Genomic DNA, 113,120 nt, shown 5'->3' with positions numbered 1-113,120 from the left:
CAGGGCGATCTGCGCGGACTCCCCGGTGACGGCCAGACCGATGCCCACCTGCCCGCCGAACAGCGCCGCGACCACGGCCGTCGCCGTGCAGGACCGCAACATGTCCGCGCGCAGCGCCTGCCCCTCGTCGAAGGCGTCCCACAACGCCACTGCGATCCCGAGCAGCGCCACGTCGAAACCGGTCGACGCCAGCGCCAGCCAGCTCGGCAGCAGCCCCAGCGGGATCACCAGGATCGCGTTGCCGAGCGCGAAGAACAGCGTCGCCACCAAGACGAACCGCACCACCGGGACCGGCTGCGCGGGGCGCAGCACGGCGGTCACCATGGCCCCCAACGACGGCAGCGAAACGGCGGCGAACATCACCCAGTGCCCGGCGCGCAGCGGTCCGTCGACGGACCCGGCCAGTGCGGCGCCGGTGAACGCCACGGCCGCGACCACCCCGACCAACACGATCTCGCGGACCCGGCTGCGCCAGGTCTCGGTGGGGCGGGACAGTTCGAGCAGCACCGCGAACCAGAAGATCCCGGGCAGCGCCACCAGGTAGATCTCGATCCGGCTGAGCAGTTCGGAGGAGGTCTCGGTGCGCACCGCATCGAGGGCGACGACGACGGCAAAGCTGGTCAACCCGGCGGCGGCCAGCACCAGCACCGGCTTTCGGGGGTCACGGGCGAGCAGGTACAACCCGAGCCACCAGCTGAGTGCGAACACGATCGCCGACAGCCCGGCCATGGTGTTACAGCCCGTGCCGCCGGTGCCGCTGCGTGTAATCGCGCAGTGCACGCAGGAAGTCGACCCGCCGGAAGGCGGGCCAGTGCGCCTCGGTGAACCACATCTCCGAATATGCGCTCTGCCACAGCAGGAATCCGGACAGCCGCTGCTCCCCGGAGGTGCGGATGACCAGATCCGGATCCGGTTGCCCTGAGGTGTACAGATTCTCCGAGATGGCGTCGACGGTCACCGATTCGATGAGCGCCTCGCCGGTCACCCCGTTGGCGAGTTCCTTGCCCAGCAGGGCCCGCACCGCGTCCACGATCTCCTGCCGGCCGCCGTACCCGACGGCGACATTGACCTGCAGGGCGCCCGGGACGGCGGTGCCGACGGTGCCGTCCACGGCCTCACGCAACCGGCGGGCCGGCTCCTCACCGAGCAGTTCGAGATCACCCACGGTGCGCACGCTCCACCGGTTGGCGGGGGCACAGATCTCCTCGACCACATCGGTGATGATCTCGATCAGCGCGCTCAACTCGTCGGGGTCGCGCTGCAGGTTCTCGGTCGAGAGCAGATACACCGTGGTGAGTTCGATGCCCGCGGCCTGACACCAGCGCAGCATCTCGGCGATCTTCGCCGCACCCTTGCGGTAGCCGTAACTGACATCGTCGAATCCGGCGTCGCGGGCCCAACGGCGATTACCGTCACACAACACCGCGATATGGCGTGGAAGTTGGGATCTGGCCTGCGCCAACTCTTTGCGCAACCGCAACTCATACAGCCGGTACGCCGGCTCCTTGAGTCTCGGCGGAATGATCTCCACAGCGATCAAGACTACTGTTACTTCGGGATCTTCCATGCCAGACAGCGGAGGTGACATGACGACCCCGATCGACTCCAACCGTCCGTACCGTGCGGCCGCCGACCTCCACACCCCCGAAGACCTGCCCGAAGCCGTCGCCGAGGGCGTCGCGCAGTTCCTGGGCAGACCACGGGCGCGTGGCTGGATTCACCTGTACTCGGCCGTCGTGGCGTTCATCGCCGGAGCGGCGTTGGTCTCGGTGTCCTGGTCGATGCAATCGGCCCGGGCCGGGCTGGCCACCCTGCTCTACACGTTCACCATCGTGGCGATGTTCGCCGTCAGCGCCACCTATCACCGGGTGACATGGCAGTCGCAGCGCGCGCGCACCTGGATGAAGCGGCTCGACCATTCGATGATCTTCATCTTCATCGCCGGCAGCTATACCCCGTTCGCACTGCTGGCGCTGCCCGAATCCAAGGGCATGGTGCTGTTCTGGATCGTCTGGGGCGGTGCGGCCGCCGGTGTGCTGCTGAAGATGTTCTGGCCGTCGGCCCCGCGCTGGCTCGGGGTGCCGCTGTACATCCTGCTGGGGTGGGTCGCGGCCTGGTTCATCGGTCCGATCATGCACGGGGCCGGGGTGGCGGCGGTGGTGCTGCTGATCGTCGGCGGCGCGCTCTACAGCGTCGGCGGGGTGCTGTACGCGCTGAAGTGGCCGAACCCCTGGCCGACCACGTTCGGCCATCACGAGTTCTTCCACGCCTGCACAGCGGTCGCGGCGATCTGCCACTACATCGCGATGTGGTTCGCCGTCTTCTGATTCCCCGCGAGCGTGCGTGTCTGCAGGCAACACGCCGCGGAATCCTGCGAGGACGCGCACGCTCGCCAGGAAGGATGCGCACGCTGGGCACGCGGTATGGGCAGGGTCACGCGGGTGCGTGCCCTCGGACGGGCCGGCCTACCACCAGGTGCCCCAGCAGCCCTTCCGCGAGCGTGCGCAAACTCCCTCCCGAACACGCGTGTCGGCCTACGGACACGCACGCTCGCGGAGAAAGCGGGGCTAGAGCTGGGTGACGTCCTGCGGGCCCCAGAACGCCCGCATCGAGGTGATCTGGCCGTCGGCGTTGAACGCCATCACCTCGATGGGTTCGATGCGCATCGCGCCGCCGACGGTGATGGCGAAGACGAAGGCCGCCTCGCTGCCGCCGGCCCGGAAAGACAGCAGCTGCGTGGTGATCTCCGCGCCCGCGACGTTGTTGTAGAAGCCCGCGATCGCCTTTCGGCCGATGTGCACCTCACCGCCGCCGACCGGATCCTCCAGGGTCGCATCCTCGGCGTAGAGGGCGGCGACGTCGTCCGCGCTGCCGCTGACGACGGTGTCCAGGTAACGCTGGACGAATCCTTGCAAGACATCGGGCTCGAAGCTCATGTGCCGCAGGCTACACGGAACGGTCGAGTGTGGCGCCCAGTTCCTCCACGGTCGTCACCGGCAGGTCGCACACCCGGCCGCGGCACACGTAGGCGGCGTCCCGGCCACCCACCCGGTCCCGTCCGGTCAGCAACTCCCCGGAGTCGACCGCACCGCCGACGACCACCGCGCCGCCGGGCGCCAGCCGCCTGGCAGCGGCCAGCAGCGCCGAGTCCGCCGGGTCGCATGCCACCGCGATCTGGATCGGTCCGCGCACCGCGGCCTCGGCGACGGCGAGCCAATGTCCGCCCGAGCGCGGCACTTTGGCCAACACCGGGGTCGCGGACGCCAGGGTGGCATCGGCCGCGGCGACGTAGCGCGGATCGCCGGTCAGGTACGCGGCCAGTTGCAGCGCCTCGGCGACCGATGAGGCCCCCGAGGGGGTGGCACCGTCGAGCGGATCGGCCGGGCGCAGCACCAACTCCTCGGCATCGTCGGCGGTGTCGAACCACCGGCCCGGCTGCGCGGGGTCGGCGAAACGGTCCAGCACGGTGTCGAGCAGCCCGGTGGCCGTGGTCAGCCACGACCGCGCCCCGGTGAGCTGATGCAGCCCGCACATCGCGGTGATCAGGCTCGCGTAGTCCTCCAGGATCGCCGCACTGTCGCCGACCACACCGCCCAGGCTGGCCCGGCGCAACCGACCGTCGACCAGGTGCAGCAACAACAGTTCCCGTGCGCACACCGTTGCGGCGTCGGCGTATTCGGGAACGTCGAGCGCCACCGAGGCCTCGATCAGCGCGGTGATCGCCAGCCCGTTCCACGCGGTGACGACCTTGGCGTCGCGACCGGGCTGCGGCCGGCTTGCGCGTGCCGCCAGCAACGCGGCCCGCACCCACTGGAACCGCTGCGGATCGTCGGGATCGCGGCGCAGTTGCAGCACCGAGCTTCCGTGCTCGAAGGTCCCGGCCTCGGTCACACCGAAAAGCGATGCGGCCCAATCTGCTTCATCGCCCAGAACGTCACGCAGCTGGGCCGGCGTCCAGGCGTAGGTGAGGCCCTCCACCCCGTCGGCGTCGGCGTCCAGCGACGAGGCGAACATGCCACCCACACCGAGGTCGCCGATGATGAACCGGGCCGTCTCATCGGCGACCCTGCGCGCCAACGGATCTCCGGTGCGCCGCGCCCAGTGCGAATAGAACCGCAGCAGCAGCGCGTTGTCGTAGAGCATCTTCTCGAAGTGCGGCACCACCCAGGACGCATCCACACTGTACCGGGCGAATCCGCCGGCCAGTTGGTCATAGATCCCGCCCCGGGCCATCGCCGTCCCGGTCCGCGCCACCGTCGCCAGCACCCGCTCCGAACCTGTGCGTTCGTAGTTGCGCAGCAACGCCTCGGCCAGCATGGACGGCGGGAACTTGGGCGCGTTGCCGAACCCGCCGCGCTCGACATCCTCATCGCGCAGCACCGCAGCCACGGCCTGGTCACAGAGCCGCGCGTCGGGCGCGGGCCCGGAACCCGGTAGCCCGGCACTCATCGACCGGAGTTCCCCGGCGATCTCGTCGGACGCCTGCTCGACGTCGGCCCGCCGCTGCAGCCAGGTCTGCTTCACCGCCGAAATCAGCTGCAGAAAGCCGTCTTTGGGGTAGTAGGTGCCGCAGAAGAAGGGTCGGCCGTCCGGGGTGAGGAAACAGGTCATCGGCCAGCCACCCTGGCCCGTCAGCGCGACCGTCGCACTCATGTAGACCGCGTCCAGGTCGGGCCGCTCCTCGCGGTCGACCTTGATGCAGACGAAATCGTCGTTCAGCGCGGCGGCCACCTCGTCGGACTCGAACGACTCGTGCGCCATCACGTGGCACCAGTGGCAGGCGGCGTACCCGATGGACAGCAGGATCGGCACATCGCGGCGGGCCGCCTCGGCCAGCGCCTCGACACCCCACTCCTGCCAGTGCACCGGGTTGTCCGCGTGCTGGCGCAGGTAGGGGCTGGTGGACCCGCCCAGGGTGTTACCCCTTGCCGTCACCCTTGAACTCACCCGCCGTGCCCTCGTCGACCGCCTGGTCGGGCTCGGGATGATCGGGGTCGAACGATTCCGGCAGCTTCTTGAGATGCCGGTTCATCGACCACACCAAGGCGAACGTGCCGACGAGCAGCAGCACCAACACCAGCAGTCCCACCGGGCTGGCCTTGCCGAAGTCCGGACCCGTCTGGCGGGGTCCCTCCTCGGCGAGCAGGCCGGTGGCGATCAGAAATAGCTCAGTCATGTGTGTTGATCCCTGTGAACAGATCGGTTTCGGGCAGCCGCACCGGGACCCTGGACCGCGCGAGCTCGAACTCCTCGGTTGGCCACAGCCGCTGCTGCCATTCCATGGGGGTGGTGAAAAAGAAACTCTTCGGGTCGATCTGGGTTGCGTGGGCCAACAGGGCCTCGTCACGCTGGGCGAAGTACTTCGCGCATTCGATCCGGGTGGTGACGCGCTTCTCGATCACGTCCTCCTCGGCGTCCCAGTTCTCCAACCACTTGGCGAACGGGCCCTCTTCGCCGTGTTTGGCGAACTCGTCCTGCAGCACCTGCATGCGCTGACGCAGGAAGCCGTGGTTGTAGTACAGCTTGGACACCGCCCAGGGCGGGCCGGCATCCGGGTAGCGCACGTGGTCGGCGGCGGCCTCGTAGGCGGCGACGGAGACCTCGTGGCAGCGGATGTGGTCGGGGTGCGGGTAGCCGCCGTTCTCGTCATAGGTGGTGAGCACGTGCGGGCGGAATTCACGGATCACCCGGACCAACTTCTCGACCGGGCCGTCCAGCGGCACCAGGGCGAAGCAACCCTCCGGCAGCGGCGGCAACGGGTCCCCCTCGGGCAGGCCGGAATCCTCGTAGCCGAGCCAGTGGTGCTCCACACCGAGGATCTCGGCGGCCTTGGCCATCTCGTCCCGGCGCACCTCGTGGATGCGTCCGTGCACCTCAGGGATGTCCATGGCGGGGTTGAGGATGTCGCCGCGTTCACCCCCGGTCAGGGTGACCACCATGACCCGAGCCCCTTCGGCCGCGTACCGGGCAGTGGTCGCCGCCCCCTTGCTCGACTCGTCATCGGGGTGGGCGTGCACCGCCATCAAGCGCAGTTCAGTCATTCGTGCCTCATCCAACGGCTCATGTCGTCTGACAACGACAGCCGCTCTCCCTTCATGCCCACCGCTCTATAGTTCCAGTTCTAGTAGAGCCGACCGACCGACGGGCACCAAAACCTTGACCATCGACCGCCCCACCGCCCGTTATGGGCGGCAGAAAATGTCCCGACGCACTCGCCGACGCGTGGTGATCGGCCTGTTCCTGCTGATTGTGACGGTAGGCGTGGTGATCGCGGTCATCGCGTTCCAGCGCTTCGGCACCGGCGATGTCAAGGGCGAGCTCGGCGGGTACCGGCTGATCGATGACCAGACCGTCGCGGTGACCATCACCGTCACCCGCGACGATCCGTCGGTGCCGGCGGTCTGCATCGTGCGGGCCCGTTCCATCGACGGCGACGAGACCGGGCGCCGGGAGATTCTGGTACCGCCGTCCACCGAGAAGTCGGTGGTGATCGACGCCGTGGTCAAATCCACCAAACCGCCGGTCGTCGGGGATATCTACGGCTGCGGCATCGACGTGCCGGGGTACCTGACCGCACGCTGAAGACGTCCCGGGGACGAACAGCCGGCGACAAAATTGTGGAAACCGGCTGACGCGGCGGTGGTAAGCTCGGGTGATACACGGTTCCGGCTGGAGCCGTGTATTGCTGCATTAGCGCGCTGCATGCGCCTGCGATCGCGGCGATACACGAACTTCCGACGCGACATATCGCGAGAGAAATGATCAACGACAGGAGCGCGAGGACATGACCGACACCCAGGTCACCTGGCTGACCGAAGAAGCCTTCGACCGCCTGAAGGCCGAGCTGGACCAGCTGATCGCCAACCGCCCCGTGATCGCTGCCGAGATCAACGACCGCCGCGAAGAGGGCGACCTGCGCGAGAACGGCGGCTACCACGCCGCCCGTGAGCAGCAGGGCCAGGAAGAAGCGCGCATCCGGCAGCTCCAGGAGCTGCTGAACAACGCCAAGGTCGGCGAGGCGCCCAAGCAGTCCGGTGTCGCCCTGCCCGGTTCGGTGGTCAAGGTCCAGTACGGCGATGACCCCGACGACACCGAGACCTTCCTGATCGCCACCCGCCAGGAGGGCGTCAGCGACGGCAAGCTCGAGGTGTACTCGCCGAAGTCGCCGCTGGGCGAGGCGCTGCTCGACGCCAAGGTCGGCGACACCCGCAGCTTCACGATCCCCAACGGCAGCACCGTGACGGTGAAGCTGCTCAGCGCCGAGCCCTACCACGCCTGAGCCGCTCTGCCCTGCCGGGCGCTAAGTTTCTCCGGTGGCCCGGATCGCCGAAGACCTGCTTCTGCTGCTGCTCGACAATGCGTCGGGGCAACCCGGTCTCGACCGGCAGCGCAGGCAGCGGGTGCTCGGCGCCGCGGTGCTACTCGACCTGGCCGGGGCGTGCCGGATCCGACCGGCGGTCGACGGCGACCCCGTCGAACCGGGGCGGCTCATCGCACTGACCGCGTCCGGACCGGTTGACCCGGTCACCGGGCCGGCCCTGGCATTGCTCTCCCAGCGCCCGCTACGGCCGGGCACCGCCGTCGCCAAGCTGAGCAGAAACACCGAGGATCAGCTCCTGGAGCATTTGCAGCGGTGCGGGCTGATCCGTCGTATCCCGTTGCCGTCCAAGGGTTTCAAGAAGGCGGCCGCGTTCCCGATGCTGAACAGGGACCGGGTGGACGGGGCCCGTGCGGCGCTGCTGGCCGCACTGTTCGAGCGTCGCCCGCCGACCCCGTCGACCGCCGCGATCATCACGCTGCTACACGACGCCGACGGACTGGGTGCACTGTTGAGCCTCAACGACCGCGGCTGGCGCTGGGTGCATGCCCGGGCCGGCGAGATCGCCCTCGGCAGCTGGGTCGACGAGTCACCGGCCGCGCTGCCGGAGGTCAACCTGGCCGTCACGGCGTCGGCACTGCGCCCGGCGCTGAGCAGCCGGTAGGCGCGCTCAGCGCAGCGCCTGCTCCAGATCGCCGAGCAGGTCGGCGGCCTCCTCGATGCCCACCGAGAGCCGCACCAGATCGTCGGGCACCTCCAGCTGCGAACCCGCGGTGGACGCGTGCGTCATCGCCCCGGGATGCTCGATCAGCGACTCCACCCCGCCCAGAGATTCAGCGAGAATGAAAATCTCGGTGCGCGCACAGAATTCCTGGGCCGCCGCCCGCCCGCCGCGCAGGCGCACCGACACCATGCCGCCGAAACCGGACATCTGCTTGGCCGCGACCTCGTGGTTGGGATGGCTGGGCAGACCCGGGTAGAGCACCGAGTCGATGGCCGGATGCTCGGCCAGGAACTCGGCCACCTTGGCCGCGTTCTCGCTGTGCCGCTGCATGCGCAGCACCAGGGTCTTCAAGCCCCGCATGGTCAGGTACGCGTCGAAGGGCCCCGGCACGGCGCCCGCCCCGTTCTGCAGGAACGCGAGCGCGACGTCGAGTTCCTCATCGCTGGTGAGCAGTGCACCGCCCACCACATCGGAGTGTCCGCCGATGTACTTCGTCGTGGAATGCAGCACGATGTCGGCACCCAGGGTCAGCGGCTGCTGCAGAGCCGGAGAGGCAAACGTGTTGTCCACCAACAACTTCGCACCGGCCTTGCCGGACAGTTCGGCGATCCCGGCGATGTCGGCGATCGACAGCAGCGGGTTGGTGGGGGTCTCGACCCAGATCAGCTTGGTCTGGTCGGTGATCGCGGCCGCCACGGCATCCAGATCGGCCAGCGCCGCCGGCGTGTACTGAATTCCCCACTGGGTGAACACCTTGTCGATCAACCGGAAGGTGCCCCCGTAGGCGTCGTCGGGGATGACGACGTGGTCACCGGGCCGCAGCACCGCTCGCAGGGCGCAGTCGGTGGCCGCCATGCCCGAGGCGAAGGCCCGGCCGTAGTCGGCCTGCTCGACGGCGGCCAGCGAGGCCTCCAGCGCCGCCCGGGTCGGGTTCCCGGTGCGGGCGTACTCGAAGCCGCCACGCAGCCCGCCCACGCCGTCCTGGGCGAAGGTGGAACTGGCGTAGATCGGGGCGTTGACGGCGCCGGTGGCGGCATCGGGCCGGAACCCGGCGTGGATGGCCCGGGTCGCCAGACCCTGCCAACGGTGTGCGTCGTGAGCGCTGCGCTGTTCACCCATACCGATCAGGGTAGTGCCGCCCGGAAAACGCGAAACGGGGTGGACCGTGCGGTCCACCCCGTCCCTTGCGCTATGCCGCCTACGGCGTCAGCGGTGCCACCTGGCCGCCGGTGAGGCGCCGGAAGGCGTAGACCGTGATCAGCGAGATCAACGGGTACGCGACCAGCAGGCCGACGAAGCACGCCAGTACCCCGAGAATCGCGATACCGATGGTGGTCAACCAGGTCAACGCCATCGGACCGAAGTTGGCCTTGCCGATCTCGAAGCTGGTCTTGACGCCGTCGATACCGGAGGTGTTGCGGTCCAGCACGATGACGGTGGTGAACAGCAGCATGATCGTCGCGATGATGCCCGGCACGATGCACAGCAGCACGCCGATGAAGACGATGATGCCGGACACGACCGACGCGATCACCACGTTGCCGACGTTGCGCGGTTTGAAGAACGACCCGATCTCCACCGGCTGCCCGTTGGCGATGTCGAGCATTCCGCCGACATAGGCGGACTGCACCACGGCCGCCACCACCAGCATGACCGCGCTACCGAGCAGCGAGACGACGATGCCGCCGGTGCCCATCGAGAAGCTCGCGGAGTACTCGTCGTACGACGTCGTGGTGAACGAGTTGGAGATCAGCTGGATGATGCCCTGCAGAACGGCGTAGATCAGGCCGAACACGATCGTCGGGACGAGGATCGCCGCGACGTTCTTGCTGAACTTGTTCCACGCCCAGGAGACCGCCTCTCCGACGCTGTAGGCCGGCGCACCGAATCCGGGCGCACCGGGGTAACCGGGCGGCGGGTATCCACCCGGTGCCGGGTATCCCCCGGGCGGGGGCGGGGGCGGGTAACCGCCCTGCGGCGGCGGCGGGTATCCCCCGGGCGGGGGCGGCGGCGGGTAGCCACCCTGCGGGGGCGGCGGGTAGTTCCCGGGCGGAGGTGGGGGCGGGTAATCCCCTTGCGGTGGCGGGTAGTTCCCGGGTGGTGGATAGCCACCCTGCGGTGGCGGCGGGTAACCGCCCGGGGGCGGGACGTTCTCCGGGGGCGGCGGGTATCCGCCGGGCGGGGGTGGTGGTTGAGTCATGTCACCTTCTCGTGAGTGAAACGCTGACGGGAAACACCGGTCTGCGGTTGTGAATCCACGAACCGGCACTGCAGATGTACCGATGACGCCGCAATGAGCTTATGTCACAACGGCACACAGACGGTCTTCATTATCTTGTCGGCCAGTGTCTGACGTTTGGCATCCCAGAGCGGGAACAGGTAGCCGATATAGCAGATGATCGCGTCCACCACGTGCGCCAGCTGCCGCACGATGGACGGGCCGAAACCGATTGGCCGGCCGGTACTCTCGCCGACAACCTGGAATTTCAGGATGCCCTTGCCGATGCTCGACCCGGTGGTGCCCTGCCGGTAGCCGTAGTTCCAGACCAGGTAGATGAGCGCCAGAATCCAGGTGACGGTGAAAGACACCTGCCCCAACGTGGACGCCCCGGTGGCGCAGAACTCGCCGAGATCGTATTCCGAGGAGTCGGTGACACACACCGTTTCCCGGGTACCGATGAGCAGGCCATAACCGATGGCCTCCAGGATCGCGACCGGCAGGATGTCGATGATCCAGGCCAGCACGCGGGTCAACCACGGCGTGTAGGCCTCTTTCGGCAATCCGCCGGCGTACCCGCCCGACGCGGGGGGTGGTGGCGGCGGGAAACCGCTCTGCGGCGGGGGCGGATACCCCCCGGGCGGTGGCGGCGGAACGTTTCCAGGCGGAGGCGGCGGCGGGTAATTCCCTGGGGGTGGTGGCGGTTGCTCTGTCATGTGCGCCTTCCGATGAGGAAATTAGCTGAGTCTGCGGCGTGTAACCCTACCTGAGAACATGCTCAGATAGGCGCCGCTGACGCCAACTTCATCCACCGGATACGCCGCAGGTCAGCCGGGTGTTTGCCCACGCCGCCGCGCTGTTTCGCCCCTCCTAGCGGTGCACACGCCCTTCGGACAACGATCCCAACAGGTCGTGCCGGGTCAGCACGCCGATCGGCTTACCGTCCTCGACGACCATCACGGCGTCGCAGTCCCGCAATGTTTTTGCCGCGGTACCGAGCAGTTCGCCGGATCCGATGAGCGGCAGCGGGGCGCTCATGTGCAGGGCGACCGCGTCGGCGAGCTTTGCTCGGCCTTCGAAAACCGCTGACAGCAACTCCCTTTCGGACACGCTGCCGGCGACCTCGCCCGCCATCACCGGGGGCTCCGCACCGACCACCGGCATCTGCGAGACCCCGTACTCGCGCAGGATGTTGATCGCGTCACGCACGGTTTCGGACGGGTGCGTGTGCACCAGGTCCGGCAGCGCACCGGACTTGCGGCGCAACACCTCTCCCACCGTGACGTCCTCGATGGACCCGTCCAGTCGGCTGCGCAGGAAGCCGTACGAGGACATCCAGCCGTCATTGAAAACCTTTGACAGGTAGCCACGTCCGCCGTCGGGCAGCAGCACGACGATCACCGCGTCGGGTCCGGCCTGCTCGGCCACCTTGAGTGCGGCCACCACGGCCATCCCGCACGAGCCGCCGACCAGCAGCGCTTCTTCGCGGGCCAGCCGCCGGGTCATCTCGAACGAATCGGCGTCGGAGACAGCGATGATCTCGTCCGGGACGGTGGGATCGTATGCGCTGGGCCAGAAATCCTCGCCGACACCCTCGACCAGGTACGGCCGCCCGGTCCCGCCGGAGTACACCGAGCCCTCGGGGTCGGCGCCGATGATCTTCACCCGGCCGTCGGAGACCTCCTTGAGGTAGCGGCCGGTGCCGGTGATGGTGCCGCCGGTGCCCACGCCCGCCACGAAATGGGTGATCTTCCCGTCGGTGTCGGCCCAGATCTCGGGGCCGGTCGTCTCATAGTGGCTTTCTGGGCCCATCGGGTTGGAGTACTGATCGGGCTTCCACGCGCCCTCGATCTCCTCGACCAGCCGGTTGGACACGCTGTAGTAGCTGTCCGGGTGATCCGGCGGGACCGCCGTCGGGCACACCACGACATCGGCACCGTAGGCCCGCAGCACGTTCTGCTTGTCCTCACTGACCTTGTCCGGGCAGACGAACACGCAGTGGTACCCACGCTGCTGGGCGACCAGGGCCAGCCCGACCCCGGTGTTGCCGGAGGTCGGTTCGACGATGGTGCCGCCCGGCTTGAGCTCGCCGGAGGCCTCCGCGGCGTCGATCATCTTGACCGCGATGCGGTCCTTGGAGCTACCGCCGGGGTTGAGGTACTCGATCTTCGCCGCGACCAGGCCCGACCCCGGTGGGACCACCGAGTTCAGCTGGACGAGCGGAGTATTACCGATGAGCTCGCTGATGTGCCGGGCGATACGCATGCCTCTATGGTCTCAGGCCGCCCGGCGCCTCACCAGGTGGCCTCACGAATGTAGTCGCCGATCTGGCGCAGAGACCGGGTCGCCTCACCGACGATCGGCGAACACAGCTGGAACACGTGCATCTGACCGGGCCAGATGCGCACCTCGACCGGGACCCCGGCCTCGGCCAGCATCCGCGCGGCCTTTCGCGCGTCGTTGAGCAGAACCTCCGAACCGGACACGTGGATGAGCGTGCGCGGCAGCCCCGGCTCGATGTGGTCGAGCGGTTCGTAGATTTCCTCGCCCTGCCGGTCGGCGGCCGCGCCGACCATCTCCACCAGCGCGTCGAATGCCTTCGGCGGGAACATCGCGTCGGTCCGGGCATTGGGGTGCTGGGTGCGGCCCGCATTGTCGATCTCGAACAGCGGGGACATCGTGACCACCGCGGCGGGCGGCTCGTCGAGCCCCTCGGCCTGCAGCCGCTGGGCCAGCGCCAGGGCCAGGTAGCCGCCGGCCGAGTCGCCGGCCAGCACGATGCGCTCGGGCGGGTAGCCGGCCAGCCGCAACCACTTGTAGGCGTCGTAACAGTCGTCGAGCGCCACCCCGATCGAATGCTTCGGGATCATCCGGTAGTTCACGACGAACACCGGGCTGTCGGCGAACTTGGACAGTTCGGTCGTCAGCCGGCCGTGCGTGTTCACCCCGCAGGTGAGGAACGCGCCGCCGTGCAGGTAGAGGATGACGCTGCGCTTGCCGTCGGCGGGCAGCACGCCCGCCGCGCGCACCAGTTGCGCCGTGCAGTGCGGCAACGCGATGGTGGCCCGAACCGTGCCCGGGGCCGGGCGCAGGACGCGCGCGGCGAAGTCGAGCACCCCGAACGGCCACGGCAGTTTGGGTACATGGCTACCGATAGCCAGCGTCGGCTTGATGGTCATCATGGCGACTAACCCCGCCAGGCGGCCCGCGATGCCAGCGCCGTCCTCGACGATCTCTACCGGCCGCCAGTCCCCGACCGGAAAACGTCGAGACTGACGGGCTTGAGCTGCGCTTATCGCAGCGCGCGGAGAACCAGAAACCTTGCTTGGTGCCGTCATCGCCACCACTTCCTACGCCGTTGTAGTACCCGTTGTCGGTATTTACTTAGCCAACCGGGGTAACTTAGCTTGCCCGGCCACAACAGGTTCAACAATCAAGGAATCTGTTTTGGTACCGCTTTTGGTACCCCAATGTGACCTGGACAAACCGTCCGGGAGTGCTGACAGCGGGCAAACGTCTCTAAAATCGACCGCGTGGGTTCACGCAGCCGTGCTCCTCGCATCCGCAACCGGTCGACCCTGACCCTGGCAGCCGTCGCCACCGTGGCGTCCACCGGCTATCTGGGGGCGCGCAATCTGCTCAGTGGGCAGGCCGCCCAGGCCCGCCGGGTCATACCCAAGTCCTGGGACATCCCGCCCCGCGCCGACGGCGTCTACACACCCGGCGGCGGGCCGGTCGAACGCTGGACCCGCGATGTGCCCTTCGACCTGCACCTGATGATCTTCGGCGACTCCACCGCCACCGGTTACGGCAGCGCCACCGCCGACGAGGTGCCCGGCGTGCTGCTGGCCCGCGGCCTGGCCGAGGAGTCCGGTAGACGGATCCGGTTGAGCACGAAAGCGATCGTCGGTGCCACCTCCAAGGGGCTGTCCGGGCAGATCGACGCCATGTTCGTGGCCGGTCCCCCGCCGGACGCGGCGGTGATCATGATCGGGGCCAACGACATCACCAAACCCAACGGGACGCGGGCGTCGGCGCGCCGACTCGGGCGGGCAGTGCAGCGCCTGCGCGCCGCGGGCGCGGTCGTGGTGGTCGGGACCTGCCCGGACTTCGGCGTCATCAGGGCCATCCCGCAGCCGTTGCGATGGGTGGCGCACAGTCAGGGGCTGCGGCTGGCCCGGGTGCAGGCGGCCGAGGTGCGGGCCGCCGGTGGCGTGCCGGTGCCGTTCTCCGACCTGCTGGCACCGGACTTCCACAAGACCCCCGAGGTGCTCTTCTCCTCGGACATGTTCCACCCGTCCGGCGCCGGCTACCGGCTGGCCGCCCAGCAGCTGCTACCCGCGCTGTGTAACGCGTTGGGCGACTTCGTATCTGACGTTCCCTCCGAACCCGCCCTGGAATCGCGGGTGGATGAGGGCGATTCGCTGCTGGCCCGGATCGGCAACGTGAGCCGGCTGTGGCGCCGCACAACCGGGGTCCCCGCACCGATCGTGGCCCCCGCGAGCTAGCGTGGAGCCAACCAAGCACTTGTTCACGGAGGTCAACATGCCCGAAGCCGTCATCGTCGCCACCGCCCGCTCCCCCATCGGGCGCGCTGCCAAGGGGTCGCTGGCCACCATGCGCCCCGACGATCTGGCCGCCCAGATGGTGCGGGCCGCACTCGACAAGGTGCCGTCGCTGGACCCGCGCGATATCGACGATCTGATGATGGGCTGCGCGCAGCCCGCCGGTGAGGCCGGCTACAACATCGGGCGCGCGGTCGCCGTCGAACTCGGCTACGACTTCCTGCCCGGGACCACCGTGAACCGGTACTGCTCGTCCTCCCTGCAGACCACCCGGATGGCCTTCCACGCCATCAAGGCCGGCGAGGGTGACGTGTTCATCTCCGCCGGTGTGGAGACGGTGTCGCGCTTCGGCGTCGGTGCCGCCGACGGTGCTCCGGACAGCAAGAACGCGCTGTTCGCCGAGGCCCAGGCCCGCACGGCCAAGCAGGCCGAGGAGGAGAGCACCTGGCATGACCCCCGTGAGGACGGTCTCATCCCGGACGTCTACATCGCGATGGGGCAGACCGCCGAGAACGTCGCCACCTTCACCGGGATCAGCCGCGAAGACCAGGACCACTGGGGTGTGCGCTCGCAGAACCGCGCCGAGGAGGCCATCAAGAGCGGCTTCTTCGAGCGGGAGATCTCGCCGGTGACGCTGCCCGACGGCACCGTGGTGAGCACCGACGACGGTCCGCGCGCCGGCACCACCTACGAGAAGATCAGCCAGCTCAAGCCGGTGTTCCGCCCGAACGGCACGATCACCGCCGGCAACGCTTGTCCGCTGAACGACGGCGCCGCTGCCGTCGTCATCATGAGCGACACCAAGGCCAAGGAGCTCGGCCTGACCCCGCTGGCCCGCATCGTGTCCACCGGGGTGTCCGGACTCTCCCCGGAGATCATGGGTCTGGGCCCGATCGAGGCCATCCGCAAGGCGCTCGCGAAGGCCGGCAAGACCATCTCCGATATCGACCTGGTCGAGATCAACGAGGCGTTCGCGGTGCAGGTGCTGGGCTCGGCACGGGAGCTGGGCATCGACGAGGACAAGCTGAACGTGTCCGGCGGCGCGATCGCGCTGGGCCACCCCTTCGGCATGACCGGCGCCCGGATCACCGCGACCCTGCTCAACAACCTGGCCACCCACGACAAGACCTTCGGCATCGAGTCGATGTGCGTCGGCGGTGGGCAGGGCATGGCGATGATCGTGGAGCGGCTCTCTTAATCGCGTTCACGCTGCGGTGGGGGTGCACCAGCGCCCTCACCGCGGCGGCGCCCAATAGACTCCCTGCCGATGACCACTCTCGGAACACCCCTGTCCCCGAACGCCACCCGGGTGATGCTGCTCGGCTCCGGTGAGCTCGGCCGTGAAGTCCTGATCGCGTTGCAGCGGCTCGGCGTGGAGACGATCGCCGTCGACCGATACGCCGACGCGCCCGGACAGCAGGTCGCCCATCACGCGCACACCATCTCCATGACCGATCCGGAGCAGCTGCGGGCGCTGATCGAGGCCGAGAAGCCGGACCTGGTGGTGCCCGAGATCGAGGCGATCGCCACCCCGGTGCTGGAGGCGCTGGAGGACGCCGGGGTGGTCCGGGTCATCCCGACCGCGCGGGCGGCCCGGTTGACCATGGACCGCGAAGGCATCCGGCGGCTGACCGCCGAGACGCTCGGGGTGCCCACGAGTCCGTACCGGTTCTGCGATTCGCTCCCCGAGCTGCAGGCGGCGGTCGGCGAGATCGGTTACCCGTGTGTGGTGAAGCCGGTGATGAGCAGCTCCGGCAAGGGGCAGTCCAAGATCGACGGGCCCGACGGCGTCGAGGCGGCCTGGGAGTACGCGATGTCGGGCAGCCGGGTCAGCAACACCCGCATCATCGTCGAGGGGTTCATCGACTTCGACTACGAGATCACGCTGCTGACGGTGCGCAGCGTCGGCGCGTCCGGTGCGATAGAAACCCAGTTCTGCGAGCCGATCGGGCATCAGCAGGTCAGCGGCGACTATGTGCAGAGCTGGCAGCCGCACCCGATGTCGGCCGCCGCGCTCGCGAGCGCCCAGGAGATCGCCCGCAAGGTCACCGAGAACCTGGGCGGGCAGGGCATTTTCGGCGTCGAGCTGTTCGTCAAGGGCGATCAGGTGTGGTTCAGCGAGGTCAGTCCGCGCCCACACGACACCGGGATGGTCACGATGATCACCCAGTGGCAGAACGAGTTCGAACTGCATGCGCGTGCGATCCTCGGCCTGCCCGTCGACACCACCTGCAAGACGCCCGGTGCGAGCGCGGTGATCTACGGCGGCGTAGACGCAAAAGGTGTGGTGTTCGACGGAGTGGACGCCGCACTGGCCGTGCCGCGCACCGACATTCGGCTGTTCGGTAAGCCGGAGAGCTTCGTGAAACGCCGGATGGGTGTCGCGCTGGCCTACGACGCCGACGTCGACGTTGCTCGGGCCAACGCGGTCGAGGCCGCCGGGCGGGTCACGCCGCGGGTCCCCTAGCTTCCGTTTTATGCGCCGACGGTGCGCTCAGATCGCTTTTTCGGTGAAATTTTGGATCTGAGTGCACTCTCGCGGCCCATGCGCGCGCGAGCCGGTCGAGAATTACTCGTTCGCCGTGCCGCTTGGCCACGCGAAGCCGATGCCAACCCAGCTCGTCGAGGTCCTCGGTGCGGACGATGTCGTGGGCGAACTGAGCGGGGCTGGTGCGGTGATGGTCGCCGTCGTACTCCACGGCGAGCTTGAAGTCCTCCCACCCCATGTCCAGGAAGTACTTGCGGCGCCCGTCGGCGCTCACCACCGGGATCTGGGTACGCGGTCGCGGGTAGCCGGCGCCGATGATGAGCAGACGCAGCCAGGATTCGCGGGGCGATTCGGCGCCGGGGTCGTGGAGGTCCAGCGCTGTCTGGAGTTGGCGTATCCCCCGCTTGCCGCCGTGGCGGGAACGAGCCCGGTCCAGTACCTCCGCAGCTCGGAAGTACCGGGCGTTACCCAGCGCGTCCAGGCGGGCCACGGCCTCCTCCAGGGGAGCCCGGCGGCCCAGGTCGAAGACCGTGCGTTCGATGCTGGTCACCGGCAGTCCCCAGCGCCCGGCATCGGTGATCTCGTCCGCGTGCACTTGGTGGCTGTAGGTGCGGATCCCGAGGGGAGGCCGGCGACTCGGGTAGACCAGTTCGACGGGTAGCGAATCCTCGATGTAGCGCGCACCGTGCAGTGCCGAGGCGGTGAGCCCGCACAGCACCGCCTTGCGCCGCGACCACAGCCAGGCGGCCAGCGCCCGGTCGTCGAAGGTGAGATCGGCATCGTTGGGGACGTACACGTCGGGGAAGATCGCGGTGAACCGGGTGCGTAGGCGATACTTCGAGATTCGCCCGGCCGCGACCGCCTCGCTGCCGACGAAGGGGGTCATGAGTCGAGACTCGCCGGTCGCAGACGCCCAGAACACCCCTGCCGCGGCATCTGTGGATGAATCTGCACCGAGGGTGCAATCAGATCGAGGATGGGGCCGAAAAGTCGCACTCAGTGCACGCTCAGCGCGAAAAGGGCGTGAAAAAGGGCGCCCACGCTGTGGACGCCCTTTCTCTCGCAGTACTACTAGTCGTTGTTGAAGTAACTCAGCAGACGCAGGATCTCCAGGTACAGCCACACCAGGGTGACCATCAGGCCCAGGGCGACGCCCCACGCGGCCTTCTCCGGAGCACCGGCGCGGATCATCTGGTCCGCTGCGTCGAAGTCGATCAGGAAGCTGAACGCCGCCAGACCGATGCACAGCAGCGAGAAGCCGATCGCGATGGCGCCGCCGTCACGCAGGCCCATGCCCGCTCCGCCGCCGACACCGAACATGCCGAGCACCAAGTTCAACAGCATCAATGCAACCACGCCGAAGAGGCCGGCAACGATCATCCGGGTGAACTTCGGGGTGACGCGGATGGCGCCGGTCTTGTAGACGACCAACATGCCGAAGAACACGCCGAGGGTGCCGACGATGGCCTGGAAGATCATCGCGCCGCCGCCGCTGGAGATCATGTTGGCGAAGACGAACGAGATCGCGCCCAGCGCCAGGCCTTCCAGCCCCGCGTAGGACAGCACGATGGCCGGGTTGTCCTGCTTGCGGCCGAAGGTCGCGATGAGCACCAGTACCAGCGCGCCGAGCGCGCCGACGAGGGTGAACGGCATCGCCAGACCGGGGTTGCCCGACACCAGGAAGTACGAGACGGCACCGACAGCGGTCAACAGGGCCAGGCTGATGCCGGTCTTGGTGACGACGTCGTCGATGGTCATCGGCCGGGCGACGCCGGCCTGCCGCTGGTCGGGGTACTGCGTCGCCGCGTAGGGGTCTGCATGCACCTGCTGCGCACCGAAGCTTGCGGCTCCGGTACCGAACTGCGCGTATCCGCCCTGCCCCTTGGGCAGAGATCGGAATACCGGGTTGCTGCTTTCGCGCACCGTAGGTCCTCTCCCTATGTGGTGGGTTCGATTTGCCGAACACACGATCAACGATCAATGCTCCGAACAGGTTCCCATGCCCTGCCAGCGGGAACTGAGAGAGTTCTCAGGAAACGTCCAGCTTGATCTTGGTGCAAACCCTACCCGTCGCACGTCACGCCGGGACTACGAACTACATTGCAAACGTGGCAGAAAACGAGGACATCCTAGTAAGTGTCCGGAACGGCGTCGGCATCGTCACGTTGAACCGGCCCAAAGCGATCAACTCGCTCAACGACGTCATGGTCGCGGGCCTGCAACACGCACTCACCGAGTGGGAGCACAACGACGAGGTCAAGACCGTCCTGCTGACCGGGGCCGGGGAGCGCGGCCTGTGCGCCGGCGGTGACGTCGTGGCGCTCTATCACAGCGCCCGGGGCGATAAGGCCTACGCACGCAAGTTCTGGTGGGACGAGTACCTGCTCAATGCGCACATCGGGCGGTTCGCCAAGCCCTACGTCGCGGTGATGGACGGCATCGTGATGGGTGGCGGCGTCGGCATCGCCGCGCACGGAAGCGTCCGGGTCGTCACCGAGAAGACCAAGATGGGCATGCCCGAGGTGGGCATCGGCTTCATCCCCGACGTCGGCGGCACCTACCTGCTGTCCCGCACCCCCGGACTGCTCGGCATGCACGCCGCGCTGACGGGCGCCCCGTTCTCCGGTCCGGACGCCATCGCCATGGGCTTCGCCGACCACTTCGTCCCGCACGACCGCCTCCCCGACTTCATCGAGGCCGTCGTCACCGACGGGCACGAGGACGCGCTGAACTCCTACGCCGAGGAGCCGCCGGAGAGCGACCTGCTGGCCCAGCGGCACTGGATCGACAGCTGCTACGCCGGGGACACGGTGGCACAGATCCTCGCCGACCTGCGCAGCCACGCCGACGAGGCCCAGGGCCATGACGGAGGCAACGCCGCCGCGGCCGCGGCCGAACTGATCGCCACCCGCTCCCCCATCGCGCTGGCTGTCACGCTCACCTCGATCCGGCGGGCCGCGCACCTGCACACCCTGGAAGAGGTTCTGGCCCAGGAGTTCCGGGTGTCGGTGGCCTCCCTGGCCTCGCACGACTTCGTCGAGGGCATCCGCGCCCAGCTCGTCGACAAGGACCGCAACCCGCAGTGGTCGCCCGCCACGCTCGACGCGGTGGACGAGGCGGCGATCGACGCCTACTTCGCCTCCGCGAACCCCGATCTCACCTTCTGAAGAGGAGCAGCCACATGAGCTACGAGACCATCCTGGTGACCCGCGAGGGTCGGGTCGCCACCATCACCCTGAACCGGCCGAAGGCGCTCAACGCCCTCAACAGCCAGGTCATGCACGAGGTCACCACCGCGGCGGCCGAGCTCGACGCCGATCCGGGGATCGGGGCCATCATCCTCACCGGCAGCGAGAAGGCCTTCGCGGCCGGCGCCGACATCAAGGAAATGGCCGACCTGTCCTTCGCGGATGTCTTCAGCCAGGACTTCTTCGCGCTGTGGGGCAAGTTCGCCGCCACCCGCACCCCCACCATCGCCGCGGTCGCCGGGTACGCCCTCGGCGGTGGTTGCGAGCTGGCCATGATGTGTGACCTGCTGATCGCCGCGGACACCGCGAAGTTCGGTCAGCCCGAGATCAAACTCGGTGTGCTGCCCGGTATGGGTGGCAGCCAGCGGCTGACCCGCGCCATCGGCAAGGCCAAGGCGATGGACCTCATCCTCACCGGCCGCACCATCGACGCCGCCGAGGCCGAGCGCAGCGGCCTGGTGTCCCGCGTGGTGCCGGCCGACAGCCTCCTCGAGGAGGCCAACGCCACCGCCGCGACCATCGCCGGGATGTCGCTGTCGGCGGCCCGGATGGCCAAGGAAGCCGTCAACCGCGCCTTCGAGTCGACGCTGGCCGAAGGACTGCTCTACGAACGGCGGATCTTCCACTCGGCCTTCGCGACCGAGGACCAGAAGGAAGGCATGGCCGCGTTCACCGAGAAGCGCGCGGCGAACTTCACCCATCGCTAAAGTCGAGCGGTGACCGCCGCTCCCCGGACCGCGACTCCCGACGCGCCAGCGCCCGAGCCGACCGTCAAGTCCGCCTGGTGGATTCGGCACTACACCTTCACCGGCACCGCCGTCGGCCTGGTGTTCATCTGGTTGTCACTGACCCCGTCACTGCTGCCCCGCGGACCGCTGTTCCAGGGACTGGTGAGCGGCGCGGCCGGCGGTATCGGTTACGGCCTGGGCGTTTTCGGCGTCTGGCTGTACCGCTACATGCTGTCCAAGGACAGCACGCCGGCGGCGCCGCGGCGCGCCTGGCTGATCCTGGTCGTCGTCGGGGTGCTCGGGCAGCTCGCGGCGATCGTCTATTTCCACGTCTGGCAGGACGACATCCGGGACCTGATGGGCGTGCCCCGGCTGGGGTTCTGGGACCACCCGCTGACCGCGGTGCTGGCCATCGTGTTCCTGTTCCTGTTCGTCGAGATCGGCCAACTGATCGGCAAATTGGTCCGGTTCCTGGTGCGCCAACTGGAGCGGGTCGCGCCACCGCGGGTGTCCGGTGTGGTGGCCGTGGTGCTGGTGCTGGCGTTGGCGATCGCCTTGCTCAACGGCATCGTGGCGCGGTTCGCGATGACCACGATCAACAACACCTTCGAGAACGTCAACAACGAGACCGATCCCGACAACCCCGCTCCCACAACGGTTCTGCGCTCCGGCGGGCCGCAGTCCCTGGTCAGCTGGGAATCGCTGGGGCATCAGGGCCGCAACTTCGTGGCGGGCGGGCCGACGGTCGACGAGCTCACCGAGTTCAACGGCGCACCGGCGACCGAACCCATCCGCGCCTACGCCGGGCTGAACTCCGCCGACGGCATCAAAGCGACCGCCAAACTGGCCGCCAAGGAATTGCGCCGCACCGGGGGGCTGGACCGTGAGGTCATCGGCATCGCCACCACCACCGGCACCGGGTGGATCAACGAGGCCGAAGCGTCGTCGCTGGAGTACATGTACAACGGCGACACCGCCCTGGTGTCCATGCAGTATTCGTTCCTGCCCAGCTGGATCTCCTTCCTGGTGGACCAGGAGAACGCGCTGCAGGCCGGGCAGGCCTTGTTCGAGGCGGTCGACGCGATGGTGCGGGAACTCCCCGAAAACGACCGTCCGAAGGTCGTGGTGTTCGGGGAGAGCCTCGGGTCCTTCGGCGGCGAGGCCCCGTTCCTGGCGCTGAACAATCTCATCGCCCGCACCGACGGGGCGCTGTTCTCCGGGCCGACGTTCAAGAACGACATCTGGACCTCGCTCACCATCAACCGTGACGAGGGTTCCCCGCAGTGGCTGCCGATCTTCGACGAGGGCGAGAACGTCCGGTTCGCGGCGCGGCCGGAGAACCTGGGCCGCCCCGACGATCCGTGGGGCTCCCCGCGCGTGGTCTACCTGCAGCACGCCTCGGATCCGATCTCCTGGTGGAACCCGGATCTGCTGTTCGCCAAACCGGATTGGCTGCGGGAGGCCCGTGGATACGACGTGTCCCCGCGCATGGAGTGGATTCCGGTGGTGACGTTCCTACAGGTCTCCGCCGACATGGCGGTGGCCGTGGACGTACCGGACGGGCACGGCCACGTCTATGTCCGCGATGTCGCCAACGCGTGGGCGGCGATCCTGCGGCCCCCGGGCTGGACGGCGGAGAAAACCGAGCGACTGCGCCCGAACCTGCGTTCAGACGAGAACAGTTGACCGCAATTCCTCCGGAAGGGCGTGGTAACCGCCGATGACGTCGGTTGCCTTGTGCAGGCCCAGGTCCTGCAGCGCCGCGGCGGCCAGGCTGGAGGTGTAACCCTCCGAGCACAGCACGATCCATTCGACGTCATCGTCGACGGCCTCGGGGATGCGGGCGTCGCTGGTGGGGTCGCAGCGCCATTCCAGGTGGTTGCGCTCGATGAGCAGGGCGCCGGGGACCTCCCCTTCGGCCGCCCGCTGCCAGCCCGGACGGATGTCGACCAGCAGCGCCCCGCGCCGCAGCGCGGCGGCCACGTCGACGGCCTCGATCCGCTGCAGACGGGCCCTGGCGGCGTCCAGCACGGCATCGATTCGACTGGGCATGACTATCCTTCCGGGGCGTCGGTGAGTTCGGTCCGGTTGCGGCGCAACGTGTTCCGATCGGTCACCTCGTAGTAGGACATCGCCGACAGCGGCGGCGAATAGGCGTGCACGCTCAGCGTCACCGGGGCCGCGGCCGGGGCCGGGGCCCAGACCACATCGTGCACCCACCCCAGCGGGAAGGCGGCCTGATCGCCGGCGGTGAGCTCGCGGTCACGCAGGGCCTTACCGTCCCAGCGGGTCTCCTGCAGCGCGCCGGACACCACCGTCAGCGCGCCCAGCGACCCGCCGTGATCGTGCAGCTCCGTGGACTTGTCCGGCACCCAGCTGATCAGCCAGATGTCGAGTTCGTCGTCGCCGTAGAGCCGGTTGTACCAGCGCTCGTCGGCGGTCAGCGGGGCCGAGGCGAGCAGCCGGTCGTAGCGGCCCGAGAGCACGTCGTCGGCGCAGCGGTCGGTGGCCTGCAGCAGATCGGGCAGACGCAGTCGGGTCGGCGCGGACACGGCGGGCGGGGTTTGCAGAACGGGGGCAACCATGGTGGAACTCCAGGAAGAAGACGAACAGGTGGGCGGGCATCACACAGCCCGACAACACCCCTGGTACGCCGTTCCCTCCGTCATGGCGGCCAGTGTTGCATAGATTGACCCCATGCGCCGCTACCCGATCCTCGTGACGGCAGCCGCCGTCGCCCTGCTGGCGGGGTGCTCCCCGACCACCGAGCAGCCCGCCACCGAGACGTCGACGCCGAGCCCGTCGAGCACCGCAGCGACACCGCCCTCCCCGTCGGGGATGGCCGCCCACGGCGCGATACAGGTGTCCCCGGGCGGTGTCACCACGGCCGTGGACGCGCCCGCGAACGCCACCGAATCCGGCTATGGCCAGGCCTGCCTCGCGGCCCGGGCGTGGATCGACGGCCGTCCGGGTGAGCCGGCAGACCTGGCCGAGGCCTATCTGAAGACGCTGCAGGAACCCGGCGCGGTCGGCCCGGGCAGCTTCAACCAGCCGTGGGCGGACCTGACCCCCGGCCAGCAGGCCGGCGTCATCATGGCGGTCAACTCCGCGGCGAAGAAGGAGTGCGGATAGCGTTCGGATCACGCCGATCGAAAAGGCGGCCCACGACGGGTTACACCACAATGGAGCCATGCAGATAGCGCTGGCGCTGGGCAGCGGAGGGGCACGCGGTTACGCGCACATCGGGGTGATCAACGAGCTGACCGAACGCGGCTACCAGATCGTCGGTATCGCCGGATCCTCGATGGGTGCGCTGGTCGGCGGTCTGCACGCCGCCGGCAAGCTCGACGAGTTCGCGCAGTGGGCCGGGTCGCTGACCCAGCGCGCGGTGCTGCGCCTGCTCGATCCGTCGCTCAGCTCGCCCGGTGTGCTGCGGGCCGGGAAGATCCTCGACGCGGTGCGCGACATTCTCGGCGACGTCACCATCGAAGATCTGCCCATCCCGTACACCTCGGTGGCGACCGACCTGATCGCCGGGAAGTCGGTGTGGCTGCAGCACGGCGCGCTCGACGATGCGATCCGCGCGTCCATCGCGATTCCCGGCATCTTCACCCCGCATGTGCTCGACGGCCGGTTGCTGGCCGACGGCGGCATCCTCGACCCGCTGCCGATGGCACCGCTGTCGGCGGTCAAGGCCGACCTCAGCATCGCGGTCAGCCTGGCCGGAGGCGACCCGACGGTCCGGTTGGACGAGCCGCAGCCGCGGGTGACCACCGCGCGATTGAGTCGGATGTGGCGCAGCACAACGGCTCTGCTCGACACATCGACAGCACAGCGGGTGATGGACAGCCCGGCCGCCAAGTCGGTGCTGGGCCGGTTCAGCAGCTCCCTGGAGGATGGCGCCGAGGCCGCCGAATCGCTGGCCGATACCGATATCCCGGAGCTCCCCCGGCTGGGCAGCTTCGAGATCATGAACCGCACGATCGATATCGCGCAGTCCGCGCTGGCCCGGCACACCTTGGCCACCTACCCGCCCGATCTGTTGATCGAGGTGCCCCGCAACGCGTGCCGCAGCCTGGAGTACCACCGGGCCGAGGAGGTCATCGAGATCGGTCAGGAGCTGGCGGCCGCGGCGCTGGATGCGCTGGGGTGAGCGGCCCGGATCAGTCCGTGAGGAAGTCCGTGAGCGCGGCGGCGACCCGGCGGCCCTGAGCCCGCCCCGCCACCGCAGACGGTTGCCGGCAAGCCGGGTCCAGCGGATTGCGCCCGAACGCGGCGAGCGCGTCATCGTCGGCGAACACCGTGAACGTCCGGCCGGGAAACGCGGCGATCTCAGCGCCCGTGCCGTCGCCGAACGGGGACGGCGTGTTCTCCCCCGCCGGCACCAGCACCACCGCCACGTCGCAGTCCTGCGCGACGGCCATGTGCACGGAGCTGCCCACGCCGCCGTCCATGTACCGGCGCCCGGCTATGGTCACCGGCGGCCAGGCTCCGGGCACCGCACAACTGGCGGCGACGGCGTCGACCATGGAGACACCGGAATCGCGGCTGAAGACCACCAATTCACCTGTGCCGGTGTCGATGGCGGTGATGCGCAGATCCCGGTCTGGCCATTCGTGGGACGGTAGCCGGTGTTCGATGACGGTACGGCGCACCGACTCCGGCACGGTCTGGGCGGCCAGCGCGATCGCACCGATGCGCTGCAACCGTTCCCGGGTGCTGCCCGGGGTGCCCAGCGCGGTCAGGAACACTGTCGTGATGTCGTCGACGGTCACGCCGGAGTCGATCTCATGGGAATCCACGGCGGTCTGCCGAGCGTAGAGTCCGTCGAGGTCCGCGCCGGCGCCGATCTGGGCGGCGACCGCCGAACCCGCCGAAGTACCCAGCAGCACATCGGATTTCAAGAGTTTCGAAGCGGCATCCGGCGCCGCATCGGTGATGCCGGCCAGCACACCGGTCTCCCAGGCGATGCCGGCCAGCCCACCGCCGGCCAGGACCAATGCGAGCGGCATACCTCAGCGCACCAGCAGATTCGACAGTTCCTCCAGGGACTGGCGGGCGTAACCCTTCCACAGCCGGCCGAAGACGGGCAGCGCGGGTGCGGCCAGTGCCGAGCGGGGGTGGATCGTCCACTGCCAGGTCACCTCGGTGCCGGTGCCGACAGGCGCGAACAGCCATTGCCCGTCGACGTGATCGACCAGCGGTGCCAGCGGTCCCTTGATCTGCGACAGGGTGTATCCGAAGGACCGTGGCGGGTCGTAGGAGGTCAATTCCTCCCGCATGCTGCCGCCACCGGTGAGCAGTACCGTGCGCGACTGTCCGGCGCCATCCCAGTCCCCGGTCTGGTCGCGGGTCGCCTTGATCGGCGGGATGGGCCCGTACCAGCGGCGGAACAGGTCCGGCAGCGGCAGCGGCACCGTCCCGGCGAACAGTTCGACGGGAGCGAGCGGGATCGCTCGTGATTGCTCCACCACCAGTGGTTGCGCCATGATGGCCATACTAGCGAGGGAGCAAGATGACCATCGATACCATGCGCGCCCAGCGGTTCTACGCGGACACCAAAACCTTTGCCGTCGAGGACGTTCCGATACCCGATCCGGGGCCCGGCGAGGTCCTGGTGAAGGTTGCCTTCTGCGGCATCTGCCATTCCGATCTCAGCCTGATCAACGGAACGTTCCCGGCCCAGGTCCCGGTCGTCACGCAGGGCCACGAGGCCTCGGGCACCATCGCCAGGCTGGGGCCCGGGGTCACCGGTTGGGCCGTCGGCGACCGGGTTGTCGTCGCGGCCGGCAAGCCGTGCCAGGCCTGCCCGAACTGCGCCCGCGGCGATTTCGCCAACTGCCTGCGGATCCGGTTGATGGCGTTCGCCTATGACGGCGCCTGGGCGCAGTACACCGTGGCGCAGGCGTTCGGACTGACGCGGGTCCCGGACAACGTGCCGCTGGAGCAGGCCGCGATCCTTGCCGATGCGGTGTCCACGCCCTACGGCGCGGTGGTCCGTACCGCCGGGCTGGGTATCGGGGAATCGGTGGGCGTGTGGGGCGTCGGCGGGATCGGAACACACATCGTGCAGTTGGCCCGGCTGGTCGGGGCGGCGCCCATCATCGCCGTGGACATCAAACCGGCCGTACTGGACCGGGCTCTGGAGCTGGGCGCCGACCACGCTTTCGATGCCCGCGATGGTGCCCTGGGCGAGAAGATCACCGCGCTCACCGGCGGGCGCGGTCTGGACGTCGCCTTCGACGCGGTGGGCCTCGGCTCGACGTTCGATCAGGCCCTGGCGAGCCTGACCATGGGCGGTCGGCTGGTCGGGGTGGGCATGAGCGCCGACGCCCCCAGCATCGGGCCGACCTCGTTGTTCAACCTGAACCGCAAACAGGTGCTCGGCCATCTGGGTTACCAGAATGCCGATATCGCGACGCTGGCCAACCTGCTGTCGCTGGGCCGCCTCGACGTGAGCCGTTCGATCAGCGCCATCGTGTCACTGGAGGACGTGGCGGCCGGAATCGAGAAACTGGAGCGGGCCGACGGCGACCCGATCCGGATTCTGGTGCAGCCCTGACTACCTGAGCCGCGGCGCGGCCTTGCCACCGAAGAACGGCAGATCCCGGTAGGTCGCCACCCCGGGCGGGGCGGCGCACACCGCGGGGATCGAGTTCACGCAGTGTGCGGCGGTCGCGACAACGCCAGGTTCGGCAGAGTCGCCGATCGAGCCGGAGCCCGGGCCGTCCTCGCCGACCTCACCCTGGAATCCCTTGATGGAGACCGTGAAATCGGGATTGCCGCGAACCTCCATCTCGTATCGCTGCCCTTCGGGCCCGAAATCCCATGCCGGGTCCAGGTTCTGCTCCCCCATCAACCAGTTCACCGTCACCCGCACCACCACTTCGCCGCCGACCAGCGCCTCCCAATGAAATTTACGGGCCGCCACCTGTCCGGGTTCGATGATCCCGATCGGCGATTCGATCGGGGCGGTGGCCACCGCGATTTCCTGGCGGGCAACGATTTTCGGTTCGGCGTTGAAGCCGAACTGGTCGACGCACATCCGCACGGCCTGGATGAAACCGCCGTCGAGCAGTTTTTGCATCGGACCGGACAGCGCCTTGTCGGGGGTATTGCCGAAGCCCATCACGTGCCGGACCACATCCGGGGCGTGGTAGGTGCGCAGATCCGAGAACTCCTCGGCCCGAACGAAGGTCACCCCGGTGGACATCGCCGAGAACAGCACCGGGAACTTCTCGCTGATACCGCCCGGCGCGATGCCGGTGCCGTGCAGGGTGGCATTGCCCGCCAGTCCGGCCTCCCGCAGTTGCGCGGCCTGCTTCTCGCTCGGATACACCCAACCGACGGGGGTCACGACGTTCTTGCCCGACCGCAGCAGGGCCGCGACCTCGTCCGGGTTCGGCATCAGCGGTGCGTAGACGACGGCATCGGCGTCCAGCGCCAGGATGTCCGCCATGCTGGTAGTGGCGGTGACGCCCAGCGGCGAGCCGCCGATGAGTTCCCCGACGTCGCGGCCGTGTTTGGACTCCGAATGCACCCAACAGCCCACCAACTCGAGATCCGGGTGCTCCAGCACTGCCTTGATCGCGGCGACGCCGACTCCGCCCGTGGCCCACTGCACGACCCGCAATGCCATGTTCCGTCCCTTCACCGAACTAGAACACGTTCTACCACTCCCGGTGTGCGGTGCGGGCAACAACGGGCTTCAGCACAGCGATCGGTGGGCGGGTCCAGGTCGCGCCGACCGTGGACCCGCTCAGCATGTGCTCCGCGGCGCCCGCAGGGGTTATGTTGGGCCTCGACCGCAGCGCAGCGAAAGGGGCAGCCATGCCGAATCGGGTATTTGTCGTCGGAGTCGGGATGACGAAGTTCGAGAAACCGGGCCGACGTGAGGGCTGGGATTACCCGGACATGGCGCGCGAATCGGGCACCAACGCGCTGACCGACGCAGGCATCGAATACACCGAGGTGCAGCAGGGCTTCGTCGGTTACTGTTCCGGCGATTCGACCTCCGGGCAGCGTGCGCTCTACGAACTGGGCATGACCGGTATCCCGATCGTCAACGTCAACAACAACTGCTCCACCGGGTCGACAGCGCTCTATCTGGCCGCCCAGTCGATCCGGGGTGGGCTCGCCGACTGTGTGATCGCGTTGGGGTTCGAGAAGATGCAGCCGGGTTCGCTCGGCGGTGGCGCCCAGGACCGCGAATCCCCGATGATGCGCCATATCGTGGCGCTCAACGAGATCGAGGAGATGCAGTTCCCGGTGGCGCCCTGGATGTTCGGCGCCGCCGGCCGCGAGCACATGAAGAAATATGGCACCACCGCAGAGCATTTCGCCAAGATCGGCCACAAGAACCACAAGCACTCGGTGAACAACCCGTACGCGCAGTTCCAGGATGAGTACACCCTCGACGACATCCTGGCCGCCAAGATGATCTCCGACCCGCTGACCAAACTGCAGTGCTCCCCCACCTCGGATGGGTCGGGTGCGGCCATCGTGGTCAGCGAGGCCTTCGTCGATTCACACGGACTCGCCGATCAGGCGGTCGAGATCGTGGGCCAGGCGATGACCACCGACTTCGCCTCCACGTTCGACGGAAGCGCCGCGAACCTGATCGGCCACGAGATGAACGTCAAGGCCGCACAGCAGGTATATACACAGTCCGGACTGGGCCCCGAGGACTTCCAGGTCATCGAACTGCACGACTGCTTCTCGGCCAACGAGTTGTTGCTCTACGAGGCGCTGGGCCTGTGCGGACCGGGCGAGGCCCCGGCGCTGATCGACAACGAAGACACCACCTACGGCGGGCGCTGGGTGGTCAATCCGTCCGGCGGGCTGATCTCCAAGGGCCATCCGCTGGGCGCGACCGGCCTGGCCCAGTGCGCCGAGTTGACCTGGCAGCTGCGCGGCACCGCCGACAAGCGTCAGGTCGACAATGTGAGTGCGGCCCTACAACACAACATCGGACTCGGCGGCGCGGCCGTGGTGACCGCCTACCAGCGGGCCCAGCGTTAGGGCTTGTCACCTCCGGGCCCGGGTACCCGCGGCGCGTTGGCCGGATTCCCGGGCGACGGTTCGGCACCGGCCTGCAGTTCCCGCTGCCGGGCCTCCAGTATCTCGAGCACCGGCACCCGAGCGGCATGGCCTGCTTCATAGGTGAGCACCTCGATCAGTGCCTGTTCGTCGAGTGCACGGATCCGGTGTCGTAGGTCGCCGATGGTGATCTGGTCGTAGTCCGGGATCGGCAGGCCGCTGTCGGTCATGACGGTTCACCTCGGCCCGTTGCGTCATCGACCACGGGGAACAGCGACTCGCCATCCTCCGGTGCGCCGTCGACCTGTCCGCGGTGGCGACCGGAATCGACGCCTGCGGTGTCCACCGGGGCGTCGGGTCCGGGCGCCATGTCGGCGTCGACGTCGGGCTCCTCCTGCGCCAACCGGTGGTCCAGGGAGTCGCCTTCTCGTTGCTCCTGCGCGGACATGCCGAACTTGTCCGCGCCGGTCCAGTCATCGGGCGGATCCACCACCTCGTCGCCGTCGGCGTTGCGGACGTCGTCGGAGTCGGTGGCCTCCATCGGACTCAGCAGGTCGTCCGCGCCGCCGAGATCGTTGGCGGACGTGCCGTCTGTTTCGTCGGTGCTCATCCCCTACGGATTGACCAACCGGCGCGGGACTAAACGTATCCGCCGGTGATCAGAGTGTGGTGACCTCATAGGCGCCCTCGGCGTGCCTGGCCCGGATGGTCTTCTTGTCGTACTTGCCGACGCTGGTCCGCGGCACCTGCTCGACGAAGGTCCAGCGCTCGGGCAGCCACCAGCGAACCACCTTGTCGGCCAGGTACTCTCGCAGTTCTTCCGGGCTGTGGGTAGCGCCCTCCTGCAGCACCACGACGGCGAGCGGACGCTCCTGCCACCGATCGTCGGGCACCCCGACGACGGCCGCCTCCAGCACACCGGGATGTCCGATCAGGTGATTCTCCAGCTCCACCGAGGAGATCCACTCCCCGCCGGACTTGATGACGTCCTTGGCGCGGTCGGTCAGGGTCACGAACCCGTCCGCGTCGATGCGGCCGACGTCACCGGTGCGCAGCCATCCGCTGTCGAACTTCTCCGCGTCCCGGCCCAGGTAGTAGCCGCCGGTGATCCACGGGCCGCGAACCTCCAACTCGCCCACCGCTTCTCCGTCGGCGGGCAACGGCTGCCCGGCGTCGTCGACGATGCGGATCTCGACCCCGCACATCGGCCGCCCCTGCGTGGTGCGCATCTCCCAGTGCCGGTCCTCGGCCACGCCGGGCAGCGGTTTGGCGACCGTGGCCACCGGCGACGTCTCGGTCATCCCCCAGGCCTGCTGGATGTAGACGCCGTGCCGCTGCTCGAAGATCTGCATCAGCGACAACGGCACCGCCGATCCGCCGCAGGCGACCAGTCGCAGAGACGAAATGTCATGTCCCGGACTCTTTTCCAGGCAGTTCATCACATCGTTCCAGATGGTCGGCACCGCCCCTGCCAGGGTGGGCCGTTGCGACTCGATCAGTTCGATCAGCGAGGCTCCGTCCAGGAAGCGGTCCGGCATGACCAGGTCGGCGCCGGCCATCAGAGCGGCGTAGGCCAGCCCCCACGCGTTGGCGTGGAACATCGGCACGATCGGCAGCACCACATCGCTGCTGCTGACGTCCAGCGCATTGGCGGTGCACGTGTTCAGCGAGTGCAGATACGTCGAACGATGGCTGTAGACAACACCTTTCGGGTTACCGGTGGTGCCACTGGTGTAGCACATGGCGGCCGCCGAGTTCTCGTCGACGTCCGGCCAGTCGAACGCGGTCGGCTGCCCGGCCAGCACGTCGGCGTAGGCCAGCACGGTGATGTCGGTACCGGCCAGCGGGGCGGTGTCCCCGCCGCCGGTGACGATGACGGTGTGCACCGTCTTCAACAGGGGCAGCACCGGCGCCAGCAGCCCCACCAGTGACCCGTCGGCCACGATCACCTTGTCCTCGGCCTCGTTGGCGATGAACGCGATCTGCTCTGCGGACAGCCGGATGTTCAGGGTGTGCAGCACCGCTCCCATCGCCGGAGCCGCCAGGTACACGGCCAGGTGCTCGGCGTTGTTCCACATGAAGGTGCCCACCCGCTGATCGCCGGTGATGCCCAGACCGCGCAGCCCGTGCGCGAGCTGGGCCGCCTGCTCCCCGAGTTCGGAATAGGTGGTGCTGCGGTAGCCCCCCTGCCCGGTCGCGGTGGTGACGACGCGGTCGCCGTTCACTCCGCACGCGTGCCGCAGGATCGCGGCGATGGTCAGGGGCCAGTTCTGCATGGTGGACAGCACCCGAGCGATGTTAGTGCCATCACAGACCGGGGTGCCGACGAATCGGCAACTGGCGGCGATGTATCCGGCGGCGAACCGCTACCGGTGGAGCGGCCGGGTCAGACCCCGACCGGGGCGAGTTCGCGCACCTCGTCGAAGGCGACCGCGTCGAACGGCGAGTACATCGGCGCGGGCGCGGCGACGCGGAACGCGGTGACGTTGCCGTCGACGTCGGCGATGTAGAGCCGGTCGCCGGGGGTGTTGAGAGCGGCCGCCATCGGACGGGCACCGACAGTGATGGTTTCGACGATCTCCCGGGTGACCGTGCAGAGCACCGCGACCTGGTCGTAGTCGACGACGTAGGCGAGCGCTCCGTTGGCGGACAGCGCCATCTGGATCGGCAGCGTGCCGGCGCCGATGCTGGCGGTGATGGCGAAGGTTTTGGGGTCGATGACCTCGATGACGCCGCGGGCCTCCAGGTCGGAGGTCAGCACGTAGACCGTGCCGTCGGCCGCGACGGCGAGGTCGCGGATCGGCGCCCCGAGGGCGATCGACTTGCGCGCCTTGGCCGTTTCGGTGTCGACGACCACGAGTCGGCTGCCGGTGCTGGTGGTGACGGCCACGTAGAGCCGGCGCCCCGACGGGTCGAGGGCCAGGCTGTCGATGACGGACGTGGCGCCGAGGGCGATGTCGATGGTGCCGACGCGCTCCGCGGTGACGTCGATGACCGCGACGTCCACGTGATCCTGTCCGGCGCGTGCGGCGTAGGCGCGCTTACCGTCCGGAGCCGCGGCGACCGCGGTGACCGTGAACGCCAGGGGGTAGGTCGCCACCACGGCGTTGGTCCGGGTGTCGATGACCCCGATGGCGTCCGCCTCGGCCGCGCTGATGACCACGAACGCACGGTCATCGGTGACGGCGACCGCGAAGGGCTCTCCGTCGACGGGCACCCGCGCGGGCGCCCCGGCGGAGTCCGGGCGGACCACCGACACGCTGGCGTCGCCGTAGTTGGCCATCACGATGGCGCCGGCGTTGGCAGACAGGTCGGCGATCGGACCGTGGTTGATGGCGACCGAGCCCGCGAAGGCGGTCTGCGGGTCGTTCAGCGCTGCCGCGTTGGCGCGCACGAATACACTTGCCATTTCTTCGACACCTCCGCCGGATGACGATCCGGCACTAGATTCAGTCGGCGTGCACTCTGTTGAGCGCATTGGAATCGAGTCTAGCGACGGAAAAAGGTACCGAATCCGGGTCGCGGCCGCGCGCCGAGTTAACGGGCCCGCAACCTCTCATATGTCCCTCAGAAAAAGATTGTTATGCACTTGTGACCTAACCATAGCAACGCCCAAGAACATCATTCATCTGCATACACTCCGGCTTCGGCTAATCGCCGGGAAGCCTCGAACCCCATCTGTCACACAGTGTTTCCTCAGAACCCAAGCCAAAAATGAGCGGCAGATCACAGCCGACACGCAGCAAACTTTCCGGCGTTCCGACGGCCACGCGGTACGGCGGAATACCTGAATTGACGTTGCTGCCAGATTAGCGGAAGGATCAGGGAAGCGGGATGTAGGACAGCTCCGGAACGGCTTTGACGGTGCGTCCGGACCAGATGTGCGGCGCCGTGCCCGGGGCGCCCATCTCGGTGATCCGGAGATAGCCACCGTCGGCCCGGTTCGAGATGGCGTCCACCCAGGCGACATGACCCGAGTCCGGGGCGTCCAGCACCCCCGGCGGAATCACCACCAGGGCGCGCTCGCGCGGATCGCCGGTCACGGTCCAGCCCGCGGTCTGCGCCTGGGCCACCAGGTCGCGCGGTGCGCCCCGCACCGCCGGATAGGACCGCTTCCCGGAGGCGAAGTACCACTTCTCCAGCGCACCCCACAGCGGCGTGCCCTCTTCGGCGGGGTTGTGGCCGACGGTCGCGGCCGGGCGCGGCAGCGCCGGGCGCACCGATTCGGTGGCGCACGGTGGGACGACGGGGTCATTCGACCCGGTGACCAGCATTGCGTCGGTGACGTAGCCACCGTCGGCCAGCCGGTTCCACAGGGTGGTCGTCAGGTTGAAGGGGCCGCCGCTGAACACCGTGCCGCGCGCATGGCAGGTGATGAGGACCCGGGAGCCGTCGGGCAGCGTGCCGACCCGGCGGCTCGTGGTGGACGGCGCCGACCGCACGTTCAGGTCACCGCTGCCGGTGTGCACGGTGACGCTCACTGCACCCGCGGTCGCCTCCGGCGCCGCGCCGGCCGGGACCTCCGCCAGCCCGATGCAGGCCGCCAGCACCGCGGGCACCACAAGCGACATTCGCCGAGACAATCCAGTCGTGTGCACAGCAAGCCTTTCGGACACCGGTCGCAAGAATGCTAATTCCGGCTCGAACTATTTGCTGTGGGGTCGGGATTTATTTGCTGAACCGAGATCTAACCGGCTTCCCGGACACCGAATCGACTCACCCTCGCAGGACCGGCCGCCGGCGGCGGGGCTTCAGCGCCACGCATATCTCGTCTTGGGCCGGCCGGCCTTGCCGTAATCGGTGTTCCGGGTCACCGTGCCCTCGTCGGCGAGGCGTTCCAGGTACCGCCACGCCGTCACCCGGGAGACCCCGACCTGCGCCGCGGCCTCATCGGCGGTCAGGCCCTCCGGGCAGTCGCGGACCGCCCGGGCGATCTCGTCGTTGGTCTGCGGGGACGCCCCTTTCGGGGTGATCGTTTTGTCCGTGCCGACCCGCAGTTCGGCCATCGCGCGGTCTACCTCGGCCTGACTGGCCGCCTCGGTGCCGGCGGGCAGTGCCGTGCGGTACCGGCGATAACGCTCAAGCCGGTCCCGGAACGCCGCGAAAGTGAACGGCTTGAGCAGGTAGGCCAGCGCACCGTGGGCGACGGCGGCCCGCACCATCTCCAGGTCGCGTTCGGAGGTGATGGCGATGATGTCGGGCGCTGGCCGCAACCCGGACAGCCCCGACGCCAGTGTGATGCCGCTGGCATCGGGCAGACCGAGGTCCAGCAGCACCAGGTCGATCGGCTCGCCGGCAGCCGCCGCGTCGGCCGCCGCGCGCATCGCAGCACGGGCGGTGTGCGCCACTGCCGTCGACGAAAAGCCCTCCAGCCGAAGGAGATAGGCCTGGTGCGCCTCGGCGATCAGCTCATCGTCCTCGACGATGAGCACCCTGATCACCACGGGGTCCCCGCGCTGTCCGCCGGTATCTCCACGGTCACCACCGATCCATAGCTGACATCGGCGCTCAGTGTGCCACCGTGGCGCTGCACCACCTGCGCCACCAGCGCCAGCCCCAGGCCGTGTCCGGCGCCGGTCTTGGTCGAATATCCTCGCTTCCGGGCCTGGGCGAACATCTCCGCGTCCATCCCGGTTCCACTGTCGGCGACCGTGATTCGCAGCGTCGACTCATCCTGGAGCACGGTCACCTCGACCCACGGATCGCCCCGGTCGCAGGCGTCCATGGCGTTGTCGATGAGATTGCCCAGCACGGTGACCAGTTCCTGCCCGGTCAACACCACATCCGAGGGCAACTGGGTGTCCTCGGTAACGGTGAGGGCGATGCCGCGCTCGTCGGCCTGGGCGGTCTTACCCAGCAGCAGCGCCACCAGCGCCGGCTCGGCGACCGCCTCGGACAACCGGTCCACCAGCCGCTGGGACAGTTCCAGTTCCCGGGTGGCCACCGCGACGGCCTCCTGCGGCCGACCCATCTCCACCATCGTGATGACGGTGTGCAGCTTGTTGGCCGACTCGTGGGCCTGAGCCCGCAGCGAGTCAGTGAGCACCTTCAGCGAGCTGAGTTCACCCAGGGCGTCTTGCAATTCGGTCCGGTCGCGGACAGTCACCACCTCACTTCGGGAGTCCGGCACCCGCGCCCGGTTGACCACCAGCACGCGGTCGTCGGTCACATGCACTTCGTCACGCACCCCCGGATCCCGGGTCCGCAGGAAGTCGGGTAGGTCCGCGACCGTCACCCTGCCCGGTGGCAGCGCCAACAGCCGGCGAGCCTCGTCGTTGACGAGAACGACACCCGTGCTGTCCTTTTCGTCCAACACGATCAACCCCTCGGACACGGCGTGCAAGATCGCATCGTGATGGTCGTACATCACCCGCAGTTCATCGGGACGGAGTCCATGCGTCTGGCGCAACAACCTGCGCCTGATTCCCCATACCCCGATCACCGAAACCACCAGGGCACCAATCGCTACCGCCACAATCGTCGGCCACTGATCACGCCAGCGCTCGGCCAGACTCTGTTGCAGGATGCCGGCGGCGACCATCCCGATCACCCGGCCGTCGGCATCGTGCACCGGCGCCACCGCACGGATGGACGGGCCGAGCGTGCCGGTGTAGACCTCGGTGAACGATTCACCGCGCAGCGCGGGTTCGATGTTGCCCAGATAGCTGCCGCCGATCTGGTTGGGGTCGGTATGGGTGAAGCGGGTGCGGTCGGGCGCCATGATGGTGATGAAAGCGATGTCGGCGTGCCTGCGTACCAGCTCGGTGACCGGCTGCAGCGTCTCGCTGGCATTGCCCGCCTCTATCGCGGCCGCCGTGGAGGGAGCGTCGGCCAGCGCGGCGGCGATGCCCAGCACCTGCGCCTCGGCCGCCGCGTCACCGTCGCGACGGGCGTCGAGCAGCGCCAGCGCGCTGCCGGCCACCACGATCAACGTGATCACCAGGATCTGCAGTGCGAACGCCTGGCCCGCCAGCGACCACCGCGACATTCGGTCGGCCACCATGTGGCCACCTCCCGTGAACGAAATGAACTAAAGCGTGACCTGGCTCACCCGGCGTTCAACCATCCTTACATGACTATTTCTCCCGGCGCCGCGCCGAAGCGGCGCGACCGCACCCATTGGCTCTACATCGCGGTGATCGTCGCCGTCGTCGCCGGTGTGGCCGTCGGCATCCTCGCCCCCGATGTGGGCAAGAGCGTCGGCGTCCTCGGCACCATGTTCGTGGCGCTGATCAAGATGATGATCGCGCCGGTCATCTTCTGCACCATCGTCTTGGGCATCGGCTCGGTACGCAAGGCCGCAACCGTCGGGAAGGTCGGCGGCCTGGCCTTCGTCTACTTCCTGGCGATGTCCACCTTCGCGCTGGGCATCGGACTGGTGGTCGGCAATCTGCTGCACCCGGGCCAGGGCCTCAACGTCACCGACACCGCCGGTAAGGGCGCCGAACTCGCCGACAAAGCGCACGAAGCCGGTGGGCTGCTGGACTTCGTGCAGAGCATCATCCCGACCTCGATGTTCTCCGCGCTCACCGAAGGCAGTGTGCTGCAAGCGCTTTTCATCGCGCTGCTGGTGGGGTTCGCGATCCAGGGCCTGGGTGCAGCGGGCGATCCGATCCTGCGCGGGATCGAGCACCTGCAGCGGCTGGTCTTCAAGGTCCTGGTGATGATCCTCTGGCTGGCGCCGATCGGGGCGTTCGGCGCCATCGCCAACGTGGTCGGTCAGACCGGGTGGGCCGCGGTCGGGCAACTGATGACCCTGATGGTCGGCTTCTACCTGACCTGCGCGATCTTCGTCTTCGGTGTGCTCGGTGTGCTGCTGCGCGCGGTGGCCGGGGTCTCGATCTTCAAACTCGTGCGCTATCTGGCCCGCGAGTACCTGTTGATCGTCTCGACGTCCTCCTCGGAGTCGGCCCTGCCGCGCCTGATCGCCAAGATGGAGCATCTGGGCGTGGACCGCTCGACCGTCGGGGTGGTGGTCCCGACCGGGTACTCGTTCAATCTGGACGGCACCGCGATCTACCTGACCATGGCCTCGCTGTTCATCGCTGGGGCACTTGGGGATCCGCTGAGCGTCTCCGAACAGATCGGACTGCTGGTGTTCATGATCGTCGCGTCCAAGGGCGCCGCCGGAGTCACCGGTGCCGGCCTGGCCACCCTGGCCGGCGGACTGCAGGCACACCGTCCCGACCTGCTCGACGGTGTGGGTCTCATCGTCGGCATCGACCGGTTCATGTCCGAGGCGCGGGCGCTGACCAACTTCTCCGGCAACGCGGTCGCGACGCTGCTGGTCGGCTCCTGGACCAAGACCATCGACCGCGACCGGGTGGACGCCGTCCTGGCCGGGCAGGCCCCGTTCGACGAAGTGACCATGCTCGACGACCACGAGCGCCGGCCCGAGGCGCCCGAGCCGGTGCGCACCCCGGTGCCGGTGTAGGGCTCGCCGCAACCGGCGGCGCCGGAGCCATCCCCCTCGGTGGTTCCGGCGCCGCCATCGTGCGCCGTTGACCCCGGTGAAACCGCACGAGTATGCGACCATCGGGCCATGAACCCGCAGGATGATCCGGAAGCCCGGATCCGCGCGCTGGAACCCATCGAACTCGGGTCCGAGAACGGGGCCTACACCGCGCCGCTGCCGCCGCCCATCCAGCACTGGCCGGGCCAGGCCGGGTACGGCCAATCCCCTTACGGTGCAGACCCTTACACCACCGGGTACACGTCGCCCTATCCGGCGGTCCCACAGCAACCCCGAACGGGTCTGCGTCCCTGGATGGTGATCGTCCCGCTCGTGGTGACCGTCCTCGCCCTGGCAGGTGGCGCAGCGTTGTTCGTCATGACCTCCGGCACCTCGACCCCGGGCGTGCCCGCGATCTCCGGCGGCGGTGACGTACTCACCGACGAACCCGACGCACCCGTGCTGCCGACGATCATCGAACTTCCCGGGGCACAGGTGCCGTCGGACGCGACCCCGGAACCGGGCACCACCCTGACCATCAGCGGGATCGGTGCCCACAAGTCCGTCACGTGCAACGACAACGTCGTCATCATCAGCGGCGCGAACAACACGGTGGACATCACCGGGCATTGCGTGGCGGTGACGGTGTCAGGATTCGACAACGGCGTCACCGTGGAATCGACCACCCAGATCGCGGTGTCGGGATTCGACAACACCGTCACCTACCGCACCGGGACGCCAGAGGTGAGCGAATCGGGCAACGGGAACTCGATCGGCCAGGGGTGACCGGCAACTGCGCGCGGTTGTGCAATTTCAGCAACGAACACCGGGTGGCGGAACGTCGCAGCCCGGCGGGACACAGGCTGCACACAGGGAAGACTTAGCTTAGGCTTAGGTAATCTGCTAGCTTAACCAAGTCATACCGGGTGGGGTGGTCCGTTCTGGTCCCCTCCAAGCCGGCAGCACCACATTCAGCGAGGTCAGTGGGACATGCGCATTGTTTCGTTCGGTTTCCAGACCTGGGGGGTCAAGACCCTCCAGGCGCTCATCGACCTCGGCCACGACGTGGCACTGGCGGTCACCCACCCGGCCAGCGACGACTCCTACAAGGGGATCTTCTCGGACTCGGTCGAAGATCTCGCTCGCAGCAACGACATCCCGGTCCATCTGACCGAACGGGTCGACAACGAGACCATCGACCTGGTCAAGCGCGCAGAACCCGACGTCATCGTGGTCAACAGCTGGTACACCTGGATGCCGCCGGAGCTCTACAACCTGCCGCCGCACGGCACCCTGAACCTGCATGACTCGCTGCTGCCCAAGGGAACCGGCTTCTCCCCGGTCATCTGGTCGCTGATCAGCGGGGAATCCCAGATCGGCCTGACCGTGCACCGGATGGACGAGAACCTCGACACCGGCGACGTGCTGGTCCAGCACTCGCTGCCGATCGGACCGAAAGACACCGGAACCGAACTCGTGGAACGCGGCATCGATCTGATTCCCGGGGTCTTGAAAGAGGCGCTGACCGCCCTGGAGTCCGGTACCCCGCAGTGGCGGCCGCAGGACAAGGCCGCACGCACCTACTTCCACAAGCGTTCCGAGCGGGACAGCCTGATCGACTGGACCTGGCCGGCCGAGGATCTGGAGCGGCTCGTGCGCGCGCTGTCGGCGCCCTATCCCCCGGCCTACACCTACTACCGTGGTGATCGGATCGAGGTTCTGGAAGCGAAGGTCTCCGAAATCCGTTACGGCGGAACGCCGGGCCGGGTGATCGTGCAGGAAGGCGGCGGTGCGGTGGTCTCCGGTCCCGCTGCCTACCGGGGTGGCAACCTCGGGCTGGTGATCACCCGGGTACGGACCGCCGACGGCGCCGAACATTCGGGGGACAAGTTCTTCCGGCGCGGTGGCTACCTGACGGCGGCCGCCGGCTGATCCGCCCCGCTCACACGATCCGCAGCCGCAACGCGGCGGCAGTCGCCGGCCCCACGATGCCGTCGACCTCCAATCCACCGTATCGACGCTGGAATTCGCGCACCGCAGGCTCGGTCCGCGGTCCGTAGACGCCGTCGACGAGGAGGTCGCCGGCATAAGCCGGATAGACGGTCTTGAGCAACCGTTGCAGTTCGGCCACCTGCGGGCCGGTACTGCCGCGGTACAGCAGGATGCCGGTGTATTCGCCGACCGGCACCCGTGGCCTCGGAGTCGGCGCGCCGCCCGGGGCCGACGCGATGGCCACCGCGATATCGGCCCGCAGGACGTCCATGTCGATGGCACCCGGATCCCACTTACCCTGAGCCCAGGCCGCGTACTCCTTGTGCCCGATCGTGCGGGCCGACGTCTGCCCGAGGTACCGGTTGATCGCCGCGCAGCAGCGAACCAACGCGAAATACTGTGCCTCCGGCCAGTTTCGACGATGGGGCGCCGACGGACTGGTCCCACTGTTGGCGCATTCGATACCGATCAGGTGCCAGTTGCCCATGTTCGCCGGTACCCATGGATACATGCCGATGCCGGCGTGCCAGGCGACCCCGGCGGCCACCACGGTGACCGTCCCGTCGCGCGCGATGTGCAGTTGGGACAGCGGGCCGGCCAGATCCGGACGGCCCTCGGCGATGGACGCCGCACTCGCGGTGTCCGAACCGGTGTGATGCACCATCACACCGCGCAGATCCTTGAACGCGCCATGTCCACGACTGCGCCAGCCCGGGTACTCGACCGGCGCCAGCCCCTCGGCCCGCAGCACCACGGCCAGCCACGTCGGATCCCGTACTCCGGCGCTGATCTGCGGCACTACGGCCTCACAGCACCTTGGACAGGAACTCCTGCAGCCGTGGATGTTTGGGGTTGCCGAACACCTCTTCCGGGGAGTCGTCCTCGACGATGTTGCCGTCGGCCATGAAGATCACCCGCGACGCCACCTCCCGCGCGAACCCCATCTCGTGGGTGACCACCACCATCGTCATGCCGGCGGCGGCCAACTGGCGCAGCACCTCCAGCACGTCACCGACCATCTCCGGATCCAGTGCACTGGTGGCCTCGTCGAACAGCATGATCGACGGGTTCATCGCCAGCGCCCGCGCAATCGCGACCCGTTGTTTCTGCCCACCGGACAACGTGGCGGGCTTCACGTCGGCCTTCTCGGCCAAGCCGACCTGGGCCAGCAGCTCGCGGGCCTTCTTCTCGGCGGCGGCCTTGTCCGATTTCTTCGTCAGCAGCGGTGCCAGCGTGACGTTCTCCAGCACCGTCATGTGCGGGAACAGATTGAAATGCTGGAACACCATGCCGATGTGCTGACGGACCTTGTCCAGGTTGACCTTCGGATCGGTGAGGTCGTAGTTGTCGACGGTCACCTTCCCGGCGGTGATGTCCTCCAGCTTGTTCAGGCATCGCAGGAACGTCGACTTGCCCGAGCCCGAAGGCCCGATGACGCAGACCACTTCGCCCTGGCTGATCGTGGTGCTGATGCCATCCAGGACCAGCAGATCCCCGAAGGACTTCTTCAGCCCTTCGATGCGGATCTTGACGGTGCCCTCCGGATCGGCAGAGGCCGCTTCGGTTACCAGTTCACTCATTTCACGAGCCGCCTTTCCAGTCTGTCCGAAAGCTTGGTCAGCGCCATGATGACGATGAAGTAGATGATGCCGACGATCAACCACATCTCGAAGGCCTTGTAGTTGCCCGCGATGATGATCCGGCCACTCTGCGTGAGCTCGGCGATACCGAGCACGGACAGGATCGAGGTGTCCTTCAAGGTGATGACGAACTGGTTGATGTAGGACGGGATCATGGTGCGGACCGCCTGCGGCAGAATCACTTTCCGCATGGTGGGCAGATAGCCGATTCCCAGGCTGCGGGCCGCCTCCATCTGCCCCTTGTCCACCGACAGAATGCCGCCCCGGACGATCTCGGTCATATATGCGCCGGCGTTGAGCGAGAGCGTGATGATGCCCGCGGTGACCGCCGACATCTGGAACCCGAGCGTCGCGGGGATACCGAAGTAGATGAAGAAGGCCTGCACCAGCAGCGGGGTGCCGCGGAAGATGTCGACGAAGGTGGTGCCGATGGCGCGCAGCCAGATCGACCGGGACACCCGGGCCAGGCCGAAGATGACACCGAGGATCAGCGCGAAGAAGATCGACACGACCGTCAGGATGATGGTCATCTTCAAGCCGGCCAGCAGCATCGGGCTGGTGCTCTTGATGAGCCCGAAGAACGAGGTGTCGTTCTCGGTGGCCGCTTCACCGAGGTAGCTGCCGATGATCTCGTCGTAGCGGCCGGACTCGCGCAGGTTGTTCAACCCGGTGTTGAACTTCTGCAGCAGTTCGGGGTTACGCCCTTTGTTGACCGCGAATCCGTACCCGGTGGGGTCCTCCTTGGGCGTCACGGTCTTGAAGCCGTTGCCCTGGGCGATTCCGTACAGCAGCACCGGGTAGTCCTCGAACACCGCGACCGAGTTGCCGGTCTTCACCTCGTCGAACATGGTCGAGGAGTCGGCGAAGGAGACGACCTCGAAGCCGTACTCGTCCTTGATCGAGTTCGCGAAATCGGAGCCCTGGGTGCCGTTCTTGACCGATACCCGCTTACCCCTCAGGTCCGCGTAGGACTTGATCTCGTCGTTGGAGTCGAGCACCGCCATCTGCACACCGGACTCGAAGTAGGGTTCGGAGAAATCGAACACCTTCTTACGTTCGTCGGTGATGGACATGCCCGCGATCACGCCGTCGACCTGGTTGGCCTGCACGGCCTGCAGGGCCGCGTCGAAACCGAGCGGCTTGATGTCGACGGTGAACTTCTGGTCCTCGGCGATCGCCCGGATCAGATCCATGTCGATGCCGACGAAATTCCCCTGGTTGTCCTGGAATTCGAACGGAGCGAAGGTGGTGTCGGTGGCGATGGTGTAGTTCTCACCCTCGGCCGTCGCCGTCGCGGGAGCGAGCACCGCGGTCCCGAACAGCGCCACCAGCAGACCGGCGATCAGAACCGTGACCTGCTGTCTGTACCGCCGGCTCCGTATACGCCGGCCATCCGGCGAGGTCTCGGCTCGCATGTTTGGTCTCCCCTCCGCTGCGCTTGGAGGTTCACGCTAACGCCGCGAGCGCCCTCTGCGCGTGATCTCCACGATCACGGGTGGTTCGGCATCCGCAGACGGTCACTCGGGCGGTGAGTAGCCCTGCAGGTAGGGAGTTCTCGGACGCGGCGACATGAACGACGGGAGCCGGGGCGACCGGTCGGGTTTGAGGGCGGGCAGACCGACCGAGGACCACACCGTGGAGGCCGTCCCCTTGGAAGCGGTGATACCGAAATCCCGGGCCAGGTGCGGGCGATACGGCCGGGCGGGGCCGAGCAGCTCGTTTCCGGAGTGGTTCTCCCCGGTATCCACGTGATAGACCGCGCCGGAGAACGGTAGCGGCTCCAGCACCCGGCCGCGTTGCTCCCACCACTCCAGCGAGTACCGGTGATTGCCCAGAACCTGTTCCAGGCCGTCGCCGAATCCGTCGGCGATCTCCTGCTGGCTCGCCGACGCGGTGAGGTGGGCCGGGACCTCGTAGGCCTGCAGCGGGACGATGAAGGAGGTGCCGCAGATGCGGAACAGTCTGCGTTGCAGGGTGTAGGCGTTGCGGGCCCGTGAGTACATGACGCCGCGCTTGAGCACCCACCCCGGCCGGCCCGGGTTGTCGCGGGTGAACGCGGCGAGATCCCGGTGCACGAAATCGTCGGCGTCGACCTGCATGACGTACTCGGGGTCGAACTCCCCCGCGGCGACCAATCCCACGCCGACCTTGGTGCCCTTGTCCCACACCAGCGGCGCGTTGCCGGTCTGTGCCGCCCGCTGCAGCGACGGGCGGACGAAGTCCACCTCGACGAAGTGCGTCCTGGGCGGCAGGCGGAACGACGGCGCACGGTTTCCGACCACGATGACGACGTAGTCGTCACAGGTCTGCCTGGTGACCGAGGCCAGGGTGTCCTGTAGCAGGGCTTCGACCCGCCCGTAGTCGGCGGAGTTGTGCGGGTGGCGCAGGGTGGTGATGAAGGCCAGCATCAGCAGCCACCCCGCCCGTCGGGCGTCACTCCCATGAAAACCCTTGCTCCGTTTCTGCCGAACAGCACAACCTGAGGACTTTCTCAGCGAATTTCCGACTCGCTGAATGCTGAACGGCCGATGGCTGCCCAAGCCGACGGCCGCAGGGTGGCCCGGCCGGCCCGAGCGGCGGCCTCTGCCGACCGCCAGGGCGGATGAGACCCTGTGCATTTTCTGTGAAGCTGGGTGCGGACACTCGGCTTCGCGCCGCGAGCTGCGCATAGTCCGAATCGGCACCCTGCCCCCGGCGCGCAGTTCCCAGCGACTCCACAGGTTAGGCTAACCTGCCTAAATATTCCACTTGTGAGCGAGTTCCCGAAGGATCAGCATGCGCGTCAGCACGGTTCGACACCGCAGCCGCAGATTCAGCAAACATCTTGGCGCCATCGGACCGGTCCGGATGGCGCAGGTCGCGGGGATCTTTCGCGGCACGGGCAGCAGACCTCGCACACGCCGGGTGCTGGCCGCGGGAATCATCCTCACGGCCGGGGGCACCTTCCTGGCCGCCCGGTCCCGGCCGAGCGATGAGCCCACGGCCGACGTCGACCCCGCCGGGCCGATCCCGCAGGCGCCGGCGCTGCCCGACCGCCCGCTCGAACATCGCTGCGTTCCCGCTCATTTCGCGGCCACCGCGCACGAGCGCCCCGGTCAGGTCGCGATCCGCACCGTGAACTCGGCCGTGACCTACCGCGAACTGCTGAGCGCAACACACGCTTGCATTCGCCCGCGTCCCGCCGGCAGCGGGCCGCACGTCGCGCTGCTGTCGGCGCCGCTGACCCCGGCCGCGCTGGCCACCGTGCTCGGATTGTTCGCCTCGGGGATCGCCGTCGTGGCACTGGACCCCGCGATGCCGCAGAGCCGGGCGGGCAGAATCACGACGATCCTGACCGAGCACGGTTATCGGCTCCAGCACCTGCAGGTCCCCGATGAGCTCCCGGCCGGCCCGGTGCCCGAACCCGGCCCCGGGCTGGGCGCCGGTACGGGCCCCGACGACGTCGCCAGCATCCAGTTCACCTCCGGTTCCACCGGCACCCCGAAGGCGGTCCTGCATCCGCACGGTCTGTGGCTCGCCGACGCCCAACTGCTCAACGACCGCTTCGGGCTCGGCGACGGTCGCAAGGTCGCGCTGTGCATGCCGATCAGCTTCGCGGCCGGGCTCAACGTCGCGATCGCCGCACTGGTGGGCGGCGCGGAGATCATCGCGATCGACCCGCAGACGGTGTCCGCCGCCGAGGCGCTGGATCGCATTGTCGATGCGGAGGCCCAAGCGATCACCTGCACACCGGCTTTCGTCGATGCCCTGCACACCGCCGCCCGCGGCCGCACCCTGCCCGCAGTGCAACGCATCGTCACGACCGGTGAGCCCGCACACGCCCGGCACGTGCGACTGGCACGGGAGCTGGCGCCGAAGGCGGTGTTCACCAACTGGGCCGGTTCCACCGAGACACTGGCCATCGCCAGTTACGACATCCCGCCCACCGCGGCACTACCGCACGGCGTGATCCCGGTCGGGATTCCCGCCCCGCACAAGCGGATCGACATCGGCGAGGCGGGCGCCGTCTCCATCACCTCACGCCATCTCGCCCTCGGCTATCTGGATCCGTCGGCATCGGCGTCGGCCTTCACGACGCATCCGGACGGGTCGCGAACCTACGCCGGCGGCGACGTCGGGCGCTGGGATGAGCAGGGCAACCTGGTGCTGTCGGGTCGTGTCGATGCCACCGTCAAGATCCGCGGCTACCTCGTCGAACCATCCGAGATCGAGTCCACCCTGCTCAGCTATGACGATGTGCGGGAAGCGACGGTGGTCGCCGCGACGGTCGACGGTGCCGCCACCCTGACCGCCTATCTGTCCACCGACCCCGAGTCCCGCACACCGGCGGTCGCCGAACTGCGCGCCCGGTTGCACCGGGACCTGCCCGCCTACATGGTGCCCACACACCTGATGGTGTTACCCGCGCTGCCTCGCGGCGACCGCGGCAAGATCGACCGGATGGCGCTGCCGCCGGTGCAGGAGCCGGAGTTCGCCCCTCCCCGCGGAGCGGCCGAAACGTCGGTCGCCCGGCTGTGGTCGGAGGTGCTGCGCGTCCAGCGGGTGGGCCGCGAGGACGGCTTCTACGCCTTGGGCGGGGATTCACTGTCGGTGACGCAGATGCTGGCGCGCGTCACCGAGGTACACGGGGTCAGGCTCAAGCCTTCGGATCTGGCGGGCGCGCCGACGGTTGCGGAGTTCGCGGTGAAGTTGGCCGGCGGCACGACGGTGGGCCCATCGACCCGGGACTCGACGACCGTGGCGTTGCGCCCGGTGTCGGCGGATACCGTCGGCGCGCCGATCTTCTGTTTCCCGGGTGCCGGCGCCTCGTCGTTGTCCTTCAGGCCGCTGGCCGAGCGACTCGGCCCGCAGACCGCGGTATATGCGCTGGAGCCCAAGGGATTGGAGAAACGGGCGGTGCCGGATCTGTCGGTGCGCGCCGCGGCACGGCGCCAGGTCCGCAACCTGCGCCACGTCCAGCCGAGGGGCCCCTACATCCTGGTCGGGCACTCGTTGGGTGCCCATATCGCCTTGGAGGCTGCCCGGTTGCTCGAAGACGAGGGCGAGGCAATAGAACTGCTCGTGCTGCTCGATCCCTGGTTGTCGCCGCGGGCAGCCAGGCACGCGCGCCGCGATCTACCGGATGTGCAGGTGACACTTCAGGAGACGGTGCCCACGGACGCGCGGTCATGGTGGGAGCACCAGAAGAAGTTGCCGCTGGCCGGCCTGTTCGTCGGGGGTCTGAACCGCAGGACCGCGGCGGTCGAGGAGATCGGCATCATGACCGGGCTGCGCTACGTCCCGCAGCCCTGGGCCGGACGGGCTTTGGTGGTGTTGAGCCATCTGAACAAGGACGACCCGCGACTGTGGCCGCGGGTCCTCACCGGGAAACTCAGCGTCGAACGTCTGGAGTGCACCCACGCTTCGATCATCCGCGAGCCGCATGTCGGTGCGGTGCGCGCCCTGATCGACGATCTCCGCCACTGACTCCGACCCAAACGCGAACGGGCAGCGGGTGACTCACCCGCTGCCCGTCGTAAACTGCCGCGATCAGAAGCCGAGGAGGCCGCCGACCAGATCGCCGACGCGGTTCTGCAGGTTGGTGCCTGCCTTGCCGACCTGATTCTGCAGGTTGGTACCCGCGTCACCGAGGCGCTCCTGCACATCCGTTCCCGCGGTGCCCAGTCGGTCACCGATGTCCGAGCCCGCGGTGCCCAACCGGTCACCGATGTCCGAGCCCGCGGTACCGAGGCGGTCCTGCAGGTTGCTACCGGCCCGGCCGACCTGCTTCTGCAGATTGCTGCCGGCGCGGCCGAGCTGCTTCTGCAGGTTGCTACCGGCGCGGCCGATCTGTCCCAGCACCGACTTGTTGGAGCTGGAGCTCGATTTGACGCTGGAGCTTGAGTTTGAGCTTGAGCTGCTGTCGCCGGTGTCCGCGTATGCGGCCCCTGCCGAGGCGACGCCCATAGCCAGCGCGATTCCGCCCCCAGCCACGGCCGTCGCGACACGCATCCTGACGGAGGTTCCCTGACGTCCCGACATTGTGGATCTTCCTTTCAGCAAATTCCCCAACCAACATCGTGAAGTTATCACGACAGTTGCCCGACAAACTAGACCCGGGTGCAAATTTTTCCATGTAGGAACTTTTACGGGGGCGACAATTTGTTTGCCTTCCATAACTGACATCGCATCCGCACGCAATGTTTACGTGCACGCAGCACCGAAGAGCGCCGCGTGGATTCGGTGAATGGCCAGCTTATGGCCCGCGAACCAGGGTGCCGATGGAGCGTCCCGCACCATGCAATTACATGATCAATGGCGAGCTCGCGGGTTGCTGAATTTTCAGGTACGTAACAAGTTGCCCGAAAGTCAAGTGTGATTTGCCCCTACCCAATCCGGGCCAGATCAAACCTGTTCGCAGCAAACTTATCTGCCCAATCCATGCACGGACAATCCGGTCGCTGCGAAGCCGTGGTCGCGCCGGCAACGGGCATGCCGGCCGCCACCCGCGCAGCCTGCCGGCGTCCGGACTACTGCGAGAGGTACACCTTCACGCCGATGAAGGGCCGCCATGTCATGACGCCGCGTTGGAAGTCCACCCGGTTGGCCCCGTTCACCCAGCGCTGCGAGGAGGTGGCCAATCCGAGTGCCGGCACCCATTTGTTGGCGAACTCGGCGTTGGCCCACTGCGCTCCCGTCTGCGGGGAGTACCAGATGCGGAGCCGCTGCGAGCCGACGAAATCCTGATATCCATTGGTGAAAGTAGTTGTCGGAGTGGCCTTTTGCGATCTAGCCAGATCGGCGACCGGTGTCGGGGAAACCACGAAACTGCCGGGCGCGAGTTCCCACAACGTGCCCGCGGAACGCATCTGCGCCCAGACCTTCGACGTCGCCGGGTAAACCGGGCTGAGCACCTCCCCGAGGCTGGGGTCGGTGTGCGCCGAGAACCGCTGGAACACTGCCGTCGTACCGGGCGGGGACTGGACGACCTTTTGGGCGAGCTTGGGAACCCAGTTCGATCGATAGATCCCGAACCGATCCTCGTCATGCCAGCTGCTGCTGTTGACGTCGCGGGTCGTGTACAACATCAGCGGACCGGCGTACGGCAGCTCCCGCCAGGTGCTGATCATGTCGGAGATGTAGGCCGCCTGGGTCGACTCGCTGACCCGGGTGGTGGGCAGGCCGTACTCGGTGACCCAGATCTTCTTGGCGGCGTCACCGTTGTCCAGCATGAGCTTGCGCATCCGAACCAGTTGGTCCACCGGAGTTCCGGGCGCCAACATGCCGGCCGAGAACTTCATGCTCCAGCTGTACGGGTGGTACGACAGGGCGTCGAAGAACGGGCCGGCGCCGTTGGCGTACATCTGGGTCAGGAAGGTGACCGGGTTGATCGTCAGCTGGCCCCAGCTCGACCCGGACCCGAGCACGCCGCCGACGACGACGGCACCGGGATCGGCGGCCTTGATGCGCGGGTAGGCCGCTTTCATCAGATCCACATAACCGGCCGGATCCGGTTTCGGTGAATAACCGGTGAAGCCGTTCGGCTCGTTCCAGATCTCATATGCGGCAATTTTTCCGCGGTACCGTTCGGCGACTTTTGCGGCGAACAATCCATACGCCTCGGTCGACGCCGGCCGGCCGTTCGGCGGCATTGCCCCGGCCGCGGTTGCCCACCACGGCGGCGAAAGAATGGAGGCGATGATCGAAATGTTGGCGGCCGCCGCGGCATTGACCACCCGGTCGGACCGCGACCAGTCCATTCTTCCTTTGACGGACTCGACCCCCGACCACGGAATGCCGATTCGCACGGTCCGGATATTGTCCGCGACCCATCGCTGCACGGTGTCGGCGACCTTGGCGTCGTCGTAGAAGTAGATGCGGGAGTCGGCGAACCCGAGTGTGGTGGCCGAGTTGCTCAAGGTGGCCACATTGTCGGTGACCACCTGACGGTGCCGTTGAGAGGTCGGCGTCGAAATCAACGCGACCACGCACAGCCCTGACACAATTGCGCCGAGAGTCGTACGCACTAATTTGCGGCGTCGGAAGTTTCTTCCGCCGCGCACCATAGCCACATTCCTCCCGGCGCTTTTACCAATTGTCCGTTATTTCTATCGGAGAACTCCGGCGAACCATCGCAGTTAATTCGGCGTGTCGAAAACACGCCGGTCACGATAGGGATACGGGATGAGGATGCGAATCGGTGTGGCATTTCCGCAAACGAAGTCGAGCAGTCCGCCAGAGGAATCGCGGTCGGCGGTCCCGGCCCGCCGCCGTACGCTGTGGTGGTAATGCGTGCAACAGGCGACTCGCCGGTCACCGGCAGTCCCGATTCCGGCGTGAACACCGGTACCCGGACCGATCGGCCCACCAATCCTCGGGTGGCGTCGCTGACCGGTCTGCGCGCGCTGGCCGCGCTGTTGATCGTCGCCACCCATGCCGCCTATGGCACCGGCCAACTGTCCGACGGCTATCTCGGCGCGCTCTACGCACGCCTTGAGGTCGGCGTCCCGGTCTTCTTCGTGCTCTCGGGCTACCTGTTGTTCCGGCCCTGGGTGCTGGCCGCCGAGCGCGGGACCCCGGGACCCTCGGTACGCCGCTATGCGCGCCGCCGGGTCCGCCGCATCGCTCCGGCCTACGTCATCACGGTGCTCATCGCCTTCGCCATCTACCAGTTCCGGGACGCCGGGCCGAATCCCGGTCACACCTGGTTGGGCCTGTTGCAACACCTCACGCTCACCCAGATCTATCCGCCGGTCTACTTCGCGGTGATGCATCAGGGCCTGACCCAGATGTGGAGCCTGGCAGTGGAAGTCGCGTTCTACGCGGTGCTGCCGCTGCTGGCCGGCCTGCTGTTGACGGTGGTGTGCGGTGGCCGCTGGCGTCCGAGGCTGCTGCTGACCGGGCTGGCGGTGCTCGGCGCGGTGACACCGCTGTGGCTGTGGCTGACCCACACCACTGACCTGCTGCCCGGATCGGCCAACATCTGGCTGCCTGCTCACCTGATCTACTTCGTGGGCGGGATGACGCTGGCGGTGTTGCAGGTGCGCGGCGCCCGCTGCCGGTCCTGGCTCGCGCTGCCGCTCGCGGTGGCCGCGCTGCTGCTGGTCGCCTCGCCGGCGGCCGGGAACATCAGCGGCGAAGACCTCCAGCCGTGGCAACCGGTGCTCAAGACGTTCCTCTACGCCGCGTTCGCCTGCGGGCTGATGGCGCCGCTGGTCCTGGGCCGGGGCGGTGGTTACGCCCGACTGCTCGGTGCCCGGCCGGTGGTCTGGCTCGGCGAGATCTCCTACGAGATCTTCCTGTTGCACGTCATCGTGATGGAATTCGCGATGTCGGAGGTCCTACGCTGGCCGGTGTTCACCGGCACGATGCCGGTGCTGTTCGCCGTCACCGTGGCCATGACGATCCCGGCCGCCTGGGTGTTGCACCGCTGGACCCGGGTCCCCGGTGCCGACCGCGCCGAGCGCGCCGAAAGGAGCCGTCCGTGAGTTCATCGGAACAGGACTACCCGTCACCGGCCACGGACCGCGGCCGGGTCGAACCGGTCCCCCGCCGGGTGCGTGGCTACGTCGGCACCGATCTGGTGTTCGACACCCTCAACGCCCGATATGTCTGGGAAATCCCCTATTACCCGCAGTACTACATCCCGCTGCGCGATGTGCGACCGGGCTTGCTGTCCGACGACGGGCATCCCCAGCGGGCGCAGTTCGGGGCGTCGCGGCTGCACACCCTGACCGCAGGCGGCCGGTCGTATCCGGCGTCAGCCCGGGTGTTCGACGACGGGCTGGTCCCCGGCTACGTTCGGTTCGAATGGGACACCGTGGCCTGGTTCGAGGAGGACGAGCGGATCTACGGTCACCCCCGCAGCCCGTACGCCCGCCATGACGCGCTGCGCTCGCATCGGCACGTCCGGGTGCAGCTCGACGGCGTTCTGCTGGCTGAGACCCGGACCCCCGTGCTGCTGTTCGAAACCGGCTTGCCGACAAGGTATTACCTCGACCCCACCGACATCGCGATGCAGCATCTTCAGCCCAGCGACACCCAGACGCTGTGCCCGTACAAGGGCGTCACCTCTGCGTACTGGTCGGTGCGAATCGGCGAGACGGTGCACGCCGATCTGGCCTGGATGTACCAGTACCCGCTGCCCGCGGTGTCCCGGATCGCCGGGTTGGTGGCGTTCTACAACGAGAAGGTGGATCTGGTGGTCGACGGGGTGGCGCTGCCGCGGCCGGTGACGACGTTCAGCTAGCGCCCGGCGGCCGAAAACAGGTAGTGCACTACTCACATCGGGTACCGCGGTGGCGCGCACACTGGGTACGTCGACAAACCGCAGCGGCCTCTTCCCCACCGAGGAGGCCGCTGCTTCAGTCGTGGGTGCCGGTGGCGCGCGATGCGCCGGGCTGCGCGCTGACGAGTTCGACGCCGTCGCCCACGTCGACGGTGACGACGTCCTCGTGTGGTTGCTCGAAGAACGGCAGTTCGAGCAGGCCGTAAAAGTCTGCGGTGTCGACGAAGGTGTGCGCGCGGGCGAACAGCGGGGCCACGTCGAAGACCCGCACCCTGAGCTTTTCCCGGTTGAGCCTGCCGAGTTCCCGGCCCGATTCCGGGTCGGTGATGACCTGCGGCGCACCGGAGTAGACGGCGAAGACCATGCCCGGCGCGACCCCGGCCTCGGCGCCCCGGTTGATGACGAGCGTGTAGTCATCCTCGATCAGGGCGACCTGGCCGGCGAGCGCTCCGCTCATGATGCCGCCAGCGAATTGCTCTCCGGGATGGTCGATTTCGACGCCGAACCAGGCTGGATGCGCGGCCTGAGCCGGTAGGCGTCGACCTGCACCGGCGCATTGTCCGCGGCGTCCTCTTCCAGTTCGGTGCCCAAGGCCAGTTCGACGGCGGTCTTGGCCTGGAAGAGCGCGATGACCGCCTGCTGGTGCCGGTCGGAGCCCAGGGCGTTCAGGGCGACGGCGAGCTTCTTGTCGACGTAGAGCACCGACCTGGACAGATCGGACGGGTCGGAGGATGGCGCTTCGAGTGCGGTGTCGGGCGTCGCCGCGGCGCCGGGTTCCGCCATCCAGCGGTGACCGAGTGCGCCCAGGGTGATCGCCGCGATCGGGACCACCAGCACCGCGCAGACCAGGCCGGCCGTGCCGGCGAGAGAGATGGTGCCGGCAATGCCGGCGAGCATGAGGACGCACGCGACGAACATCATCTTCAGCGCCCGCGGTATGGCGTCGAACGCGCGCCAGCTTTGGGTGACGACCGCTGCGACGTATCGAGCCAGCCCGCCGATGACGCGCACGACGGCGGATGCCGTCTTGGTCAGCGCGTCGGCTGCGGTCCGCCCGAACCGGTCGACCCGCTCCTTGTCCAGCTGCGGCTTCGGCATCGTCCAGGTGCGCTTCTGCGCAACCGGCTGCGGCGAGGGGTCGGTCGCGGCCGCAGCGCCGGCCTGCTCGCCGGGCGACTCGGGAGCGACAGCCTCATTGGTCACATTCGCATCAACAACCACATCCGTATCTTCTCGCGCGGCTTGCCATCGCGCTCGAGGCGCGCCGAGGACCCCGACGAGCGATCGCGGTGGGCACTCGCCTCCGCGAGGACGTGACCTGGCCCATAAGTGCGGGCCGATCTGCGCCAATCCGTCGACCGCGACACAGGAACCCGTTACAGTTTTGGCGAAATTGACGTAAGGGGTAATAACGTGGCGGGCAAGCATACGAAGCGTGCGGTGCGAAAGCGACAACGCAGGCTTCAGTCCGACGGTCTCCCCGTCCATCGATGGCTGGTCGCCGGCGCCGCGTCGGCGGGCATGACCGCCACACTGTGGGGCCTGTCTGTGGTCGGCCCGGACATCGGCGTCGCGTCCGCCGAGGACGGCACCTCGTCGAGTTCCACCGGCTCCGACAGCGGCCCGGGCGGCACCGACTCCGCCGGGTCGACGACCTCCGGCGCATCGGCTCCAAGCGCGTCCCCGGACCACACGAGTGAGCGCACCGCCCGACCGACGGCCCCGCGCTCGGTGAAGTCGGCCGACGACGACGATGCCGAGACCGAGTTGTCGGCTCCCCGCACAACCACGACCGACCACGCCGATGAGCCCGCGGTCGCCGACGACGAGCCGACCGAGACCGGCCCGGAGCCCACCGAGCCCCCAGCGTCCACAGCACCCGTTGCCCCGGAACCGGAGCCGGACCGCGCCACGGATACGCCCCGGGTCCGGCCCACCTCGGCGACCGGCGCCCACACCGCCGCCGACGCAACGGCGCGGGAACTCACTGCTGCCGCCCCGACCGGTTCGGCCGCCGAAGCCGTCGGCCAGACCCTCAGCAGCACAGAGACGGTGACACCGCCACGGTCGGTGGTGGTGTCGGTCGGCGCTCCCGATCCCCGGCGGCAGGCGATCGCCGATCAGATCGCCGCACTCATGACGACCTACCGGACCATGATCTCGATGCTGCCGGTGGCCCAGCCGGTCAAGACATGGATGTACGAGTCGCTTGCCGGGACGCGGCGCACCCTGTTCAATCAGGCGCCCTGGCTGACTCCCGTCCAGATCAGCGGCACCGGCGACGGCCCGATCATCGGCACCCTGGGCGCGGTCGACCTCGAGGGTGACGCGATTCGGTACATCATCGTCACCGGCCCCACCTCGGGCACCCTGCTCGTGGACGAGCAGGGAGTGTTCACCTACACCCCGGGTACCGGATTCAACGGCGTCGACAACTTCGTGATCGCGGCGAAGGACATCGGCACCCACGTCAACCTGTTCGACCCGTTCCGCGGTGCCAGCTCGTCGGCGTCACTGCTGGTGAACCAGAACGCCGTCAGCTTCGTCTTCAACTACCTGACCGGGGCGCAGTACTGGACCACCGATGCGCGCAACGCGCTGCAGCGGGCCGCCAGCACCCTGGTGACCCAGTTCATCGTGAAGGTCCCGGTGGTGGTGACCTACGACATCACCGGTCACAGCACGGCGTCGTCCTTCCTGGCTTCGGCGGACAGCCCCCTCACCTCGTCCAGCCCCGGCTTCCATCCGACGGTGGTGCAGTACAAGCTGCAGACCGGTCTGGATGCCAACGGGGTCGCAGCCGACGGCACCATCGACTGGAACTTCGCCTACCCGTGGGCCTTCGGCGATTACGTGACGGGCTCGCAGTACGACTTCAGCACCGTCGCGATGCACGAGTTCCTGCACTCCTTCGGGTTGATGTCCTACGTCGAGCCGGGGGCGATCGAGACCCGGCGGACATGGACGATCTACGACAGCTTGCTGCAGTCCTCCGACGGCACCCGGCTGATCGGCACGGACTTCCGGCTCAACACCGCGCTGTCGAGCAATCTGCAGGGCGGCAACGGGGGACTGTTCTTCGGCGGAGAGCACGCAGTCGCCGCCTCCGGCGGCCCGGCTGCGGTGTACACACCGAGCACCTGGGCCCAGGGCAGCTCGCTGTCGCACCTGAGCAATGCGGCGGCCGCCGGGGCGGACCGCTCCCTGACGAGCCCGCGGGTGCCGCTCGGACCGGGACCGCGCACCCTCACCGCGACCGAGCGGGGCCTCATGCAGGATCTCGGGTACACCCTCACACCGCTCGACGCGACATCGGTACTGGCGTTCATCGGGTTCGTGTTCATTCGTCGACGGCGTCCGGCGGATGTCGTCTGAACCGTCGCTGCCACCGGTCGAGAGCTAGGTCGACGCCTGCGGCAGACGGCACAGCCGCCGCAGCGCGGCCAACCCGTCGGGCGTGCCCGGCCAGTGCTTGTCCAGCGCTGCGGGTCCGGCCCGTCTGGCCACCGACCGCAGCACCAGCGCCACGATGATCGCATCGTCGGCGTAGCCCAGTACCGGGATGAAGTCGGGTATGAGGTCGATCGGGAGGGCCAGGTAGGCCAGTAGCAATGCCAGCCGGAGGCGCACACCGCGGGGCAGGGCACGGTCGGCGGCGAGCCGTTTGAGCAGGCGGATCACATCGGGCAACAACCGCATCGTGTTTCGCAGGCTGACCTCGTCGGGCTTGCTCAGCCAGAGCACGACGACAAGCACCGCCCACAGAATCAACAACCCCGCCGCGATGCCGAGCGGAATCGACCACCAGTCGGAGGGCATGGTGGAACCCTACCCAGGTCTGCTCGACCTGCAGGCAACCGTGTCACCGACGACTGAGTGACCCAGCCCAGAAGATCACGTGGGGTTTTGGCGCTCCAGTTAACTGTTCTGGGTTTCCCAGTTAACTGAATTCCGTTTTCTACCAACCGCTTCACCACCCAGGACAGACCTGCTCTGTCAATCCTCGCCAGAGTTGCTGACGTAGCGGACGAGCGGTGTTACGTTCGGCCAATGAACAAGAAAGTGATGAAACGTACCGGCGCGGTCGCTGCAGCACTTGCCATCTCGGGTGCCGCTGCGGTCGCCTGCTCCCAAGAATCCCAGGACTCGGCCAAGGAGACCATGTCGAGCGCCTCGAGCGCTGCATCGTCGGCGGTGGATGCCGGCACCAGCGCAATCAAGACGGGCGCCAGTTCGGCGTCGAGTGCGGTGTCCTCGGTTGTCGAGGGGGCACCTACCACGATCGAGGCGCCCGGCATCGGCCCCGTCACCCTGGACCCTCCCGTCGCCGAGGCCTATGACGACGCCGGGGGCCAGGATGCTCTGGGCGTTCCCACCGCGGCTCCGGAGAAGGTCGGCGACGGCACCGTGCAGGCCTTCACCAAAGGCACCATCTTCTCGTCAGCTGCGGCCGGCACCCATCTGGTGCAGGGCGAGATCCTGCGGGTCTACAACGAAAGCGGCGGGCCCGCCGGGCCTTTGGGCTTCCCCACCGGCGATGAGGAAGAGACCGGCGGCGGCCCGGACGCGGCCAACGGCGGGTGGATCACCGAGTTCCAGAACGGCACCATCACCTGGCTCAACCGTGGTGACGGGACGTTCGCGGAAACGGTCACCCCGAAGTAACGGCGGCCCGCTCTCCGCGCGCAGTCAGCGTGCGCAGGTATCGACCGACTCGCCGGCTTGCACGCTGTCCACGAACTCCTCCATATCCCCGAGCGACGCGTCGATGACACCACGGTGGTCCTGGCCGTCATACAACCGGTATTCAAGATCAACTTCCTTCGCGCACAGCGCTTTCGCCAGTTCCTCGACTCCGGCCGGGGCCACCGCGTCATCGCGGTTGCCCTGCACGAGCATGACCGGCACCCGAGGGGTGAGAAGAACCGGATCCTGGAGTTCGAGATAGGCGCGCAGGGCATCGAGATCCGCATCCGGTGCGAACACCTGGCCCGGCGGGACCAGCGGAAGATCATGCACCTGCGCGACGCATGCGGTACGCGCCGTGGTCAACAACGGACGCGCCTGGTCGGAGAAGATCCGGTCCGGATCGACCGACGGGTCCACCACCGCGGCCCCCAGCACAAGCAGCGGCAGAAACCTTTGTCCCGCTTGTGCTTCCGGTCGCCCGAGACGGATGAGGTCGACAGCCTGGTCGATCCCCACGCCGCCGGGCGCGATGGACACCGCCCCCAGCAGCCTCAGTTCGGGTGCGCGGTCGGCGGCCTGCTGCGCGGTGAACAGCGCGGCCTGACCGCCCTGGCTATGGCCCATGACGACCCATTCGGTGCCGATGCGCGAATCGACTTCCCGCGCCGCCCGGACGATGTCGGTCACCGTGTTCGCTTCACTGATGCCGTCGATGTAGGGGTGTCCGCCGGGGGTACCCAGCCCCTGGTAATCGGTCTGCACGACGGCGTAGCCGCGGGTCACCCATGTGTCGAGCATGGCAGTGATCGGGCCGACGTACTCGTGCGCGAGTCCGTCGGGGGTATCGCCCGACGGGGCGCAGGTGTCCGCGTAGCCGGTGGTGCCGTGCGCCCAGCTGATGACGGGCCAGCCACCGTCGGGAGGCGTCGACTTCGGAACCGACACAGTGCCGGACACGACGATGGGTTCACCGTGCGAATCGTCGGAGATGTAGGTGATCAGCTTCGTGTCGGCGTTGGCCGGGGCGGCCGCGGTGGTCAGCGGACGGGCGGTGAGCAGTTGACCGGCATGCAACTCGGGTTCGGTGGTCCGGTCGGTCGCCGTGGTGCAGCCGGTCAGCACCGCCACCGTGACCAGACAGGCGAGCCTGTATGGGGTGCTGCGGTGGGCTGCGCCGGTGGACCCCGCCCGCTTGTTCCCTGGACCGTTTCTGAACATGGCTTCAATCCGTCGCGTCGACAGCGGCCGCATGCCGCCCCTCGCAGGCTATGTCGCCGTACGACGGAATGGTCGGGAACGCCCATGCGGGCATTTGCGGCCGGAATGCCCGCCCGGGCGGTCGGTGCGGGAGTAGAAACGACTCATGTGCCGCCTGTTCAGCCTGCACGCCGGCGACGCCGTCCCCGCGACGTTCTGGCTGCTGAACGCGCCTGACAGTCTCGCCGCGCAGAGCAGGCGCAACCCGGACGGCACCGGCCTGGGGGTGTTCGAGGCCGACGGCACTCCGGTGGTGCGCAAGCGGCCGATCGCCGCGTGGCGCGATCTGGATTTCGCGACCGAAGCCCGAGAGCTGACGGGTACCACGTTCGTCGCCCATGTCCGGTACGCGACCAACGGTGCCCCCGAGGACGTCAACACCCATCCATTCCTGCAGGACGGCCGAATCTTCGCGCACAACGGTGTGGTGGGCGGCATCGAGACGCTCGACGCGCGGCTCGCCGAACTCGGCGTCACGGACCTGGTGCGCGGAGACACCGACTCCGAACGAGTGTTCGCCTTGGTCACCGCGTCGGTTCGCGGTCACGCCGGCGACGTCGGCGCCGGTCTGGTGGAGGCGCTGAGCTGGTTGCGCGAGAACGTCCCGATCTACGCGGTCAACATGCTGCTTGCCACCGGCACCGACCTCTGGGCGCTGCGCTACCCCGAGACCCACGAGTTGTACATGCTCGACCGTACCGACGTGGACCACGGTCGATTCGCCTTGCACAGCAAGCGAATCGCCGCGCACAGCGGCGACCTGGACGACTCGCCGTCGGTGGTCTTCGCCAGTGAGGTGATGGATGACGAGCGGTGGGAGCTGCTTCCGTCGGGCGAGCTGGTGCACGTCGACACCGATCTCAAGATCACGCGGCGCACGGTGCTGCCGCAGCCGCCGGTTCACCAACTCACACGGGCCGACCTCAGCCCCGCCGTGGCGGCCGCTCAGCACCCGTCTTCCTGATCCGGACGGGTCACTGTTCGAGCAGGCTGCGGCGACTGGCCGCAATCGGGCTCTGCGCGGTCAGGCCGCCGTCGAGCACCAGGGTCTGGCCGGTCATGTACCGGGACTCGTCGGAGGCGAGGTACACCATTGCCCACCCGATGTCTTCTGGGTCGCCGATCAGGTCGAGTGCGTTGTGGCTGCGGATATCGTCGATCGTCTCCGCCGGGAGGTTGTCGCGCAGGGCGGGCGTCATGATGGCTCCGGGGGCAACAGCGTTGCAGCGCACGTTGTTTCGTCCATACTGAGTGGCGATGTACTGGGTGAGCCGGATGACGGCCGCCTTGGCTGCGCCGTAGGCGCACTGCAGGGTGTCGCCGGCCAGACCGGCGACCGAGACGGTGTTGATGATCGAACCGCCGTCGCCGGCGATCATGTGCGGCAACGCGAGTCGGGAGGCGACCACCGTGCTGCGTGCGTTGAGCACCATGGTCTTGTCCCATTCGGCGAGGTCCAGGCGTAGCAGGTCGAGATCCTTGCGCGGATTGCTTCCGCCGACATGGTTGCACAGCACGTCGAGGCCGCCGAACTCGGTGACGGCGTGATCGATCATGGTGGCGACCGAGCTCTCGTCCATCACGTCCACGCCGATGCCCAGCGCGTTGTCCCCGATCTCACTGGCGGCGAGGGTCGCCGCGGCGGCGTTGAGATCGGCGATCAGTACCCGGGCACCCTCGGCGACCATCAACTGCGCGGCCGCGCGGCCGATCCCGCTGGCGGCCCCGGTGATGACGACCCTTTTGTTCTGTAGACGGTTCATCGCTTCCCCACCCGTCGCATCGTCGGCAGATCTGATGCCCACCCACAGGCTATGGGGCGCGCGGCCGGAATGGTCCGGAACAACAGTGTGGTCAGCGCGCAGTCGTCAGCAGCAGGGCTGCCTCGTTGTAGGGAAACGCTCGATAGAACAGCCGGGAACGCGGTACGACGAGGGCCGCGGCCTCGGCCTTGCTCACCACCTGGGGGTTGACGAGCGCGATGGCCCGTCCGCGCTTTCGCAGCACCGTCGGTCCGCCGGCCAGCACATTCTTCAACCAGTCCGTCTGCAGGCCGTAGCCGATGAGGATGGCGTAGCCATCATGGGTCTTGAACACCAAGAGCGGCGTTCGATATCGCTTACCCGACTTCCGCCCGACGTGCTCGAGCGTCCCGAGGCTCGGAAGCCACGGCGTGATCGTGCGGGCCACCGGATTGGTGAAGCGCTTGTTGAACTCTGCGACTCCGCGAGGCATGCGCATTCTCGGAGTGTAGGTACCGATCGAGGCGCGTGCTGAAAGTCCGATGGTTGCCGACGCGGACCGTCAAGGCCCGACGGCGATCGCGGGTGGCGCTACCGGTGCGGGCGCTGGTACCCCCAGTCGGGCTCGAACCGACACTGTGCGGATTTTAAGTCCGCTGCCTCTGCCAATTGGGCTATGGGGGCGTTGCAGTTCAGAGCGTAGTTCAGGCCGTTTGAGCCTTCTCCCGACGTCCCGAATACCGCAGGGATACCGTAGTGCTATCGATCGCCTTACCCAGCGCATCGGCCACTCCCCTCAGATCATCGTTGAGCAAGTGCCCGTAACGATCGAGCGTCACGGCCGCCGTCGCATGCCCCAGGAGTCTCAGCGCGACCTTGACGTTAGCGCCTGCACTGATCGCCAGCGACGCCGTGGTGTGTCTCAGCCCGTGCGGTACCAGCCCGTCAATGCCGACGTCTTCACGCGCGTTGTCGAAGGCCCACCGGTACTCACCGAGTGACAGGAACCCACCTTTTCGACTGGGAAACACCAGCACGTTCGGATCGGCGGGCAGCTCAGCCTTGAGTTTCTTCCAGACAGGTTCAGGCACTGGCACGTGACGATCCCGGTTCGTCTTGGTCGTCGACTCGACGATGCCCTTACCGGTGACCGCGGTTGCGGACGAGCGCACCGTCAGCACCCGATCCCCCACATGCCGGCGCCGCAACGCAACCGCTTCGCCGAAACTCAGCCCGCAGTGGCCCAGAACCAGGGTCAGGGCCTCGAAACGATCGGCAGCTTTGGCCAGCATCAATAGCTCGGCATGACTCAGATACCGCCGCTCACGCTCAGCTTGTTCGGGAAGATCCTCATCCCGCTTTATCTCCAGAGCGACGTTCTTCGCGACCTTGCCGGTTCGTTGCGCGTACTTGAGGACAGCGCCGACCAGCTGATGCGCCTGAGTGATCCGGCTTGCCGACAGACCCGCGCCTCGTTGCCCACCATCGACAGACAGAGCGCCCAGCCAGGTCGAGTACAACTCGTAGTCGAGCCGTTTCAGCGGGACCTGTTCCCACTTGGGCAACACCACCGTGTCGAGTAACGATCGATATCCTGCAACGGTTTTCGGCTTCCGATGCTGTTTGTGGTGAACCACTGCTCGGCGACCGAGCCGAACGTCTCGGCACTCTTGCGGGGATCGACATACTCACCGCGCTGAACGTCCGCAGTGAGTCCGTTCAGGTATGCCTGCGCGTCCGGCTTGCGCTGGAAGCTCTTGGTGCGCTCGGCTCCGGTGGCGTCAACCCACCTGACGCGCCAGCGCGAAACCTTCGCCGTACACCGCGGATCTCTCGGTGCGCATCGTTCCATCCGGACCTTTGACGCGCTTGTGCCAGCGGTCGTCGATACCCGCTCGCTCGTTCCGGGTGGTCACGTCTGGACCATACCGCAGTAATCCGTGGCATTCATCCGCCTTGTTCTCGGAACTCTAGCCCGGCGCTATATGCACCGTCGGAGGCCTGCTAGACATGGCGAGTTTCAACCGGCTGAATGCGGAACCGGGCTGTAATGATCCTTGCTGTGGAAGTAGATCTCAGCACCGCATCCCGGGCAGTGGATCCAGTGCTCAAACCGTGCATCGTCGGTGCCACTTCCCTGTTCACGGACCTCGATCAACACATCGGCATCAGCGTTTTTGGGGCAAACGATGCCATCCCACGTACCTGCGGCGACTCTCTTGGTCACCTCGACCCATTTTTTCGCTAGTGGTGTGTATTCGGACACCTGATGCACCCTCCGCTTTCAGACGCCGAGTCTATTCATTCAGACGACGCAGTACGACCGCCAATCTCGTTGGCATGCTTGCGCAACCGTGCAGCGATTTGAGCGAGCCACTCTTTGAAGGTGACTTCCGCACGGGGGTCGTAACAGATGCCGACTCCACGTATCAAGAACTGCGTCAGATCAGGTTCAGATCGGGAGGCGCGCACGTCATCGATCTCTTGGGCCAACGCGCGTAAGGATTCGGCGACAGGGTTTGCGTTGACGTAATTGTCGACGATTCCTTGCCAATCGTCCGCTTCCAGATCCCAGTCCTGGTGGAAGTATGCACCGAGAAACTGTTCCAACTCACTCGAAATCGAACCGTCGTTCATAGCCATCCCCGCATCACGCCGACCAATTCGTCGTCAAACCTGCGGAGGTGCAGTCCCAGGGCCGGTCTCGGTACTACGCAGCCGGAGCCGGTTGGCGATCTCTTTCAACCATTCGCCATACGTCAACGGTGCTGGGCCGTAGTCCACCCCGACTTGACGGACGAGAAATTCCTTTAGCTCCGGCTCCTGACGAGATCCACGGAGCTCGTCAATCTGCTCAGCCAACAGCTGCAGTGACGCAGGAATGGGATCTTCGTCGACATAGTTGTCAACTATTCCCTGCCAGTCGTTGGCTTCCAGGTCCCAGTCCTGGTGAAAATTGGTAGCGAGAAACTGGTACAACTCGGCCGAGATCGACACGTCGTTCATGGCCATCCGACGCTAACCCCGGTGCTCCAAATTAGACACGCCGATCCGCTCTCATCCTCTTGGCGGCTCAGCACCACCGTCAATCGCAGCAGCGTGCTGGCGCAGTCGCGCTGCAACCTGGTTGAGCCACTCTCCATACGAGAATTCTGGTAGCGGATAGTAATTGGCCCCCAAGGTGCGCGTCACAAGAGCAGCAACGTCGGCACCTGCACTACCGGCGTTGAGCTCATCGATCTCTTTAGCCAGCAGTCGAAGAAGCTCTGAGCTCGGTTCTTCGTCACGAACGTAACCGTCGACGATCCCTTGCCAATCATCGGCTTCCAGATCCCAGTCCTCATGGAAGTACGCCCCAAAGAAGTGCGACAAGGATCGTGAAACTGATTGTGAACTCATGGATTAACCATCCCCGTCAACAGATACCATCCACCAGACCCGTCCGTCTTGAGAACCATCTTGACACTTGACCCCGGAACCACACTGTCAGACCCACGCATCAGCACCGATCCACCCTCGAATGGCGCAATCAATTCGAGTTTGCCTCTCGCTCCGTTGGCTATCCAATCATCGAATACACTCTTGTTCTGCTGAACTGCAGCGTTGAGCGCCGACGACGCTTCATCGACCGATGCAAACGTCGATACATTGCCCAGTCGAGGTGAATCAGCCAATCGTGCGGAAAGGTCATCAAACGTTCGTCCTACGTGACGCTCGATGAGGTGCCCGCCGTTGGCTTCACTGCTGTGCAAGATCGCGGTGGCATCCTCAAACCCGAAGTTACCGACGGGCCCCGCGTCGGCACCGCCTCCGCCGTGCGGACCACCTACATCTGGCGTCTGGTCGACATGGGGAGCCGAGGGCGCATCGGGTAGATGATGTGCCCCCGCACTGCCGGCATCCAGGGCGTCATCGACGTGACGCCCGGCATTGAAGGCGTCAGCAGCGTGTTCGAGGCCCTCTGTGACAAACTTGCCACCAGGGATGGGTGCCGCGCCGGCGACGTCGAGCACGGCACCCACTCGATCCTCGACTGAGTGCTCACTCCAGTTGGTGAATACGTCGACGTCGTGGGCGACATCGGGGATCAAACCAAGGCTGCCTTCGCTCAGAGCGCGGCTACCTTCGGCGAATGCCGAAGGCTCCTGTGGAAATGCCTGTACATCGGCATTCTCGGGAAGTGCCGGGATCGGTACCCGCCCCTGACCGACTTCACCGGCCGCCGCGTTGAGATTCTCCAGAACTTCGGTCTGACTCGTTACCTCACCACGCGCATCGAACAAGGCCTGCCCCAGGGCGTCGAGCTGGTCTCGGGAGGTGCCGGCGCCCGCGCCAGCGACCGTGGACTGGGCCAGCGCATCGTCGAGCGCGGCTTGGGCCGACGCCACGCTCTCATGCGCAGCGTCCACCCTGGCCTGCTGATCGCCAATCACCGATGGATCGGCACCAACGATGGGTGCTTCCAACGGATGTTGCGTGTACCGCCGTTCCTCGCCCTTGCCATTTCCGGCGTGCTGATTGAGGATGCGCTCCACCGCCGTTGGCGGTGCTTCGACAGGTTTCCCCGCGATTTCCGACAGCGCGTCGCCCAGGCTTGACGGCTGTTGGTCCTCTACGGCCTTGCCCTCGCCAAGCATCGCTTCTAACGGTGACTCAGCAGCGGCATCGGGGTTTGTAGATTTTTCAGCCGTCCCTTCGGGCACGAGCATGTCCTGCCAGCTGCCCGCAGATTCCTTCGGCAGCGAACCCGCGCCCCCATGCCCTGACGACTCTGCTTGAGAACCCGGGTCCTCAGTCTTGTTGTCCACGAGTCGGATCGTCGGATCGGTCTCACTGCCATCTCGATCACCGTCGAACCGAATTCCTTCCAGTTCAGCGGCGTTCGCTTGAAGCTGCTGCCCGATAAGGGCATCGGTGGCGACGAGCTGCTCAGCGCGCCATCGGATGAACTCAGCGTGCTCGGTCGCAGCGGTCATGCGGGCGGCAGCAGTCTCCTCGTCGTAGGCACGGTTGTCGGTTACCGAGAGGTCCTCACCTACGGTGAAGTCGTCCTGTTCGGCTTCGGCGATCGCATCGAGCACGCGAGTGCGAGCACCCCGGATGTCCTCGCTGCCGCGCGAGGCGATATCGGCAACCTCACGATGCACATCGCCCTGACGCCGTACGACCGACGTATCCGCGGTTACGCGGTCCAGAGCGGCATCTTTGGCGTCACCTTCCCATGTGGTGCCACCGGGCGTCAGGATGTTCTGCCGGTGCTGCTCGAACGCGGATTCCAGTGCACCTGCCACCGTCCGCCAGCGGGTAGCGGCAGCATCGAGGTCTGAACTGTCCCAGGCCTCGACGTCCGACCTGCTGGGTACACCCATCGGTGCGGCCGCAGGGCTCACATGGTCACCGCGATAGCGTCGGCACTGCCCCCGTCCGTCGCGTCATAGCGATCACCTGCGGCAGCGACATCACCGGCCTGACCAGCAATACGGTCAGAGATACGCGCACGCGTGGTGGCACTCGCCGCTTCAAATGCAGCGATTCCCGCACCACTCGGGCGATCACTCACCAAACCGTCAAAGCCATCAGCGAGCACATCAGCGGCGACAGCGATGCTGTCGGCCGCTGCCGACGTCAACCCGCTGGCGTCCACATCCAAGTCTTTTCCCATGTCACCCCCGGAACCATTTGAGGCTACCGCAGCCCACTGCACCCCCCATGCGGCAAAAATCATGACTCACCCCGGCCACTTTGGACCGCCGCGAGATCGCAACTCGGTGGTGAGCCGGCGACAACCTTCGAGGCCCAGCGGGGCATCCGCGTAAGTCACCCCATGACCTCGACACCGCGGTCCCGCGGTGCGATCAGACGCAGTGATGGCACCAACATGACCAAGGCCACCCCAGTGAGGACAAAGGCCACCCACACAGGGCCCAGCTCACCGGACCCCGAAAGCACCACCGCCCCGATTGCCGGGCCGGCGGCGGCCCCGATGTTGAGCGCGACGGTTGCATAAGAACCACCCATGGTGGGCGCTTCGGAAGCCGCATAGAGGACCCGTGTAATCAGGGTGCTTCCGACGGCGAACGCCAAACCGCCCTGGACAAAGACCAGGATCAGCAGCAGGACGGGGTGACCCGCCAGCAGTGCCACGGCCAGCCACCCCAGGAGCAGGATGGGAGCGGCCACGCCAAGAGTCAGGCGAGAGTGCCGATCGGACAGCCGCCCAGCGGCGGTGACCCCGACGAAAGATCCGATACCGAACAGCACCAAGGCCAGCGACACCCACACCTCATCCAGTCCAGCGGTCTCGGTCACGATGGGCGCGAGGAAGGTGAAGGCCGCGAAGGTCCCACCGTTGACCAGCGCTCCGAGCGTCATTGCCAGCAGCAGATGAGGCGCGCGGAGTTGTTCGAGTTCGAGAGCCAACGATGTACCACCGTCCGGCCTTTCCGATGCTGGTGCGGTGCGGGGTCGGATTCCGGCGAGGACACCGATCGCAGCCGGGACGCACAACAGCGCGACTGCCCAGAACGTGGCTCGCCACCCCATTGCGGTGCCGAGCAGTGCGCCCGCGGGGACGCCTGCGACGGTCGCGATCGTCGTACCGGATAGAAGTACCGCGAGAGCACGCCCCTTCTGGTCCGGGGCCACAAGACGGGTCGCGGTGCTCAGTGCGACCGCCAGGAAGCCGGCGTTGGCAATCGCGGCCACTACACGGCTGGCGAACAATACGGGGAAGGACGGGGTGATTGCGGCGACGACGTGACAGAAAGCGAAGACCACCACGCATCCAAGGAGCGCGGTCCGTGCGGGCCACCGGCGGGCGAAGGCAGCCATCGTGGGTGCGCCGACGATCATCCCGACCGCGAAGGCCGACGTGAGCAGTCCGGCTGTCCCGACCGAGATGTCGAGACTCGTGGCGATGTCCGGCACGAGGCCGGCGAGCATGAATTCTGAGGTGCCCATGGCGAAGACCGCGAGGGCAAGCAAGTAGAGGGCGAATGGCATTGGTTACTCCGAGGCTGGAAACGGACAGAAGGCGTCTCGTCACCACGGCCAGCCCGATGAAATAAACCGCCGCTCAAGCTGATTGAAGCTGGGCGGGAAAGCTAGAACCTCAGTGGTTCAGGGGGCTGACGGCGTGACCGAAAGCCCCCACAGTGTCCGATTCAGGGCTCGACATGAGCACCACTCTACTAGACACCCCTGCATACTTTTCCCGTTGTGGCGCGGTGTGTAGGCGTGACGGGTTGATCGTCGGATTCGCAGTCAGGACAGAACCGCCCGCGGACGGTGTCATCGCGGAGTTCGCGTCAGCAGCAAGTCGGACTGCCCGATGCACCGAGGTAGGAGTGCAAGACGTCGGCTTGACGTCGAAGGCGGTCGGCTGCCTCGTGTTGGCGCATCGAGCGGTAGTGCTTTTCCTGCGTCTCATGCTCGCGCAGGAGGTCTCGAAGGATCGCGTGGACGTCTGACATGTCGAGCTCACGTCTGGGTACCTCGGTTGATCCGACTCCGGGCGAGGAGTGCGCGACGCTACCGTCAGCAGATCGCGGCGACTGTGCTTCTGGTTGGACTGCTTCGGCGTTGTCGATCGCGGCGATCATTGTTCGCAGTACTGAGACCGTTTCCGGTTGGCGTGATTTGAGCGCCGCACGGAGGTCACGGCGTACTTCTTCCCGGAAGGCCCAGGAATCCTTCGGGTGTGTCAGGGTGTCGCACCTTGATTCAGGAAGGTGTGGAGGTCGTTGCCGTCGTCCAAGAGACCGTGACCCGCGCCGGCAAGCAGGTTGACCGTTGCCGCGGGCTGCAGGCGTATCAAGCGTGTGGCCGTGTCGTGCGAGTTCAGCATGCGGTCGCGCGCACCCAACACAACGAAAAGTGGTGCGACGATTGCTTTCAGATCATCGTCGGAGAAGACAGGCAGCCTGTCGCGGCGGGGACGATAGCTGCGCTGGATCAGCAGCATGTAATCGATGACGGGGTCGGGAATGCGGCCGGGCCCAAGCGCAATCCGCAGAGCACGACGCGTCCCACGCTCACCGAATGGCATCAGGGCCAGTGCCGCGAGGACGGCGCGGTAGCGTTGACGGCCGATCCCGCCCGGGGCCCGCAGCGCCAATCGTTCGACGCGGCCTGGCCGGCGGATCGCGTAATCCGTGGCCAGCCACCCGCCCAACGACACCCCCACGAAGCCGGCGACATCGACGCCCAGCCTATCGAGGACGTCGTCCAGCCATAACGCATAGGCATCGGAATCGAGTGGCGGCCGCGATGGCGCGCTCAATCCTGGCTCTCCGACGAGGTCGACCATGTACAGCCTGTGGGTCGTTGACCACCGCGACGCATCGGCCTGCCAGATCGCGCTGTTGCTCCCCGCGCCGTGTAGCAATACAACCGGTGGAGCATCGGTGGGTCCGCAGTCCATGACGAAGGTGTCGCCCTCGCGTGTGGCGACGATGCGATGCCGCAGCGGCACTGCCCAGCGCTGAAGGTGCTCGCGGTAACTACGCTCGACTGCGTGCCGGCCAGATGAGGAGCGATAGACGTCGGCGTTCACTTGTCGTCCTGACGTGTCAGGGCGCCGATCAATCCGATGACGGCTGTCGTGGATTCCGGGTCGCCGACGACGAAGACTGTGAGACGGCAGTCAGATTCGTCATAAGTCGAATGAACGTCGAGCTGTCCTGACCTGTTTGAGTTGCTGATCGCTGCAGCAGTGAGATGTGTGGTGATGCGATCCATGGCGAGGCGGTCGACATTGTCGATGTGCACGACGGTAGAGACGTGAGCGTGTGGGCTGCTCGCCGGCTCGTCGGTGACCACACCGACGAAAGCCTGCAGGTCTCGTTCGGTGATGCGGTATTGCTTGCCCATACGCACGGCCGGCAGGCGACCGTCGCGGACGTATCCGCGCACCGTTCGCACGTGCAGTCCGAGAATGTCGGCCACCTGTTCAGGCGAGTACACAGCAACGCTCACATCCACAAACTACTGCAAACTTCCCTATCGTGCTAGTAATGAGGATGTATAGGGACGTAGTCAAACGTCGTTGCCCTTTCCAGTCCACGGTGTGAGGGCACAGATCAAGGGGCCGTCATCGGCCTGCGGAGTGATCCCGTTGATCTGAAGTAGGCTGCACGCGAGCACTATTGGCCGATCTTGCGGCGCGTTGGCACATCTAACGCCTCGCGGGGCTCCGACGACTACGGCCGGACCAGCTGATCTCGGCCACCGTCCACAACGTCATGACCCGCAACACCTAGTTCGGCGCCGGTGGCGCCTTCGGTTCGAACGGGGTGTACCACCACCATTGGGCGCGTTCGCCGGTGGGTCCTTTGCATGGTGGTACGCCGGGTGGGTCTGTGGTGGGTGGGCGCGCCAGTGCCGCGCCGGTCATCGGATCGCCGTCGCGGTCGGTGACGGTGAGTCGCTCGGCGGGGCCGGTGAGGGTGATCGCACCCTGGTGGTGCAGGCGGTGGTGGAAGGGGCAGAGCAGTACCAGGTTCGACAGTTCGGTGGGCCCGCCGTTTTCCCAGTGCGCCAGGTGATGGGCGTGCAGGCCGCGGGTGGCTCCACAGCCGGGCACCACACAGCACTGGTCGCGGTACTCCAGGGCGCGGCGTAGCCGGCGGCTGACGGTGCGGGTGGTGCGCCCGGCCCCGATCGGGGTGCCGTGACGTTCGAACCACACCTCGCAGGTGGCGTCGCAGAGCAGGAACCGGCGCTCGGCGTCGGTGAGGGCGGGCCCCAGATGCAGGGCGGCGATGGGTGTGTGGGCGTGTCGGTCCAGGTCGAGATGGGCCACCACGGTGGTGTGTGCCCCGTGCGGGCGGGCGGCCACGTCGGTATCCCAGCCGGCCTCGACCAGGCTCATGAACGCATCGACAGTGTTGGGGAAGGGTGGCGCCTGCGCGCTGGTCCGCGCACCGGCCTGCTCATCGTCGCTGTCTCCAGCGTCGTGGTCGCGTCTCCAGTCCGCGACCAACGCGTCCCGGTGCGAGGCCACCGCGGCGTCGAACTTCGCGGCCTCCAGCCTCGGCAGCCGGATCTTATAGGTGGTATACCCGTCCCCCTCTACCGACGAGAACGACCGCTTCGGCTCGGGCTTATGCTCGGGTTCGGGCCGGGGTTCCTGTTTGACCGCGGTGCGCAGTTGGGTGACCGTGGCGTACTGCACGAGATTGGCGTAGTGGTCATCGCAGCCCTGGCCGCCGCGCTCGGCTATCACCCCGACCCGATCCAGCGACAGCCGGCCTTCCCGCAACCCTTTCGCCAGCCGGGGAAGCTCGTCCAACCGATGCGCGACCGCGACCATCGTTTCGGCGTTGCGCGGACTCACCCCTGCCTTCCACGCCACCAGCGACTCGATCGACCGGCACCCGGTAGCACCCCACAACGAAGTGCCGTCCGCGGTACCTCTGCCGTCGATCTCGGCGATGATCTCCACCAACCGGCCATCGATGGCGTTGCGCTGCCCGGTCAGCTCCGCAATCTCGTCGAACAACACCTCCAGCCGCGGCGTGACGTAATGCTCGGCGAAAGGTGTTGTCGGAGGCGGCATAACACCATTCTCGCAGAGAGGTCCGACAAAAAATTCGATGTCGTGACGGCACATGAACCGCCCAGGGCAGACCCGTCAGAAAACCCGCGAACACCGTCAAGGTTCCATATGGATCAGGGCATCTCACCCTCGAACCGAGCAGTGTGGAGCAATGCACGCTACCTGCCGCCAGTTGATCGACGGCGTAACACCTTGGGGTTCAGTCGATATCCGTCCCGTGTCCCAGGCCATCCGATCGCTGGGCACCGCCATGACACGCGCCGACCGACAATTGACGGCCGGGCGCATCTCCCCTGCCGACCATGAAGCCAGCTGGCGGCACGTCTATGACCCGCCGGCGCCGGGCGCCCTCGAGGCCGGCGTCCGATGATCGATTTGCTGGCGGCGCTCATCCTGCTCGGCGTACCCGCGGCGATCCTGTTCGCCATACGCTGCGCCATCGAACGTCAGAACCGGAACGACCCCGAGGGCTGACCAGCCACGGGTCAGCTGGTCGGCGGCTCGTATGTCGCCTCGGGATGGTTGCGGGCCCATTCCTCCTGCTGTTCAGCAACTTTGCGATGCATGCGGGACAGCCACCCCAGCCCACCACCGATCAACAGCACCGCCAGCACCACGCCGACGACACCGGCTGTCACCGAACTGTTCGCGAAGGAGAACAACCCGATGACCATCGCGAGCACTCCCAACCCGACGGCGATCAGACCGGGTGAGTTCTTCCCGGCTTTCATCGTCTCGCCGGCATGCTGCCGGTAGGTGCGGGCGTGATCCACCGGGTCTCTCGAATCGTCGGGCATGTCATCCTCCTCACTCATACGCCGGGTACGTCGACTGCTTGAGTACCCGCGCCAGATGCACCGCATTGCGTGCGGCAGCCGCGGTGGTCGAAGCCACCTGCTCGGGGACCTCGTCGAGATCGTTGTAGTCCTCAGACCCCATGGCCGGTCCGTTCCAGTAGGTGCAACCCTGCGCCGGGATGCTGTAGCCGACGTCGTTGAGACCCTGGAACACGTCGGCCACGACCTTGTGCGCCCCGTCCTCGTTGCCGACCACGCTGACCAGCGCAACCTTGCCGGCCATGACCGGTCGGCCCTGGTCATCGGTATTGGACAGCTCGGCGTCCAAGCGCTCCAGCACGCGCTGAGTGACCGACGACGGGTGTCCCAGCCAGATCGGTGTACTGAGCAGCAGAATGTCGGCGTCCAGCACCTTCTGCCGGATCTGCGGCCACTGGTCGCTGTCGCCCATGTCCGCTTCCACGCCGGGCGCGATATGGAAGTCCACACAGCGAACCGCTTCGCATTCCGCACCTTCCTTGCGCAGGGTCTCAAAGACGTGCTCGGCCATCAACTCGCTGCTGGAGGGAGCCGGGCTCGGTTTCAGGCTGCAGACCAGCGCGATCGCGCGCACCGGTGAAGAGTGGTCGGTGGTCATGCCTGCTGAAGTACCCGATGGGCCGGATCCTGAACCGTTTCGCCCCAGCACAGGCCGGGTACCACTTGTGCAACGCGACCACAGCCCCCCGGCGCGTCAATCCAAAGGATCACTGCCTCAGGGAGGTTCATTCATGAGCGCACCAGAAATCAACTCGCCCGGCGACGTCGTCGAATATCTGAAGGCCCAGCACGAGACGATCCGGGAGCTCTTCAACGAAGTTCTCGACGCGGCCGGCGCGGAGACCCGCGACCAGGCGTTCACCCGTCTGCGCACCATGCTCGCCGTCCACGAGACAGCCGAGGAGATGGTCGTGCACCCACGTGTCCGGCGCAAGGTCGACGGCGGAGCACAGATCGTGGACGAGCGGCTGGCCGAGGAGCACGACGCCAAGGTCCTGTTGCGCGACATCGAGGATCTGCCGCGTGACAGTGCGGAGTTCGGCAAGGGCGTGATCCACCTTCAGGCCGCCGTCCTCAAGCACGCCGAGGCCGAGGAGAAGCTCGAATTCACCGCGCTGGAGGCAGAACTCGATGACACCGAGCTGCGCAAGCTGGCCGAGGCGGTCGCGGTCGCCGAACAGATCGCCCCCACCCGTCCGCATCCCGGTATCGAATCGGCCGCCGCCAACTTCGCCGCCGGGCCCTTCGCCTCCGTACTGGACCGGGCCCGCGACGCGCTCGGTGGGGCATTCACGTCCAAGAGTTCCTGACCACATCCGAAGACGCCGAGGGCGCGAAGGTGACCGTCGGGCGCGGTAGCCGCCAGCGGGCGCAACCGTCGTCGATTGCCTCGTCGACGGCCGCCGCGATCGCGGCCAACGCCGATCTGTCACCATCGATCCAGGCCGCCGTAGGCCCGCCGGTCAAGCTGATCCGGGTCAACGGCGGCCCGCCCGCGCGCAGTTGAGCGATCCGCCCCAGCAGTCGCTCGGCGGCCGAACCCCAGTCCGTGGGCGTGCAGCCTGCCACGTCGCAGTGCAATCCGATTACGTCCAGGCAACCCGGTTCCGGCACCGCCGGGCACCCATGGTCGACGTGCACCAGCGTGCCGGGCGGTGCGCAGGAGATGAGCGTGCCGAGCTGGTGTCCGGTCGACACCACGAACCGCTGCACGCCGGCCGCCGCCGCGTGCCTGATGGGCTCGTCGGACCCGCCGCAGCGCAGCACCACCTGAGCCACCGGTACGCCGCAGCGGCTCGCCAGATCCACCTCGGTGGAATCACCCGCGTACACCGTGACGCCGTGGGTGCGCACCCAGTCGGCCACCGCCGGGTCGTCGAGCACCGCTGCGGGCAATCCACACCCGGCCAGCGGCAGCCACCGCCGGATCACCCGCATCGACGCGGGCAGTCGATGCCGCTGCCGCAGTCGAGGTTTGTGCAGAACCGTCATTCCTCCGGTTGTACGTATCCACCCTGCGCGGCCACTGTGTGGTTGCGTAACACTGCCCGAGCACACCGCGCTGCGCATGAAGTCCGTAAAGATGCCCGCAGCGGGTGTAAAGGAACCATCAACACCCAGGTCGGCACCCATTTTCGCGGCATACGTTGACGTCCGCAGACCACCACTTCCGGGGTCGGCGTCAACGACTTCAGGAGTGCTGATCACACCGTGACGACCGCGTTTTCCACCGTCATCTACATCGCGCTGACCGTGGCGGTATTCGCCCTGCTCGGCCTCGTGCAGAGGTTGGTCGAGCGGCTGTGAACCTTGCCAACACCGTCGGCCTGGTGCTGGCGATCCTGATCGCCCTGTTCCTGTTCGCCGCCCTGCTGTTTCCGGAGAGGTTCTAGTGACCACGACCACCGCGGGGCTGCTGTTCCTGGCAGCGCCCGTCGTCGTCCTGGCGGCCAGCCACGTGCCGCTGGGCGACTACATGTACCGGGTTTACAACGGCGAGAAGCACTCCCGCATCGAACGCGGTATCTACAAGCTGATCGGCGCCGACCCCAGGGCCGAGCAGACCTGGGGCGCCTACGCCCGCAGCGTGCTCGCGTTCTCGGCCGTCAGCATCCTGTTCCTGTTCGCCCTCCAGCTCGTGCAGGGCCAGCTGCCGCTGCACCTGAACGACCCCGGCACCGAGATGACCCCGGCGCTGGCCTGGAACACCGCCGTCAGCTTCGTCACGAACACCAACTGGCAGGCCTATTCCGGGGAGTCCACCCAGGGCCACCTGGTGCAGATGGCCGGACTGGCCGTGCAGAACTTCGTCTCGGCGGCCGTCGGCATGGCCGTGGCGATCGCCTTCGTGCGCGGCCTGGTCCGGCGCAGCACCGGCGATCTGGGCAACTTCTGGGCCGATCTGGTGCGCGGCAGCCTGCGAATCCTGTTGCCCATCTCCATTCTCGGCGCCATCGTCCTGATCGCCGGTGGTGTCATCCAGAACTTCGCGCTGCACGACCAGGTCGTCGACACCATCGCGGGCGGGCAGCAGACCATCCCGGGCGGCCCGGTGGCCAGCCAGGAAGTCATCAAGGAACTCGGCACCAACGGTGGCGGGTTCTACAACGTCAACTCCGCGCATCCGTTCGAAAACGCCAACAGCTGGACCAATTTCGTCGAGATCGTGCTGATCTGCCTCATCCCGTTCGCGCTGCCCCGCACCTTCGGCCGGATGGTCGGCGGAAAGCACGGGCGCCGTCAAGGCCTGGCGATCGTCGCCGTGATGGGCACCATCGCGACGCTGAGCGTCAGTCTGCTGATGTGGTTCCAACTGCAGGCACACGGCACCGTGCCCACCGCCGTCGGATCGGCGATGGAAGGTGTCGAACAGCGGTTCGGTGTCGCCAATTCCGCGGTGTTCGCCGCGGCGACCACCCTCACTTCCACCGGCGCGGTCGACTCCTTCCACGACTCGTACACCAGCCTCGGCGGCATGATCACCATGTTCAACATGCAGTTGGGTGAGATCGCACCCGGCGGCGTCGGCTCCGGCCTGTACGGCATGCTGATCCTGGCCATCATCACCGTGTTCGTCGCCGGACTGATGGTAGGACGCACCCCCGAATACCTCGGCAAGAAGATCACCCCACGCGAGATCAAGTTCGCCGCAACCTATTTCCTGATCACCCCACTGCTGGTGCTGACCGGGACGGCGGTGGCGATGGCCATGCCCGGACAACGCGCGAGCATGCTCAACACCGGACCGCACGGCCTGTCCGAGGTGCTCTACGCGTTCACCTCGGCGTCCAACAACAACGGCTCGGCCTTCGCCGGCATCAGCGTCAACACCGAGTGGTACAACACCGCACTCGGGCTGGCCATGGTGTTCGGCCGGTTCCTGCCCATCATCTTCGTGCTGGCCCTGGCCGGTTCGCTTGCCGCGCAGGGCAGGAGACCCGAGTCCGTCGGCACGCTACCCACCCACCGGCCGCAATTCGTCGGAATGGTCGTCGGCGTGACGCTGGTCCTGGTCGCCCTGACCTTCCTGCCCATGCTCGCGCTCGGCCCGCTCGCTGAAGGAATTCACTGATGTCCACCACCACCATCGATGCGGCGAGCACGACTCGACCGCACAACCCTCAGAGGTCCGTCCGGGGCGGGCTGCTGGACCCACGGATGCTGTGGAAGTCGCTGCCCGGTGCGCTGCGCAAGCTCGACCCGCGCACGCTGTGGCGCAACCCGGTCATGTTCATCGTCGAGATCGGCGCGGTACTGGCTACCTGGTGCGCCGTGCTGGATTCCAGCTGGTTCGCCTGGCTGATCGTCGGCTGGCTGTGGTTGACGGTCATCTTCGCCAACCTGGCCGAGGCCGTCGCCGAAGGACGCGGCAAGGCCCAGGCCGACAGCCTGCGCAAGGCCAAGACCGACACCATGGCGCGCCGGCTCACCGGCTCCGGCGGTGAGGAGCAGGTCCCCGCACCGCTGCTGCAACAGGGCGACGTCGTCGTCGTGGAGGCGGGACAGACCATTCCCGGCGACGGTGATGTCATCGAAGGTATTGCGTCGGTGGATGAATCGGCGATCACCGGCGAGTCCGCGCCCGTCGTCCGCGAATCCGGCGGCGACCGCTCGGCGGTGACCGGCGGCACCACGGTGCTGTCCGACCGCATCGTCGTCAAGATCACCCAGAAACCCGGGGAGAGCTTCATCGACCGGATGATCGGTCTGGTCGAGGGTGCCAACCGGCAGAAGACCCCCAACGAGGTCGCGCTCAACATCCTGCTCGCCTCGCTGAGCATCATCTTCGTCTTCGCGGTAACCACCCTGCAGCCGCTGGCCATCTTCTCCAAGGCCAACAACCCCGGCGTGCCGGACTCCTTGTCGCTCACCGGCGATGGTGTCACCGGAATCGTGATGGTGGCACTGCTGGTCTGCCTCATCCCGACCACCATCGGCGCGCTGTTGAGCGCCATCGGCATCGCCGGCATGGACCGGCTGGTGCAGCGCAACGTGCTGGCCATGTCCGGCCGGGCGGTCGAGGCCGCCGGCGACGTGAACACCCTGCTGCTCGACAAGACCGGCACCATCACCCTGGGCAACCGGCAGGCCGCCGCGTTCATCCCGTTGACCGGCGTCAGCACCGAGCAACTCGCCGACGCCGCACAGTTGTCCAGCCTGGCCGACGAGACCCCCGAGGGCCGCTCCATCGTGGTGTTCGCCAAACAGGAGTTCGGTCTGCGGGCCCGCACGCCGGGTGAGCTGGAGGACGCCACCTGGGTCGAATTCAGTGCCACCACAAGGATGTCCGGAGTCGACGTGGGGGATCGCCGGCTTCGCAAGGGGGCGGCCGGTTCGGTGGCCGCGTGGATCCGGGCCGAGGGCGGCACCATATCCCCCGAACTCGGCAATCTCGTCGACGGCATCTCCGCAGCCGGCGGAACACCGCTGGCGGTCGGTGAGGTGCGTGACGGTCAGGCTCGTGCGCTGGGTGTCATCCACCTCAAGGACGTGGTGAAACACGGGATGCGGGAACGATTCGACGAGATGCGCCGGATGGGCATCCGGACGGTGATGATCACCGGAGACAACCCGATGACGGCCAAGGCGATCGCCGACGAAGCCGGTGTCGACGACTTCCTCGCCGAGGCGACCCCCGAAGACAAGATGGCACTGATCAAGAAGGAGCAGGCCGGGGGCAAGCTCGTCGCGATGACCGGCGACGGCACCAACGACGCACCGGCGCTGGCCCAGGCCGATGTCGGGGTGGCCATGAACACCGGCACCTCGGCGGCCAAAGAGGCCGGCAACATGGTCGATCTGGACTCCGACCCGACCAAGCTCATCGAGATCGTCGAGATCGGCAAGCAGTTGCTGATCACCCGCGGCGCCCTGACCACCTTCAGCATCGCCAACGACATCGCGAAGTACTTCGCGATCATCCCGGCACTGTTCGTCGGGCTGTTTCCCGGCCTGGACCACCTGAACGTCATGCGGTTGCACAGTCCGCAGTCGGCCATCCTGTCCGCGGTGATCTTCAACGCGCTGGTCATCATCGTGCTGATCCCGCTGGCTCTCAAGGGGGTGCGGTACACGCCGAGCAGTGCGTCGAAGTTGTTGAGCCGCAACCTCTGTGTCTACGGCCTGGGCGGCATCATCGCGCCGTTCATCGGCATCAAACTGATCGATCTGATCGTCCAACTCTTTCCGGGAATGTGACATGAACTTCGCCAACCTCATCCGCCAGCACACCGCGGCGCTGCGCGCCCTGCTGGTGCTGACCGTGATCCTGGGCCTCGCCTACCCGGTGTTCATCTGGCTGGTGGCCCAGCTGCCGGGCCTGCGCGACAAGGCCGGCGGGTCGCTGATCCTCGCCGACGGGAAAGCGGTGGGCAGCAGCCTGATCGGTCAGCTGTTCACCGACGCCGACGGCAATCCGCTGCCGCAGTACTTCCAGTCCCGGCCCTCGGCGGCCGGTGACGGGTACGACCCGATGTCGACCAGTGCGTCCAACCTGGGGCCGGAGGACATCGTCGACACTGCCGGCCGGACCAGCCTGCTGACCGACGTGTGCGCCCGCAGCCTGGCCATCGGTGATCTCGAGGGCGTCAGCGGCACCCGGCCGTTCTGCACGAAAGACGGCGTGGGCGCGGTCCTCTCGGTGATCGGACCCCGCGACGCCCGCGGCAATGTCACCGCACCGACCGACGTCATCAGCGTCAACCAGATCTGCCCGGCCACCCCGTTCGTCTCGACCTATCGGGGCGTGCCGGTGCGGTGCAATGACGGCTCCGACCACTCCGTCGGTCAGATCGTCCCGGTCCGCGGCCAGGAGAGCGAGCCGGCGGTGCCGGCCGACGCCGTCACCGCCAGCGGCAGCGGCCTGGACCCGCACATCTCCCCCGCCTACGCCGCGCTGCAGGTGGACCGGGTCGCCGCGGCCCGCGGGATCAGCCCCGAGCAGGTCCGCACGCTGGTCGACCAGCACACCGACGGCCGCGTGCTGGGATTCATGGGTGAACCGCGGGTCAACGTCCTGCGGCTCAACCTCGCACTCGACGGTGAGTAGCTTGCGGATCACCGCGACAAATCTAGGTGGATGATGGGCAGGTGACCGACCGACCGAAACGCGGGGAGCTGCGCATCTACCTGGGCGCAGCTCCCGGCGTCGGCAAGACCTTCGCCATGCTGGGCGAGGCGCATCGCCGGCTGGAACGGGGCACCGACCTGGTGGCCGCGGTGGTCGAGACGCACGGCCGCAAGAAGACCGCCGAGCTTCTCGACGGCATCGAGGTCGTCCCGCCGCGCTACATCGACTACCGCGGCTCCCGGTTCCCCGAACTCGACGTCGCCGCCGTGCTCAGGCGCCGCCCGCAGGTGGTGCTGGTCGACGAGCTGGCCCACACCAACACCCCGGGCAGTACCAATCCAAAACGCTGGCAGGACATCGAGGAACTGCTCGACGCCGGGATCACCGTGATCACCACCGTCAACGTCCAGCACCTCGAGAGCCTCAACGACGTCGTCGCCCAGATCACCGGCGTCGAGCAGCAGGAGAAGGTGCCCGACGAGGTGGTCCGCGCCGCCGATCAGATAGAACTGGTCGACATCACCCCGGAAGCGTTGCAGCGCAGGCTCTCCCACGGCAACGTGTATGCCCCTGAACGCATCGACGCGGCCCTGTCGAACTACTTCCGGCGCGGCAACCTGACCGCGCTGCGCGAGCTGGCGCTGCTGTGGCTGGCCGACCAGGTCGACGCCGCACTGGCAAAGTACCGCTCGGACAACAAGATCACCGCAACCTGGGAGGCCCGCGAGCGGGTCGTCGTCGCCGTCACCGGCGACAAGGAATCCGAAACCCTGGTTCGCCGGGCGTCGCGTATCGCGTCGAAGTCCAGTGCCGAGCTGATGGTCGTGCACGTGGTGCGGGGCGACGGGCTGGCCGGGGTGTCGGCGCCCATGATGGGGACCATCAGGGATCTGGCCGCCAACCTGGGCGCCACCCTGCACACCGTCGTCGGCGACGACGTGCCCGCCGCCCTGCTGGATTTTGCCCGGGAGATGAATGCCACCCAGCTCGTCGTCGGCACCTCGCGGCGGTCCCGCTGGGCACGCATCTTCGACGAGGGCATCGGCGCCACCGTGGTGCAGAACTCCGGCAGTATCGACGTGCACATGGTCACCCACGACCAGACCCGCGGGCCGGCCCGCGGCGGTCCCCGGACCTGGCAGCGGCACGCACTGTCCTGGCTGGCGGCGCTGCTGGTGCCCTCGCTGCTCGCCGCCGTCGCCGTGCAGGTGCTCGACCCGTACCTGGGCCTCAGCGGGGAGAGCGCACTGTTCTTCATCGGGGTGCTGGCCGTCGCGCTGCTCGGCGGGGTGGCGCCGGCCGCGCTGTCGGCCGTGCTGTCCGGACTGCTGATCAACTACTACCTGGCCGAACCGCGGCACACCTTCACCATTTCCGAACCGGACAGCGCCATCACCATCGCGGTGCTGCTGTTGGTGGCGGTCGCGGTGGCCGCGCTGGTGGACGGGGCCGCCAAGCGGGCCCGAGAGGCCCGCCGCGCCTCCCAGGAAGCCGAACTGCTGGCGCACTTCGCCGGTTCGGTGCTGCGCGGGGCCGACCCGGTGGCCCTGCTCGAGAAGGTCCGCGAGGTGTACTCGCAACGGTTCGTGAGCCTGTTGCGGGAGAGCACCGGAGGCACCGTTGCGGTCGCCTGCGCGGGCAGTGACCCGTGTCTGGACCTGGACAGTGCCGACACCGCCGTCGAGGCCGGCGACGACTTCTGGCTGGTGCTGGGCGGCCGTAAGCTGGCAGCCCGCGATCTGCGGGTGCTCGGCGCGGTCGCCCGACAGGCCGCCGGCCTGGTGCGCCAGCGGGAGCTGATCGAGGAGGCCGGGCAAGCCGAGGCCATCGCCCGCGCCGACGAATTGCGCCGCTCGCTGCTCTCGGCGGTCAGCCACGATCTGCGCACCCCGCTGGCCGCGGCCAAGGCCGCGGTGTCCAGTCTGCGCAGCGACGACGTCGGGTTCTCCCCGGAGGACACCGCCGAGCTGCTGGCCACCGTCGAAGAATCGGTCGATCAGCTGACCGGGTTGGTCGGCAATCTGCTGGACTCGTCCAGGCTGGCCGCCGGTGTGGTCAAACCCGAGATGCGCCGGGTCTATCTGGAGGAGGCTGTCGGGCGCGCATTGATGGGTATCAGCCGGGGTACCAACACGTTTGGCCGCAGCGGAGTGGACCGGGTGAAGGTGGAGGTCGGTGATGCGGTGGCGCTCGCCGATGCCGGTCTGCTGGAACGCGTCCTGGTCAACGTCATCGACAATGCGCTGCGCTACGCCCCCGACAGTGTGGTGCGGGTCAACGCCGGCCAGATCGGGTCACGGGTGTTGATCAACATCGTCGACGAGGGGCCGGGCATCGCACGCGGCGCCGAGGATCAGCTGTTCGCCGCCTTCCAGCGGCTGGGTGACCAGGACAACTCCACCGGTGTGGGCCTGGGACTGTCGGTGGCCCATGGTTTCGTCACCGCCATGGGCGGCACGATCTCGGCCACCGACACCCCCGGCGGCGGGCTCACCGTGGTGATCGACCTGGCGGCGCCGGAAGGGGAATCACGATGACCCGGGTCCTGGTGATCGACGACGAACCACAGATTCTGCGGGCGCTGCGCATCAATCTGTCGGTGCGCGGTTATGAGGTGAGCACGGCCGCCACCGGTGCCGACGCGCTGCGGGTGGCCGCCGACCACCGCCCCGATGTGGTCATCCTGGATCTGGGCCTGCCCGACATGTCCGGCATCGACGTGTTGGCCGGGCTGCGCGGATGGCTGACCGTCCCGGTGATCGTGCTGTCGGCGCGCACCGACTCCTCGGACAAGGTGGAGGCGCTGGACGCCGGCGCCGACGACTACGTCACCAAACCGTTCGGCATGGACGAGTTCCTGGCCCGTCTGCGGGCAGCCGTCCGGCGCGCCAGCAGCTCGACCGAGGAAGACCAGCCGGTGGTCGAAACATCCTCGTTCACAGTCGATCTGGCGGCCAAGAAGGTCACCAAGGGCGGTGCCGAGGTGCATCTGACGCCCACCGAGTGGGGAATGCTGGAGATGCTGGTGCGCCACCGCGGCAAGTTGGTCGGTCGCGAGGAACTGCTCAAGGAGGTGTGGGGGCCGTCCTATGCCAAGGAGACGCACTACCTGCGGGTCTACCTGGCGCAGTTGCGGCGCAAGCTCGAAGTCGACCCGTCGCACCCCAAGCATCTGATCACCGAGGCCGGGATGGGCTACCGCTTCCAGGAGTGACCGGGCCAGGGGATGATGGGTGGCGTGAGCATCCTCGGCCGTAAACGCGCAGACCTGCGCATCTACCTGGGCGCCGCACCGGGTGTCGGTAAGACCTATTCGATGCTCGCCGAAGCGCACCGCCGGCTGGAACGCGGCACCGACGTGGTCGCCGCGGTGATCGACACACACGGCCGCCCGCGGACGGCCCAGCAGGTGGCGGGCATCGAGGTGATCCCGCCGAAGATCATCGAGCACGAGGGACAACGGCATCTGGAGCTCGATGTCGCGGCGGTCCTCGCCCGGCGTCCGCAGGTGGTCCTGGTCGACGACCTGGCGCACGCCAACGCCCCGGGGAGCCGTCATGCGCACCGCTGGGAGGACGTCGAGGAGTTCCTCAACGCCGGTATCACGGTGATCTCCACCGTCAACGTGCAGCACCTGGAGAGCCTGCACGATGTGGTCGGCCACATCACCGGTGTCACCGAGACCGAGCGCATCCCCGACGAGATCGTGCGGGCCGCCGATCAGATCGAGCTGGTCGACATCACACCAGAGGCCCTGCGCCGCAGGCTCGCTCACGGCAACGTGTATCCCCGCGAGCAGGTCGACGCGGCGCTTCAGGACTACTTCCGGACCGGAAACCTGACCGCCTTGCGGCAACTGGCGTTGCTGTGGTTGGCCGACCAGGTGGACGCCGCGCTGGCCAGGTACCGCACCGACAAGAACATCACCGACACCTGGGAAGCCCGTGAACGGGTGGTGGTCGGGGTGTCCGGGGGCCCCGAATCCGAGACTCTGGTGCGCCGGGCATCGCGGATCGCGTCCCGGTCCGGTGCGGAACTGAAGGTGGTGCACGTCATCCAGGGCGACGGCCTGACCGCCATTTCACCGCAGGAGAAGAAGGCCGTCCGCGATCTCGCGGCCAGTCTGGGCGCCACCATGCACACCGTCGTCGGCGGGGACGTCGCGACCACCCTGCTGGAGTTCGCCCGCAACACCAATGCCACCCAGTTGGTGCTGGGCACATCGCGCCGGTCGCGGTGGGCGCGGATGTTCGACGAGGGCATCGGGTCCGAGGTGGTACAGCGGTCCGGTCGGGTCGACGTGCACATGGTGCCGCACCCCGAATCACACACCGGCATCTCGTGGTCGCGGCTGAGCCCGCGTCGCAGGCACGTCCTGTCCTGGCTTGTGGCGCCGGCGATTCCGGCAGCCATCTGCGGGTTCGCCATGTGGTTACCGGACGCGGCGTTGGGTATCGGCGGGCAGAGCGCGTTGTTCTTCACCGGTGTGCTGGTGGCAGCGCTGGTCGGCGGGCTGGGTCCGGCCCTGCTGTGCGCCGTGCTCTCGGGCCTGCTGCTCAGCTACTTCCTGGTGAATCCGGTGCACAGTTTCACCATCTACGACCCGGACAGCGTCGTCACGATCGTGGTGCTCCTGCTGGTCGCGGTGGGCGTGGCCGCACTGGTGGGCCGGGCCGCCGACCGTGTCGCCGAGGCCCGCCGCGCCGCTCAGGAAGCCGAGCTGCTCGCGGCCTTCGCCGATTCCGCGTTGCGCAATGCCGACCTGGATGTGCTGCTGGAACGCGTCCGGGAGGCGTACTCACAACGGGCGGTGAGCATCCTGACCGCCGGCGGTGACCTGGTCGCCTCCGTCGGCCGCGATCCCTGCACCGACGTCGATGCGGCCGACACCGCCATCGACGCCGCCGACCACGACCACTGGCTGCTGCTGACCGGCCCCACCCTGACCACCCGGGACCGGCGGGTACTCAGCGCGGTGGCCGAGCAGGCCGTGAACATGTTGAGCAGACGCTGATCTCACTCGGCGTAGTGGGCCGCGAACGCCCCCGGCGTCACGCCGGTGACACGGCGGAAATCGCGGCTCAGGTGGGCCTCGTCGGCGTAACCGAGGTCGGCGGCCACGTCTGCGATGGTCGTCGCCCCGGTCCGCAGCTTCCAGGTGGCGTCCTGGATGCGGCGGCGGCGCACCAGCCATTTCGGGCTCAGCCCGACCCGGTGCCGGGTCAACCGTTGCAGGGACCGCTCGCCGATCCCGAAGTACGCGCAGACATCGGCCACCCGGCTGACATCGGGGTTGTCCTCGATGTGGGCCACGATGTCGTTGACCACCCGGCCCTGCTCGTCGATCGGGAGGTAGCGGCGCAGAAAGTCGGTATAGCAGTCCACCGTCGCCGACTGTGCCTGTCCCGCAGCAGGATCGGCGGACATCAGGGCCCGGATCCGCTCGGCCAGCGCCGCGCCGGGGGCGCCGAGCAGGTCGGCCAGTTCGACGTGGGTGTCGGTCCACTGCGATACCGCGCCGCCACAGATCAACGACCCGGCGGCCGGTTCGAACATCACCCCCGCGGCCCAACCGTGCCCGCTCAGCGGGGTGGCGGCCAGGCCCGAGGACGGGCCGTAGAAACGGGCATAGCCGGCGGTGATCACCATCAGGCACACCGGGTACTGCAGCACCTGCTGGGTGTAGACCGCACCGGCCGGCACCGTCCACACCGGCATCCAGAACCGCCGGACCAGTCCGGCGAGGTCGGGTGGGGCGGGCGGGCGGGACATGTGGATCGCGGCCCGATGGGCCGGATCGAGCAGATGCGCCGGCTCATCGGCGACCGAGTTGTCGGGTTTGTGCAATCTGCCCGTCATTTCGCTGCCTAACGTCTCGCATATGACGGATTCGAGTGTTCCAGAGATCTACTCCGACCTCGCCGACGGGATGGCCGCCGTGATCGACACGCTGACCCCGCAGCAGTGGGATGCCCCCAGCCCGTGCGAGGGGTGGACCGCGCGGGACGTCCTCGCGCACCTGATCGACACCCAGCGGGAGTTCTTCGCCGGCCACGACCTCGCGCTGCCCACCCGGCCGGATCTGACCGACCCGTCCACCGCGTGGGCGGCCCACACCGGGGCGGTCCGGGCGCTGCTGGCCGATCCGGAGGTGCCCGGCCGGCCCTTCGACGGGCACTTCGGGCCGACCACCATCGGGCAGGCCCTGCTGCAGTTCTACGGCTTCGACCTCATCGCGCACCGCTGGGACCTGGCCGCCGTCACCGGCACGCCGTACCGCTTCTCCGAGACCGAACTGGACGAAATGGAGCGCAACATCGCCGGCTGGGGCGAGGCGCTCTACATGGACGGGGTGTGCCGGGCCGGCGTCACGGTGCCCGACGCCGCCGACCGCCAGACCCGGGTGCTGGCGGCCCTCGGCCGGGTCGGGTGACCTGCCGTTCGGCGCATACCCGCTACCGCCGGACCGATGTATTCGGGAATGCAACCGTCACGCAACGTGACGCGCATTACGGTTAGTCCATGTCCGGCTATCGCGAACTGTTCGACGCCAGTATCACCGACCCGTCGTCCTTCTGGGCCGACGCCGCCAAGTGCGTCACCTGGACCCGGGAACCGCAGCAGGTACTCGATGACAGCAACCCGCCGTTCTACCGCTGGTTCCCCGACGGGGAACTCAACACCTGCGCGAATGCCCTGGACCGGCACATCGCCGAACGCGGCGACCAGGCCGCGCTGATCTACGACTCCCCCGTCACCGGGACCCAGCGCACCTTCACCTACCGCGAGTTGCTGGACCAGACCGCCCGTTTCGCGGGAGTGCTGGCCGGCCTCGGGGTCACCAAGGGTGACCGGGTCGTCATCTACATGCCGATGGTGCCCGAGGCCGTCATCGCCATGCTGGCTTGCGCGCGCCTCGGCGCGGTGCACTCGGTGGTGTTCGGCGGGTTCGCCGGGCACGAGCTGGCAACGCGCATCGACGATGCCCGGCCCAAGGTGGTCGTTTCGGCGTCCTGCGGTATCGAGCCGTCGCGCATCGTGGAATACAAGCCGATGCTCGACACCGCACTGCGGTTGGCCGAGCACACCACACCGACATGCGTGATCCTGCAGCGCGAACAGCATCCGTGCGAGCTTGTGGAGGGCCGCGACGTCGACTGGGCCCAGGCGATGGCCGATGCGCGGCCCGTCGACCCGGTGCCGGTGGCGGCCACCGATCCGCTGTATGTGCTGTACACCTCGGGCACCACCGGCAAGCCCAAGGGCATCGTCCGCGACAACGGTGGGCACGCGGTGGCGCTGCTGTGGACGATGCGCCACCTCTACGACATCGAGCCCGGAGAGGTGTTCTGGGCAGCCTCCGACGTCGGCTGGGTGGTCGGGCACTCCTACATCGTCTACGCGCCGCTGCTGTACGGCGCGACCACGGTGATCTACGAGGGCAAGCCCGTCGGCACCCCGGACGCCGGGGCGTTCTGGCGGGTGGCCGCCGAGCACAAGGTGAAGGCGTTGTTCACCGCGCCGACCGCGATCCGGGCGATCAAGAAGGAGGACCCGGACGCGGCGCTGCTGGCCGACTACGACCTGTCCGGTCTGAAGTACCTGTTCCAGGCCGGGGAGCGCCTCGATCCGGGCACCTACGAGTGGGCCGCCGGGAAGCTCGGCATCCCGGTGATCGATCACTGGTGGCAGACCGAGACCGGCTGGGCCATCGCCGGTGACCCGATGGGGGTCCAGCCGCTGCCGGTGAAGCCGGGCTCGGCGACCGTCCCGATGCCGGGATACGACGTGCGCATCCTCAACGCCGACGGCTCGGAATGCGAACCGGGCGAAGAGGGTTCGGTCTGCGTGAAGCTGCCGCTGCCGCCGGGCACGCTGCCCACGCTGTGGGGTGAGGACGATCGCTACGTGTCCTCGTACCTGCGCGCATTCGACGGTTACTACCTGACCGGGGACGGCGGGTACATCGACGAGGACGGTTACCTGTTCATCGTCGGGCGCACCGACGATGTCATCAACGTGGCCGGGCACCGGATGTCCACCGGATCCATCGAGGCGGTACTGGCCGGGCACCCGGCGGTGGCCGAGTGCGCGGTGATCGGGGTGGCCGACGACCTCAAGGGCCAGGTACCGCGCGGCCTGGTGGTGCTCAAATCCGGTGCCTCCGCCGACGGGCTGACCACCGAACTGATCGACGCGGTGCGCAACGATATCGGTGCGGTGGCGAGTTTCAAGAAGGTGGATATCGTCGGCGCGCTGCCGAAGACCCGGTCGGGCAAGATCCTGCGCAAGACCATGCGCGGAATCGCCGACGGCAAGGATGAACCGGTGCCCTCGACGATCGAGGATCCGTCCGTGCTCGACGACCTCAAGCAGGTTCTGCGCCCGGACTGACCCGGTCAGCCCGGTTGCGGGGCGTAGCGCACCGGCAACGTGGCACATACGAAAGCCCTTGGGAATAACTGTATTCGGTCATCCCCAAGGGCTTTCTGCGGCCAGGCCGTGTCAGCGGTGTCTATTCGCTGCCGCCGGAGCCCTCGCCCCCGGAGCTGTCGCTGCCGGACGAGGAGCCGGTACCCGAGGTGCTGTCTGCGGAATCGCTGCCGGAGTTCCCGCCCCGCGTCGTGCCGGACTTGGTGTCGCCGTCGGAATCTGCGGCATCACCGGTATCGGTGCCGGCGTCGCTGTCGGCACCGTTGCCCGCGGTCTTGTCACCGCGAATCTTGCGGGGCTCGTCCTCGGTGTCGTCGAAGTCTCCGTCGGGACCGGCGATCTCGTCGTCCGCGGTGTCCTCGTCGTCCGCGGTGTCGTCGGACGTGGCGGTGTCGTCGGACGTCGCGGTGTCGCTCTCCTCGACGGGCGCGGCCGGGGTCTCCGCCGCGTCTTCCTCGACCGGAACCTCGGCCACCTCATCGGTGGCCGGCGCCTCGGTCACCGCATCGGCCTCCTCGGTGGTCGGCTCGTCCTCGTCATCGACGACGGCAATCGTGAACGCGGTGTTGTCCGAGCCGAAGTTGGTCGATGTCACCGACGGCACCGTCACCTCGTCGGCGGTGAGCGCCGAGGCAGCGACTGCAGGTGCCGGCGGGGCGAGCGCCGCGGCGATCGCCTTGGGGATCTGGACCAGGAAGAAGTCCAGGGTGCCGCGCTCGCTGAGCACGCCCGGGAAGACCTGCGGCGGCCACTGCGGGTCGACCGTGAATTCGGGCACGTAGCCGTTGATGAACGCGTTGGCGATCTTGGCCGGCGCGTTGAGCAGGTTGCTTGCCACACCCGCGAGATCTCCGGACACCAACGCCCCCCGCGTCGCGTCCAAGATTTCGGTGGTCTGGATGATCGCGGTGACCAGCGGCCCCAGCAGCGCGCGCCCGAGGTTGCCGATGGTGTTGCGGTTGAGCACGGAGTCGAACACCCGAGCCAGGGCGTGGGCGCCGATGGAGTCGGCGAAGTCGCCCGGGATCGCGAATGCGTCGAGCAGGGTCGCCCGCCCGTCGCCCAGGACGTCGACCAGGAACCAGGTGTTGAGTTCACCGAAGGCTTCCAGCGTCTTGCCCTGGGACAGGAAGGTCAGCGACTGCTGCAGCACACCCGGCAGCATCCCGAGCGCGGCAAGGTTGGCGCCGATCAGGTCCTGGACGGCGGTGGCGATCCGGCCGCCGTACTCGAACGGAGCCCGCACCACCTCACCGGCGACCACCAGCGGGTTGGACAGCGTGGAGCGCAGGAACGCGGCGAACTCGGCGTGCAGCGCGGGATTGCCCAGCCCGCGAAGCACCTGGCCGGAGGCCTCGATGACGTCGCCGCCCAGGCCGGCGGTCAGGTTGACGGTCTTGGAGATGGTGGCAGCCAGCACCTCCAGCGGGTTCTGGAACGCCGAGAGCTCCACGGCCGCCGCCGAGCGGATGTCGTTCAGGGTCGGCATGGCGGGGGTCGCCACCACGGGGTTGACGGCCAACGCGCCGGCACTTGCCACGGCGACGCCGGCGACCATGAACTTCACGCGATGCGACGCCGCGGCGCCGCGCGACTGGATGTCTCGCACCGGCGAGTCGGGGCTGACTGCTAGATGCACAGCTCTTCTCCTCATTCTGCGGGGGGGGTGCCTGATGGCCCCCGCAACGTAAATGAGGCTGACGTGGGTGAATAGAGATACGGCACTCACTATTAGGCCGACTAATCAGACCTTCTCGGGCGCGGCATTCCAACTGCCCCAACCGACCGACACCGACGGTGGCCGACGCTACCTCGGGTTCACGAGCATCGGGGCGCTCTGTTTCGTCCCCCTTGGTTCCCGCTGCTCGCTCTCAGCGATTTCACAGCGACGAGTACCTACCCTGGCGCTCGAGCAGGCCCCGCCGATCGTCGGCAGAGCCACGTAAGACGGAGCCCGAATCGTGTATCAGCCCGAAGTGAGCGCCGGGCGCGCGATGCCGGACGCGGCCGAGAAGCTGCACTGGCAGCTGTTCAGGATCATGTCCACCATGCGCCGCCAGGAGTACGACCGCACCGCGGGTGGCACACTCACGCTCACCCAGTGTTCCCTGCTCTATCTGCTGAACGACCGTGGTCCGTTGCGGATGAGCGATCTCGCCTCCGCAGAACAGGTGGCACCGCCGACCATGTCCAAGGCGGTGCGGCGACTCGTCGAACTCGGCATGGTCCGGCGGACCCGGGATCTGTCCGACCACCGCACGATCTGGGTGACCATCACACCCAAAGGCGTTGCCGCCCAGCAGGATGCCGTGGTCGCCATGTACGAGACGATCACCTCGTCGTTGAGTCCCGTCGAGATCGAGGCCCTGCACACCGCGTTGGCGCCGCTCGAGCAACTCGCCGATAGCGTCACCGCGATGCCCTCGCCCACCGATTCCGAGTTCGACTATTGACCGGCACCGGAACGGCTGTCCGGCCGGCGATCTTTCGATAAGCCCTGCGAAGCGAATCATGATCAGCTAACTTCTGTCCCGATAGCATATTTGCCTTCGCAACTAATCGGGGACGTCGGGGGGACGCTGTGGGTCATCGAGTGGGCGGCGCATTGTCGGTCGTGGCGATCGGCGAACTCGTCGCCGCGGGACTGCTGTCAACCGGCGGCACTTCCGCGCCGGCCCCGCAGCTACCGGTCGCCGTCGCGCCCGCCGCGATCCAGTCCGCGCTGCCCGGGCCCCTGGCGGCGGCCGGCCCGGCACCGGCCGGCAGGGTCACAGCCACCACCGGACCCGCAAGTACCGCAGCCGCCGTGCACTGGCGCACCACACCCGGCACCGACGCCCGCACCGCTGCCGAGGTGGCTGCCGTCGCCGACAACGTCGCCCGCCGGATCGCCGAAAGCCCACGGGCGCTTGTTGATACCGCCATTCCCGACGAGTCGGGTGTGACAGCCACCGCCGCCCTACTGCGCACGCGGGACAACTCCATCGGATCACCCGGCAATCCGGGCCCGACTGCCGTCGTCACCGCCTCCGACGGCTCGTTCACCTTCCATTTCGTCTTCACGGTCAGCTACGACCCGGTCAACGGCCTGACCGTGATCGACCCGCTCGGCGCCATGATGATCGGCAACGGCACCGCGCCCGGCCAGAACGGCGGCTGGCTGATCGGCAACGGCGCCGACGGTGCGGCCGGCCAGAACGGCGGCCGCGGCGGCATGCTGTGGGGAAACGGCGGTGACGGCGGTGCCGGGTCGTTCGGCCAGGACGGTGGAAACGGCGGCAACGCCGGACTATTCGGCAACGGTGGCGATGGCGGCGCAGGTGGTGATGCGAGCAACGGCGTCGCAGCCGGAAACGGCGGCAACGGCGGCACCGCCCGCATCATCGGCATCGGCGGCAACGGTGGCGCCGGGGGCGCGGGCACCGCCGGCCGGAACGGCGTCAACCCGCAATCGCCCACCCCACCTGCGCCGGCGCCCGACGGCGTGGACGGCGATATCGGCATCGGGGGCAGCACCCAACCGAACGGCACCGCCGGCGGCGACGGCGCGAGCGGCCAGACACCAGGCCAGGCCGGTGGTAGCGGAGGCTGGGGCGGCGATGCCTTGAGCGGCGCAGTCCTCGGCACTGACGACCCGGCCGGCAGCGCGGGCAACGGTGGCCGCGGCGGCAACGGCAGCGACGGTGCCACGCCCGGCCAGAATGGCGGGAACGGCGGAGAGGGCGGGCGAGGCGGCAACGCCATCGGCGCAGCCGGCGACGGCGGTAGCGGCGGCACCGGGGGCGATGGGGGCAGCGGCGGGGACGGTGCCACCGGCGGCGGAAACGGCGGCAATGGCGGCGACGGGGGCCCGTTCGGTTCAGGTACGAGCGGTGAAGCGTCGCACGGCGAGTTCGGCAACGGCGGTAACGGCGGCGACGGCGGACAGGGGACCTCGGGTCAGGCGGGTACCGCCGGCGGTCGCGGCGGCAGTGGCGGCAACGGTGGGCTGCTCGGCGGAACCGGCGGCCAGGGCGGCAACGGCGGCGATGGCGGGCAGGGCGGTACCGGCGCCGGCGGCGGCACCGGCGGCAATGGCGGCAACACCTGGACCCGCTGGTTCGAATCGGATGCGCGCGGCGGCGACGGTGGGCGCGGCGGACGGGGCGGTAACGGCGGCGCCGGCGGCAATGGCGGTGACGCCGGCAGCGGTGGACGCGGTGGCCTCGGTGGACATTCCGGCGCGACCGGGCGGGGCGGCAACGGCGGGGCCGGGGGCGACGGCGGCAACGGTGGGACCGGCGGGAATGCCGGTCAGAGCCATACCGATGGCATCAGTGGCGCAGGCGGTGACGGCGGTGGTGCCGGTGCGGGCGGTCGCGGCGGCGCGGGAGGCGGCAATGACGGCGCCGCCGGATCCGGCGGATCGATCGGAACCAAAGGCTCCTAGGTCCTGTCCCACCTGCTGACGATCCCGCCTCGGGATCGGCTGGTCAGAACGTGATTCGCAGTTTCTCCCAGCCGCGCACCGTCGAGGTCGGCGCCAACTGCGCTGTGTCGTAATCGATTTCCCAATCCGGGAACCGGTTGAGCAGCTCGTCGAGGGCGACCCGGCCCTCCAGCCGGGCCAGGTTGGCGCCCAGACAATAGTGCAGTCCCTTACCGAAGGTGAGGTGACTGATGGTGTCGCGGTGGATGTCGAACCTGTCCGGATCGGGGTAGCGGCGCGGGTCGCGGTTGGCCGCGCCGAACAGCAACAGCATCGCATCACCGGCCGGCACCGTCTGCCCGTATGCCTCGAAATCCCTTGCCATCCAACGGGCGACGTGCGGACCGGTGGGTTCGAAACGCAGCGTCTCGTCGATCGCACGGTTCAGCAGCGACCGGTCCCGGTACACGTCGCGCCGTTGATCGGGGTGCTCGGCGAGCACCTTGGCCAGCCAGCCGATCAGCCGTCCGGTGGTCTCGTTGCCGGCCCCGGCCACCACCTGGGTGTAGTGCAGCACCTCTTTGCGGGTGAGCTTGCGGAGCACGCCGTCCCGGTCTTCGAACTCGACGTTGAGCAGGGCGGTCATCAGGTCGTCGGACGGGTTCTGCGCGCGCCATTCCACATAGTCGGCGTAGATCCGGCCGTCGGCGATCTTGTCGGCGTCGCGCACCTTCATCGGTGCCCCGGGTTTGGTGCGCAGGCTGGCATCGTTGGCGTCGCGGACCCCCACCTGTTCGGATTCCGGTATACCCAGGAGCATGCCGATGACGCGCATCGGCATCATGGCGGCCAGTTCGGCGATGATGTCGAACCCGCCGGAGCCGATCTGCGGGTCCAGGCAGCGCACGCAGAACTCCCGGATCTGGTCCTCGATCTCGGCCATCCGGCGCGGGGTGAACACCCGCGACATCAGCCCGCGCAGCATGGTGTGCACCGGCGGATCCTCGAACATCATCACCCCGTCGGGCATGTCGAAGTCCGACTGGATCAGCTCCAGGATGTCGCTTCGGCTGTTGGAGAAGGTCTCCCAGTTCGACAGGGCCCGCTCGACGTCGGCGTGCCGGGACAGCGCCCAGAACCGGTACTTCTCGTTGTAGTACAGCGGTGCCTCGTCGCGCAGCGTGGTGTAGGTGGGGTACGGGTCGTGCACGATGCCGACGTCGTACGGGTCGTAGTAGACCGTCATTTCAGACAGCTTCCGGCGTCGACGGGCAGGGGCACCCCGGTGATGTAGCGCGCCTCGTCCGAGGCCAGGAACAGCACCGCATTACTGATGTCCTCCGGGGTCACCCATGGGATCGGCAGCACGTGGAAGGTCCGGCAGATCGGCTCCAGGTCGTCAGGACCGGGATTCTGCAGATCCGGACGGAACATCCGGTAGGTCTTGTCGTTCATCAACATCGGGCTGTTGACGTGGGTCGGATGCACCGAGTTGACCCGGATGTTGTGCTGACCCAACTCGACGGCAAAGGTGCGCATCAGCCCGATCACCCCGTGTTTGGCCGCCACGTAGTGGCCGGTGTGCGGATAGGCCTTGGTGCCGGCCACCGAACTGGTCAGGATGATCGATCCGCCGCGCCCGCCCGCCAGCAGGTGCGGGACGGCGGCCTTCACCGATTTCCAGACACCGCTGAGGTTGACGTCGATCATCTCCTGCCAGAGGTCCTCGTCCATCCGGTCCAGCCGGACCCCGGTGGTGCCGATACCGGCGTTGGCGGCGACGATGTCGAGCCGGCCGAGTTGTTCGACGCCGCCGTCGAGAACGGCCTGGAGCGCCGCGTGGTCCCGCACGTCCACCTCGGCGGTGACGATCCGGCGGCCCAGATTCTTCACCAGCTCGGCGGTCTCGGCGAGGTCCTCGGTGGTCGCACCGAGCGCGGGTGACTTCTCGAAGGTGGTACAGATGTCGACGGCGATGATGTCGGCCCCCTCGGCCGCCAACCGGACCGCATGGCTGCGGCCCTGACCCCGCGCCGCCCCGGTGATGAATGCGACCTTGCCCTCGACCCGTCCAGCCATGTCACCGTCCTAGGAGTTTTTGGGCAGTCGCCCAACATCTAGACTGCGGCCATGTCTAGCAGCCCTGCGACAAGGCGGTCAAGGGAAAGCGATTCCGATACCCGACTCGCCCTGATTCGGGCGACCGCCCAGATCATGCTGGAGGAGGGCTATGCCGCGGCGACCTCGCGGCGGGTGGCCGCGCTGGCCGGCGTGAAAGCGGCGCTGGTGCACTACTACTTCCCGAGCATGGACGAGCTGTACCTTGCGGTGCTGCGGACCGGCGCCGAGGCCAATCTGGATCGTCAGCGCCAGACACTGGGCCAGGATGCGCCCCTGCACGCGCTGTGGGAGCTCAACAACGCGACCGGCGCCCAGCTGTGGATGGAGTTCATGGCGCTGGCCAACCACCGCAAGACGATCGCCAGCGAGATCGCCGGATATGCGCAGCGGTTCCGCGATCTGGAGGAAGCCACCCTGAGCGCGGCGCTGCGTGCGCACGGGGTCGACACCGAGGCCTTCCCACCGGTGGTGATGTCCATGATCGTGGCCAGCCTGGCCCGGATCATGGTCCTGGAACAGGGCCTGGGGATCTCGCGCGGACACGAAGAGGCCAGGGCGTTCATCGACGGTTATCTCGATCGATTCGAATTGCCCGGCCGAGCCTGAACCGGCCATCGACGGGCCGATCGATGGGCAGTACTAGACCTCTTCGACGTTAGGAACTAGATCAACCCACCCATGGAAATAGATCTATGGCAACTGTTTGGCCCGGGTCGGCAAGCGTAGAATCCACAGCTTTACCCGGCCGTCCCGACTGGCTCGAAACGTTCCGGTAAGGCCGAGATCTATTGTTCTAACAGGCTATTTGGTGTCCAATTGGCCCAGGGGGATCGCCGTCGCCGGCGGCAGGCGCGAAACACAACCGGGGGGTTGGTCATGTTTTCAGCAAACTACAGTTGGCACTTCTTGCGACCCGCCGCGGGGGCGGCCGGGGCGGCGCCGTATGCCGCTCACATCGGCCGGGTCGGCGCTTTGGCGGTCGCCCTCGGCATCGGTGGTGCGATCGTCTGCGTGCCGGGGACGGCCTGGGCGGAGGAGACCACGTCGACGACCTCGTCATCAACTTCGCCGGGATCGGCCTCGTCCTCGCCGGACCCGTCGCCGAGCGAACCATCCACGCCGGCATCGACGGACCGGTCCCTCGATGACGCAACCGGAGATGCGCCGGAGACCCCGGACACGCTGCCGGGAAGTACCACCGACAACGACCCACCCGAGCGCGAATTGAACGGCAGTGCAGTCGAATCCGACCAGGACGAACCACCGGACCTCGGCTCGGACACCGAACCCGGGCGCCGGGCCGCACCCACCCGATGGGAGACGAGCGCCAGGGGGAACAACGCTTCCACACGGGCGGCACCACTGGTTGCTACGGCGCGGACGGCGGCATCCACCGACGCGGCGCCGACACCGCGCAGATTCGCGGCCAGACCGTCGGTAGTCCCCGGCGCCGGCCCCGAGATAAGCGGTCCCAGAACGGAATCGAAGCTGATCGAGGTCTCGGTGACCGATGCGATCACCGGATCGAGCGAGGGATCCGCAGCGGCCGTATTCGCCGCACCGACCGGGTCCGCACCGGGCACTGCCGAGACGTTCCGGCTCGTCGACAACGACGACGCGCCGAACCAGGACCCGGACCCGCTCGGACTGGATTCGGCGGCGATGTGGGCTGTGCTCGGCTCCGCTGCACGCCGGGACGGCAGCGAGAGCAGCACCGGGTTCGCACAGTTCGCCGACCTGGCAACGACCTCTCAGGGCGAACCGCTCGATCCCGGGCCGGCGGCGTTGGTGGAGCAGCCGACGACGTCGATCTTCTTCGAATCGAGCCCGACGGTCGGTGAGGCCGCCGGAACGGTACTGATTCCCATCGTCCGCACCGGCGACCTGACCCGGGTGTCCACCGTCGAATACGGCATCACCTCCGATACCGCGACCGCCGGCGTGGACTACATCGGCGCGGGTGGAACCATCACCATGGCGGCGAACGTCGACCGTGTGTTCATCAGCGTCCAGATCCTCAACGACACGCTGGCGGAGTCGACCGAGACCTTCGTGGTGTCGATCATCAATGTCGACAGCGGATCTCGGTTGCTCTATCCGCGCACCGCGCGCGTCGACATCCTGGATGACGAGACCCCGGTGGTCGATCCGCCGTCGCCGCCGCTCACCTCGAACTACAACGTCACCCAGCAGGTGGTGGTGTCCGGGCTGGGGCAACCGCTGGCGATGGAGTTCTCGTCCCACGATTCGTCGCTGATCTACATCGCGGAAAAGGGCGGCATCATCAAGGTCGTCGATACCGATACCGGTGCCCAGACCGTCTTCGTGGACATCAGCGCGAAGGTGAACGACACACAGGACCGCGGCCTGATGGACATCGTGCTGCACCCGAATTTCGGTAAACCGGGCCTGCCGGGGAGCAACTACCTCTACGCCTTCTACGTCGTCGATCCCGCTGGTACCGCGGGCCAAGCCAGTGCCAATGCGCGGCCCGACGGTGGCGGGAACCGCTTTGCCTATCTGGTTCGCTTCACCGCCGATGCGAGCACCAACTACACCACGGCCGTGCCCGACAGCGAGGTCATCCTGCTCGGCGGCGCCCCGGCCGCCCCGGGTGCCGCCGGATTGACCCCGCGCACCCTGCAGGACATCAGCGGAGCCGGAGCCGTCGACAGCACAAGCAATTTCAACCAGCCGGAATCCGGCTTCAACGCCCAGACGGGTCAGTACGTCGACAACTACATCAAGGTCGATTCGCTCAGTCATGCCGGCGGATCGATGGCGTTCGGGCCCGACGGTGCGCTCTATGTGTCGATCGGCGACGGGACATCGTTCAACGCCACGGATCCGCGCACCGTCAGTGTGCAGAACATCAACAGTCTGTCCGGGAAGATCCTGCGCATCGACGCGTTGACCGGACTCGGATTGTCCGACAACCCGTTCGTCAAACCGGGCGACGACCTCAACGCCAACCACGCCAAGGTCTACCAGCTGGGCCTGCGCAACCCGTTCTCCATCGGTTTCACCCAGGACGGGCGGTTGTTCATGGCCAACACCGGCTGGTTCAGTTGGGAGGAGATCGAGAGCGGCCATGCGGGAGCGAACTTCGGCTGGCCGTATTTCGAGGGCGGTGACAATGGCGTGCTGCTGAAAACCCCTGGCTATGAAGGACTCTCGGCGGATGCGGCGCGCAACGCTCCCAGCGCCGCCGCCTTCTACGCCGCGGTCGCCAACGGCACCATCAAGATCACTCCGGCCTATCGTGCCTTCTCGCACACCGCCGGCGCACCGGGATTCCAGGCCGGCGCCATCGTGGGCGTCGACTCGGCTTACACCGGATCGCGCTATCCGGCCGAGTTCCGTGACGACATCTTCTTCACCGACGTCAACGCCGGCACGGTGTTCGTCGCCGACGCCAACAACCGCAGCGATGTGAAGTTCCTGTACCGCAGCTCGGCGGTGCCCATCGCGTTCAAGCAGGGCCCGGACGGCTTCGTCTACGTGGCGAACATGGGCGGCACCATCACCCGGTTGCTCATCGAGTCGAAGAACCCGCCGCCGTCGGACTCGCTGCTGTCGCCCAAGGGGAGTGCGACGGTGACCAACAACGTCTACACCCTGACCAAATCGACCTACCAGGCCGGCGCAGCGATGTCGACCCAACGCATCGACATGCGCCAGGACTTCACCGTCTCCTTCGACATCAACCTGGGCACCAACGACTCCGGCGGCGACGGCGCCGCCCTGGTGTTCCACAACGACCCCCGCGGGGTCAACGCCATCGGCACCACCGGCAGCGGCCTGGGCGCCGGCGGAATCCAAAACGGACTCGCCATCGAATTCGACACCTACAACAGCACCGCCGCCCACCTGAACACCTCCCGCATGCCCGGCACCGACATCGCCGCCGACCACACCGGCTTCCTCGACACCGACGGAACCTACGCCAGCACCCCCACCGCACTACCCAACCTCGAAAACGGCGCCTGGCACACCGTCGTCGTCACCTGGAACGCCACCACCAAGACCATGAGCTACACCATCAACGGCCAACCCACCGGCGCACCACTGACCGCCGACGTCATCACCACCTTCCTCGGCGGCTCCAACTACGCCCACCTCGGATTCACCGCCGGCACCGGCGGCCGAAGCAACACCCAGAGCATCCGCAACCTCAACCTCGCCGCCACCTACGAAGGACAAGCCCCGGTCGGTACACCTGTCGCGAATTCCGATACAGCGACGACGCCGGCGGGTACCGCGGTGAACATCGTTGTGCTGGCGAACGACAGCGATCCCGATGGCGATCCGCTGACGGTCATCGAGGTGACGAACCCGGTGAACGGCACGGCGACGCGCAACAGCGACAACACCATCACCTACACCCCCAGGCCGGGCTTCTTCGGATTCGACGGCTTCTCCTACACGATCTCCGACGGAACGATGCAGAGGTCGGCGCAGGTCAACATCACGGTCACACCGCAGGGCTCGGCGACGCTGTCGCCCAAGGGGAGTGCGACGGTGACCAACAACGTCTACACCCTGACCAAATCGACCTACCAGGCCGGCGCAGCGATGTCGACCCAACGCATCGACATGCGCCAGGACTTCACCGTCTCCTTCGACATCAACCTGGGCACCAACGACTCCGGCGGCGACGGCGCCGCCCTGGTATTCCACAACGACCCCCGCGGGGTCAACGCCATCGGCACCACCGGCAGCGGCCTGGGCGCCGGCGGAATCCAAAACGGACTCGCCATCGAATTCGACACCTACAACAGCACCGCCGCACACCTGAACACCTCCCGCATGCCCGGCACCGACATCGCCGCCGACCACACCGGCTTCCTCGACACCGACGGCACCTACGCCAGCACCCCCACCGCACTACCCAACCTCGAAAACGGCGCCTGGCACACCGTCGTCGTCACCTGGAACGCCACCACCAAGACCATGAGCTACACCATCAACGGCCAACCCACCGGCGCACCACTGACCGCCGACGTCATCACCGCCTTCCTCGGCGGCTCCAACTACGCCCACCTCGGATTCACCGCCGGCACCGGCGGCCGAAGCAACACCCAGAGCATCCGCAACCTCAACCTCGCCGCCACCTACGAAGGACAAGTCGCCGCTACGGTCACCTCGGCCACCACGGAGTCCGCACTGAAGGTCACTGCGACGAACGAGGTTTCGGACAACAGCAAGTCGCGGTCGTACCGAGATCGCGTTCCGGGCTATTGGCTCGCGGCCTCCGATGACGAGTTCCTCCAGGGGCTGTGGGCCTCGTTCGCCGATCGGGCCTAGCGCCCGGCACCCGAGTTGCGCATGACGGGGTTACCCGGGCCAGGCCCGCTTGCGCAGCAGCCGCAGACCGTTGAGCGCGACGATGATGGTGGAGCCCTCGTGCCCGGCCACGCCCAGCGGTAGCGGCAGGTACCAGAACAGATCCCAGACCACCAGCACGGCGATGAAGGTTCCGGCGATGGCCAGGTTCGCCAGCACCATCCGTCGAGCCCGCCGGGCCAGTGCGAGCACCGCCGGGATGGCGGTGAGGTCGTCGCGGACGGTGACGGCGTCGGCGGTCTGGACGGTGAGATCCGCGCCGCCGCGGCCCATGGCGATCGAGGCGTGCGCGGCCGCCATCGCCGGCGCGTCGTTGACGCCGTCCCCGACCACCAGCACGCGGCCCGTCCGGCGCCGGACAGCGTCGACCTTCTGGTCCGGCAGCAGTTCGGCGTGCACCTCGCCGATGCCGACCTGTGCCGCGAGATGCTCTGCGGCGCCGCGGTTGTCACCGGTGATCAGCAGGGTGCCGCCGGGGGCGAGCCGACCCAGCGCCCGCACTGCGTCGACCGCCCCGGGGCGCGCGGTGTCGCGCAGCCCGATCACTCCGACCTGCTCGCCGTCGACGATGACCACCACCTCGGTGGCACCGGCCCGTTCGGACTCCGATGTGCCGGTCCGGCCCGAATCGGGTCCGGCACCGGGATGGCAGACCTCCACGCGACTGGTCTGCACCGTCGCCCGTACTCCGCGCCCGGGTAACGCCCGGAAGTCGGTGGCGGGCGGGATGTCGATCTGTTGTTGCCGCGCATAGGCCACGATGGCCCGGCCGAGCGGGTGCTCGCTGTACTGTTCGGCCGCTGCGGCCAGCCGCAGCACGCCGGCCGGCGGCGCGCTCACCACGGCCGGCAGCCCGGTGGTGAGGGTGCCGGTCTTGTCGAACGCGACGGTGTCCACGGTGGCCAGATGTTCCATGGCGACAGCGGATTTCACCAGCACACCGTGCCGGCCCGCGGTGGCGATCGCCGACAGCAGCGGCGGCATGGTGGCCAGTACCAGCGCGCACGGCGAGGCGACGATCATGAACGTCATCGCCCGCAGCAACGCGGCCCGCAGATCCTCCCCCATCAGCAGCGGCCCGAAGAACAACGCCAGCGTGGCGACGACCATGACCACCGAGTACCGCTGCTCCACCTTCTCGATGAACAGCTGGGTGCGCGCCTTGGTGGCCGAGGCCTGCCCGACCAGCGCCACGATCCGGGCCACCACGCTGTCCGCGGGATCACGGATCACCTCGGCACGCAACGCCCCCTGACCGTTCAGGGTGCCCGCGAAGATCTCGTCCCCGGCACGCACGGGTACCGGCAGCGGCTCGCCGGTGATCGACGACTGGTCGACGTCGCTCATGCCGTCGGACACCGAGGCATCCGCGGGGATCCGCTCGCCGGGCCGCACCAGGAAGCGATCCCCGATCGTCAATTCCGCTGCGGTGACGATGGTTTCGGTGCCATCCTCGGCCACCAATGTGGCACGCTCGGGCGCCAGGTCCAGCAGGGCGCGCACGGAGTCCTCGGTACGCGCGGTCGCGACGTCCTCCAAGGCGCCGGAGGTCGCGAAGATGACGATCAACAACGCACCGTCGAAGACCTGCCCGATCGAGGCGGCTCCGACTGCGGCCAACACCATCAGCAGGTCGACATCGAGTCGACGCTGCCCGAGTTCGCGCAATCCGTCCAGGCCCGGCTGCCACCCACCCGCCGCGTAGCACGCGAGATACGCAGTCCAGCAGAACCATTCGGGTGCACCGAGCAGCTGTGCGGTGAAGCCGAGCGCAAACAGACCAAGCGCAGCCGCGGCCCAGCGCACCGAGGGCAGCCCCCAGGCCGAGCGCCGCGAGGCCATGACCGAGGGGGCGTCCACGACGCCGACAGACCACATCACGCCCACATTGAAACATGTAGAGTTCTACATGTCTAAATATTCCACTGGCCTCGTGGTTCAATGGACACATGGGACACGGCGTGGAAGGGCGGACACCTCCGGCGGCGTCGCTGGACGCCGCCTCCGCGGTCAAGGTGGCCGAAACCCTGCAGGCGCTGGCATCGCCGAATCGGCTGTTGATCCTCACCCGGCTGCGCCAGGCGCCCTGCACGGTGACCGAGTTGTCCGCTGCCGTCGGCATGGAGCAGTCGGCGGTGTCCAACCAGCTGCGCCTGCTGCGCGCACTGGGTCTGGTCTCGGGCGACCGCGCCGGCCGCAACATCGTCTACCGGCTGTTCGACAATCATGTCGCCCTACTTCTGGACGAGGCGATCTACCACATCGAGCATCTGCGCCTGGGCGCCCGCGACGACACCGCCTGACCGGCGCCGGGGCCGGTTTTGCCGCACCGCTTTCGATAACGGGGGCGACGGCAATACACGTGTATGGAGCAAACCCCGCGGAGTTAGCGACCCATAGGCCCGGAGCGCGCTGACCGGTGCAGCAAAGTAATCAAATCGCCTTGCCATGGTTGCTGGGCAGGCGTGCCGCGATTCTTGGCCACAGCCTCGAAATGGCGTGAACTGACCCATCGGCGCTGTTCGGCGGTTCCGTCTGCCCTGGTGACCTGCTAACTTCGCTGATTGTGTGCACCCCACCGGGGGGAACGCCGATTATCGGACGACTCAGGAGTGAAACACCGTGAACACCACGAAGATCGCGGCCGCGTTTGCGGCTGCGGCCATTGCCGCCGCAGGGGCGATCACCGCGCTCACCGCACCGACGGCGATTGCCGAACAACAGAGCGCCGTCAACACCACCCAGCTCGGCAGCCAGGCCAAGCTGACCGACGGCAACGTCGTCCAGGGCTGGACGGTCACCGGGCTGAAGGTCAGCACCGACACCATCCCGCACGCGGTGCAGGGCACCCTGTGGGAGGCCACCGCCACCGATGAGGCCCTCCAGGGCAGCGCCACCCCGATCGTGTCGAACTTCAACGCGCGGGCCCGCGACGGCCAGACCTACCGTGCACTGTTCGGTGTCGCAACCGTCCAGGGCGTGAATCCGTCCACCCTGGCGCAGGGGCAACAGACCACCGGAAAGATCTACTTCGATGTCACCGGTTCCGCACCGGACAGCGTCGTCTACGCCACCAACGCCGGCGACGTGATCGTCTGGCTCACCCCGCCCCCCGCACCGAGCACCGGCAGCGGTTCGGGCTCCGGCGCCTACTCGAGCACTCTGACCATCGAAGAGCCGGCAGCCGCCGAAGCACCGGAAGCCCCCGAGACCACCACCACCGAGACGCCGGTCGCCCCGGCGGGTGCCGAGGCGACCGCACCGGAACCCACCGCGGTGCCGGCCGGTAGCCAGGGCACCCCGCTGCCCGAGGGCGCCCCGGAGACGGCGCCGGTCCCGGCCGGAAGCCAGGGCACCCCGCTGCCCGAAGGACAGCCCGGCCTGACCCCGGCCGGCGTTCAGGAAGCTCCGGCCGCACCGGCCGCTGCTCCCGTCGAGGGCACCCCGCACGCGCCCGCGGCAGCACCGGCTCCCGAAGCCGCACCCGCCGAGGCGGGCAGCCAGGGCACCCCGCTGCCCGAGGGTGCAGCGCCGACCACCACCCCGGTCGTCGCCCCGCCCGCGTAATCCCCAGGCGCGCTTGGGTTTACCGGAATCGGAGATCTGAAGACATCGGCGCCCCGGTCCACAGCGGACCGGGGCGCCGATGCCGTGTCCGGCAGGTCAGGAGTGGGTGGACCACCAGGAGTACAGATGGTCCAACGTCGGCCCCGCCGGGCGGCCCTGCACCACCGCGAGCATCTGCTCGTCGATGTTGGTCCAGGCCAGCATCGGATTGTCATTCTGGATGCCGCAAACAAGGGTTCCGGCGACCTCGTGCGGGGTGGCGTTGCGCCGCCACGGCCCCGGTGACTGGATCCGGCCGGGGCAGTCGACCACTGTCGCCGTGGACACCAGGTCCTCGACGGCTGCGTTGAGCGCCTCGGACCCGGTCAGCAACGAAAAGGTGGCCGACATCGGCCCGCCCGGATCCTTGTTCACGGTGCAGGCGATCGTCGACATCGCACCGGCCAACCGGGCCACCGGTTCACACGCGCCGGCCGGATAGCCCTTCGGTATCGCCTTCATCAGCCGGGCGTTCGGATCATCGGCATCCGGCTCGGCCGACGTGGCCTCTGCCTCTGCCGTCCCGGCAGCCTGCTGTTGCGCGGGTTCGTCCGGCGAGGACGGCCGCAACACCAGGTACGTCACCCCGGCCCCGATCGCCACCACCGCGGCCGCGATCCCGACGATGAGCCCGACATTCGGGCCGCGCTTCGCCGGGGGGCGCGGGACGACGGGCGGCGGCCCCCCACCCTGATTCCAGGTACTCACGCCTCTCCCTCCTCCAGCTGTCGCCGCTCTACGCTAAGTGATGGACAGCGCAATACCGTCCAGGATGTCGTGCTCGCTGACCACGAGTTCGTCCAAACCGGCCCGCTCGGCCATCACCCGGGCCAACTCCTGCACGATGATCGCCCCGCCCGGGATGACATCGGCGCGCCCTTCGTGCATCGGCCCGAGCGCCAGCCGCTCCGGGCCGGTCATCGAGATCAGTTCGGCACATACCGGCAGCAGATCTCCGAAGGCGGTCCGGGACAGATGAATCGCGGCCGGGTCGTAGACCGGCAGCCGGTGTGCCAGCGCAGCCAGCGTGGTGAAGGTGCCCGCCACCCCGACCCAGGTGTGCGCGCCCTGCACCGGTACCTGCTGCAGCGCCTCCTCGAGCCGGTCACGCACGACCGTGCGGGCGGCAGCGACCTCGGCCTCGGTGGGCGGGTCCGAGTGCAGGCAGCGCTCCTTGAGCCGCACACACCCGATATCGGCCGAGAAGGACGCGGTCACCCCCGGATGCCCCTGCCCACCGCCGAGCACCAGTTCGGTGGACCCGCCGCCGAGATCAACCACCACGAATGGCGCTGCCGCAGAGTCCAATTCGCCGACAGCCCCGCGGAAGGACAGCTCCGCTTCTTCGGTGCCGGTGATCACCTCGGCCACCGCGCCGGCAGCAACCGTGCCCAGCAGCCGGGCGGTCATGGCGAAGAACTCGTCGCGGTTGCCCGCGTCCCGGGCCGCCGAGGTGGCCACCATACGCACCCTGTCCACCCCGTGGCTGCGCATCAGGTCCACGTAGTCCGACAGCGCAGCCTCGGTGCGCGCCAACGCTTCCGGTGCGAACTCGCCGGTCGCGTCCACGCCCTGACCGAGCCGCACGATGCGCATCTCGCGGTGCACGTCGCGCAGCCCGTCCGGGGTCGGTTCGGCGATGAGCAACCGGATGGAGTTGGTACCGCAGTCGATCGCGCCGACGGTCACGTCCACACCTCGGGGTCCAGGATCCCGGCCATCCCGGGTTCGGCGGCCAGCAGGGCGAGCGCCTCGTCACCGAACGGGTTGACCCCCGGCCCCTTGGCCAGGGAGTGCGCGATCACCACGTGCAGGCATTTGACCCGGTCCGGCATGCCACCACCGGTGAAGGTGGTGCCCAGCGGTTCGATGGCGTCCCGCTCGGCCAGGAAGGACTCGTGGGCGCGCAGATATGCGGCGGCCAGTTCCGGATCCTCGGCCAGCCGGTCGGTCATCTCCCGCATCAGGCCCGAGGACTCCAGCCGGCTCGCCGCGGCGGTCAGCGCCGGGTGGGTGAGGTAGTACAGCGTCGGGAACGGGGTGCCGTCGGGCAGCTTCGGTGCGGTCTTCACCACGGCGGGCTCACCATTGGGGCACCGGTACGCGATCTCCAGGACGCCGCGCGGTTCACGCCCGAGTTGGCGTGCGACGGCGTCCAGGTCCGCCTGCTCAACCACCGGCGGGCCCGGTCGGCGGGGCGGGCGGGGGTGGGGACCCCGGCGCGGGCGTGATCACCGGCGAACCGCCGGGCGGGGTGGCGGGAGAACGCGGGTGCGGGGCATCGGCGATGGTGTGCCACAGCGAGGTGTACCAGGGGTCATTGGAGACCGCGGTAGGTGCTTCCGGACCGGCCTCCGGCGCTTCGGCCGCTCCCGGCGGCAGCTGTACCTGGTACGGGATGTCGCCCGGCATCACGAAGCCCAGCCGTTCCCGGGCCTGGGCGGCGATGAACACCGGGTCGGCGAGCTTGATCTTCTGCTGCTCCAGATCGGCGATCTGTGAACGCAGTTGTGCTTCAACCATTTTCAACTGATTCATTTCGGTTCGCTGGGCGAAGTAGGTGCGCACCGGACCGGCGATGGTCAACGTCAGGACGCACACCACCGCGGCCAGGATCGCCGCCCGCCGGGCCGCCGACCCGAACCGCTGATCGGCGTGCTGTTCGCTCGCTTCGGTGACCGATCTGCGGATCGCCGCGGCGACGGTGTCCGGCCCGGAATCCTCGGCGCCGGTATCGGCCGCCTTGGCGGACTCGCGGGCCTGTTTGGCCTCACGGCTCTCGATGGCCCGGGGCTCGCGGCGCGTCGATGCCCCCCGCGGACGGCCCGCCGCACCCGCCTTGCCCGGCCTGGGGGCAGGGCCGCGGCGGCGCGGATCGGGCCGTTTCGCGTCGGGCATGAAACGTTTCTACTTGCTCTCCACCGCGAACCGCGGGAAGGCCAGGTCACCGGCATACCGGGCGGCGTCGCCGAGTGCCTCCTCGATGCGCAGCAGCTGGTTGTACTTGGCCACCCGCTCGCTGCGGGCCGGTGCACCGGTCTTGATCTGGCCGCTGCCGACCGCCACCGCCAGGTCGGCGATGGTGGTGTCCTCGGTTTCACCGGAACGGTGGCTCATCATGGTGCGGTATCCGCTGTTGTGCGCGAGCGCCACGGCGTCCAGCGTCTCGGTCAGGGTGCCGATCTGGTTGACCTTCACCAGCAGCGCGTTGGCGGCACCCTTGTCGATGCCCTCCTCCAGTCGCTCCGGGTTGGTGACGAACAGGTCGTCGCCGACCAGCTGCACCCGGTCACCGATGGCGGCGGTCAGCGACACCCAGCCGTCCCAGTCGTCCTCCGAGAGCGGGTCCTCGATCGAGACCAGCGGGTAGGCGTCCAGCAGCCCGGCGTAGAACTCGGCCATCTGCTCGGCGGTGCGGGTCTCCTTCTCGAAGGCGTAACCGGTGCCGTCGGTGTAGAACTCGGTGGCGGCGACGTCGAGAGCCAGCACCACGTCGCTGCCCAGCTTGAGCCCGGTGGCGTCGATGGCCGTGGAGATCAGGTCCAGTGCCGCCTTGGTGCCGGCCACGTCCGGGGCGAAACCACCCTCGTCGCCCAGCCCGGTCGCCAGGCCCTGCTTCTTGAGCACGGCCTTGAGCGAGTGGTAGACCTCCGCGCCCCAGCGCAGCGACTCCTTGAACGTCGGCGCACCGATCGGCGCGACCATGAACTCCTGGACGTCCACTCCGGTGTCGGCGTGCGCGCCGCCGTTGAGGATGTTCATCATCGGCACCGGCAGGATGTGGGCGTTCGGGCCGCCCAGATAGCGGAACAGGGGCAGCCCGGCGCTGTCGGCGGCAGCCTTGGCGACCGCGAGCGAGACGCCCAGGATCGCGTTGGCGCCCAGCCGGGACTTGTCCGGGGTGCCGTCCAGGTCGAGCAGCGCCTGGTCGACGAGGCGCTGGTCATCGGCGGACTGCCCGATGACCGCGGGCGCGATCTCGTCGAGCACCGCCTCCACCGCCTTCTCGACGCCCTTGCCGCCGTACCGGGCACCGCCGTCACGCAGTTCGACGGCCTCGTGCTCGCCGGTCGAGGCACCCGAGGGCACCGCGGCCCGGGCGACCGTTCCGTCGATCAGGGCCACCTCGACCTCAACGGTCGGGTTACCACGAGAATCGAGGATCTCGCGGGCTCCGACCTGTTCGATGATGGGCACGGGCTCCTCCTAGAAACACGACGATGAGATGACGGGTCTGACGCTCGACCAAGAGCCTAAAGGTTGGACTGCAGGCGGGTGCGCTCAGCGTGAGCTACCGCGGACGTCCCTCGGCGTAGGCGGTGGCCCAGTCCCGCACGCTGCGCGCGTACTGATTGGACAGGTTGTAGGCGCGCAGAGCCTCCATCCAGCCCTTCGGCGTGGACAGGTCCTTGCCCCGCCAGCACAGATAGCCTGCCGCCGAGAGCGCGGCGTCGTCGAAGTTGTCCGGGCTGATCTCGCCGTCGTTGTTGGCGTCCACCCCGTACAGCCGCCAGGTCTCCGGGATGAACTGCATCGGGCCCATCGCGCGGTCCAGCCGGGCGTCGCCGTCCAGTTCGCCGTTGTCGGTGTCGAGGATCTCCATGTTGCCGCGGGTGCCGTCGAGCTGCACCCCGCGGATCGGGGGCCGGATCTCGCCGTTGTCCGCAATGGTGGAGCCGTGATAGGTGCCGTGATGGCTCTCGACCATCCCGATACCGGCCAGCGTCGTCCAGGCCAGGTTGCACTTCGGGTTGACCACCTCGGCCACCCGGGCCGCGTAGGCGTAGGCCTCCAGCGCCTTGGCCGGGATCCCGACCGTCGGGGCCAGGTCGGCGGCCCACTCGCTGAGCTGATCGGCGGGCCGGCCGGTGGCGTTGGTGTCGATCGCGGGCACTGCGGCCCCGGACGGGGGCGGCACCCCCTCGGGAATCGGGTCGCCGGTCTGCCAGGAGCAGCTGGAGGCGAGCAGCAAGAGCGTGGCGATCACCACGGCGGTCACCCGTAGCCAGCGCGTCCGCACCGAATGCGGCTCGGTGCTGGGGGGCTGCTCCGCCGGAGGTACCGCGGCTACTGCGGGAACGGTCGACGCCGGGGACGACACACTCCCTACGTCGGACAAGGCACTCCCTCAAAGACCCCGCGCTTCTCAGGCCGAAGCGGCCGGTAAACCCCGTTCAAGAGTAACGGGGCGACCCGGGCACGCACCGGATCGCGGCCCGACGAACCCCCATTCGGACAGGTATGCCTATCCAATCCTGCTCGAACGGGTACTGTGCACGGAGTCACCTAGGAGGTCGAATGAGACGGCATTTCGCCTGGCAGATACCGGTTGTTGCAGTAGCGCTGGCTCTCAGCGGATGTTCGGGCGACGGGTCGGACAGCGATTCGGACACGGCAACCGTGACGACGACCTCGGGCGAGTCGGCCACCACCACGGCGGCCGCGGCCGCCAACCCGCTCACCGAGCAGGCCGCCCGGGATTACAAGGCCTATGCGACCGCCCAGATCGACGAACTGGTCACCGTGGTCAAGGTCTTCACCGACGCCGTCCGTGCCGGTGATCTGCAGGCCGCCCAGAACGCGTACGCGCCGTCGCGCGCCCCCTGGGAGCGCATCGAACCGCTGGCCGGGCTGGTCGAAGAGATCGACGGCAAGATCGACGCCCGCGTCGACGACTTCGCCGGCGTCGACGACCCGAAATTCACCGGATGGCATCGCCTCGAGTTCCTGCTCTTCGAGAAGAACACCACCGAGGGTGGCGCCCCGTTCGCCGATCAGCTCGACGCCGACGTCGCCGCGCTCAAGGAACAGTTCCCGTCGGTGGAGGTGAAGCCCGTCGATGTGGCGACCGGGGCCGCCGAACTGATCGAAGAGATCTCCGAGGGCAAGATCACCGGCGAAGAGGACCGCTACGCCAAGACCGACCTGTGGGACTTCGACGCCAACCTGCAGGGGTCCCGCGACGCGGTCGGCAAGCTGAGCCCGGCGCTGGTGGAGGCCGACCCGGCCCTGCTGGGCAAGATCGAGGCCGGCATCAACTCGGTGTTCGAGACGCTGGGCCCGCTGCGTCGGGGCGACGGCTGGGTGCTGTTCTGCACCGAGAACGATCCGTACCCGTCCGCGCGCTGCCCGGACGTGACCGTCACCCCCCAGGTGATCGACACCCTCAAGGCCGAGCTGGCCGGTCTGTCGGAGAACCTGTCGCAGGTCTCGGGAGTGCTGAAACTGCAGTGAGCCACCCCCAATGAGCCGAGGTATTTCGCGGCGCGGGTTCGTCGCCGGGGCATTGGGCGCCGGCGCGGCGGTCGGAGCGGGGACGCTGGCGGGGTGCGGCACCGAGCCGCAGGTTCCCCAGCCGGCCGAGCGGTTCCTCGAGTTCGAGGGCGTGCACCAGACCGGGATCACCGCGCTGCCGATACCCGAACAGGGTCTGGTCGCGTCGTTCAACGTGCACGCCCGCAACCGGGCCGAACTCGCCTCCACACTGCGCGAACTCACCGACGAGGTCCGCGGTCTGATGGCCGGGAAACCACCGGAGACCCGGGACCCCGCCTATCCCCCGGTGGATTCCGGCATCCTGGGCGAGAAGCCGCCGGCGGACAACCTGTCCATCGTGGTCGGCGTCGGGGCGTCGCTGTTCGACGACCGGTTCGGGCTGGCCGACCGCAAGCCGCGCGAGCTGATCACCATGCCGTTCCTGGCCAACGACCGCCTCGACCCCAAGCTGTCGCACGGCGACATCTCGGTCATCTTCGAGTCCGGGCACAACGACACCATGCAGTTCGCGTTGCGCCAGCTGATGCGGCGCACCCGCAGCGACCTGGTGCTGCGCTGGATGATCGACGGGTACGCCCGCGGCATCGGGGCGGGCGTCGCATCGGAGGCCGCGACCCCGCGAAACCTGCTGGGATTCAAGGACGGCACCTCCAACCTCGACGTCTCCGACGAGGCCCTGATGGATCGGCACGTGTGGGTGGGCGCCGACGACGACGAGCCGGCCTGGACGGTGGGCGGGACGTATCAGGCGGTGCGCATCATCCGGAACTTCGTCGAGTTCTGGGACCGCACCCGGCTCGTCGAACAGGAGGCGCTGATCGGCCGCGCCAAGGTCAGCGGCGCGCCGCTGGGCATGCCCGGGGAGTTCGACGACCCGGATTTCGCCGCCGACCCCGACGGTCAGCGGATCAAACTCAATGCGCACATCCGGCTGGCCAACCCGCGCACCCCGGAATCCGAGCAGAACCGGATCCTGCGCCGCGGGTTCAACTACTCCCGCGGTTTCGACGGGGCCGGACGGCTGGACCAGGGGTTGGCCTTCATCTCCTACCAGCGCAGCCTGCAGAAGGGCTTCCTGGCGGTACAGGCCCGGCTCAAGGGTGAGCCGCTGGAGGAATACATCATGCCGGTCGGCGGCGGGTTCTTCTTCGTGCTGCCGGGCGTGACGGGCCACGATCGGTTCCTCGGTGATGAGCTCGTCGGCTGACGCACCCGTACCGCGAGATTGCAGTTGTCGAGCGAAACTGCGAGTAACGGTCTCGATAGCGGCAATGTCGCGGTACTGCCGCCTCTACTAGGCGTCGTAGTAGAGTCCGGCAGGTGACCTCGCCGGCAGCACGCGCGCGATGGCTGCGCGCTGCCCTGGTCGGGGTCAGCGCCGCCGCCGGCACCACCGGCGCACACGCCGCAGCCTCGGGCATGCTGCCGCACGGCGCCGCGCTGGTCGCGGCCCTGCTGGTGTGCGCCACCTCGGGCGCCGCCACCGCCGGCATCCGGCTGCAGAACCGGCACACCCAGCTGCTCGCCCTGATCGCCGCCCTCGGCGTCGCGCAGCTGCTCGGCCACCTCACCCTGACGATGGCCGGCGGACATCACGGCGGCGCCGGGCTCGGGCTGAGCCCGACCATGATCGCGGCGCACGCCGCGGCGGCGGTCGTGCTCGGTGTCGCCATCGGCGCCGTCGAACACCTGTACCTCGTCTGCTCCTCGGTGCTGCGCTGGCTACGGCTGTTCGCTGCCTTCAGCCCCCGCCCGGCACCGCCCCGCGCCCGCAGGCGCACCAACAACGTTGTCGCACAGTCGCTTCTGTGGCGCACAGGGCTGGGCATGCGTGCCCCGCCGATGGGTGACGTCGCGACCGCCTAGCGGTCGTCCCCGTCACGATGCCGCGCCCCCGCCGGGTCGCGGCCGTCCGCACGCCTGTCCTCGTACGGCGCTGCGTCCATCCATCGCTTCTTCCGAAGGCTGTGCATGACCATTCCCGACGACACCGTCGAAACCCCGTCCACCACCCAACCCGCACCACCACGGCGCAGCTGGCGCCCGTTCGTGATGCGGCTGCACTTCTACGCCGGCGTGCTGATCGCGCCGTTCATCCTGATCGCCGCCGTCACCGGCGGTCTCTACGCGATGGCGCCCACCATCGAACGCGTCGTCTACGGCGATCTCCTGACCGTCGGCGCCTCCGGCCAGCCGTTGCCGCTGGGCGATCAGGCGGCCGCCGCCCAGAACGCGTTCCCGGACCTCACGATGACGGGTATGCGGCCGCCCGCCGATGCCGACGCGTCCACCCGGATCGACTTCGCCGACCCGACCCTCGACGAGGAACTGCTGCGGTCGGTGTTCGTGGATCCCTACACCGGCCGGGTCCTGGGCGACGAGGCCACCTGGCTGGGCTACCTGCCGCTGAGCACCTGGCTGGACGGGTTCCACCGGCACCTCAACCTCGGCGAACCGGGCCGGGTCTACAGCGAACTGGCCGCTTCGTGGCTGTGGGTGGTGGCGCTGGGCGGTCTGGCGCTCTGGCTGACCAAGGCCGCCGCCGAACGGCGCCGCGGCAGGCCGGGCCGCGTCCTGCGCGCCGACCGCAGCCGCACGGGCCGCGCCCGCACGATGAATTGGCACGGCAGCACCGGCGTCTGGCTGCTCGCGGCGCTGCTGTTCCTCAGCGCCACCGGCATCACCTGGTCGACGTACGCGGGTGAGCATGTCACCGAACTGCGCTCGGCCATGGAGTGGAAGCGGCCGGTGCTGGACACCGCGCTGACCCCGCAGACCTCTGTGGTGGCCGACGAGCACGCCGGTCACACCGGGCACGGCGCCTCGGCAGCCGGTGCGCCCGCCGCGATCGACTACGAGGCGGTGCTGCGGGCCGCAGCCGGCGCGGGCGTCCAACAGCCGGTCGAGCTGGCCCTGCCCACCGAGGCCGGGCAGGGTGTGCGGGTCGCGGAGTTGGAGAAGCCCTACCGGCTGACCACCAATGTTGTATCGGTGGATCCCGCCACCAACACCGTCAGCAGCGAGATCGACTACTGGCGTGACTATTCGGTGGTCGCCATGCTCGCCGACTGGGGCATCCGCGGTCACATGGGGCTGCTGTTCGGGCTGCTGAATCAGCTGCTGCTGCTCGGTGTCGCGGTTGCGCTGGTCGCCGTGATCATCGGTGGTTACCGGATGTGGTGGCAGCGCCGCCCGACCCGCGGTTCGGCGTGGGCGGTGGGTCGCCCGCCGGTGCGCGGCAGGCTGAAGCAGTTGTCCCCGACAATGGTCGCCGCCCTGGCTCTCGGCGCGGTGGCGGTGGGCTGGTTCCTGCCGCTGCTGGGAATCTCGTTGGCCGCCTTCGTCGCTGTCGACCTGATCCTCGGTGCCACCAAGAAGCGCAAGGAGCGGACCGATGCGTAGATCACTGCTGTGCGCGGCCGTCGTCGCATTGCTGGCAACCGGCTGCTCCTCCCCCGCCAACGAGCACCCCGACTCCACGATGGCCGCCGAGGTGTCGTGGGAGGACCAGTGGGCGTCGGCCGGTGACGGAGAGATGGCCGCGGTGTTCGGGACGCTGGTCAACAACGGTGAGCGCGAGGCCCGCGTCGTGTCCGGCAGCTCACCGGCCGCCGGGATGGTCGAGGTGCACGAGGTCACCGGTGCGGCCGGCGCAAAGATGATGCGCCCCAAGGAAGGTGGGATCATTCTGCCCGCAGGCGGCTCGCACGAGCTGGTGCCCGGTGGGGACCATCTGATGCTGATGGATCTGACCGAGCCGCTGTCGGCGGGCTCCGACATCGAACTGACGGTGCAGTTCGAGGACGGCTCGACCCTGCCTGTCACCGTTCAGATCCGCGATTTCGCCGGGGCCGACGAGAACTACCAGCCGGCCCACCAGGGCCATGGCTGACGCCCTCAACCGGCGGCGCCTCCTCACCGGGGGCGCCGCCGCGCTGGCCGCCGGCGCCGCACTCACCCAATTCGGAGGGCACCCGGGAAGTGGTCCAGGTGCCGACCGGTCCGCGACATCGGTTGCCGATGGGTTCGGCGGGACGACAGTGCCGTTCCACGGCAGGCACCAGAGCGGTATCACGACGGCACCGCAGGCACATGCGTTG

111 protein-coding genes and 1 tRNA gene (2 of these 112 running past the window's edge) are annotated in these 113,120 nt (G+C 67.8%); 47 read left to right on the top strand and 65 right to left on the bottom strand.

From position 1 onward, the window contains the following. On the bottom strand, window positions 1–729 hold the 5' portion of the coding sequence (locus V4U86_RS05605; RefSeq protein ID WP_395310297.1) for a hypothetical protein. Its footprint begins 630 nt before the window's first position; only the first 729 of its 1,359 coding nucleotides appear in the window; it begins with the start codon at window positions 727–729; its stop codon lies beyond the left edge, outside the window. A gap of 4 nt (window positions 730–733) precedes the next feature. Then, on the bottom strand, window positions 734–1,531 hold the full coding sequence (locus tag V4U86_RS05600; RefSeq protein ID WP_395310296.1) for a (2Z,6E)-farnesyl diphosphate synthase: 798 nt from the start codon (window positions 1,529–1,531) through the stop codon (window positions 734–736). 55 nt (window positions 1,532–1,586) lie between these two features. Here V4U86_RS05600 and trhA point away from each other — a divergent pair, with 55 nt between their 5' ends. Next, entirely contained in the window at window positions 1,587–2,327 is a 741-nt protein-coding gene (trhA, locus tag V4U86_RS05595; protein WP_395310295.1) for a PAQR family membrane homeostasis protein TrhA, read from the top strand. Window positions 2,328–2,567: 240 nt separating this feature from the next. Here the strand turns inward: trhA and V4U86_RS05590 are convergent, their stop codons facing one another. Genes V4U86_RS05590 through mca form a run of 4 tightly spaced genes read right to left on the bottom strand, consistent with a single transcriptional unit; the run spans window position 2,568 to window position 6,041 of the window. Continuing rightward, on the bottom strand, window positions 2,568–2,936 hold the full coding sequence (locus tag V4U86_RS05590; protein ID WP_395310294.1) for a nuclear transport factor 2 family protein: 369 nt from the start codon (window positions 2,934–2,936) through the stop codon (window positions 2,568–2,570). 10 nt (window positions 2,937–2,946) lie between these two features. After that, complete coding sequence (locus V4U86_RS05585) at window positions 2,947–4,935, bottom strand: thioredoxin domain-containing protein (protein ID WP_395310293.1); 1,989 nt, start codon at window positions 4,933–4,935, stop codon at window positions 2,947–2,949. Then, the gene (locus V4U86_RS05580; protein ID WP_395310292.1) at window positions 4,919–5,176 is read right to left on the bottom strand and encodes a hypothetical protein; all 258 of its coding nucleotides are present in this window, start codon (window positions 5,174–5,176) and stop codon (window positions 4,919–4,921) included. The genes V4U86_RS05585 and V4U86_RS05580 overlap by 17 nt, the downstream gene beginning before the upstream one ends. After that, the gene (gene mca, locus V4U86_RS05575; protein ID WP_395310291.1) at window positions 5,169–6,041 is read right to left on the bottom strand and encodes a mycothiol conjugate amidase Mca; all 873 of its coding nucleotides are present in this window, start codon (window positions 6,039–6,041) and stop codon (window positions 5,169–5,171) included. Before mca ends, V4U86_RS05580 begins: the two co-directional genes overlap by 8 nt. Window positions 6,042–6,198: 157 nt before the next feature. On the opposite strand from mca, the gene V4U86_RS05570 reads away from it, so the two are divergent. The 3 genes from V4U86_RS05570 (at window position 6,199) to V4U86_RS05560 (ending at window position 7,982) form a co-directional block, all read left to right on the top strand. Then, window positions 6,199–6,582, top strand: coding sequence for a DUF4307 domain-containing protein (locus tag V4U86_RS05570; protein ID WP_395310290.1), 384 nt, complete (start codon window positions 6,199–6,201; stop codon window positions 6,580–6,582). Between the two features lie 202 nt (window positions 6,583–6,784). After that, window positions 6,785–7,279 carry a transcription elongation factor GreA gene (gene greA / locus V4U86_RS05565; protein WP_395310289.1) on the top strand — a complete coding sequence of 165 codons (495 nt, stop codon included), beginning with the start codon at window positions 6,785–6,787 and terminating at the stop codon, window positions 7,277–7,279. 34 nt (window positions 7,280–7,313) lie between these two features. Next, window positions 7,314–7,982, top strand: a complete 669-nt coding sequence (locus V4U86_RS05560) for a GOLPH3/VPS74 family protein (RefSeq protein WP_395310288.1) — start codon at window positions 7,314–7,316, stop codon at window positions 7,980–7,982. 6 nt (window positions 7,983–7,988) lie between these two features. Here the strand turns inward: V4U86_RS05560 and V4U86_RS05555 are convergent, their stop codons facing one another. From V4U86_RS05555 to V4U86_RS05535, 5 genes are all read right to left on the bottom strand, one after another. Then, window positions 7,989–9,161, bottom strand: coding sequence for a cystathionine gamma-synthase (locus tag V4U86_RS05555; protein WP_395310287.1), 1,173 nt, complete (start codon window positions 9,159–9,161; stop codon window positions 7,989–7,991). A gap of 79 nt (window positions 9,162–9,240) precedes the next feature. After that, entirely contained in the window at window positions 9,241–10,242 is a 1,002-nt protein-coding gene (locus V4U86_RS05550; protein WP_395310286.1) for a hypothetical protein, read from the bottom strand. Between the two features lie 104 nt (window positions 10,243–10,346). Continuing rightward, window positions 10,347–10,976, bottom strand: coding sequence for an RDD family protein (locus V4U86_RS05545; RefSeq protein WP_395310285.1), 630 nt, complete (start codon window positions 10,974–10,976; stop codon window positions 10,347–10,349). Window positions 10,977–11,130: 154 nt separating this feature from the next. Next, window positions 11,131–12,525, bottom strand: a complete 1,395-nt coding sequence (locus V4U86_RS05540; RefSeq protein WP_395310284.1) for a cystathionine beta-synthase — start codon at window positions 12,523–12,525, stop codon at window positions 11,131–11,133. A 29-nt stretch (window positions 12,526–12,554) separates the two neighbouring features. After that, window positions 12,555–13,598 carry an alpha/beta hydrolase gene (locus V4U86_RS05535; RefSeq protein WP_395310283.1) on the bottom strand — a complete coding sequence of 348 codons (1,044 nt, stop codon included), beginning with the start codon at window positions 13,596–13,598 and terminating at the stop codon, window positions 12,555–12,557. Window positions 13,599–13,793: 195 nt separating this feature from the next. Between V4U86_RS05535 and V4U86_RS05530 the strand changes: the two genes are divergently transcribed. The 3 genes from V4U86_RS05530 to purT all read left to right on the top strand — a co-directional run bounded on the left by V4U86_RS05530 (window position 13,794) and on the right by purT (window position 17,292). Beyond that, the gene (locus tag V4U86_RS05530) at window positions 13,794–14,768 is read left to right on the top strand and encodes an SGNH/GDSL hydrolase family protein (protein WP_395310282.1); all 975 of its coding nucleotides are present in this window, start codon (window positions 13,794–13,796) and stop codon (window positions 14,766–14,768) included. A 37-nt stretch (window positions 14,769–14,805) separates the two neighbouring features. Next, a complete protein-coding gene (locus V4U86_RS05525) occupies window positions 14,806–16,023 on the top strand; it encodes an acetyl-CoA C-acetyltransferase (protein ID WP_395310281.1) in 1,218 nt (405 codons plus the stop codon). A 69-nt stretch (window positions 16,024–16,092) separates the two neighbouring features. Further along, on the top strand, window positions 16,093–17,292 hold the full coding sequence (purT, locus tag V4U86_RS05520) for a formate-dependent phosphoribosylglycinamide formyltransferase (protein ID WP_395310280.1): 1,200 nt from the start codon (window positions 16,093–16,095) through the stop codon (window positions 17,290–17,292). Here purT and V4U86_RS05515 read toward each other — a convergent pair. Further along, window positions 17,273–18,199 carry a DUF559 domain-containing protein gene (locus tag V4U86_RS05515; protein ID WP_395310279.1) on the bottom strand — a complete coding sequence of 309 codons (927 nt, stop codon included), beginning with the start codon at window positions 18,197–18,199 and terminating at the stop codon, window positions 17,273–17,275. The two genes, purT and V4U86_RS05515, sit on opposite strands and share 20 nt — an antisense overlap. Window positions 18,200–18,384: 185 nt before the next feature. After that, window positions 18,385–19,236: a Bax inhibitor-1/YccA family protein gene (locus tag V4U86_RS05510; RefSeq protein ID WP_395310278.1), complete on the bottom strand. Its 852-nt coding sequence runs from the start codon at window positions 19,234–19,236 to the stop codon at window positions 18,385–18,387. A 185-nt stretch (window positions 19,237–19,421) separates the two neighbouring features. Between V4U86_RS05510 and V4U86_RS05505 the strand changes: the two genes are divergently transcribed. Genes V4U86_RS05505 through V4U86_RS05495 form a run of 3 tightly spaced genes read left to right on the top strand, consistent with a single transcriptional unit; the run spans window position 19,422 to window position 22,975 of the window. Next, complete coding sequence (locus V4U86_RS05505; RefSeq protein ID WP_395310277.1) at window positions 19,422–20,480, top strand: enoyl-CoA hydratase/isomerase family protein; 1,059 nt, start codon at window positions 19,422–19,424, stop codon at window positions 20,478–20,480. A 14-nt stretch (window positions 20,481–20,494) separates the two neighbouring features. Next, entirely contained in the window at window positions 20,495–21,268 is a 774-nt protein-coding gene (locus V4U86_RS05500) for an enoyl-CoA hydratase (RefSeq protein WP_395310276.1), read from the top strand. A 9-nt stretch (window positions 21,269–21,277) separates the two neighbouring features. Further along, window positions 21,278–22,975 (top strand): alpha/beta hydrolase, encoded by a 1,698-nt coding sequence (locus V4U86_RS05495; protein WP_395310275.1) that lies wholly within the window; start codon window positions 21,278–21,280, stop codon window positions 22,973–22,975. On the opposite strand, the gene V4U86_RS05490 is transcribed toward V4U86_RS05495, so the two are convergent. Together V4U86_RS05490 and V4U86_RS05485 are read right to left on the bottom strand one after the other, a co-directional pair. Continuing rightward, window positions 22,958–23,341: a rhodanese-like domain-containing protein gene (locus V4U86_RS05490; RefSeq protein WP_395310274.1), complete on the bottom strand. Its 384-nt coding sequence runs from the start codon at window positions 23,339–23,341 to the stop codon at window positions 22,958–22,960. The two genes, V4U86_RS05495 and V4U86_RS05490, sit on opposite strands and share 18 nt — an antisense overlap. Before the next feature lie 2 nt (window positions 23,342–23,343). Then, complete coding sequence (locus tag V4U86_RS05485) at window positions 23,344–23,874, bottom strand: cysteine dioxygenase (RefSeq protein ID WP_395310273.1); 531 nt, start codon at window positions 23,872–23,874, stop codon at window positions 23,344–23,346. 112 nt (window positions 23,875–23,986) lie between these two features. Between V4U86_RS05485 and lpqV the strand changes: the two genes are divergently transcribed. Together lpqV and V4U86_RS05475 are read left to right on the top strand one after the other, a co-directional pair. Further along, complete coding sequence (gene lpqV / locus V4U86_RS05480; protein WP_395310272.1) at window positions 23,987–24,421, top strand: lipoprotein LpqV; 435 nt, start codon at window positions 23,987–23,989, stop codon at window positions 24,419–24,421. 58 nt (window positions 24,422–24,479) lie between these two features. Further along, window positions 24,480–25,442, top strand: a complete 963-nt coding sequence (locus V4U86_RS05475) for a patatin-like phospholipase family protein (RefSeq protein ID WP_395310271.1) — start codon at window positions 24,480–24,482, stop codon at window positions 25,440–25,442. A 10-nt stretch (window positions 25,443–25,452) separates the two neighbouring features. On the opposite strand, the gene V4U86_RS05470 is transcribed toward V4U86_RS05475, so the two are convergent. Both V4U86_RS05470 and V4U86_RS05465 read right to left on the bottom strand, forming a co-directional pair. After that, window positions 25,453–26,301, bottom strand: coding sequence for a patatin-like phospholipase family protein (locus V4U86_RS05470; RefSeq protein ID WP_395310270.1), 849 nt, complete (start codon window positions 26,299–26,301; stop codon window positions 25,453–25,455). A gap of 3 nt (window positions 26,302–26,304) precedes the next feature. Next, complete coding sequence (locus tag V4U86_RS05465) at window positions 26,305–26,778, bottom strand: SRPBCC family protein (RefSeq protein WP_395310269.1); 474 nt, start codon at window positions 26,776–26,778, stop codon at window positions 26,305–26,307. Window positions 26,779–26,804: 26 nt separating this feature from the next. Here V4U86_RS05465 and V4U86_RS05460 point away from each other — a divergent pair, with 26 nt between their 5' ends. Continuing rightward, the gene (locus V4U86_RS05460; protein ID WP_395310268.1) at window positions 26,805–27,851 is read left to right on the top strand and encodes a zinc-binding dehydrogenase; all 1,047 of its coding nucleotides are present in this window, start codon (window positions 26,805–26,807) and stop codon (window positions 27,849–27,851) included. Here V4U86_RS05460 and V4U86_RS05455 read toward each other — a convergent pair whose 3' ends face one another. Further along, window positions 27,852–28,928 carry an NAD(P)H-dependent amine dehydrogenase family protein gene (locus tag V4U86_RS05455; RefSeq protein ID WP_395310267.1) on the bottom strand — a complete coding sequence of 359 codons (1,077 nt, stop codon included), beginning with the start codon at window positions 28,926–28,928 and terminating at the stop codon, window positions 27,852–27,854. It lies immediately after the preceding gene. Window positions 28,929–29,119: 191 nt separating this feature from the next. Between V4U86_RS05455 and V4U86_RS05450 the strand changes: the two genes are divergently transcribed. Next, entirely contained in the window at window positions 29,120–30,310 is a 1,191-nt protein-coding gene (locus tag V4U86_RS05450) for a lipid-transfer protein (RefSeq protein ID WP_395310266.1), read from the top strand. Here the strand turns inward: V4U86_RS05450 and V4U86_RS05445 are convergent. From V4U86_RS05445 to V4U86_RS05415, 7 genes are all read right to left on the bottom strand, one after another. Next, a complete protein-coding gene (locus V4U86_RS05445; RefSeq protein ID WP_395310265.1) occupies window positions 30,307–30,558 on the bottom strand; it encodes a hypothetical protein in 252 nt (83 codons plus the stop codon). The two genes, V4U86_RS05450 and V4U86_RS05445, sit on opposite strands and share 4 nt — an antisense overlap. Continuing rightward, window positions 30,555–30,938, bottom strand: a complete 384-nt coding sequence (locus V4U86_RS05440) for a hypothetical protein (protein ID WP_395310264.1) — start codon at window positions 30,936–30,938, stop codon at window positions 30,555–30,557. The genes V4U86_RS05445 and V4U86_RS05440 overlap by 4 nt, the downstream gene beginning before the upstream one ends. Before the next feature lie 49 nt (window positions 30,939–30,987). Next, window positions 30,988–32,616 (bottom strand): fatty acid--CoA ligase, encoded by a 1,629-nt coding sequence (locus V4U86_RS05435; RefSeq protein WP_395310263.1) that lies wholly within the window; start codon window positions 32,614–32,616, stop codon window positions 30,988–30,990. 98 nt (window positions 32,617–32,714) lie between these two features. Further along, window positions 32,715–33,737 carry a hypothetical protein gene (locus V4U86_RS05430; protein WP_395310262.1) on the bottom strand — a complete coding sequence of 341 codons (1,023 nt, stop codon included), beginning with the start codon at window positions 33,735–33,737 and terminating at the stop codon, window positions 32,715–32,717. A gap of 412 nt (window positions 33,738–34,149) precedes the next feature. Then, complete coding sequence (locus V4U86_RS05425) at window positions 34,150–34,899, bottom strand: amidase (protein ID WP_395310261.1); 750 nt, start codon at window positions 34,897–34,899, stop codon at window positions 34,150–34,152. A 180-nt stretch (window positions 34,900–35,079) separates the two neighbouring features. Further along, window positions 35,080–35,769 (bottom strand): response regulator, encoded by a 690-nt coding sequence (locus V4U86_RS05420; RefSeq protein ID WP_395310260.1) that lies wholly within the window; start codon window positions 35,767–35,769, stop codon window positions 35,080–35,082. Continuing rightward, the gene (locus V4U86_RS05415) at window positions 35,766–37,331 is read right to left on the bottom strand and encodes a sensor histidine kinase (RefSeq protein WP_395310259.1); all 1,566 of its coding nucleotides are present in this window, start codon (window positions 37,329–37,331) and stop codon (window positions 35,766–35,768) included. The genes V4U86_RS05420 and V4U86_RS05415 overlap by 4 nt, the downstream gene beginning before the upstream one ends. 69 nt (window positions 37,332–37,400) lie before the next feature. Here V4U86_RS05415 and V4U86_RS05410 point away from each other — a divergent pair, with 69 nt between their 5' ends. From V4U86_RS05410 to V4U86_RS05400, 3 genes are all read left to right on the top strand, one after another. Further along, entirely contained in the window at window positions 37,401–38,762 is a 1,362-nt protein-coding gene (locus V4U86_RS05410; protein WP_395310258.1) for a cation:dicarboxylate symporter family transporter, read from the top strand. Between the two features lie 108 nt (window positions 38,763–38,870). Next, window positions 38,871–39,566 (top strand): DUF3060 domain-containing protein, encoded by a 696-nt coding sequence (locus V4U86_RS05405; protein WP_395310257.1) that lies wholly within the window; start codon window positions 38,871–38,873, stop codon window positions 39,564–39,566. 204 nt (window positions 39,567–39,770) lie between these two features. Further along, window positions 39,771–40,712, top strand: coding sequence for a methionyl-tRNA formyltransferase (locus tag V4U86_RS05400; protein ID WP_395310256.1), 942 nt, complete (start codon window positions 39,771–39,773; stop codon window positions 40,710–40,712). Window positions 40,713–40,722: 10 nt separating this feature from the next. On the opposite strand, the gene V4U86_RS05395 is transcribed toward V4U86_RS05400, so the two are convergent. The 4 genes from V4U86_RS05395 to V4U86_RS05380 all read right to left on the bottom strand — a co-directional run bounded on the left by V4U86_RS05395 (window position 40,723) and on the right by V4U86_RS05380 (window position 44,820). Then, window positions 40,723–41,571, bottom strand: a complete 849-nt coding sequence (locus V4U86_RS05395; RefSeq protein ID WP_395310255.1) for a peptidoglycan recognition protein family protein — start codon at window positions 41,569–41,571, stop codon at window positions 40,723–40,725. Window positions 41,572–41,578: 7 nt separating this feature from the next. Further along, entirely contained in the window at window positions 41,579–42,352 is a 774-nt protein-coding gene (locus V4U86_RS05390) for an amino acid ABC transporter ATP-binding protein (protein ID WP_395310254.1), read from the bottom strand. After that, complete coding sequence (locus tag V4U86_RS05385) at window positions 42,349–43,827, bottom strand: amino acid ABC transporter substrate-binding protein/permease (protein ID WP_395310253.1); 1,479 nt, start codon at window positions 43,825–43,827, stop codon at window positions 42,349–42,351. Before V4U86_RS05385 ends, V4U86_RS05390 begins: the two co-directional genes overlap by 4 nt. Window positions 43,828–43,929: 102 nt before the next feature. Further along, window positions 43,930–44,820, bottom strand: coding sequence for a glycosyltransferase family A protein (locus V4U86_RS05380; RefSeq protein ID WP_395310252.1), 891 nt, complete (start codon window positions 44,818–44,820; stop codon window positions 43,930–43,932). A 496-nt stretch (window positions 44,821–45,316) separates the two neighbouring features. Here V4U86_RS05380 and V4U86_RS05375 point away from each other — a divergent pair, with 496 nt between their 5' ends. Then, a complete protein-coding gene (locus V4U86_RS05375; protein WP_395310251.1) occupies window positions 45,317–47,878 on the top strand; it encodes an alpha/beta fold hydrolase in 2,562 nt (853 codons plus the stop codon). A 63-nt stretch (window positions 47,879–47,941) separates the two neighbouring features. On the opposite strand, the gene V4U86_RS05370 is transcribed toward V4U86_RS05375, so the two are convergent. Then, on the bottom strand, window positions 47,942–48,403 hold the full coding sequence (locus V4U86_RS05370) for a hypothetical protein (protein WP_395310250.1): 462 nt from the start codon (window positions 48,401–48,403) through the stop codon (window positions 47,942–47,944). A 518-nt stretch (window positions 48,404–48,921) separates the two neighbouring features. Beyond that, a complete protein-coding gene (locus V4U86_RS05365; RefSeq protein WP_395310249.1) occupies window positions 48,922–50,379 on the bottom strand; it encodes a cellulase family glycosylhydrolase in 1,458 nt (485 codons plus the stop codon). Window positions 50,380–50,679: 300 nt separating this feature from the next. Between V4U86_RS05365 and V4U86_RS05360 the strand changes: the two genes are divergently transcribed. Together V4U86_RS05360 and V4U86_RS05355 are read left to right on the top strand one after the other, a co-directional pair. After that, window positions 50,680–51,879 carry an acyltransferase family protein gene (locus tag V4U86_RS05360; protein WP_395310248.1) on the top strand — a complete coding sequence of 400 codons (1,200 nt, stop codon included), beginning with the start codon at window positions 50,680–50,682 and terminating at the stop codon, window positions 51,877–51,879. Beyond that, on the top strand, window positions 51,876–52,640 hold the full coding sequence (locus tag V4U86_RS05355; RefSeq protein ID WP_395310247.1) for a DUF427 domain-containing protein: 765 nt from the start codon (window positions 51,876–51,878) through the stop codon (window positions 52,638–52,640). The genes V4U86_RS05360 and V4U86_RS05355 overlap by 4 nt, the downstream gene beginning before the upstream one ends. A gap of 115 nt (window positions 52,641–52,755) precedes the next feature. Here V4U86_RS05355 and V4U86_RS05350 read toward each other — a convergent pair whose 3' ends face one another. Together V4U86_RS05350 and V4U86_RS05345 are read right to left on the bottom strand one after the other, a co-directional pair. Further along, entirely contained in the window at window positions 52,756–53,136 is a 381-nt protein-coding gene (locus V4U86_RS05350) for a hypothetical protein (protein ID WP_395310246.1), read from the bottom strand. Then, on the bottom strand, window positions 53,133–53,882 hold the full coding sequence (locus V4U86_RS05345) for a hypothetical protein (RefSeq protein WP_395310245.1): 750 nt from the start codon (window positions 53,880–53,882) through the stop codon (window positions 53,133–53,135). The genes V4U86_RS05350 and V4U86_RS05345 overlap by 4 nt, the downstream gene beginning before the upstream one ends. 318 nt (window positions 53,883–54,200) lie before the next feature. Between V4U86_RS05345 and V4U86_RS05340 the strand changes: the two genes are divergently transcribed. Further along, entirely contained in the window at window positions 54,201–56,054 is a 1,854-nt protein-coding gene (locus V4U86_RS05340) for an Ig-like domain-containing protein (RefSeq protein ID WP_395310244.1), read from the top strand. A gap of 24 nt (window positions 56,055–56,078) precedes the next feature. Here the strand turns inward: V4U86_RS05340 and V4U86_RS05335 are convergent, their stop codons facing one another. Continuing rightward, complete coding sequence (locus tag V4U86_RS05335; protein ID WP_395310243.1) at window positions 56,079–56,498, bottom strand: YkvA family protein; 420 nt, start codon at window positions 56,496–56,498, stop codon at window positions 56,079–56,081. Between the two features lie 231 nt (window positions 56,499–56,729). Between V4U86_RS05335 and V4U86_RS05330 the strand changes: the two genes are divergently transcribed. After that, window positions 56,730–57,344 carry an LGFP repeat-containing protein gene (locus tag V4U86_RS05330; RefSeq protein WP_395310242.1) on the top strand — a complete coding sequence of 205 codons (615 nt, stop codon included), beginning with the start codon at window positions 56,730–56,732 and terminating at the stop codon, window positions 57,342–57,344. A 24-nt stretch (window positions 57,345–57,368) separates the two neighbouring features. Here the strand turns inward: V4U86_RS05330 and V4U86_RS05325 are convergent, their stop codons facing one another. Continuing rightward, window positions 57,369–58,586 carry an alpha/beta hydrolase family protein gene (locus V4U86_RS05325; RefSeq protein ID WP_395310241.1) on the bottom strand — a complete coding sequence of 406 codons (1,218 nt, stop codon included), beginning with the start codon at window positions 58,584–58,586 and terminating at the stop codon, window positions 57,369–57,371. 145 nt (window positions 58,587–58,731) lie between these two features. Here V4U86_RS05325 and V4U86_RS05320 point away from each other — a divergent pair, with 145 nt between their 5' ends. Next, entirely contained in the window at window positions 58,732–59,589 is an 858-nt protein-coding gene (locus V4U86_RS05320; protein WP_395310240.1) for a class II glutamine amidotransferase, read from the top strand. 10 nt (window positions 59,590–59,599) lie between these two features. On the opposite strand, the gene V4U86_RS05315 is transcribed toward V4U86_RS05320, so the two are convergent. From V4U86_RS05315 to V4U86_RS05245, 15 genes are all read right to left on the bottom strand, one after another. Then, window positions 59,600–60,388 (bottom strand): SDR family NAD(P)-dependent oxidoreductase, encoded by a 789-nt coding sequence (locus V4U86_RS05315; protein ID WP_395310239.1) that lies wholly within the window; start codon window positions 60,386–60,388, stop codon window positions 59,600–59,602. 91 nt (window positions 60,389–60,479) lie between these two features. Further along, on the bottom strand, window positions 60,480–60,866 hold the full coding sequence (locus V4U86_RS05310) for a nitroreductase family deazaflavin-dependent oxidoreductase (protein WP_395310238.1): 387 nt from the start codon (window positions 60,864–60,866) through the stop codon (window positions 60,480–60,482). Between the two features lie 108 nt (window positions 60,867–60,974). Further along, window positions 60,975–61,051, bottom strand: a tRNA-Leu gene (locus tag V4U86_RS05305). Window positions 61,052–61,071: 20 nt separating this feature from the next. Continuing rightward, window positions 61,072–61,938 (bottom strand): tyrosine-type recombinase/integrase, encoded by an 867-nt coding sequence (locus V4U86_RS05300; protein ID WP_395310237.1) that lies wholly within the window; start codon window positions 61,936–61,938, stop codon window positions 61,072–61,074. Window positions 61,939–62,148: 210 nt separating this feature from the next. Next, entirely contained in the window at window positions 62,149–62,283 is a 135-nt protein-coding gene (locus tag V4U86_RS05295; RefSeq protein ID WP_395310236.1) for a hypothetical protein, read from the bottom strand. A gap of 104 nt (window positions 62,284–62,387) precedes the next feature. Then, the gene (locus V4U86_RS05290) at window positions 62,388–62,633 is read right to left on the bottom strand and encodes a hypothetical protein (RefSeq protein WP_395310235.1); all 246 of its coding nucleotides are present in this window, start codon (window positions 62,631–62,633) and stop codon (window positions 62,388–62,390) included. 35 nt (window positions 62,634–62,668) lie between these two features. Further along, entirely contained in the window at window positions 62,669–63,010 is a 342-nt protein-coding gene (locus V4U86_RS05285; protein WP_395310234.1) for a contact-dependent growth inhibition system immunity protein, read from the bottom strand. 27 nt (window positions 63,011–63,037) lie between these two features. Then, window positions 63,038–63,373, bottom strand: coding sequence for a contact-dependent growth inhibition system immunity protein (locus tag V4U86_RS05280; RefSeq protein WP_395310233.1), 336 nt, complete (start codon window positions 63,371–63,373; stop codon window positions 63,038–63,040). Between the two features lie 51 nt (window positions 63,374–63,424). Then, window positions 63,425–63,766 (bottom strand): contact-dependent growth inhibition system immunity protein, encoded by a 342-nt coding sequence (locus V4U86_RS05275; protein ID WP_395310232.1) that lies wholly within the window; start codon window positions 63,764–63,766, stop codon window positions 63,425–63,427. Continuing rightward, complete coding sequence (locus V4U86_RS05270; RefSeq protein ID WP_395310231.1) at window positions 63,763–65,757, bottom strand: RNase A-like domain-containing protein; 1,995 nt, start codon at window positions 65,755–65,757, stop codon at window positions 63,763–63,765. The genes V4U86_RS05275 and V4U86_RS05270 overlap by 4 nt, the downstream gene beginning before the upstream one ends. Next, window positions 65,754–66,092: a hypothetical protein gene (locus tag V4U86_RS05265; RefSeq protein ID WP_395310230.1), complete on the bottom strand. Its 339-nt coding sequence runs from the start codon at window positions 66,090–66,092 to the stop codon at window positions 65,754–65,756. Before V4U86_RS05265 ends, V4U86_RS05270 begins: the two co-directional genes overlap by 4 nt. 92 nt (window positions 66,093–66,184) lie before the next feature. Beyond that, window positions 66,185–67,369 (bottom strand): Cmx/CmrA family chloramphenicol efflux MFS transporter, encoded by a 1,185-nt coding sequence (locus V4U86_RS05260; RefSeq protein WP_395310229.1) that lies wholly within the window; start codon window positions 67,367–67,369, stop codon window positions 66,185–66,187. A gap of 700 nt (window positions 67,370–68,069) precedes the next feature. Further along, the gene (locus tag V4U86_RS05255; RefSeq protein WP_395310228.1) at window positions 68,070–68,921 is read right to left on the bottom strand and encodes an alpha/beta fold hydrolase; all 852 of its coding nucleotides are present in this window, start codon (window positions 68,919–68,921) and stop codon (window positions 68,070–68,072) included. Continuing rightward, window positions 68,918–69,343 carry a helix-turn-helix domain-containing protein gene (locus V4U86_RS05250; RefSeq protein ID WP_395310227.1) on the bottom strand — a complete coding sequence of 142 codons (426 nt, stop codon included), beginning with the start codon at window positions 69,341–69,343 and terminating at the stop codon, window positions 68,918–68,920. The genes V4U86_RS05255 and V4U86_RS05250 overlap by 4 nt, the downstream gene beginning before the upstream one ends. 280 nt (window positions 69,344–69,623) lie before the next feature. Continuing rightward, window positions 69,624–70,925 carry an HNH endonuclease signature motif containing protein gene (locus tag V4U86_RS05245; RefSeq protein WP_395310226.1) on the bottom strand — a complete coding sequence of 434 codons (1,302 nt, stop codon included), beginning with the start codon at window positions 70,923–70,925 and terminating at the stop codon, window positions 69,624–69,626. 52 nt (window positions 70,926–70,977) lie between these two features. Between V4U86_RS05245 and V4U86_RS05240 the strand changes: the two genes are divergently transcribed. After that, window positions 70,978–71,295 carry a DUF6611 family protein gene (locus V4U86_RS05240; RefSeq protein WP_395310225.1) on the top strand — a complete coding sequence of 106 codons (318 nt, stop codon included), beginning with the start codon at window positions 70,978–70,980 and terminating at the stop codon, window positions 71,293–71,295. 115 nt (window positions 71,296–71,410) lie between these two features. On the opposite strand, the gene V4U86_RS05235 is transcribed toward V4U86_RS05240, so the two are convergent. Both V4U86_RS05235 and V4U86_RS05230 read right to left on the bottom strand, forming a co-directional pair. Further along, window positions 71,411–71,722, bottom strand: coding sequence for a hypothetical protein (locus V4U86_RS05235; RefSeq protein ID WP_395310224.1), 312 nt, complete (start codon window positions 71,720–71,722; stop codon window positions 71,411–71,413). Window positions 71,723–71,732: 10 nt separating this feature from the next. Continuing rightward, entirely contained in the window at window positions 71,733–72,359 is a 627-nt protein-coding gene (locus V4U86_RS05230; protein WP_395310223.1) for a flavodoxin family protein, read from the bottom strand. 133 nt (window positions 72,360–72,492) lie between these two features. Between V4U86_RS05230 and V4U86_RS05225 the strand changes: the two genes are divergently transcribed. After that, window positions 72,493–73,071 (top strand): hemerythrin domain-containing protein, encoded by a 579-nt coding sequence (locus V4U86_RS05225; protein ID WP_395310222.1) that lies wholly within the window; start codon window positions 72,493–72,495, stop codon window positions 73,069–73,071. On the opposite strand, the gene V4U86_RS05220 is transcribed toward V4U86_RS05225, so the two are convergent. Then, window positions 73,052–73,753: a hypothetical protein gene (locus V4U86_RS05220; protein ID WP_395310221.1), complete on the bottom strand. Its 702-nt coding sequence runs from the start codon at window positions 73,751–73,753 to the stop codon at window positions 73,052–73,054. The genes V4U86_RS05225 and V4U86_RS05220 overlap by 20 nt on opposite strands. A gap of 219 nt (window positions 73,754–73,972) precedes the next feature. Between V4U86_RS05220 and V4U86_RS05215 the strand changes: the two genes are divergently transcribed. From V4U86_RS05215 to V4U86_RS05180, 8 genes are read left to right on the top strand one after another with little or no spacing between them, the layout of a single operon-like run. Continuing rightward, the gene (locus V4U86_RS05215; protein ID WP_395310220.1) at window positions 73,973–74,068 is read left to right on the top strand and encodes a potassium-transporting ATPase; all 96 of its coding nucleotides are present in this window, start codon (window positions 73,973–73,975) and stop codon (window positions 74,066–74,068) included. After that, complete coding sequence (locus tag V4U86_RS05210) at window positions 74,065–74,154, top strand: potassium-transporting ATPase subunit F (protein ID WP_395310219.1); 90 nt, start codon at window positions 74,065–74,067, stop codon at window positions 74,152–74,154. The genes V4U86_RS05215 and V4U86_RS05210 overlap by 4 nt, the downstream gene beginning before the upstream one ends. Further along, on the top strand, window positions 74,154–75,833 hold the full coding sequence (gene kdpA, locus V4U86_RS05205) for a potassium-transporting ATPase subunit KdpA (RefSeq protein WP_395310218.1): 1,680 nt from the start codon (window positions 74,154–74,156) through the stop codon (window positions 75,831–75,833). The genes V4U86_RS05210 and kdpA overlap by 1 nt, the downstream gene beginning before the upstream one ends. Next, entirely contained in the window at window positions 75,833–77,959 is a 2,127-nt protein-coding gene (gene kdpB, locus V4U86_RS05200) for a potassium-transporting ATPase subunit KdpB (RefSeq protein ID WP_395310217.1), read from the top strand. The genes kdpA and kdpB overlap by 1 nt, the downstream gene beginning before the upstream one ends. A 1-nt stretch (window position 77,960) precedes the next feature. Continuing rightward, a complete protein-coding gene (locus tag V4U86_RS05195) occupies window positions 77,961–78,809 on the top strand; it encodes a potassium-transporting ATPase subunit C (RefSeq protein ID WP_395310216.1) in 849 nt (282 codons plus the stop codon). Between the two features lie 26 nt (window positions 78,810–78,835). Further along, window positions 78,836–81,367, top strand: a complete 2,532-nt coding sequence (locus V4U86_RS05190; RefSeq protein ID WP_395310215.1) for a DUF4118 domain-containing protein — start codon at window positions 78,836–78,838, stop codon at window positions 81,365–81,367. Next, complete coding sequence (locus tag V4U86_RS05185; RefSeq protein WP_395310214.1) at window positions 81,364–82,044, top strand: response regulator; 681 nt, start codon at window positions 81,364–81,366, stop codon at window positions 82,042–82,044. The genes V4U86_RS05190 and V4U86_RS05185 overlap by 4 nt, the downstream gene beginning before the upstream one ends. 15 nt (window positions 82,045–82,059) lie before the next feature. Continuing rightward, complete coding sequence (locus V4U86_RS05180) at window positions 82,060–83,844, top strand: sensor histidine kinase (RefSeq protein ID WP_395310213.1); 1,785 nt, start codon at window positions 82,060–82,062, stop codon at window positions 83,842–83,844. A 2-nt stretch (window positions 83,845–83,846) separates the two neighbouring features. Here the strand turns inward: V4U86_RS05180 and V4U86_RS05175 are convergent, their stop codons facing one another. Further along, window positions 83,847–84,689: a helix-turn-helix domain-containing protein gene (locus tag V4U86_RS05175; protein WP_395310212.1), complete on the bottom strand. Its 843-nt coding sequence runs from the start codon at window positions 84,687–84,689 to the stop codon at window positions 83,847–83,849. A 22-nt stretch (window positions 84,690–84,711) separates the two neighbouring features. On the opposite strand from V4U86_RS05175, the gene V4U86_RS05170 reads away from it, so the two are divergent. Together V4U86_RS05170 and V4U86_RS05165 are read left to right on the top strand one after the other, a co-directional pair. Beyond that, window positions 84,712–85,263, top strand: a complete 552-nt coding sequence (locus V4U86_RS05170) for a TIGR03086 family metal-binding protein (RefSeq protein ID WP_395310211.1) — start codon at window positions 84,712–84,714, stop codon at window positions 85,261–85,263. Window positions 85,264–85,352: 89 nt separating this feature from the next. After that, window positions 85,353–87,224 carry a propionyl-CoA synthetase gene (locus V4U86_RS05165; protein WP_395310210.1) on the top strand — a complete coding sequence of 624 codons (1,872 nt, stop codon included), beginning with the start codon at window positions 85,353–85,355 and terminating at the stop codon, window positions 87,222–87,224. A gap of 121 nt (window positions 87,225–87,345) precedes the next feature. Here V4U86_RS05165 and V4U86_RS05160 read toward each other — a convergent pair whose 3' ends face one another. Further along, window positions 87,346–88,902, bottom strand: a complete 1,557-nt coding sequence (locus V4U86_RS05160) for a hypothetical protein (RefSeq protein ID WP_395310209.1) — start codon at window positions 88,900–88,902, stop codon at window positions 87,346–87,348. A gap of 322 nt (window positions 88,903–89,224) precedes the next feature. Here V4U86_RS05160 and V4U86_RS05155 point away from each other — a divergent pair, with 322 nt between their 5' ends. Then, window positions 89,225–89,716 carry a MarR family winged helix-turn-helix transcriptional regulator gene (locus V4U86_RS05155; protein WP_395310208.1) on the top strand — a complete coding sequence of 164 codons (492 nt, stop codon included), beginning with the start codon at window positions 89,225–89,227 and terminating at the stop codon, window positions 89,714–89,716. Between the two features lie 128 nt (window positions 89,717–89,844). Continuing rightward, entirely contained in the window at window positions 89,845–91,692 is a 1,848-nt protein-coding gene (locus V4U86_RS05150; protein WP_395310207.1) for a PGRS repeat-containing protein, read from the top strand. Between the two features lie 43 nt (window positions 91,693–91,735). Here the strand turns inward: V4U86_RS05150 and V4U86_RS05145 are convergent, their stop codons facing one another. Then, window positions 91,736–92,917: a cytochrome P450 gene (locus tag V4U86_RS05145; protein WP_395310206.1), complete on the bottom strand. Its 1,182-nt coding sequence runs from the start codon at window positions 92,915–92,917 to the stop codon at window positions 91,736–91,738. Further along, complete coding sequence (locus tag V4U86_RS05140; RefSeq protein WP_395310205.1) at window positions 92,914–93,750, bottom strand: mycofactocin-coupled SDR family oxidoreductase; 837 nt, start codon at window positions 93,748–93,750, stop codon at window positions 92,914–92,916. The genes V4U86_RS05145 and V4U86_RS05140 overlap by 4 nt, the downstream gene beginning before the upstream one ends. 51 nt (window positions 93,751–93,801) lie before the next feature. Between V4U86_RS05140 and V4U86_RS05135 the strand changes: the two genes are divergently transcribed. Then, window positions 93,802–94,398 carry a TetR/AcrR family transcriptional regulator gene (locus tag V4U86_RS05135; protein WP_395310204.1) on the top strand — a complete coding sequence of 199 codons (597 nt, stop codon included), beginning with the start codon at window positions 93,802–93,804 and terminating at the stop codon, window positions 94,396–94,398. A 344-nt stretch (window positions 94,399–94,742) separates the two neighbouring features. On the opposite strand, the gene V4U86_RS05130 is transcribed toward V4U86_RS05135, so the two are convergent. Next, window positions 94,743–95,312, bottom strand: coding sequence for a hypothetical protein (locus V4U86_RS05130; protein ID WP_395310203.1), 570 nt, complete (start codon window positions 95,310–95,312; stop codon window positions 94,743–94,745). Between V4U86_RS05130 and V4U86_RS05125 the strand changes: the two genes are divergently transcribed. Next, window positions 95,296–99,099 (top strand): lectin-like domain-containing protein, encoded by a 3,804-nt coding sequence (locus V4U86_RS05125; protein ID WP_395310202.1) that lies wholly within the window; start codon window positions 95,296–95,298, stop codon window positions 99,097–99,099. The two genes, V4U86_RS05130 and V4U86_RS05125, sit on opposite strands and share 17 nt — an antisense overlap. A 30-nt stretch (window positions 99,100–99,129) precedes the next feature. Here the strand turns inward: V4U86_RS05125 and V4U86_RS05120 are convergent, their stop codons facing one another. Further along, entirely contained in the window at window positions 99,130–101,016 is a 1,887-nt protein-coding gene (locus V4U86_RS05120) for a heavy metal translocating P-type ATPase (protein ID WP_395311921.1), read from the bottom strand. A 71-nt stretch (window positions 101,017–101,087) separates the two neighbouring features. Between V4U86_RS05120 and V4U86_RS05115 the strand changes: the two genes are divergently transcribed. Next, the gene (locus tag V4U86_RS05115) at window positions 101,088–101,441 is read left to right on the top strand and encodes an ArsR/SmtB family transcription factor (protein ID WP_395310201.1); all 354 of its coding nucleotides are present in this window, start codon (window positions 101,088–101,090) and stop codon (window positions 101,439–101,441) included. A gap of 319 nt (window positions 101,442–101,760) precedes the next feature. Beyond that, window positions 101,761–102,705 (top strand): MPT63 family protein, encoded by a 945-nt coding sequence (locus V4U86_RS05110; protein ID WP_395310200.1) that lies wholly within the window; start codon window positions 101,761–101,763, stop codon window positions 102,703–102,705. A 96-nt stretch (window positions 102,706–102,801) separates the two neighbouring features. On the opposite strand, the gene V4U86_RS05105 is transcribed toward V4U86_RS05110, so the two are convergent. The 6 genes from V4U86_RS05105 to V4U86_RS05080 all read right to left on the bottom strand — a co-directional run bounded on the left by V4U86_RS05105 (window position 102,802) and on the right by V4U86_RS05080 (window position 107,764). Further along, on the bottom strand, window positions 102,802–103,452 hold the full coding sequence (locus V4U86_RS05105; RefSeq protein WP_395310199.1) for a hypothetical protein: 651 nt from the start codon (window positions 103,450–103,452) through the stop codon (window positions 102,802–102,804). A gap of 33 nt (window positions 103,453–103,485) precedes the next feature. Next, window positions 103,486–104,433 (bottom strand): exopolyphosphatase, encoded by a 948-nt coding sequence (locus tag V4U86_RS05100; RefSeq protein WP_395310198.1) that lies wholly within the window; start codon window positions 104,431–104,433, stop codon window positions 103,486–103,488. Further along, window positions 104,430–104,921, bottom strand: a complete 492-nt coding sequence (locus V4U86_RS05095) for a DUF501 domain-containing protein (protein ID WP_395310197.1) — start codon at window positions 104,919–104,921, stop codon at window positions 104,430–104,432. The genes V4U86_RS05100 and V4U86_RS05095 overlap by 4 nt, the downstream gene beginning before the upstream one ends. Then, window positions 104,914–105,642 carry an FtsB family cell division protein gene (locus tag V4U86_RS05090; RefSeq protein WP_395310196.1) on the bottom strand — a complete coding sequence of 243 codons (729 nt, stop codon included), beginning with the start codon at window positions 105,640–105,642 and terminating at the stop codon, window positions 104,914–104,916. Before V4U86_RS05090 ends, V4U86_RS05095 begins: the two co-directional genes overlap by 8 nt. 9 nt (window positions 105,643–105,651) lie before the next feature. Beyond that, entirely contained in the window at window positions 105,652–106,941 is a 1,290-nt protein-coding gene (eno, locus tag V4U86_RS05085) for a phosphopyruvate hydratase (protein WP_395310195.1), read from the bottom strand. A gap of 94 nt (window positions 106,942–107,035) precedes the next feature. Continuing rightward, entirely contained in the window at window positions 107,036–107,764 is a 729-nt protein-coding gene (locus tag V4U86_RS05080) for a lytic transglycosylase domain-containing protein (RefSeq protein WP_395310194.1), read from the bottom strand. A 278-nt stretch (window positions 107,765–108,042) separates the two neighbouring features. Here V4U86_RS05080 and V4U86_RS05075 point away from each other — a divergent pair, with 278 nt between their 5' ends. The 6 genes from V4U86_RS05075 to V4U86_RS05050 form a co-directional block, all read left to right on the top strand. Further along, window positions 108,043–108,978: an EfeM/EfeO family lipoprotein gene (locus V4U86_RS05075; RefSeq protein ID WP_395310193.1), complete on the top strand. Its 936-nt coding sequence runs from the start codon at window positions 108,043–108,045 to the stop codon at window positions 108,976–108,978. 10 nt (window positions 108,979–108,988) lie between these two features. After that, the gene (locus V4U86_RS05070) at window positions 108,989–110,227 is read left to right on the top strand and encodes a Dyp-type peroxidase (protein ID WP_395310192.1); all 1,239 of its coding nucleotides are present in this window, start codon (window positions 108,989–108,991) and stop codon (window positions 110,225–110,227) included. A 113-nt stretch (window positions 110,228–110,340) separates the two neighbouring features. After that, a complete protein-coding gene (locus V4U86_RS05065) occupies window positions 110,341–110,886 on the top strand; it encodes a hypothetical protein (RefSeq protein ID WP_395310191.1) in 546 nt (181 codons plus the stop codon). Window positions 110,887–110,991: 105 nt separating this feature from the next. After that, complete coding sequence (locus tag V4U86_RS05060) at window positions 110,992–112,422, top strand: PepSY-associated TM helix domain-containing protein (RefSeq protein ID WP_395310190.1); 1,431 nt, start codon at window positions 110,992–110,994, stop codon at window positions 112,420–112,422. Further along, on the top strand, window positions 112,415–112,912 hold the full coding sequence (locus V4U86_RS05055) for a copper chaperone PCu(A)C (RefSeq protein ID WP_395310189.1): 498 nt from the start codon (window positions 112,415–112,417) through the stop codon (window positions 112,910–112,912). Before V4U86_RS05060 ends, V4U86_RS05055 begins: the two co-directional genes overlap by 8 nt. After that, a protein-coding gene (locus tag V4U86_RS05050; RefSeq protein ID WP_395310188.1) for a Dyp-type peroxidase crosses the window boundary here: on the top strand, window positions 112,905–113,120 show its beginning. 1,008 nt of this gene lie beyond the right edge of the window; the window shows 216 of its 1,224 coding nt (coding positions 1–216); the start codon lies at window positions 112,905–112,907; its stop codon lies beyond the right edge, outside the window. Before V4U86_RS05055 ends, V4U86_RS05050 begins: the two co-directional genes overlap by 8 nt.

Origin of the sequence: Mycobacterium sp. AMU20-3851, assembly GCF_043974665.1 — a bacterium.
Classification (GTDB): Bacteria; Actinomycetota; Actinomycetes; order Mycobacteriales; family Mycobacteriaceae; genus Mycobacterium.
Note: the sequence above shows the minus strand (reverse complement) of the source record. Positions and strands in the feature narration are given on the sequence as shown.

Excerpts from the sequence above, each read along its gene's own strand:
- trhA (WP_395310295.1), top strand. The coding sequence starts at position 1,587 with ATGACGACCCCGATCGACTCCAACCGTCCGTACCGTGCGGCCGCCGAC.
- V4U86_RS05590 (WP_395310294.1), bottom strand. The coding sequence starts at position 2,936 with ATGAGCTTCGAGCCCGATGTCTTGCAAGGATTCGTCCAGCGTTACCTG.
- V4U86_RS05580 (WP_395310292.1), bottom strand. The coding sequence starts at position 5,176 with ATGACTGAGCTATTTCTGATCGCCACCGGCCTGCTCGCCGAGGAGGGA.
- mca (WP_395310291.1), bottom strand. The coding sequence starts at position 6,041 with ATGACTGAACTGCGCTTGATGGCGGTGCACGCCCACCCCGATGACGAG.
- V4U86_RS05570 (WP_395310290.1), top strand. The coding sequence starts at position 6,199 with ATGTCCCGACGCACTCGCCGACGCGTGGTGATCGGCCTGTTCCTGCTG.
- greA (WP_395310289.1), top strand. The coding sequence starts at position 6,785 with ATGACCGACACCCAGGTCACCTGGCTGACCGAAGAAGCCTTCGACCGC.
- V4U86_RS05555 (WP_395310287.1), bottom strand. The coding sequence starts at position 9,161 with ATGGGTGAACAGCGCAGCGCTCACGACGCACACCGTTGGCAGGGTCTG.
- V4U86_RS05550 (WP_395310286.1), bottom strand. The coding sequence starts at position 10,242 with ATGACTCAACCACCACCCCCGCCCGGCGGATACCCGCCGCCCCCGGAG.
- V4U86_RS05545 (WP_395310285.1), bottom strand. The coding sequence starts at position 10,976 with ATGACAGAGCAACCGCCACCACCCCCAGGGAATTACCCGCCGCCGCCT.
- V4U86_RS05540 (WP_395310284.1), bottom strand. The coding sequence starts at position 12,525 with ATGCGTATCGCCCGGCACATCAGCGAGCTCATCGGTAATACTCCGCTC.
- V4U86_RS05535 (WP_395310283.1), bottom strand. The coding sequence starts at position 13,598 with ATGACGGCACCAAGCAAGGTTTCTGGTTCTCCGCGCGCTGCGATAAGC.
- V4U86_RS05525 (WP_395310281.1), top strand. The coding sequence starts at position 14,806 with ATGCCCGAAGCCGTCATCGTCGCCACCGCCCGCTCCCCCATCGGGCGC.
- purT (WP_395310280.1), top strand. The coding sequence starts at position 16,093 with ATGACCACTCTCGGAACACCCCTGTCCCCGAACGCCACCCGGGTGATG.
- V4U86_RS05515 (WP_395310279.1), bottom strand. The coding sequence starts at position 18,199 with ATGACCCCCTTCGTCGGCAGCGAGGCGGTCGCGGCCGGGCGAATCTCG.
- V4U86_RS05500 (WP_395310276.1), top strand. The coding sequence starts at position 20,495 with ATGAGCTACGAGACCATCCTGGTGACCCGCGAGGGTCGGGTCGCCACC.
- V4U86_RS05490 (WP_395310274.1), bottom strand. The coding sequence starts at position 23,341 with ATGCCCAGTCGAATCGATGCCGTGCTGGACGCCGCCAGGGCCCGTCTG.
- V4U86_RS05485 (WP_395310273.1), bottom strand. The coding sequence starts at position 23,874 with ATGGTTGCCCCCGTTCTGCAAACCCCGCCCGCCGTGTCCGCGCCGACC.
- lpqV (WP_395310272.1), top strand. The coding sequence starts at position 23,987 with ATGCGCCGCTACCCGATCCTCGTGACGGCAGCCGCCGTCGCCCTGCTG.
- V4U86_RS05475 (WP_395310271.1), top strand. The coding sequence starts at position 24,480 with ATGCAGATAGCGCTGGCGCTGGGCAGCGGAGGGGCACGCGGTTACGCG.
- V4U86_RS05470 (WP_395310270.1), bottom strand. The coding sequence starts at position 26,301 with ATGCCGCTCGCATTGGTCCTGGCCGGCGGTGGGCTGGCCGGCATCGCC.
- V4U86_RS05465 (WP_395310269.1), bottom strand. The coding sequence starts at position 26,778 with ATGGCGCAACCACTGGTGGTGGAGCAATCACGAGCGATCCCGCTCGCT.
- V4U86_RS05460 (WP_395310268.1), top strand. The coding sequence starts at position 26,805 with ATGACCATCGATACCATGCGCGCCCAGCGGTTCTACGCGGACACCAAA.
- V4U86_RS05455 (WP_395310267.1), bottom strand. The coding sequence starts at position 28,928 with ATGGCATTGCGGGTCGTGCAGTGGGCCACGGGCGGAGTCGGCGTCGCC.
- V4U86_RS05450 (WP_395310266.1), top strand. The coding sequence starts at position 29,120 with ATGCCGAATCGGGTATTTGTCGTCGGAGTCGGGATGACGAAGTTCGAG.
- V4U86_RS05445 (WP_395310265.1), bottom strand. The coding sequence starts at position 30,558 with ATGACCGACAGCGGCCTGCCGATCCCGGACTACGACCAGATCACCATC.
- V4U86_RS05440 (WP_395310264.1), bottom strand. The coding sequence starts at position 30,938 with ATGAGCACCGACGAAACAGACGGCACGTCCGCCAACGATCTCGGCGGC.
- V4U86_RS05430 (WP_395310262.1), bottom strand. The coding sequence starts at position 33,737 with ATGGCAAGTGTATTCGTGCGCGCCAACGCGGCAGCGCTGAACGACCCG.
- V4U86_RS05425 (WP_395310261.1), bottom strand. The coding sequence starts at position 34,899 with ATGTCGCTTGTGGTGCCCGCGGTGCTGGCGGCCTGCATCGGGCTGGCG.
- V4U86_RS05415 (WP_395310259.1), bottom strand. The coding sequence starts at position 37,331 with ATGGTGGCCGACCGAATGTCGCGGTGGTCGCTGGCGGGCCAGGCGTTC.
- V4U86_RS05410 (WP_395310258.1), top strand. The coding sequence starts at position 37,401 with ATGACTATTTCTCCCGGCGCCGCGCCGAAGCGGCGCGACCGCACCCAT.
- V4U86_RS05405 (WP_395310257.1), top strand. The coding sequence starts at position 38,871 with ATGAACCCGCAGGATGATCCGGAAGCCCGGATCCGCGCGCTGGAACCC.
- V4U86_RS05400 (WP_395310256.1), top strand. The coding sequence starts at position 39,771 with ATGCGCATTGTTTCGTTCGGTTTCCAGACCTGGGGGGTCAAGACCCTC.
- V4U86_RS05390 (WP_395310254.1), bottom strand. The coding sequence starts at position 42,352 with ATGAGTGAACTGGTAACCGAAGCGGCCTCTGCCGATCCGGAGGGCACC.
- V4U86_RS05385 (WP_395310253.1), bottom strand. The coding sequence starts at position 43,827 with ATGCGAGCCGAGACCTCGCCGGATGGCCGGCGTATACGGAGCCGGCGG.
- V4U86_RS05380 (WP_395310252.1), bottom strand. The coding sequence starts at position 44,820 with ATGCTGGCCTTCATCACCACCCTGCGCCACCCGCACAACTCCGCCGAC.
- V4U86_RS05370 (WP_395310250.1), bottom strand. The coding sequence starts at position 48,403 with ATGCGTGTCGCGACGGCCGTGGCTGGGGGCGGAATCGCGCTGGCTATG.
- V4U86_RS05360 (WP_395310248.1), top strand. The coding sequence starts at position 50,680 with ATGCGTGCAACAGGCGACTCGCCGGTCACCGGCAGTCCCGATTCCGGC.
- V4U86_RS05350 (WP_395310246.1), bottom strand. The coding sequence starts at position 53,136 with ATGAGCGGAGCGCTCGCCGGCCAGGTCGCCCTGATCGAGGATGACTAC.
- V4U86_RS05340 (WP_395310244.1), top strand. The coding sequence starts at position 54,201 with ATGACCGCCACACTGTGGGGCCTGTCTGTGGTCGGCCCGGACATCGGC.
- V4U86_RS05335 (WP_395310243.1), bottom strand. The coding sequence starts at position 56,498 with ATGCCCTCCGACTGGTGGTCGATTCCGCTCGGCATCGCGGCGGGGTTG.
- V4U86_RS05330 (WP_395310242.1), top strand. The coding sequence starts at position 56,730 with ATGAACAAGAAAGTGATGAAACGTACCGGCGCGGTCGCTGCAGCACTT.
- V4U86_RS05325 (WP_395310241.1), bottom strand. The coding sequence starts at position 58,586 with ATGTTCAGAAACGGTCCAGGGAACAAGCGGGCGGGGTCCACCGGCGCA.
- V4U86_RS05320 (WP_395310240.1), top strand. The coding sequence starts at position 58,732 with ATGTGCCGCCTGTTCAGCCTGCACGCCGGCGACGCCGTCCCCGCGACG.
- V4U86_RS05315 (WP_395310239.1), bottom strand. The coding sequence starts at position 60,388 with ATGAACCGTCTACAGAACAAAAGGGTCGTCATCACCGGGGCCGCCAGC.
- V4U86_RS05310 (WP_395310238.1), bottom strand. The coding sequence starts at position 60,866 with ATGCGCATGCCTCGCGGAGTCGCAGAGTTCAACAAGCGCTTCACCAAT.
- V4U86_RS05285 (WP_395310234.1), bottom strand. The coding sequence starts at position 63,010 with ATGGCTATGAACGACGGTTCGATTTCGAGTGAGTTGGAACAGTTTCTC.
- V4U86_RS05280 (WP_395310233.1), bottom strand. The coding sequence starts at position 63,373 with ATGAACGACGTGTCGATCTCGGCCGAGTTGTACCAGTTTCTCGCTACC.
- V4U86_RS05275 (WP_395310232.1), bottom strand. The coding sequence starts at position 63,766 with ATGAGTTCACAATCAGTTTCACGATCCTTGTCGCACTTCTTTGGGGCG.
- V4U86_RS05265 (WP_395310230.1), bottom strand. The coding sequence starts at position 66,092 with ATGATTTTTGCCGCATGGGGGGTGCAGTGGGCTGCGGTAGCCTCAAAT.
- V4U86_RS05260 (WP_395310229.1), bottom strand. The coding sequence starts at position 67,369 with ATGCCATTCGCCCTCTACTTGCTTGCCCTCGCGGTCTTCGCCATGGGC.
- V4U86_RS05245 (WP_395310226.1), bottom strand. The coding sequence starts at position 70,925 with ATGCCGCCTCCGACAACACCTTTCGCCGAGCATTACGTCACGCCGCGG.
- V4U86_RS05240 (WP_395310225.1), top strand. The coding sequence starts at position 70,978 with ATGAACCGCCCAGGGCAGACCCGTCAGAAAACCCGCGAACACCGTCAA.
- V4U86_RS05235 (WP_395310224.1), bottom strand. The coding sequence starts at position 71,722 with ATGCCCGACGATTCGAGAGACCCGGTGGATCACGCCCGCACCTACCGG.
- V4U86_RS05230 (WP_395310223.1), bottom strand. The coding sequence starts at position 72,359 with ATGACCACCGACCACTCTTCACCGGTGCGCGCGATCGCGCTGGTCTGC.
- V4U86_RS05225 (WP_395310222.1), top strand. The coding sequence starts at position 72,493 with ATGAGCGCACCAGAAATCAACTCGCCCGGCGACGTCGTCGAATATCTG.
- V4U86_RS05220 (WP_395310221.1), bottom strand. The coding sequence starts at position 73,753 with ATGACGGTTCTGCACAAACCTCGACTGCGGCAGCGGCATCGACTGCCC.
- kdpB (WP_395310217.1), top strand. The coding sequence starts at position 75,833 with ATGTCCACCACCACCATCGATGCGGCGAGCACGACTCGACCGCACAAC.
- V4U86_RS05195 (WP_395310216.1), top strand. The coding sequence starts at position 77,961 with ATGAACTTCGCCAACCTCATCCGCCAGCACACCGCGGCGCTGCGCGCC.
- V4U86_RS05185 (WP_395310214.1), top strand. The coding sequence starts at position 81,364 with ATGACCCGGGTCCTGGTGATCGACGACGAACCACAGATTCTGCGGGCG.
- V4U86_RS05180 (WP_395310213.1), top strand. The coding sequence starts at position 82,060 with ATGGGTGGCGTGAGCATCCTCGGCCGTAAACGCGCAGACCTGCGCATC.
- V4U86_RS05175 (WP_395310212.1), bottom strand. The coding sequence starts at position 84,689 with ATGACGGGCAGATTGCACAAACCCGACAACTCGGTCGCCGATGAGCCG.
- V4U86_RS05170 (WP_395310211.1), top strand. The coding sequence starts at position 84,712 with ATGACGGATTCGAGTGTTCCAGAGATCTACTCCGACCTCGCCGACGGG.
- V4U86_RS05165 (WP_395310210.1), top strand. The coding sequence starts at position 85,353 with ATGTCCGGCTATCGCGAACTGTTCGACGCCAGTATCACCGACCCGTCG.
- V4U86_RS05145 (WP_395310206.1), bottom strand. The coding sequence starts at position 92,917 with ATGACGGTCTACTACGACCCGTACGACGTCGGCATCGTGCACGACCCG.
- V4U86_RS05140 (WP_395310205.1), bottom strand. The coding sequence starts at position 93,750 with ATGGCTGGACGGGTCGAGGGCAAGGTCGCATTCATCACCGGGGCGGCG.
- V4U86_RS05135 (WP_395310204.1), top strand. The coding sequence starts at position 93,802 with ATGTCTAGCAGCCCTGCGACAAGGCGGTCAAGGGAAAGCGATTCCGAT.
- V4U86_RS05120 (WP_395311921.1), bottom strand. The coding sequence starts at position 101,016 with ATGTGGTCTGTCGGCGTCGTGGACGCCCCCTCGGTCATGGCCTCGCGG.
- V4U86_RS05115 (WP_395310201.1), top strand. The coding sequence starts at position 101,088 with ATGGGACACGGCGTGGAAGGGCGGACACCTCCGGCGGCGTCGCTGGAC.
- V4U86_RS05090 (WP_395310196.1), bottom strand. The coding sequence starts at position 105,642 with ATGCCCGACGCGAAACGGCCCGATCCGCGCCGCCGCGGCCCTGCCCCC.
- V4U86_RS05075 (WP_395310193.1), top strand. The coding sequence starts at position 108,043 with ATGAGACGGCATTTCGCCTGGCAGATACCGGTTGTTGCAGTAGCGCTG.
- V4U86_RS05070 (WP_395310192.1), top strand. The coding sequence starts at position 108,989 with ATGAGCCGAGGTATTTCGCGGCGCGGGTTCGTCGCCGGGGCATTGGGC.
- V4U86_RS05060 (WP_395310190.1), top strand. The coding sequence starts at position 110,992 with ATGACCATTCCCGACGACACCGTCGAAACCCCGTCCACCACCCAACCC.
- V4U86_RS05055 (WP_395310189.1), top strand. The coding sequence starts at position 112,415 with ATGCGTAGATCACTGCTGTGCGCGGCCGTCGTCGCATTGCTGGCAACC.